This is a genomic window from Streptomyces sp. GESEQ-35 (assembly GCF_017948485.1).
In the GTDB taxonomy this organism is placed as follows: Bacteria; Actinomycetota; Actinomycetes; order Streptomycetales; family Streptomycetaceae; genus Streptomyces.
In genome coordinates this window covers 56531-168304 of the sequence record NZ_JAFFSX010000015.1, presented here as the reverse complement: position 1 = coordinate 168304, position 111774 = coordinate 56531, and the positions used below count along the sequence as shown (strand labels likewise).

General features: G+C 70.5%; 103 protein-coding genes (2 of these 103 only partly in view). 55 read left to right on the top strand and 48 right to left on the bottom strand.

The window, feature by feature from the left end; translation table 11 throughout:
* Nucleotides 1-1250 carry the 3' portion of an MFS transporter gene (locus KCH87_RS27600; RefSeq protein ID WP_210588967.1) on the top strand. Its footprint begins 106 nt before the window's first position, so 1250 of the gene's 1356 nt are visible here — the last part of the coding sequence; the start codon falls outside the window, past its left edge; it ends in the stop codon at nucleotides 1248-1250.
* A 19-nt stretch (nucleotides 1251-1269) separates the two neighbouring features.
* Here KCH87_RS27600 and KCH87_RS27595 read toward each other — a convergent pair whose 3' ends face one another.
* A complete protein-coding gene (locus KCH87_RS27595; protein ID WP_210588966.1) occupies nucleotides 1270-1788 on the bottom strand; it encodes a GNAT family N-acetyltransferase in 519 nt (172 codons plus the stop codon).
* A 26-nt stretch (nucleotides 1789-1814) separates the two neighbouring features.
* Here KCH87_RS27595 and thpR point away from each other — a divergent pair, with 26 nt between their 5' ends.
* Nucleotides 1815-2387, top strand: coding sequence for an RNA 2',3'-cyclic phosphodiesterase (gene thpR, locus KCH87_RS27590; protein ID WP_210588965.1), 573 nt, complete (start codon nucleotides 1815-1817; stop codon nucleotides 2385-2387).
* 215 nt (nucleotides 2388-2602) lie between these two features.
* Here thpR and KCH87_RS27585 read toward each other — a convergent pair whose 3' ends face one another.
* From KCH87_RS27585 to KCH87_RS27575, 3 genes are read right to left on the bottom strand one after another with little or no spacing between them, the layout of a single operon-like run.
* Nucleotides 2603-3598, bottom strand: a complete 996-nt coding sequence (locus tag KCH87_RS27585) for an aldo/keto reductase (protein ID WP_210588964.1) — start codon at nucleotides 3596-3598, stop codon at nucleotides 2603-2605.
* A gap of 30 nt (nucleotides 3599-3628) precedes the next feature.
* Entirely contained in the window at nucleotides 3629-3862 is a 234-nt protein-coding gene (locus tag KCH87_RS27580; RefSeq protein ID WP_210588963.1) for a DUF397 domain-containing protein, read from the bottom strand.
* Nucleotides 3859-4668 carry a helix-turn-helix transcriptional regulator gene (locus KCH87_RS27575; protein WP_210588962.1) on the bottom strand — a complete coding sequence of 270 codons (810 nt, stop codon included), beginning with the start codon at nucleotides 4666-4668 and terminating at the stop codon, nucleotides 3859-3861. Before KCH87_RS27575 ends, KCH87_RS27580 begins: the two co-directional genes overlap by 4 nt.
* Before the next feature lie 83 nt (nucleotides 4669-4751).
* On the opposite strand from KCH87_RS27575, the gene KCH87_RS27570 reads away from it, so the two are divergent.
* Nucleotides 4752-5159 carry a hypothetical protein gene (locus KCH87_RS27570; protein WP_210588961.1) on the top strand — a complete coding sequence of 136 codons (408 nt, stop codon included), beginning with the start codon at nucleotides 4752-4754 and terminating at the stop codon, nucleotides 5157-5159.
* 6 nt (nucleotides 5160-5165) lie between these two features.
* Here the strand turns inward: KCH87_RS27570 and KCH87_RS27565 are convergent, their stop codons facing one another.
* The 3 genes from KCH87_RS27565 to KCH87_RS27555 all read right to left on the bottom strand — a co-directional run bounded on the left by KCH87_RS27565 (nucleotide 5166) and on the right by KCH87_RS27555 (nucleotide 7075).
* Nucleotides 5166-5792 carry a 1,4-alpha-glucan branching protein gene (locus KCH87_RS27565; protein WP_210588960.1) on the bottom strand — a complete coding sequence of 209 codons (627 nt, stop codon included), beginning with the start codon at nucleotides 5790-5792 and terminating at the stop codon, nucleotides 5166-5168.
* 15 nt (nucleotides 5793-5807) lie between these two features.
* Nucleotides 5808-6329, bottom strand: coding sequence for a Uma2 family endonuclease (locus KCH87_RS27560; protein ID WP_210589032.1), 522 nt, complete (start codon nucleotides 6327-6329; stop codon nucleotides 5808-5810).
* 68 nt (nucleotides 6330-6397) lie between these two features.
* Nucleotides 6398-7075 (bottom strand): SGNH/GDSL hydrolase family protein, encoded by a 678-nt coding sequence (locus KCH87_RS27555; RefSeq protein WP_210588959.1) that lies wholly within the window; start codon nucleotides 7073-7075, stop codon nucleotides 6398-6400.
* Between the two features lie 89 nt (nucleotides 7076-7164).
* On the opposite strand from KCH87_RS27555, the gene KCH87_RS27550 reads away from it, so the two are divergent.
* Complete coding sequence (locus KCH87_RS27550; RefSeq protein ID WP_210588958.1) at nucleotides 7165-8133, top strand: WD40 repeat domain-containing protein; 969 nt, start codon at nucleotides 7165-7167, stop codon at nucleotides 8131-8133.
* An 11-nt stretch (nucleotides 8134-8144) separates the two neighbouring features.
* Here KCH87_RS27550 and KCH87_RS27545 read toward each other — a convergent pair whose 3' ends face one another.
* Both KCH87_RS27545 and KCH87_RS27540 read right to left on the bottom strand, forming a co-directional pair.
* Nucleotides 8145-8561, bottom strand: a complete 417-nt coding sequence (locus KCH87_RS27545) for a PPOX class F420-dependent oxidoreductase (protein WP_210588957.1) — start codon at nucleotides 8559-8561, stop codon at nucleotides 8145-8147.
* 32 nt (nucleotides 8562-8593) lie between these two features.
* Nucleotides 8594-9361: a TetR/AcrR family transcriptional regulator gene (locus tag KCH87_RS27540; protein WP_210588956.1), complete on the bottom strand. Its 768-nt coding sequence runs from the start codon at nucleotides 9359-9361 to the stop codon at nucleotides 8594-8596.
* A gap of 88 nt (nucleotides 9362-9449) precedes the next feature.
* On the opposite strand from KCH87_RS27540, the gene KCH87_RS27535 reads away from it, so the two are divergent.
* The 3 genes from KCH87_RS27535 (at nucleotide 9450) to KCH87_RS27525 (ending at nucleotide 11670) form a co-directional block, all read left to right on the top strand.
* The gene (locus KCH87_RS27535; protein ID WP_210588955.1) at nucleotides 9450-10412 is read left to right on the top strand and encodes an ATP-binding cassette domain-containing protein; all 963 of its coding nucleotides are present in this window, start codon (nucleotides 9450-9452) and stop codon (nucleotides 10410-10412) included.
* Nucleotides 10409-11230, top strand: coding sequence for an ABC transporter permease (locus KCH87_RS27530; RefSeq protein ID WP_210588954.1), 822 nt, complete (start codon nucleotides 10409-10411; stop codon nucleotides 11228-11230). Before KCH87_RS27535 ends, KCH87_RS27530 begins: the two co-directional genes overlap by 4 nt.
* A gap of 74 nt (nucleotides 11231-11304) precedes the next feature.
* Nucleotides 11305-11670, top strand: coding sequence for a hypothetical protein (locus tag KCH87_RS27525; RefSeq protein ID WP_210588953.1), 366 nt, complete (start codon nucleotides 11305-11307; stop codon nucleotides 11668-11670).
* Nucleotides 11671-11735: 65 nt separating this feature from the next.
* Here KCH87_RS27525 and serC read toward each other — a convergent pair whose 3' ends face one another.
* Nucleotides 11736-12854 (bottom strand): phosphoserine transaminase, encoded by a 1119-nt coding sequence (gene serC / locus KCH87_RS27520; RefSeq protein ID WP_210588952.1) that lies wholly within the window; start codon nucleotides 12852-12854, stop codon nucleotides 11736-11738.
* An 81-nt stretch (nucleotides 12855-12935) separates the two neighbouring features.
* Between serC and KCH87_RS27515 the strand changes: the two genes are divergently transcribed.
* On the top strand, nucleotides 12936-15800 hold the full coding sequence (locus tag KCH87_RS27515) for an FAD-binding and (Fe-S)-binding domain-containing protein (RefSeq protein ID WP_210588951.1): 2865 nt from the start codon (nucleotides 12936-12938) through the stop codon (nucleotides 15798-15800).
* Nucleotides 15801-15803: 3 nt separating this feature from the next.
* Here KCH87_RS27515 and KCH87_RS27510 read toward each other — a convergent pair whose 3' ends face one another.
* Nucleotides 15804-16532, bottom strand: a complete 729-nt coding sequence (locus KCH87_RS27510; RefSeq protein ID WP_210588950.1) for an SDR family oxidoreductase — start codon at nucleotides 16530-16532, stop codon at nucleotides 15804-15806.
* 152 nt (nucleotides 16533-16684) lie between these two features.
* On the opposite strand from KCH87_RS27510, the gene KCH87_RS27505 reads away from it, so the two are divergent.
* Nucleotides 16685-17161, top strand: a complete 477-nt coding sequence (locus tag KCH87_RS27505) for an Rrf2 family transcriptional regulator (protein WP_210589031.1) — start codon at nucleotides 16685-16687, stop codon at nucleotides 17159-17161.
* Nucleotides 17162-17169: 8 nt separating this feature from the next.
* On the opposite strand, the gene KCH87_RS27500 is transcribed toward KCH87_RS27505, so the two are convergent.
* On the bottom strand, nucleotides 17170-17838 hold the full coding sequence (locus KCH87_RS27500; RefSeq protein WP_210588949.1) for a nitroreductase: 669 nt from the start codon (nucleotides 17836-17838) through the stop codon (nucleotides 17170-17172).
* A gap of 153 nt (nucleotides 17839-17991) precedes the next feature.
* Between KCH87_RS27500 and KCH87_RS27495 the strand changes: the two genes are divergently transcribed.
* Nucleotides 17992-18642: an FMN-dependent NADH-azoreductase gene (locus KCH87_RS27495; protein ID WP_210588948.1), complete on the top strand. Its 651-nt coding sequence runs from the start codon at nucleotides 17992-17994 to the stop codon at nucleotides 18640-18642.
* A 66-nt stretch (nucleotides 18643-18708) separates the two neighbouring features.
* Here the strand turns inward: KCH87_RS27495 and KCH87_RS27490 are convergent, their stop codons facing one another.
* Together KCH87_RS27490 and KCH87_RS27485 are read right to left on the bottom strand one after the other, a co-directional pair.
* A complete protein-coding gene (locus KCH87_RS27490; RefSeq protein ID WP_210588947.1) occupies nucleotides 18709-19194 on the bottom strand; it encodes a MarR family winged helix-turn-helix transcriptional regulator in 486 nt (161 codons plus the stop codon).
* Nucleotides 19195-19400: 206 nt separating this feature from the next.
* Complete coding sequence (locus KCH87_RS27485; protein ID WP_308298929.1) at nucleotides 19401-20516, bottom strand: hypothetical protein; 1116 nt, start codon at nucleotides 20514-20516, stop codon at nucleotides 19401-19403.
* Between the two features lie 234 nt (nucleotides 20517-20750).
* Here KCH87_RS27485 and KCH87_RS27480 point away from each other — a divergent pair, with 234 nt between their 5' ends.
* The 9 genes from KCH87_RS27480 to KCH87_RS27440 all read left to right on the top strand — a co-directional run bounded on the left by KCH87_RS27480 (nucleotide 20751) and on the right by KCH87_RS27440 (nucleotide 31896).
* The gene (locus KCH87_RS27480; protein WP_210588946.1) at nucleotides 20751-21704 is read left to right on the top strand and encodes a DMT family transporter; all 954 of its coding nucleotides are present in this window, start codon (nucleotides 20751-20753) and stop codon (nucleotides 21702-21704) included.
* Between the two features lie 141 nt (nucleotides 21705-21845).
* Nucleotides 21846-22640 (top strand): TIGR03084 family metal-binding protein, encoded by a 795-nt coding sequence (locus KCH87_RS27475; RefSeq protein WP_210588945.1) that lies wholly within the window; start codon nucleotides 21846-21848, stop codon nucleotides 22638-22640.
* Nucleotides 22637-24316, top strand: a complete 1680-nt coding sequence (locus tag KCH87_RS27470; RefSeq protein WP_210588944.1) for an acyclic terpene utilization AtuA family protein — start codon at nucleotides 22637-22639, stop codon at nucleotides 24314-24316. Before KCH87_RS27475 ends, KCH87_RS27470 begins: the two co-directional genes overlap by 4 nt.
* A complete protein-coding gene (locus KCH87_RS27465; RefSeq protein WP_210588943.1) occupies nucleotides 24313-25911 on the top strand; it encodes an acyl-CoA carboxylase subunit beta in 1599 nt (532 codons plus the stop codon). The genes KCH87_RS27470 and KCH87_RS27465 overlap by 4 nt, the downstream gene beginning before the upstream one ends.
* A 10-nt stretch (nucleotides 25912-25921) precedes the next feature.
* Nucleotides 25922-27763 (top strand): biotin carboxylase N-terminal domain-containing protein, encoded by a 1842-nt coding sequence (locus tag KCH87_RS27460; protein WP_210588942.1) that lies wholly within the window; start codon nucleotides 25922-25924, stop codon nucleotides 27761-27763.
* 56 nt (nucleotides 27764-27819) lie between these two features.
* Complete coding sequence (locus KCH87_RS27455) at nucleotides 27820-28968, top strand: acyl-CoA dehydrogenase family protein (RefSeq protein ID WP_210588941.1); 1149 nt, start codon at nucleotides 27820-27822, stop codon at nucleotides 28966-28968.
* 38 nt (nucleotides 28969-29006) lie between these two features.
* Nucleotides 29007-30572 carry a 4-coumarate--CoA ligase family protein gene (locus KCH87_RS27450; protein ID WP_210588940.1) on the top strand — a complete coding sequence of 522 codons (1566 nt, stop codon included), beginning with the start codon at nucleotides 29007-29009 and terminating at the stop codon, nucleotides 30570-30572.
* Nucleotides 30569-31303, top strand: a complete 735-nt coding sequence (locus KCH87_RS27445; protein ID WP_210588939.1) for an enoyl-CoA hydratase family protein — start codon at nucleotides 30569-30571, stop codon at nucleotides 31301-31303. Before KCH87_RS27450 ends, KCH87_RS27445 begins: the two co-directional genes overlap by 4 nt.
* Nucleotides 31291-31896: a TetR/AcrR family transcriptional regulator gene (locus KCH87_RS27440; protein WP_210588938.1), complete on the top strand. Its 606-nt coding sequence runs from the start codon at nucleotides 31291-31293 to the stop codon at nucleotides 31894-31896. Before KCH87_RS27445 ends, KCH87_RS27440 begins: the two co-directional genes overlap by 13 nt.
* Here the strand turns inward: KCH87_RS27440 and pdxH are convergent.
* On the bottom strand, nucleotides 31886-32563 hold the full coding sequence (pdxH, locus tag KCH87_RS27435) for a pyridoxamine 5'-phosphate oxidase (RefSeq protein ID WP_210588937.1): 678 nt from the start codon (nucleotides 32561-32563) through the stop codon (nucleotides 31886-31888). The genes KCH87_RS27440 and pdxH overlap by 11 nt on opposite strands.
* Nucleotides 32564-32893: 330 nt before the next feature.
* Between pdxH and KCH87_RS27430 the strand changes: the two genes are divergently transcribed.
* From KCH87_RS27430 to KCH87_RS27420, 3 genes are all read left to right on the top strand, one after another.
* Complete coding sequence (locus KCH87_RS27430) at nucleotides 32894-33994, top strand: citrate synthase 2 (RefSeq protein WP_210588936.1); 1101 nt, start codon at nucleotides 32894-32896, stop codon at nucleotides 33992-33994.
* 350 nt (nucleotides 33995-34344) lie between these two features.
* Nucleotides 34345-34722: a VOC family protein gene (locus KCH87_RS27425; RefSeq protein WP_210588935.1), complete on the top strand. Its 378-nt coding sequence runs from the start codon at nucleotides 34345-34347 to the stop codon at nucleotides 34720-34722.
* Between the two features lie 146 nt (nucleotides 34723-34868).
* Nucleotides 34869-35624, top strand: coding sequence for an SIS domain-containing protein (locus KCH87_RS27420; protein WP_210588934.1), 756 nt, complete (start codon nucleotides 34869-34871; stop codon nucleotides 35622-35624).
* A 17-nt stretch (nucleotides 35625-35641) separates the two neighbouring features.
* On the opposite strand, the gene KCH87_RS27415 is transcribed toward KCH87_RS27420, so the two are convergent.
* Together KCH87_RS27415 and KCH87_RS27410 are read right to left on the bottom strand one after the other, a co-directional pair.
* The gene (locus tag KCH87_RS27415; protein WP_210588933.1) at nucleotides 35642-36574 is read right to left on the bottom strand and encodes an alpha/beta fold hydrolase; all 933 of its coding nucleotides are present in this window, start codon (nucleotides 36572-36574) and stop codon (nucleotides 35642-35644) included.
* Between the two features lie 665 nt (nucleotides 36575-37239).
* Entirely contained in the window at nucleotides 37240-37932 is a 693-nt protein-coding gene (locus KCH87_RS27410) for a metal-dependent transcriptional regulator (RefSeq protein WP_020130217.1), read from the bottom strand.
* A gap of 221 nt (nucleotides 37933-38153) precedes the next feature.
* Between KCH87_RS27410 and KCH87_RS27405 the strand changes: the two genes are divergently transcribed.
* Together KCH87_RS27405 and KCH87_RS27400 are read left to right on the top strand one after the other, a co-directional pair.
* Entirely contained in the window at nucleotides 38154-38642 is a 489-nt protein-coding gene (locus KCH87_RS27405; protein WP_210588932.1) for a GNAT family N-acetyltransferase, read from the top strand.
* Between the two features lie 147 nt (nucleotides 38643-38789).
* Nucleotides 38790-40217, top strand: coding sequence for a PAS domain-containing protein (locus KCH87_RS27400; protein WP_210588931.1), 1428 nt, complete (start codon nucleotides 38790-38792; stop codon nucleotides 40215-40217).
* A gap of 118 nt (nucleotides 40218-40335) precedes the next feature.
* Here KCH87_RS27400 and KCH87_RS27395 read toward each other — a convergent pair whose 3' ends face one another.
* The 3 genes from KCH87_RS27395 to KCH87_RS27385 all read right to left on the bottom strand — a co-directional run bounded on the left by KCH87_RS27395 (nucleotide 40336) and on the right by KCH87_RS27385 (nucleotide 43470).
* Complete coding sequence (locus tag KCH87_RS27395) at nucleotides 40336-41934, bottom strand: transporter (protein WP_210588930.1); 1599 nt, start codon at nucleotides 41932-41934, stop codon at nucleotides 40336-40338.
* Nucleotides 41931-42701 (bottom strand): ABC transporter ATP-binding protein, encoded by a 771-nt coding sequence (locus KCH87_RS27390; RefSeq protein ID WP_210588929.1) that lies wholly within the window; start codon nucleotides 42699-42701, stop codon nucleotides 41931-41933. Before KCH87_RS27390 ends, KCH87_RS27395 begins: the two co-directional genes overlap by 4 nt.
* A gap of 106 nt (nucleotides 42702-42807) precedes the next feature.
* The gene (locus KCH87_RS27385) at nucleotides 42808-43470 is read right to left on the bottom strand and encodes a bifunctional DNA primase/polymerase (RefSeq protein ID WP_210588928.1); all 663 of its coding nucleotides are present in this window, start codon (nucleotides 43468-43470) and stop codon (nucleotides 42808-42810) included.
* Nucleotides 43471-43775: 305 nt separating this feature from the next.
* Between KCH87_RS27385 and KCH87_RS27380 the strand changes: the two genes are divergently transcribed.
* A complete protein-coding gene (locus KCH87_RS27380) occupies nucleotides 43776-45161 on the top strand; it encodes a transcriptional regulator (protein ID WP_210588927.1) in 1386 nt (461 codons plus the stop codon).
* 589 nt (nucleotides 45162-45750) lie between these two features.
* Complete coding sequence (locus KCH87_RS27375) at nucleotides 45751-47469, top strand: hypothetical protein (RefSeq protein ID WP_308298933.1); 1719 nt, start codon at nucleotides 45751-45753, stop codon at nucleotides 47467-47469.
* Between the two features lie 66 nt (nucleotides 47470-47535).
* Here KCH87_RS27375 and KCH87_RS27370 read toward each other — a convergent pair whose 3' ends face one another.
* Nucleotides 47536-48843 carry an ABC transporter substrate-binding protein gene (locus KCH87_RS27370; protein ID WP_210588926.1) on the bottom strand — a complete coding sequence of 436 codons (1308 nt, stop codon included), beginning with the start codon at nucleotides 48841-48843 and terminating at the stop codon, nucleotides 47536-47538.
* Nucleotides 48844-48960: 117 nt separating this feature from the next.
* Here KCH87_RS27370 and KCH87_RS27365 point away from each other — a divergent pair, with 117 nt between their 5' ends.
* Together KCH87_RS27365 and purU are read left to right on the top strand one after the other, a co-directional pair.
* On the top strand, nucleotides 48961-49461 hold the full coding sequence (locus tag KCH87_RS27365; protein WP_210588925.1) for a sugar ABC transporter substrate-binding protein: 501 nt from the start codon (nucleotides 48961-48963) through the stop codon (nucleotides 49459-49461).
* 46 nt (nucleotides 49462-49507) lie between these two features.
* Nucleotides 49508-50389: a formyltetrahydrofolate deformylase gene (gene purU / locus KCH87_RS27360; protein WP_210588924.1), complete on the top strand. Its 882-nt coding sequence runs from the start codon at nucleotides 49508-49510 to the stop codon at nucleotides 50387-50389.
* Between the two features lie 166 nt (nucleotides 50390-50555).
* Here the strand turns inward: purU and KCH87_RS27355 are convergent, their stop codons facing one another.
* Together KCH87_RS27355 and KCH87_RS27350 are read right to left on the bottom strand one after the other, a co-directional pair.
* Nucleotides 50556-51962, bottom strand: a complete 1407-nt coding sequence (locus tag KCH87_RS27355; RefSeq protein ID WP_374199040.1) for a zf-HC2 domain-containing protein — start codon at nucleotides 51960-51962, stop codon at nucleotides 50556-50558.
* On the bottom strand, nucleotides 51959-52537 hold the full coding sequence (locus KCH87_RS27350; protein WP_210588923.1) for a sigma-70 family RNA polymerase sigma factor: 579 nt from the start codon (nucleotides 52535-52537) through the stop codon (nucleotides 51959-51961). Before KCH87_RS27350 ends, KCH87_RS27355 begins: the two co-directional genes overlap by 4 nt.
* Before the next feature lie 350 nt (nucleotides 52538-52887).
* Between KCH87_RS27350 and KCH87_RS27345 the strand changes: the two genes are divergently transcribed.
* Together KCH87_RS27345 and KCH87_RS27340 are read left to right on the top strand one after the other, a co-directional pair.
* Complete coding sequence (locus KCH87_RS27345; RefSeq protein ID WP_210588922.1) at nucleotides 52888-53268, top strand: STAS domain-containing protein; 381 nt, start codon at nucleotides 52888-52890, stop codon at nucleotides 53266-53268.
* Nucleotides 53269-53443: 175 nt separating this feature from the next.
* Nucleotides 53444-53956 (top strand): EF-hand domain-containing protein, encoded by a 513-nt coding sequence (locus KCH87_RS27340; RefSeq protein ID WP_210588921.1) that lies wholly within the window; start codon nucleotides 53444-53446, stop codon nucleotides 53954-53956.
* On the opposite strand, the gene KCH87_RS27335 is transcribed toward KCH87_RS27340, so the two are convergent.
* A complete protein-coding gene (locus KCH87_RS27335) occupies nucleotides 53957-55465 on the bottom strand; it encodes a class I adenylate-forming enzyme family protein (protein ID WP_210588920.1) in 1509 nt (502 codons plus the stop codon).
* 124 nt (nucleotides 55466-55589) lie between these two features.
* Here KCH87_RS27335 and KCH87_RS27330 point away from each other — a divergent pair, with 124 nt between their 5' ends.
* From KCH87_RS27330 to KCH87_RS27320, 3 genes are all read left to right on the top strand, one after another.
* The gene (locus KCH87_RS27330; RefSeq protein ID WP_210588919.1) at nucleotides 55590-56717 is read left to right on the top strand and encodes an acyl-CoA dehydrogenase family protein; all 1128 of its coding nucleotides are present in this window, start codon (nucleotides 55590-55592) and stop codon (nucleotides 56715-56717) included.
* Between the two features lie 8 nt (nucleotides 56718-56725).
* Nucleotides 56726-57595 carry an acyl-CoA dehydrogenase family protein gene (locus KCH87_RS27325; RefSeq protein WP_210588918.1) on the top strand — a complete coding sequence of 290 codons (870 nt, stop codon included), beginning with the start codon at nucleotides 56726-56728 and terminating at the stop codon, nucleotides 57593-57595.
* Nucleotides 57596-58076: 481 nt separating this feature from the next.
* The gene (locus KCH87_RS27320; protein ID WP_210589027.1) at nucleotides 58077-58550 is read left to right on the top strand and encodes an ATP-binding protein; all 474 of its coding nucleotides are present in this window, start codon (nucleotides 58077-58079) and stop codon (nucleotides 58548-58550) included.
* Between the two features lie 362 nt (nucleotides 58551-58912).
* Here KCH87_RS27320 and KCH87_RS27315 read toward each other — a convergent pair whose 3' ends face one another.
* Nucleotides 58913-59839 (bottom strand): cyclase family protein, encoded by a 927-nt coding sequence (locus tag KCH87_RS27315; RefSeq protein ID WP_210588917.1) that lies wholly within the window; start codon nucleotides 59837-59839, stop codon nucleotides 58913-58915.
* An 85-nt stretch (nucleotides 59840-59924) separates the two neighbouring features.
* Between KCH87_RS27315 and KCH87_RS27310 the strand changes: the two genes are divergently transcribed.
* The 4 genes from KCH87_RS27310 to KCH87_RS27295 all read left to right on the top strand — a co-directional run bounded on the left by KCH87_RS27310 (nucleotide 59925) and on the right by KCH87_RS27295 (nucleotide 64510).
* On the top strand, nucleotides 59925-60833 hold the full coding sequence (locus tag KCH87_RS27310; protein WP_210588916.1) for an SDR family oxidoreductase: 909 nt from the start codon (nucleotides 59925-59927) through the stop codon (nucleotides 60831-60833).
* A gap of 111 nt (nucleotides 60834-60944) precedes the next feature.
* A complete protein-coding gene (locus KCH87_RS27305) occupies nucleotides 60945-62096 on the top strand; it encodes an acyl-CoA dehydrogenase family protein (RefSeq protein WP_210588915.1) in 1152 nt (383 codons plus the stop codon).
* On the top strand, nucleotides 62096-63145 hold the full coding sequence (locus KCH87_RS27300; RefSeq protein ID WP_210588914.1) for a Zn-dependent alcohol dehydrogenase: 1050 nt from the start codon (nucleotides 62096-62098) through the stop codon (nucleotides 63143-63145). Before KCH87_RS27305 ends, KCH87_RS27300 begins: the two co-directional genes overlap by 1 nt.
* Nucleotides 63146-63256: 111 nt before the next feature.
* A complete protein-coding gene (locus KCH87_RS27295; RefSeq protein WP_210588913.1) occupies nucleotides 63257-64510 on the top strand; it encodes an MFS transporter in 1254 nt (417 codons plus the stop codon).
* Here the strand turns inward: KCH87_RS27295 and KCH87_RS27290 are convergent.
* On the bottom strand, nucleotides 64418-65437 hold the full coding sequence (locus KCH87_RS27290; RefSeq protein WP_210588912.1) for a GlxA family transcriptional regulator: 1020 nt from the start codon (nucleotides 65435-65437) through the stop codon (nucleotides 64418-64420). The genes KCH87_RS27295 and KCH87_RS27290 overlap by 93 nt on opposite strands.
* Nucleotides 65438-65568: 131 nt before the next feature.
* Here KCH87_RS27290 and KCH87_RS27285 point away from each other — a divergent pair, with 131 nt between their 5' ends.
* Nucleotides 65569-66900, top strand: a complete 1332-nt coding sequence (locus KCH87_RS27285; RefSeq protein WP_210588911.1) for an MFS transporter — start codon at nucleotides 65569-65571, stop codon at nucleotides 66898-66900.
* A 35-nt stretch (nucleotides 66901-66935) separates the two neighbouring features.
* On the opposite strand, the gene KCH87_RS27280 is transcribed toward KCH87_RS27285, so the two are convergent.
* Together KCH87_RS27280 and KCH87_RS27275 are read right to left on the bottom strand one after the other, a co-directional pair.
* The gene (locus KCH87_RS27280) at nucleotides 66936-68096 is read right to left on the bottom strand and encodes an ATP-binding protein (RefSeq protein WP_308298928.1); all 1161 of its coding nucleotides are present in this window, start codon (nucleotides 68094-68096) and stop codon (nucleotides 66936-66938) included.
* Nucleotides 68097-68187: 91 nt separating this feature from the next.
* Nucleotides 68188-68781 (bottom strand): flavin reductase family protein, encoded by a 594-nt coding sequence (locus KCH87_RS27275; RefSeq protein WP_247196899.1) that lies wholly within the window; start codon nucleotides 68779-68781, stop codon nucleotides 68188-68190.
* An 83-nt stretch (nucleotides 68782-68864) separates the two neighbouring features.
* Between KCH87_RS27275 and KCH87_RS27270 the strand changes: the two genes are divergently transcribed.
* Nucleotides 68865-69821: a hypothetical protein gene (locus KCH87_RS27270; protein WP_247196898.1), complete on the top strand. Its 957-nt coding sequence runs from the start codon at nucleotides 68865-68867 to the stop codon at nucleotides 69819-69821.
* 26 nt (nucleotides 69822-69847) lie between these two features.
* Here KCH87_RS27270 and KCH87_RS27265 read toward each other — a convergent pair whose 3' ends face one another.
* Together KCH87_RS27265 and KCH87_RS27260 are read right to left on the bottom strand one after the other, a co-directional pair.
* Nucleotides 69848-70675: an enoyl-CoA hydratase/isomerase family protein gene (locus KCH87_RS27265; RefSeq protein WP_210589024.1), complete on the bottom strand. Its 828-nt coding sequence runs from the start codon at nucleotides 70673-70675 to the stop codon at nucleotides 69848-69850.
* Between the two features lie 40 nt (nucleotides 70676-70715).
* On the bottom strand, nucleotides 70716-72941 hold the full coding sequence (locus KCH87_RS27260; protein ID WP_210588910.1) for an acetate--CoA ligase family protein: 2226 nt from the start codon (nucleotides 72939-72941) through the stop codon (nucleotides 70716-70718).
* A gap of 383 nt (nucleotides 72942-73324) precedes the next feature.
* On the opposite strand from KCH87_RS27260, the gene KCH87_RS27255 reads away from it, so the two are divergent.
* Both KCH87_RS27255 and KCH87_RS27250 read left to right on the top strand, forming a co-directional pair.
* Nucleotides 73325-73843, top strand: a complete 519-nt coding sequence (locus tag KCH87_RS27255; RefSeq protein WP_210588909.1) for a cupin domain-containing protein — start codon at nucleotides 73325-73327, stop codon at nucleotides 73841-73843.
* Between the two features lie 27 nt (nucleotides 73844-73870).
* Entirely contained in the window at nucleotides 73871-74449 is a 579-nt protein-coding gene (locus KCH87_RS27250) for an ester cyclase (protein ID WP_247196897.1), read from the top strand.
* Nucleotides 74450-74647: 198 nt separating this feature from the next.
* Here KCH87_RS27250 and KCH87_RS27245 read toward each other — a convergent pair whose 3' ends face one another.
* The gene (locus KCH87_RS27245) at nucleotides 74648-75208 is read right to left on the bottom strand and encodes an NADPH-dependent FMN reductase (RefSeq protein WP_210588908.1); all 561 of its coding nucleotides are present in this window, start codon (nucleotides 75206-75208) and stop codon (nucleotides 74648-74650) included.
* Between the two features lie 119 nt (nucleotides 75209-75327).
* On the opposite strand from KCH87_RS27245, the gene KCH87_RS27240 reads away from it, so the two are divergent.
* Complete coding sequence (locus KCH87_RS27240; RefSeq protein WP_210588907.1) at nucleotides 75328-75783, top strand: MarR family winged helix-turn-helix transcriptional regulator; 456 nt, start codon at nucleotides 75328-75330, stop codon at nucleotides 75781-75783.
* A gap of 57 nt (nucleotides 75784-75840) precedes the next feature.
* Here KCH87_RS27240 and KCH87_RS27235 read toward each other — a convergent pair whose 3' ends face one another.
* Together KCH87_RS27235 and KCH87_RS27230 are read right to left on the bottom strand one after the other, a co-directional pair.
* Nucleotides 75841-77052 (bottom strand): NAD(P)/FAD-dependent oxidoreductase, encoded by a 1212-nt coding sequence (locus KCH87_RS27235; protein ID WP_210588906.1) that lies wholly within the window; start codon nucleotides 77050-77052, stop codon nucleotides 75841-75843.
* A gap of 281 nt (nucleotides 77053-77333) precedes the next feature.
* Nucleotides 77334-78947, bottom strand: a complete 1614-nt coding sequence (locus KCH87_RS27230; protein ID WP_210588905.1) for a subtype B tannase — start codon at nucleotides 78945-78947, stop codon at nucleotides 77334-77336.
* Between the two features lie 280 nt (nucleotides 78948-79227).
* On the opposite strand from KCH87_RS27230, the gene KCH87_RS27225 reads away from it, so the two are divergent.
* On the top strand, nucleotides 79228-79614 hold the full coding sequence (locus KCH87_RS27225; RefSeq protein WP_210588904.1) for a Zn-ribbon domain-containing OB-fold protein: 387 nt from the start codon (nucleotides 79228-79230) through the stop codon (nucleotides 79612-79614).
* A gap of 4 nt (nucleotides 79615-79618) precedes the next feature.
* Here KCH87_RS27225 and KCH87_RS27220 read toward each other — a convergent pair whose 3' ends face one another.
* Entirely contained in the window at nucleotides 79619-80284 is a 666-nt protein-coding gene (locus tag KCH87_RS27220) for a pyridoxal 5'-phosphate synthase (RefSeq protein WP_210588903.1), read from the bottom strand.
* A gap of 24 nt (nucleotides 80285-80308) precedes the next feature.
* Entirely contained in the window at nucleotides 80309-80734 is a 426-nt protein-coding gene (locus KCH87_RS27215) for a pyridoxamine 5'-phosphate oxidase family protein (protein WP_210588902.1), read from the bottom strand.
* A gap of 139 nt (nucleotides 80735-80873) precedes the next feature.
* On the opposite strand from KCH87_RS27215, the gene KCH87_RS27210 reads away from it, so the two are divergent.
* A complete protein-coding gene (locus tag KCH87_RS27210) occupies nucleotides 80874-82070 on the top strand; it encodes an esterase-like activity of phytase family protein (protein WP_247196896.1) in 1197 nt (398 codons plus the stop codon).
* A gap of 3 nt (nucleotides 82071-82073) precedes the next feature.
* On the opposite strand, the gene KCH87_RS27205 is transcribed toward KCH87_RS27210, so the two are convergent.
* The gene (locus KCH87_RS27205) at nucleotides 82074-83249 is read right to left on the bottom strand and encodes an acetyl-CoA acetyltransferase (protein WP_210588901.1); all 1176 of its coding nucleotides are present in this window, start codon (nucleotides 83247-83249) and stop codon (nucleotides 82074-82076) included.
* A 76-nt stretch (nucleotides 83250-83325) separates the two neighbouring features.
* Here KCH87_RS27205 and KCH87_RS27200 point away from each other — a divergent pair, with 76 nt between their 5' ends.
* Both KCH87_RS27200 and KCH87_RS27195 read left to right on the top strand, forming a co-directional pair.
* On the top strand, nucleotides 83326-84510 hold the full coding sequence (locus KCH87_RS27200; protein ID WP_210588900.1) for an acyl-CoA dehydrogenase family protein: 1185 nt from the start codon (nucleotides 83326-83328) through the stop codon (nucleotides 84508-84510).
* Nucleotides 84510-85028, top strand: a complete 519-nt coding sequence (locus tag KCH87_RS27195) for a nitroreductase family deazaflavin-dependent oxidoreductase (RefSeq protein ID WP_210588899.1) — start codon at nucleotides 84510-84512, stop codon at nucleotides 85026-85028. Before KCH87_RS27200 ends, KCH87_RS27195 begins: the two co-directional genes overlap by 1 nt.
* Before the next feature lie 3 nt (nucleotides 85029-85031).
* Here the strand turns inward: KCH87_RS27195 and KCH87_RS27190 are convergent, their stop codons facing one another.
* Nucleotides 85032-85652 (bottom strand): LysE family translocator, encoded by a 621-nt coding sequence (locus KCH87_RS27190; protein ID WP_210588898.1) that lies wholly within the window; start codon nucleotides 85650-85652, stop codon nucleotides 85032-85034.
* Nucleotides 85653-85734: 82 nt separating this feature from the next.
* Between KCH87_RS27190 and KCH87_RS27185 the strand changes: the two genes are divergently transcribed.
* Complete coding sequence (locus KCH87_RS27185; RefSeq protein WP_210588897.1) at nucleotides 85735-86184, top strand: Lrp/AsnC family transcriptional regulator; 450 nt, start codon at nucleotides 85735-85737, stop codon at nucleotides 86182-86184.
* 178 nt (nucleotides 86185-86362) lie between these two features.
* Here the strand turns inward: KCH87_RS27185 and KCH87_RS27180 are convergent, their stop codons facing one another.
* Nucleotides 86363-86998, bottom strand: a complete 636-nt coding sequence (locus tag KCH87_RS27180) for a TetR family transcriptional regulator (RefSeq protein WP_210589021.1) — start codon at nucleotides 86996-86998, stop codon at nucleotides 86363-86365.
* Between the two features lie 134 nt (nucleotides 86999-87132).
* Here KCH87_RS27180 and KCH87_RS27175 point away from each other — a divergent pair, with 134 nt between their 5' ends.
* Together KCH87_RS27175 and KCH87_RS27170 are read left to right on the top strand one after the other, a co-directional pair.
* Nucleotides 87133-87867: a VOC family protein gene (locus KCH87_RS27175; protein WP_210588896.1), complete on the top strand. Its 735-nt coding sequence runs from the start codon at nucleotides 87133-87135 to the stop codon at nucleotides 87865-87867.
* Between the two features lie 244 nt (nucleotides 87868-88111).
* Nucleotides 88112-90469 carry a PQQ-binding-like beta-propeller repeat protein gene (locus KCH87_RS27170; protein WP_210588895.1) on the top strand — a complete coding sequence of 786 codons (2358 nt, stop codon included), beginning with the start codon at nucleotides 88112-88114 and terminating at the stop codon, nucleotides 90467-90469.
* A 231-nt stretch (nucleotides 90470-90700) separates the two neighbouring features.
* Here KCH87_RS27170 and KCH87_RS27165 read toward each other — a convergent pair whose 3' ends face one another.
* From KCH87_RS27165 to KCH87_RS27155, 3 genes are read right to left on the bottom strand one after another with little or no spacing between them, the layout of a single operon-like run.
* Nucleotides 90701-91471 (bottom strand): enoyl-CoA hydratase/isomerase family protein, encoded by a 771-nt coding sequence (locus tag KCH87_RS27165; protein WP_210588894.1) that lies wholly within the window; start codon nucleotides 91469-91471, stop codon nucleotides 90701-90703.
* Complete coding sequence (locus tag KCH87_RS27160) at nucleotides 91468-91884, bottom strand: Zn-ribbon domain-containing OB-fold protein (protein WP_210588893.1); 417 nt, start codon at nucleotides 91882-91884, stop codon at nucleotides 91468-91470. Before KCH87_RS27160 ends, KCH87_RS27165 begins: the two co-directional genes overlap by 4 nt.
* Nucleotides 91885-91888: 4 nt before the next feature.
* Nucleotides 91889-93037 carry a lipid-transfer protein gene (locus tag KCH87_RS27155; protein WP_210588892.1) on the bottom strand — a complete coding sequence of 383 codons (1149 nt, stop codon included), beginning with the start codon at nucleotides 93035-93037 and terminating at the stop codon, nucleotides 91889-91891.
* A 103-nt stretch (nucleotides 93038-93140) separates the two neighbouring features.
* On the opposite strand from KCH87_RS27155, the gene KCH87_RS27150 reads away from it, so the two are divergent.
* Nucleotides 93141-94691: a FadD3 family acyl-CoA ligase gene (locus KCH87_RS27150; RefSeq protein WP_210588891.1), complete on the top strand. Its 1551-nt coding sequence runs from the start codon at nucleotides 93141-93143 to the stop codon at nucleotides 94689-94691.
* Here KCH87_RS27150 and KCH87_RS27145 read toward each other — a convergent pair.
* From KCH87_RS27145 to KCH87_RS27135, 3 genes are all read right to left on the bottom strand, one after another.
* On the bottom strand, nucleotides 94683-96044 hold the full coding sequence (locus KCH87_RS27145; RefSeq protein WP_210588890.1) for an O-antigen ligase: 1362 nt from the start codon (nucleotides 96042-96044) through the stop codon (nucleotides 94683-94685). The genes KCH87_RS27150 and KCH87_RS27145 overlap by 9 nt on opposite strands.
* A 171-nt stretch (nucleotides 96045-96215) precedes the next feature.
* Nucleotides 96216-96395 (bottom strand): hypothetical protein, encoded by a 180-nt coding sequence (locus KCH87_RS27140; protein WP_210588889.1) that lies wholly within the window; start codon nucleotides 96393-96395, stop codon nucleotides 96216-96218.
* Between the two features lie 194 nt (nucleotides 96396-96589).
* Nucleotides 96590-99541 carry a BTAD domain-containing putative transcriptional regulator gene (locus KCH87_RS27135; RefSeq protein ID WP_210588888.1) on the bottom strand — a complete coding sequence of 984 codons (2952 nt, stop codon included), beginning with the start codon at nucleotides 99539-99541 and terminating at the stop codon, nucleotides 96590-96592.
* A 233-nt stretch (nucleotides 99542-99774) separates the two neighbouring features.
* Between KCH87_RS27135 and KCH87_RS27130 the strand changes: the two genes are divergently transcribed.
* The gene (locus tag KCH87_RS27130) at nucleotides 99775-101004 is read left to right on the top strand and encodes an amidohydrolase family protein (RefSeq protein ID WP_247196894.1); all 1230 of its coding nucleotides are present in this window, start codon (nucleotides 99775-99777) and stop codon (nucleotides 101002-101004) included.
* An 18-nt stretch (nucleotides 101005-101022) separates the two neighbouring features.
* Here KCH87_RS27130 and KCH87_RS27125 read toward each other — a convergent pair whose 3' ends face one another.
* Both KCH87_RS27125 and KCH87_RS27120 read right to left on the bottom strand, forming a co-directional pair.
* On the bottom strand, nucleotides 101023-106131 hold the full coding sequence (locus tag KCH87_RS27125; RefSeq protein WP_210588886.1) for a hypothetical protein: 5109 nt from the start codon (nucleotides 106129-106131) through the stop codon (nucleotides 101023-101025).
* A 146-nt stretch (nucleotides 106132-106277) separates the two neighbouring features.
* A complete protein-coding gene (locus KCH87_RS27120) occupies nucleotides 106278-107129 on the bottom strand; it encodes a hypothetical protein (RefSeq protein WP_210588885.1) in 852 nt (283 codons plus the stop codon).
* 295 nt (nucleotides 107130-107424) lie between these two features.
* Between KCH87_RS27120 and KCH87_RS27115 the strand changes: the two genes are divergently transcribed.
* Complete coding sequence (locus KCH87_RS27115; RefSeq protein WP_210589020.1) at nucleotides 107425-108336, top strand: LLM class F420-dependent oxidoreductase; 912 nt, start codon at nucleotides 107425-107427, stop codon at nucleotides 108334-108336.
* Between the two features lie 113 nt (nucleotides 108337-108449).
* On the top strand, nucleotides 108450-109100 hold the full coding sequence (locus KCH87_RS27110) for a response regulator transcription factor (protein ID WP_210588884.1): 651 nt from the start codon (nucleotides 108450-108452) through the stop codon (nucleotides 109098-109100).
* Between the two features lie 27 nt (nucleotides 109101-109127).
* On the opposite strand, the gene KCH87_RS27105 is transcribed toward KCH87_RS27110, so the two are convergent.
* Nucleotides 109128-109919: a hypothetical protein gene (locus KCH87_RS27105; protein ID WP_210588883.1), complete on the bottom strand. Its 792-nt coding sequence runs from the start codon at nucleotides 109917-109919 to the stop codon at nucleotides 109128-109130.
* 70 nt (nucleotides 109920-109989) lie between these two features.
* Nucleotides 109990-110715, bottom strand: coding sequence for a hypothetical protein (locus tag KCH87_RS27100; protein WP_210588882.1), 726 nt, complete (start codon nucleotides 110713-110715; stop codon nucleotides 109990-109992).
* 164 nt (nucleotides 110716-110879) lie between these two features.
* Here KCH87_RS27100 and KCH87_RS27095 point away from each other — a divergent pair, with 164 nt between their 5' ends.
* Both KCH87_RS27095 and KCH87_RS27090 read left to right on the top strand, forming a co-directional pair.
* Nucleotides 110880-111656 (top strand): SDR family NAD(P)-dependent oxidoreductase, encoded by a 777-nt coding sequence (locus tag KCH87_RS27095; RefSeq protein WP_210589019.1) that lies wholly within the window; start codon nucleotides 110880-110882, stop codon nucleotides 111654-111656.
* A 99-nt stretch (nucleotides 111657-111755) separates the two neighbouring features.
* Nucleotides 111756-111774, top strand: partial view of an LLM class flavin-dependent oxidoreductase gene (locus tag KCH87_RS27090; protein WP_210588881.1) — the start only. The gene runs 1100 nt beyond the window's last position; the window shows 19 of its 1119 coding nt (coding positions 1-19); the start codon lies at nucleotides 111756-111758; its stop codon lies beyond the right edge, outside the window.

The following is a 111774-nucleotide window of genomic DNA, read 5'->3' as shown; positions in this document are numbered from 1 at the left end:
ACTACCGCCTGTTCTTCATGGGCCAGGTCGTCTCGAACATCGGCACCTGGATGCAGCGCATCGCCCAGGACTGGCTGGTGCTCAGCCTCACCGGCTCCGCCACCGCCGTCGGCATCACGACGGCCCTTCAGTTCCTGCCGATGCTGCTCTTCGGCCTCTACGGCGGCGTCCTCGTCGACCGCCTGCCCAAGCGCCCCACGCTGCTGTTCACCCAGTCCTCGATGGCCCTCACCGGCATCGCGCTCGCCGTCCTCACGCTTTCCGGCCATGTCCAGGTCTGGCACGTCTACGTCGCGGCCTTCGCCGTAGGCCTCGCCACGGTCGTCGACAACCCGGCCCGCCAGACCTTCGTCTCCGAGATGGTCGGTCCGGACCAGCTCCAGAACGCGGTCAGCCTCAACTCCGCGAACTTCCAGTCGGCCCGCCTGGTCGGCCCCGCCGTCGCGGGTGTCCTGATCACCGGCGTCGGCACCGGCTGGGCCTTCCTCTTCAACGGCCTGTCCTTCGTCGCCCCCCTCGTCGGCCTGCTGATGATGCGCATGCGTGAGCTGTACGTCGTCGAGCGGGCCCCGCGCGGGAAGGGGCAGCTGCGGGAGGGCCTCCAGTACGTCGCCGGGCGCCCCGAGCTGATCTGGACCATCGTCCTGGTCGGGTTCGTCAGTACCTTCGGCTTCAACTTCCCCGTCTACCTCTCGGCCTTCGCCGACGACGTCTTCCACGCGGGCGCGGGCTCCTACAGCCTCTTCAACACGCTGATGGCGGCCGGCTCCCTGGCGGGCGCCCTGCTCGCGGCCCGGCGCGGCACGGCCCGGATGCGGGTGCTGGTCGCGGGTGCGGTGGCGTTCGGCGCGATGGAGATCGTGGCCTCGATCGCCCCCTCCCTGTGGCTGTTCGCCCTGCTCATGGCGCCGATCGGCATGTTCGGCATGACGGTCAACGTCACCGCCAACAGCAGCGTCCAGCTGAGCACCGACCCGGCCATGCGGGGCCGCGTGATGGCCCTCTACATGATGGTCTTCATGGGCGGCGCCCCGATCGGCGCCCCGATCGCCGGCTGGGTCACCGACGCGTACGGCGTCCGGGCGGGCCTCGCCGTGGGCGGCGCGATCGCCGCCGCGTCGGCCGTGGTGATCGGCCTGGTCCTGGCCCGCGTCGGCAACCTGCGTCTGTCGGTCGGCTGGAACGACGGCCACCCGCGCGTGCGGTTCGTGCCGCGGGAGCAGCGGGAGGAGCTGGCGACGGTGGCGTAGGGGCTTCGGCTCCGGCGGGCTACACCCGCCGGGCCAGCACCTGCCCCGGCCAGTCGCCCTTCGCCGCGTAGGTCTCGGTGCGGACGAAGCCGTTGCTCTCGTAGTAGCGGACGAGCTTGCCGTCGTCGCCCGCGTAGCAGTCCACCCGCAGCAGTGCGACGCCCGCCCGCCGGGTCTCCTCGGCCGCGTGCGCGAGCAGGGAGCTGCCCACGCCGTGGCCCTTGAAGCGGCGGTCGGAGGCGAGCCAGTGGATGTACCGCTCGGGCTCGCCGGGCGGCGGGAGGTGGGCCAGGTAGGCGCCGGGCGAGTCGGTGAGGGTGAGGGTGGCGGCCGGCACGCCGTCGACGTCGGCGATGAAGACGTCGCCCTCGTCCATGTACCGGACGACCGACTCCACCGTCTTCTCGCTCTCCGACAGCGGCTTCGTCCCCCACTGCCCCGTACGCCCCTGCGCGACCAGCCACTCCACGGAGCTGTCGAGCATGCCGAGTATCGCGGGGACGTCGTCGGGCCCGCCTTCTCTGATGGTGATCTCCATGCCTCCATGGTGACAGGCTGGGCCCCATGAGACTCTTCGCCGCCGTACTGCCGCCCGAGGATGTCGTCCGCGAACTCGCCGCCGAGATCGAGGAGTTGCACAGACTGCCCGGAGCGGACGGGCTGCGCTGGACCGGCCGTCCCGGCTGGCACTTCACGCTCGCGTTCTACGGCGAGGTCGACGACGAGCTCGTACCGGATCTGTCGGCGCGGCTGGAGCGCGCCGCTCACCGCACCGAGCCGTTTCCGCTGGCTGTGCGGGGCGGTGGGCAGTTCGGGCACGGGAAGGCGCTGTGGGCGGGCGCGGAGGGGGACCTCCCGTCGCTGCGGCTGCTGGCGGACCGTGCGGAGGCGGCCGCGCGGAAGGCGGGGGTGCCGATGGGGGAGCACCGGCGGTACAAGGCCCATCTGACGGTGGCGAGGAGCCGGGACGCGGTGGATGTACGGCCGTATGTCGAGGCCCTCGACCTGTTCACCGGCCGGACGTGGTCGGTGGGCGAACTGGCGCTGGTGCGCAGCAATCTGCCGAAATCGGGCGTGCCGGGGGAGCAGCCGCGGTATGAGGTGGTCGCCCGTTGGGCGCTGGGGGCGGCCGGTTAGTCTCGATGCGTGAAACCGAAGACTCGGAACCGGATCATGGCCGGTTCGCTTGTGCTGTTGTTCGTTGTGGTTGCCTTGGCGTCCGCGCTCGGTAGGTAGCGCGCGGTGCGCTCCGCGGGGCCCGGGGGACTGCGGGTCGTGGTGACCTGCGGGCCCGGTGGGGGCTCGTCGCGCAGTTCCCCGCGCCCCTGACGGGGGCGCTTTTGTCGCCGGAGTTACCAGGCGAAGGCCTCCGGGGACGGGCCCGGGCCCGGGAAGATCTCGTCGAGGCCGGTCAGCAGGTCCTCGCTCAGCTCCAGCTCGACCGCCCGCAGCGCGGAGTCCAGCTGCTCGGCGGTGCGCGGGCCCACGATGGGGCCGGTCACGCCGGGGCGGGTGAGCAGCCAGGCGAGAGCGGCCTCACCCGGCTCGACGCCGTGCTTCTCCAGCAGGTCCTCGTACGACTGTACCTGCGCCCGGGTGGCGGGGTTGGCGAGGGCGTCGGCGGCCCGGCCGGAGGCGCGGCGGCCACCCTGGACCTCCTTCTTGATGACCCCGCCCAGCAGCCCGCCCTGGAGAGGCGACCAGGGGATGACCCCGAGGCCGTACTCCTGCGCGGCCGGGATGACCTCCATCTCGGCGCGGCGCTCGGCCAGGTTGTAGAGGCACTGCTCGCTGACGAGACCGATGGTGCCGCTGCGCTTCGCTGCGATCTCATTGGCTTGGGCGATCTTGTAGCCGGGGAAGTTGGACGACCCGACGTAGAGGATCTTGCCCTGCTGGACGAGGACGTCGATCGCCTGCCAGATCTCCTCGAAGGGAGTGGCACGGTCGACGTGGTGGAACTGGTAGACGTCGATGTAGTCGGTCTGCAACCGCTTCAGGCTGGCGTCGACCGCCCGCCGGATGTTGAGGGCGGACAGCAGATCGTGGTTGGGCCAGGCGGGGACGCCCTCGGCGCCCATGTTGCCGTACATCTTGGTGGCGAGAACGGTCTTGTCGCGCCGGTCGCCGCCCTTCGCGAACCAGTTGCCGATGATCGATTCGGTCCGGCCCTTGTTCTCGCCCCAGCCGTAGACGTTGGCCGTGTCGAAGAAGTTGATACCGGCGTCCAGCGCCGCGTCCATGATGACGTGGCTGTCCGCCTCGTTGGTCTGCGGACCGAAGTTCATGGTGCCGAGGACGAGTCGGCTGACCTTGAGTCCCGTGCGTCCGAGCTGCGTGTACTTCATGACTACCTAGCCAACGTCGTGGAGTGCGCTCTAGGCAAGCGACGCGAGGAAGGCGGACCAGGTGGTCGGGGTGAGACGGAGGGTGGGGGCGGTGGGGGTGGTCTTGGAGTCGCGGATGTGGATGGTGTCCGGGGCGATGGCTATCTCCAGGCATTCGCCCTGGTCGCCGCTGTGGCTCGACTTGGTCCAGCTCAAGGCCACTTCGACGCACTCACCTTCGCCGCCGCTGTAGCTGCTCTTGAACCAGACGAGGTCCGCGCTCATAGCTCCTGTGCCACCTTTTCGATCAGCTTTGCGGACTCATCGGGGTCAAGAGCCTGCGCCCGCAGAATGCCATATTTGCCGAACAGGTCCCCTAGGTCCGGCTGTTCGCTGATGAAGTAGCCACCGCTCGGTCCTTCGACATAGGCGAGCTGGTGACGCTCGGCGGTCTCCAAGAGGATCATCGGGCCGTTCAACCCTGCGTGCGCCTGTCGTCGGTGTGGCATCACCTGGATCTCTACATGGCGGAGCTCGCCGATCGCGAGGATGTGGTGAAGCTGCTCCTTGAGCGCGGCTTCACCGCCCAACGGGCGTGTCAGCGTGGTCTCTTCGAGTACGTAGCTGACGCTCGGTGCGGGCTTGCGCTGGAAGAGCTGCTGTCGTTCCCATCGGGAGGCCACTCGCCGCTCGATCTCGTCGTCGTCCAGCGTGGGGCAACGGTTGCATGTGTAGACCGCCCGCGCGTACTGCTCAGTCTGCAGTGAACCCGGGATCAGATGCGTCTGGTACACGTGCAGCGCCGTTGCCTTCTTCTCCTCCGCAAGGTAATCCTCCGTCCACGGCCGCAGCCCGCCGCTCCCGAACTCCTTCTCCGCCAGCACCAGCAGTGCACCCTGTGCACCGAGCACCTGGTCCGCGATCTCGACCAACTGCCCCTTGGGCGACCGCTCACCCCGCTCCACCATCGCCACCTGCGACTTGGAGTAGCCGACGTGCTTGCCCAAGCCCTCCTGCGTCATCCCGGCCCGCTCGCGATAGAACCTCAGAAGCGCCCCGAACGACTCCGAGCCCCGTTCACCGGAGTGCACAACGACCTCCCCAACTGCACAGCCCCGCACCACCCTTGCAAACCCCTGGTCACAGTATGTGAGCACCCGGAACGCTTTGCGTCATGAACGAGAGAATCGCCGCCCCCTGGATCCCGACCTGGATCCCCGCGTCCGGCCTCGCCCTCCGGCACGCCGGCATCCACTTCGATGCCGTACGTATCAGAGGAGCTGAAGGGGAACGCGTCGCCAACGAGCTGATGTCCGCCACGGACTTCGACGCGGGCCCGGTCGTCCAGGAGTTCAGCGGCGAACGGAACATGTACTTTCTGTTGCCCCCGCAAACCGCGTCCGCGTACCGCTGGCCGCCCGGCGTGCGTGCTCTCACGCGCGGTGACGGCGTCTGGGCGTACGTGGGCGTACCGGCGCTGACGGGAACGACGTGGCCGTTGGGGTGGCGGTCGGTGCCGTCGGAGAGGGTGCCGTTCGTGGTGGGGGAGTTGCTGTGGGAGGCGGCCCGGGGCGGGGTGTGACCGGGGTCAGAGCACGGCGAACGGTGCGCGCGCCCGCGTGCCGTTCGGCAACTCCCAGGCGCCGGTGATGTGGCCGGCCGCGTCTTCGGGGGCCTTCGTGCCGGGCCGCAGGCCTCGGTGCAGACGGAGGGCCGTGCCGTCGGAGACGCGGAGTTCGGTGCCGTCCTGGGTGTCGGCGGCCGTGGCGGTGGAGGGGAGGCCGGGGCCGGCGTAGGCGCGGGTGACCTCGCGGTCGGGGGTGTCGGTGACGCTCTGCGCCTGGGCCTGGACCCGGCCTTCGAGCAGGGCCAGCAACTGGGCGACCAGCACCGGGTCGTGACAGCCGTCGTAGGCCCAGCGCTTCCCGAGCACACCGTGCTCCATCGTGCCGACGAGGGCGTGCTCCACGCCGTCGAGCGGGGCACCTCGGTAGGCGAGCGGCACCAGATAGGAAGCGGGGTCCGGGACAGAGGCGTCGGTGACCACCATGAACTCGATACCGACCTCCCCCTCCGGGTCGTCCAGCCGAAACCCACCGGCCTTCGTCAACACCGGTTCACCCGTGCCGCCGACGTACCACGGGCGGGTCGGCAGCCACGTGGTCAGGAGTTCCAGCTTGGTCGGCTTGAGGGTGGTGTGGTGGATGAGGGCCATGGCCACACCCTCCCATTAGTCCCGGGGGAAGTCGTCGGTCTTGAGGACGAGGTCGATCACTGTGCCGGTGAGGTCGATGTCGGTGCCGAAGGAGACGGTCAGCTCCGTGAGGTATTCGCCCTTCTTGGGCTGTGTGTAGAGGTGGCACTTGCCCTGGTAGGGGTCTGAGATGAGATAGACGGGGACTTCGGCGACGAACTCGACATCCTGGTAACGCCAGTGGTCTTCGTCGTCCGGCCTCGCCGAGTCCTTGAGCAGGGCGATGTCCGGGCAGAATCCGTTCTCGCGGCCCGGAAAGTCGATCCGGACATCCGAGAACACAATGACTTCCCTCCCGAACCTGTCCTCAAGAGCACACAGGAGTCGGCGGATGATCTCCCAATGCGTGTCCCGCTGCGGCGTCATGTGAACGTTGCCGCCGACGATCTCTACCCTGAATCCTTCCGGGACGGGCATGCGCTCAAGACGTTCGAACCACTCGTCCAACCGCTTCGTGTTGGCGTCGGCCATCTCGATCCTGTCTTCAAGCCTGTTCATCGAGGCGAACAACGACACGCACGGTGACCATGACACGGAGAGGAAGCTCACATGTCAGCCCCCGGCCGTCAGTCGGCCTCGTACGGCTCGCCCACATCCCAAGCCTGATACATCGCGTCCGCGAACGCCTCCGCGATCTTGTGCTCGCCGCTCTCGTTCGGATGCGTGCCGTCGTAGGTGTCGAAGTTGATGTCGTACGACGGGGGCGGCGACGCCAGCAACAGGGGTGAGCGGGGCTCGTCCAGGTCGGCGACCGCCTTTGCGAGCAGCTCGTTGAAGCGGGCGACCTCCGCGGCGAAGGCGGGGTCCGTCTCGGCGCGGACGTTCGGGATCACCGGCAGCACGACCATCCGCACCTTTGGGTTCGCCGCCCTCGCCGTCGCGACGAAGCCCCGTACGTTCTCCGCCGTCTGGTCCGCGTTCGTGTAGAAGCCCAGGTCGATCAGCCCCAGCGACACCAACAACACATTCGCCCTGCACGACCGCACCGCCTCGCCGATCAGCGGAGCCATCTGGAGCCAGCCCTCGCCCCAGCCGGCCAGGTGGGCGCGGGGGAAGTCGGGGTCGGCGTACTCGTACGACGTGGGGGCGCCCGTCGCCTTGTCGAACAGCGTCTCGCGCGGGCCGACGAGGGCGAACGGGCCGCCGTACGTCTCGCGCAGGTGCTGCCACATTCGGTAACGCCATGTGTGTTCGCCCGCGCTTCCGATCGTCTGGGAGTCGCCGACGGGCATGAACCTGAGCATCCGCTCATGATGGACGATCAGCGGGACGGACGGGGTGTGAAGCCGGACACTCTCCGTGAAGTGCAGAGCGGGATGGCAGTCTTGGGGGCATGCGCCGACTGCTCGCGTTCCTTGCCGGGGTCCTCCTCGTGGGTGCCTTCACCGTGCCCGCATCCGCCGCCGACGGCGACGAGACCTTCACGATCAGCGACCCCCGCATCACCGAGTCCAGCGGCCTCGCCGCCTCCCGTCAGCACCCGGGCATCTACTGGACGCACAACGACCAGGACACCGGCGCCTACCTCTACGCCGTGGACAGCAGCACCGGCAAGACCGTCGCCAGGATCACCATGACCGGCGTGGGTACACCGCGTGATGTCGAGGCCATCGCGATCGGGCCGGACAACCAGATCTGGGTCGGCGACATCGGCGACAACGACGGGGTCACCTGGCCCTATGTGTGGCTCTATCAGCTGCCCGAGCCCAAGGACCTCACCGACCAGAGCGTCCGGGCCACGCAGTATGTAGTGAAGTACTCGAACGGCTCCCGTGACGCCGAGTCGATGGTCGTCCACCCCAAGACGGGGCGCGTCTACATCATCGACAAGCAGGAGGACGGCGGGCATCTGTATGAGGGCCCGGCCAAGCTCTCCTCCTCCGGGACCAATGTGTTCAAGCCCGCCGTCGCCGTCGACCTGTGGGCCACGGACGCCGCCTTCTCGCCCGACGGCGAACAGCTCGCCGTACGCGGATACTTCGGCGGGATCTCCTACGAATGGAACGGCGGGAAGATCAAGCGGCAGGGGCGGATCAGCGTGCCGCTCGGGCAGGGGGAGTCCGTCACCTACAGCGTCGACGGGACGAAGCTGATGCTCGGGAGCGAGGGGGCGGGCAGTGAGGTGAAGGCGGAGGACGTGCCCTACGGCTCCTCCGGGTCCTCCGACTCGCCTTCCGGCAGCGGGAGTTCGGCGGCAGGCGGTGACGGGGACAGCGACAACCTCAAGGTCGGCGCCCTCGCCGTCGCCGTAGGACTCGCCGTCGTACTCGGGTTCAAGAGGCTGCTGCGGCGACGGTCGTAGGCCTGTCTGTCTCAGTCCTGTGGCTTCTCCTCCGCCGGCCGCACCTCGTAGTGCAGCGTCTGCGTCCGCATCACCTTGTGGCTCAGCGGCACGAACACCCCATGCGTGAGGGGGTACTTCTTCCGCAGCAGCAGGGCTGCGTGCTTGTCCTCGTCGCTGCCGTGGTCCAGCAGGCGCGCCCGGGCGTGGATCTCGGGGCCGGTCGGGGCGCCGCGGACGGTGGAGGGGGCGATCTCCACCTCGGGGTTGTTGCGCAGACGCTTGGCCTTCCAGGCCCTGCCCGGGGTGCGGAAGTACGCGTGGTCGCCCTCGACGGCGATGTTCACGGGGGTGCCGACGCCGGTGCCGTCCCTCTTGTGGCTGGTGAGGAGGACGGCCCATTGCTTGATGAAGGGGGTGAGCTCGGGGCTCGTACTCGGGGTATTCATGCCTTCCATACAGGCACTGATCGCTCGCTTTGTCACCCTTTGCCGCGCCGGGCGACGAACACTTCGAGCCCGTCCAGGATCCGCTGGAGCCCGAACTCGAAGTGGTCGAAGTCGGGGCCGAACGTGTCCTCGGAGAGGGAGGCCATCACCGGGTAGCGGCCCGACGCGAGGACCTTCTCCAGCGTCGGCACCTGGGCCTGCCAGAACTCCGCGTCCGTCAGGCCGGAACGGCGCTCCGCCTCCATCTGGTACAGCTGCGTGCGCGCGGCCCCGACGACGTACCCGTCGATCGTGATGATCGCCGACACCAGCTCGGGGTCGGTCAGTCCCATCGGCCGGATGAGCGAGAGCACCTTCTCCATGCCGTCGAGGGCACTCGGGCCGAGTATCGGACGGGACTGGTTGACCTGGAGCAGCCAGGGGTGGCGCCGGTAGAGGGCGAGGGTGGCGCGGCCCAGGGCCTCCAGTGCCGAGCGCCAGTCGCCCTCGCCCAGGTCGGCCGGGTTCTCGGACGGCTTCTGGACCCGGTCCAGCATCAGGTCGAGCAGCTCGCCCTTGCCGGGGACATAGCGGTAGAGGGACATGGTGCCGGTGCCGAGTTCGGTGGCGACGCGGCGCATCGAGACGGCGTCCAGGCCCTCCTCGTCCGCGATCCGGACGGCCGCCGCCACGATCTGGTCCAGGCTCAGACCCGGCTTCGGGCCGCGACTGGGGCGCCGGCCGGTGTCCCAGAGCAGTTCCAGCGTGCGCCCGATGTCGCCGCTGCCACTGGTCTCCGTACCGCCCTTGCCGCTTGTCATGCCGCTCAGCTTAAATCCTCGCCGAGAAACTGGGTACGGTGTACGCGCAATAGGGTACGGTGTACTCAGTTGAAGAGAAGGGGGAACCATGAGCGACGGTTACGCGGTCCGGGCGGAGGGCCTGGAGAAGCGGTACGGCGAGAAACACGCCCTCGACGGCTTCGACCTCGCCGTGCGCGAGGGCACCGTGCACGGGCTGCTCGGACCGAACGGCGCCGGCAAGACCACCGCGGTCCGCATCCTGTCCACGCTGCTGCGACTGGACGGCGGACGGGCGACGGTGGCCGGCCTGGACGTCGTACGACAGTCGCGCGAGGTGCGGGCGAGGATCGGGCTGACCGGGCAGTACGCCGCCGTGGACGAGGTGCTCACCGGGCGGCAGAACCTGGAGATGTTCGGCAGGCTGTTCCACCTCGGCGGGAAGCGGGCGCGGCTGCGGGCCACCGAGCTGCTGGAGCAGTTCGACCTGACCGACGCCGCCGACAAGGGCGTGGGCGCCTACAGCGGCGGCATGCGGCGCCGCCTCGACCTCGCCGCGTCGATGATCCTCACCCCGGCGGTCCTCTTCCTGGACGAGCCGACGACGGGCCTCGATCCCCGCGGCCGGGGTGAAGTCTGGGATTCCGTACGGGCGTTGGTGGCGAGCGGCACCACCGTGCTGCTGACCACGCAGTATCTGGAGGAGGCCGACAAGCTCGCCTCCCGCGTCACCGTCATCGACCAGGGCCGGTCGATCGCGGACGACTCCCCGGAGGGACTGAAGAACCGTGTCGGCGGCGACCGCATCGAGGTCGTCCTCAGCGAACGCGCCGACATCCCGCGGGCGGTGAAGGTCGTCGCCCGCGTCTCCGACGGCGAACCGGAGACCGACGAGACCGAACTGCGCGTGCACGCCCCGGTGACCGACCGGGTGTCGGCCCTCACCGAGGTGGCCCGCACACTCCAGGACGAGGGCGTGCCGGTCGAGGACATCGGGCTGCGCAGGCCGAGCCTGGACGACGTGTTCCTGCGGCTGACCGGACACCGCACCGAGAAGGAGGCCGCGGCATGACCACCGTCGATCCGACCGGGCTGCCCGCCCGCAGCCGCACCTACTGGGCGCTCGCCGACTGCTGGAACATCGTCCGCCGCGGCCTCACCCACTACCAGCGCCAACCGGTCAACATCGCCTGGCAGCTGGGCTTCCCGATCCTGTCCGTCCTCCTCTACGGCTATGTCTTCGGCAGCGCGATGAAGGTGCCGGGCGGCGGGGACTACAAGGACTTCCTGATGCCGGGCATGTTCGTGATGACCATGGCGTTCGGCTTCATCAACACGGCGACGGTCGTGGTGTACGACGCCACCAGGGGCGTCATCGACCGGTTCCGCTCCATGCCGATGGCGTCGTCCGCGGTGGTCGCCGGGCGCGGGGTGACCGATCTGGTGGTGGCCTGCGCGGAGCTCGGCATCATGATGCTGACGGCGGTCGCGATGGGCTGGCGGCCGGACGGCGGGTTCGGCTTCCTCGCGGCCTTCGGTCTGCTCCTGTGGCTGCGGTTCGCGCTGATCTGGATCGGCGTGTGGCTGGGCCTGCTCGTACCCAACCCCGAGGCGGCGGGCGGCCTGTTCGCGGTCGCCTTCCCGCTGACGATGATCTCCAGCATCTTCGTCGCCCCGCAGCTGATGCCGGACTGGCTCGGCTCGGTCGCGGCCTGGAACCCGATCTCCTCCACAGCGGCGGCCACCCGCGACCTGTTCGGCTCGCCGGGCGCGGTCGGCGACTCCTGGGTCGAGCAGCACGCGCTGCTGATGGCGGGGGTGTGGCCGGTGGTACTGACGCTGATCTTCCTGCCGCTGGCGGTGCGGCGGTTCCGGAAGCTGAGCCGCTGAGCCGTTGATCTGCGCGGATGTGCGGGGTGCCGCCCCGGGGCCGAGACTGGAAGGGGGATGAGTCAGGAGGCATCATGACGGCGGCAACGAAGGAAGGTACCGCGGTCGCCCTCGAGGGTGGCGGTGTGGAATTGCGCAAGACCGAGCTCGGTGGCGAGATGAGCGTCGCGTTCATCCGGCTTCCGAAGGGCACGGACATGGGGCCCGCCCTGAAGGGCATGCCCAATGACATGTGCCAGTGCCCCCACTGGGGGTACATGTTCTCGGGTCGTCTGCAGATGCGGACCCCGGAGGGCGAGGAGATCTACGAGCCGGGCCAGGCCTTCTACTGGGCGCCCGGCCACATTCCGGTGGCGCTTGAGGACGTCGAGTACGTGGACTTCTCACCGACGCCGGAGTTCGACCGCGTCATCGACCACGTGAAGTCCCAGATGGGCTGACGACCCCAAACGACTGAGGGGCGCCCGGAGAATGTTCCGGGCGCCCCTCGTCGTCGTAGAAACGACTACAGCTTCTCGATCACGTAGTCGACGCACTTCGTCAGCGCCTCGACGTCGGCCGGGTCGATCGCCGGGAACATGGCGACGCGGAGTTGGTTGCGGCCGAGCTTGCGGTAGGGCTCGGTGTCGACGATGCCGTTGGCGCGCAGGACCTTGGCGATGGCGGCGGCGTCGATGTCGTCGACGAAGTCGATCGTGCCGATGACCTGCGAGCGCTTGGCCGGGTCGGTCACGAAGGGGTTCGCGAACTTGATGTCCTCGGCCCAGCCGTACAGCGTCCGTGCGGAGGTGGCGGTGCGGCGGACCGCCCAGTCCAGGCCGCCCTGGCCGTTGATCCACTCCAGCTGGTCGTTGAGCAGGAAGAGGGTGGCGAGGCCGGGGGTGTTGTAGGTCTGGTTCTTGCGGGAGTTGTCGATCGCCGTGGGCAGGCTGAAGAACTCCGGGATGTGCCGTCCGCTCGCGTGAACGCGCTCGGCGCGCTCGATCGCGGCGGGGGAGAAGACGCCGATCCACAGACCGCCGTCGGAGGCGAAGGACTTCTGCGGGGCGAAGTAGTAGACGTCGGTCTCGGCGATGTCGACCGGGAGGCCGCCGGCGCCGGACGTGGCGTCGACCAGGACGAGGGCGCCCTCGTCGGCGCCGGCCACGCGCTTGATCGGCATGGCGACACCGGTCGAGGTCTCGTTGTGCGTGAAGGCGTATACGTCGACGCCCGCCTCGGCGACCGGCTCGGGGTGCGTGCCGGGGTCGGTGGAGATGACGTCCGGTTCGGCCAGCCAGGGGGCGAGCTTCGCGGCCTTGGCGAACTTGGAGGAGAACTCGCCGAAGGTGAGGTGCTGCGACCTGTTCTCGATCAGGCCGTGGGTCGCGATGTCCCAGAACGCGGTCGAGCCGCCGTTGCCGAGGACGACCTCGTAGCCGTCGGGCAGCTGGAACAGCTCACGGACACCCTCGCGCACCTTGCCGACCAGGTTTTTCACCGGGGCCTGGCGGTGGGAGGTGCCCATGAGGGACGTACCGGTGGCGGCCAGCGCGTCCAGCGCTTCCGTCCGCACCTTGGAGGGGCCCGCGCCGAAACGTCCGTCGGCGGGCTTGATGTCAGCGGGAATCTGGATCTCAGCCACGGAAGGGAGGGTAGCCGTTGGGGGAAACCTGGGCGAAACGTGGTCCGTCGGGTGAGACGGCGTTGGTGATTGGGTTGATATATGTCTGATCTCGAAGCGGAGCTGCGCAAGGCCGTCCGGGGTGAGGTCGGTTTCGATGTCACCTCCCGGGCGCTGGTCACCATGGACGCGTCCAACTACCGGCGTGTCCCGCTCGGCGTCGTGGCGCCGCGGGACGCCGACGACGTGGCGGCCGTGCTGGGGGTGTGCCGGGAGCGCGGGGTGCCGGTGGTGGCGCGGGGCGGAGGCACGTCCATCGCGGGCCAGGCCACCGGCACCGGCGTGGTGCTGGACTTCACCCGGCACATGAACCGGCTGGTGTCCCTGGATGCGCAGGCGCGTACGGCCGTCGTCCAGCCGGGCCTCGTCCTCGACAGTCTCCAGCAGGCGGCCGCCCCGCACGGGCTCCGGTTCGGGCCCGATCCGTCCACCCACAGCCGGTGCACGCTCGGCGGGATGATCGGGAACAACTCGTGCGGGTCGCACTCGGTGGCGTGGGGGACGACCGCGGACAGTGTGCGGGAGCTGGACGTGGTCACCGGACGGGGTGACCGGCACCGGCTGGGGCAGGGGTGGGCAGGGGCGCCGGAAGGGCTACGGGCGCTCGTGGACGGCGACTTGGCGCGGCTGCGCACCGGATTCCCCGACCTGCCCCGCCGTATCTCCGGATACGCACTGGACGCGCTGCTGCCCGAGAAGGGCGCCGACGTCGCCCGTTCCTTCTGCGGCTCCGAGGGCACGCTGGGCGTGCTGACCGAGGCGGTCGTACGGCTGGTCGAGGCGCCACGCGCGCGTGCGCTGGCCGTGCTGGCGTACGCCGACGAGGGCGCGGCGGCGGAGGCGGCGGCCGGTCTGCTGCCGTATGGGCCGCTGACGGTGGAGGGGATGGCGGCGGACCTGGTGGCGTCGACGGTTGCCCTTCCCCGGGGCGGGGCCTGGCTGTTCGTGGAGACGGGCGGGTCGGACGCGGCGGAGGCACGCGCGCGTGCGGAGGCGATCGTGCGGGCGGCCGATGTCATGGGCTCCCTGGTGGTGACGGACGGCGCCGGGCAGCGGGCGCTGTGGCGGATCCGGGAGGACGCGAGCGGTACGGCGACACGGATGCCCGACGGGAGCGAGGCGTGGCCGGGGTGGGAGGACTGCGCCGTTCCGCCGGAGCGGCTGGGGGCCTATCTGCGCGACTTTCGCGGGCTGTTGAGCGCGCACGGCCTGCGCGGCACGCCGTACGGGCACTTCGGCGACGGCTGCATCCACGTCCGTATCGACTTCGACCTGATGACGGACGCGGGCGTCGCCCGCTTCCGGCGCTTCTCGGAGGAGCTGGCGGAGGTCGTCGTGGCGCATGGTGGCTCGTTGTCGGGGGAGCACGGGGACGGACAGGCGCGGGCCGAGTTGCTGCCGAAGATGTACGGCGAGGAGATGGTGGGCCTCTTCGAGCGGGCGAAGGGCGTGTGGGATCCGGACGACCTGCTCAATCCGGGGATGCTGGTACGGCCGTCTCCGTTGGACGCGAACCTCCGCTTCTCCGTCCTGCCGCGCAAACCGGTCGACGTGGCCTTCGGCTACCCGTCCGACGGCGGCGACTTCTCGGCGGCGGTACGGCGGTGTGTGGGGGTCGCGAAGTGCCGCACGACGTCGGTTTCCGGGTCTGCGGTCATGTGCCCTTCCTTCCGCGCGACCGGCGAGGAACAGCACTCCACGCGCGGGCGTGCCCGGCTGCTGCACGAGATGCTCGCGGGGGAGCTGGTGACGGACGGCTGGCGTTCGGAGGAGGTGCGGGACGCGCTCGATCTGTGTCTGTCCTGCAAGGGGTGCCGCTCCGACTGTCCGGTCGAGGTCGACATGGCCACGTACAAGGCGGAGTTCCTGCACCACCACTACGAAGGGCGCCGCCGGCCGGCCGCGCACTACAGCATGGGGTGGCTGCCGGTGTGGCTGCGGGCGGTGGCCCGTACGCGCGCGGCTCGGCCGGTCAATGTGCTGGCGGGGGTCCGGCCGTTGGCCTGGGTGGCCAAGCGGCTGGGCGGGATCGCGCCCGAACGGGACATTCCGCGGGTGGCGGCGGAGACCTTCAGCCGGTGGTGGGGGCGGCGGGTCCAGGAGCGGGCGGGACGGGTGTTGAGGCCCGTCACCGAAGGCGACCACTCCTTCGGTGACGGCCTGCACACGGTCGCCCTTCTGTGGCCGGACACCTTCACCGAGCACCTGTCGCCGTCGGTGGGTCAGGCGGCCGTACGGGTCCTGGAGGCGGCGGGCATCTCGGCGGTGCTGCCGCCGACGGAGACCCTGGCGGGACACCGGGGCCGCGTCTGCTGCGGTCTGACGTACGTCTCGACGGGCCAACTCGACCGGGCGCGAGCAGTGTTGGGCCGTACGCTCGATCTACTGGAGCCCCTGCTGGACCGGCCCGTACCGGTCATCGTCCTGGAACCGAGCTGCGCGGCCGCCCTGCGCGCGGACCTCCCGGAACTCCTCCCCGACGACCCGCGCGCCCGCCGCCTCGCCGACCGCGTCCTGACCTTCGCGGAGGCGCTGGAGCGGCTGGCGCCCGACTGGACGCCGCCGCGCCTGGACCGGGCTGCGGTCGGGCAGACCCATTGCCATCAGCATGCGGTGCTGCGGGACGCGGCCGATCGGCGGCTGCGTCAATCGGCCGGGCTGACCGGGGAGTTGAGCGGTGGCTGCTGCGGGCTCGCCGGCAACTTCGGTTTCGAGGAGGGGCACTTCGAGGTGTCGGCGGCGTGCGCGGAGGAGCAGTTGCTGCCGGCGGTGCGGGAGGCGGGCGAGGGGGCGGTGGTGCTGGCGGACGGGTTCTCCTGCCGGACGCAGCTGGAGCAGCTGGCGGGGGTGCGGGGGCGGCATCTGGCGGAGGTGTTGGCGGAGGGGCTGGACGGGGGCGGGAGTTGAGGGTCAGGAGAGCCAGTCGGTGTAGCGGGTGGGGGCGAGGTGGGCGTCCTTGTCGGTGAGGACGTCACCCTTGACGGCGGCGAACATGCCGGCGGTGGGGTCGGTGACGACGGTCCGCTTGTCGCCCTTGCGGGACAGGGTGATCCGGCCCACCTCGTCGAGGAGGAAGATCTCGGGTCCGCCGATGTTGTGAATGCCGTTCAGCGGGGCGCCCTCGGCGACCTCCGTCACCGCCTGGGCCACGTCCTTGGCGGCGATCGGCTGGATCGGCGTGGCGGGCAGCCGGACGGTGTCGGCGTCGGCGGTCCAGGACAGGACGGCGTCCATGAACTCCATGAACTGCGTTGCCCGGACGATCGAGTACGGGACCGGCCCGGCGGCGAGGACGGTTTCCTGGAGCGCCTTGGCCCGGTAGTAGTCCAGCTCCGGCACCTGGTCCACGCCGACGATCGACAGGATGACGAAGTGTCCGACGCCGCCCTTGTGGGCCGCGGCCAGCAGGTTGTCCATCGAGGTCTGGAAGAAGGCCGGGGAGGCTTCGTCGAAGGTCGGGGAGTTCGTCAGGTTGACGACGACGTCGGCTCCCGCCACCGCCTCGTCCAGTCCCTGGCCGCTGATGACGTCGACCCCGGTGGACTGCGAGTGCGGCACCGCCTCGTGCCCGGCGGCGTTCAGATTCTTGACGACCTGCGACCCGATCAGCCCGGTACCGCCGATGACCGCGAACTTCATGGCATGCCCTTCGTCGGAGGTATGTCCGCAATATGGCATGTGAACGCCCAGGTGGGCAGTGCACGCGTCCAACTCGGACAAGTTCTGTCCGAGACTATACCCGGACAAGAATTGTCCGGGTAGGGATGGCTGATTACAGTGGCCGGGTGAAGATGTCCGGCGGAGTCGAGTGGGCCCTGCACTGCTGCGTCGTGCTCACGTCGGTCGAGGAACCCGTCCCCGCGACCAGGCTGGCGGAACTGCACGACGTATCGGCGAGCTATCTGGCCAAGCAGCTGCAGGCGCTCTCCCGGGCCGGGCTGGTGCGCTCGGTCCAGGGCAAGGCGGGTGGCTATGTCCTTACCCGGGAAGCCGCCTCGATCACGGTCCTCGATGTGGTCGAGGCGGTCGACGGTCCCGACCAGGCGTTCACCTGCACGGAGATCCGCCGGCGAGGCCCGTTCGCCACCCCGGCCGAGTCGTGCACCGCGCCGTGCCCGATTGCCCGCGCGATGACCGCGGCGGACGCGGCCTGGCGGGAAGCGCTGCGTGCCGTCTCGATCGCCGATCTGGTTCAGGACGTCGCGTCCGACTCCGGTCCCGACGCGATCGCCCGCATCGGGACGTGGCTTTCCGCGGCGCAGGCCTGAGTGCGGCGTCAGCGGCCATCGACGAACGTGACCGTCTCGTCGAGCGGCGCCCGGCCCGTACGGGCGTAGTCCACCGTCACGTCCTCGAACCCGATCGACATGCCGCAGAAGAGGATGAGCTCGTCCGGGGGTGACAGGACCTCCGCGACGGTCTTGCGGAACTTCGCCCAGGCCATCTGCGTGCAACTGTGCAGCCCTTCGGCGCGCAGCAGCAGCATGACGGTCTGCAGATACATGCCGACGTCGGACCACTGGGCCGGGCCCAGGTCGCGGTCTATGTAGCAGAACAGGGCGGCGGGCGCCCCGAAACAGTCCCAGTTCGCGGAAGCGGCCCTCTGACGCGCCTCCAGGTCCTCGCGCGGAATGCCCAGTGCGCCGTAGCGCTGCTCGCCGAAGGCGGATCGACGTTCGCGGTACGGGGACTTCAGCGCGGGCGGGTACTGCTCGTACTCCGGCTCGTCCCAGGGGTCGCCCGCGGCCAGGCGCTCGCCGGCCCGCTTCTTGAGCTCGGCCAGCGGTCCGTCGGTCAGCACGTAGGCGTGCCACGGCTGGAGGTTCGATGCCGACGGCGACCAGGCCGCGGCGGAGAGCACGCGTTCCAACGCGCCCGTCGGCAGCGGCCGTTCGGTGAATCCGCGTACCGCTCGTCGGCTTGTGACCGCCTCGTAGACGTCCAAGATCGTCTGCCTCCCTGTCTGCTCAACGCGTCCACTTGGGTTGCAGTCGCGACAGTATCATTCGATACCATCTCGTGTTTAACTATCGCCGAGTGGGAATCCTCAGCCCATGGCTCCCTGCCCTGGGCACCGCTCTGTTCCTTGGAGAAAGCCATGGCCACGCTGCTGCACATCGACTCGTCCGTGCTCCCGGGCGAGGTGTCCGCGTCCCGTTCGGTCGCGGACGCCTTCCGCAGGGCCTGGGAGGAGCAGCACCCGGAGGGCGTGGTGATCTACCGCGACCTCGCCGCCGCCCCCGTCCCGCACATCACCGCCGACGCCTGGACCGCCGGTTACGCCGCCCCGTCCGAGCGCACCCCGGAGCAGGCGGCCGCGTTCGCCGCGCGAGAGAAGCTCATGGAGGAGCTGGAGCGGGCGGACGCCGTCCTGATCGGCGCCCCCATGTACAACTTCTCGATCCCCTCGACCCTCAAGGCATGGCTGGACAACGTGCTCCTGCTCGGCCGCACCGCAGGCGGAACCCCCTCGGCCCAGGGCACCCCGGTCGTCGTTGTCGCCAGCCGCGGCGGCTCCTATGCGCCGGGCACCCCGCGAGAGGGCTTCGAGTTCGTGCAGAACTACCTGAAGGCCGTCCTTGAGCGCACCCTCGGCCTGGACCTCGACTTCATCGTCCCGGAACTCACCATGGCCCCCCGCAACCCGGCCATGTCCGAACTGGTGCCCCTCTACGAGGCGTCCCGCGAGCGCGCCTTCGAGGATGCGGCCACCAAGGCCAAGGAGCTTGCGGAGCGTCTCGCCGCGTGACCGCGGGCGTCGGACGCCGTGTGACGCCCTGCCTCCGCGCGTCACATGGCGTCCTCGTCGCCCGGCTTACGCCTCGTCGTCCGCGGGATGAGCGAACCGGGTCAGCAGATCCGTCAGCTGCTCGGGCTCGCCGGGACCCAGTCCGGCAACCAGGCGCTCGGCCAGCGGCTCGGCAGCACCATGGGCCGCGTCGAAAAGCTCCAGGCCCTCGGGCGTGATCTCCACTGCCCGCGCGCGCCGGTCTGTGGCAACGGCCCTGCGTACGGCCAGCCCCCTGCGCTCCAGGTCGTCCACGACCCGCATGATTCCCGCCTTGTCCGACCCTGTCGCCGCCGCCAAGTCCCGCTGCACCGTGGGCCCGCGGTCGACCAGCACGATCAGCACGGCGAAATGACGCAGCTCGATACCGAGCGGCCGAAGCGCCTCCGTCATCACCCCGGCCGCATGCCAGTGGGCGCGGCGCAGCAGCAGGCCGAGAGCGAAAGGCGAGGGGTCCCCGGGGCGGTCGGTCGCACGCGAGGCGGTGGTTCTGCGGGGGGTGTCGCCGGTCATGGGGGCACGTTATCAGCCATGAATTCAGTCGATACGGTATCGTTTGAAACCAAATGAGGCAGGGACCTGGCCGAGCCGGAGGTCGCCGCCGCTGATCGCGTCGTGCCGGCGCTGACACGCCGCCGGTGTTCCAGCGCGGAATCGCGTCCTGCCGAGCAGTCCGGGCCGGGACCATGGCCGGTGTGCTGGTCCGGCAGGGCAGCGGCTCAGCGTCGTGCTGCGAGGTGAGCTGCCGGACGGGCGTCGTGGGCGGCTGCCGTGGCGGCCCAGGCGTCGAGCAGCCGGGCCGCCGAGCCGCCGACGGGTCCGACGGCGTCCGCCAGGATGTCGGGGGAGGGCAGCCGGGCCCCGGCCACCGCGTTGACCGCCTCGGCCGGGTCGTCGATCGTCGACGAGCACACCGACAGCAGGTACTCCGGCACGCTCAGCGCGGGGTCGGTGCAGCCGACGAGCGGGACGCCGACCGCCGCGACCAGCGGGAAGACCGTGCCGGGGATGCCGATCGCCGCCTCCGCCCGGGCCGCGGCCCGCACCGAGGGCACCTTGCTGATCTCGTAGCGGTCCCACAGCGCCGGGTCCTCACGGGGATGCAGGCCGACCAGGATGTGTCGCCCGGCCGCCGCGAGCTGCTCCGCGGCGGCGAGCAGCAACTCCGTGCCGGGCGCGGCGCCGCCGGTGTCGTCGGAGTGGGTGACGCTCGTGAGCACCAGGACGAGGCCCGGCTCCGGCCAGTGTTCCGGCAGCGTGTCGGTCTGCGGCGAGCCGACCACACGGATCCGCCGTCGCGTACCCAGGTACCCGCCGAAGGCCCGCGCCTCGGCGGGCGACGAGGAGGTGATCGTACGCAGCCGGTGCCGCAACCACCGTGCGCCGGGCGCCTCCTGGGGTCCCAGATACGCCAGCGAGCTCGCCGTCGACGGCAACCGTGCGAACCGGTGGGCGCACTCGAGCGGCCAGTCGCCGGCACCGGTCACCACCAGCAGGTCCGCCGCCGGCGCCGTGTCCGGTGTGGCCACCGGCACCGGGTCTCCGGGCGTGATTTGCGACAGGTCCGGCACCAGCTGGGTCACCTGCCAACGCCGTCGAACGGCCTCGGCGAGCAGCGGCTGGACGTGGTACGTACCCCAGGGCTCATTGGTGGCGATCAGCACCCGCAGCCGTCGACGGTGACCGGGTGGCGCGGCGAGCGCGGGCCGGCCGACGCCGATGGCCAGGGCAAGGCCGGCCGCCGTGGTGACGCCGCCACGGAGCACGGCGCGGCGCGACAGGAGGGACTGCGCCCGGGGCGCGTCCGAACGCTCGAATACGAAGTGATCGGTCACCGGCCCACTGTCTCAGCGGGCTCCGAACGGGTCAGGGGCTTCAACGGAGCCTCGGCGGACGTCAATCCGGCGTTCCGGCTGCTGCCTTCCAGTGGACATGCTCGCCGGAGCCCCTTCCGTCCACACTCCGGGACAGCCGCATAACGGCTTCACACCCCTGACGAAGTCCACTACCCTGGACCGAGCAGTTCATCGTGATGAACAAACCCCCGAGTCAAGTCATTGGAAGGTCCCGTGAGCACCCCCAGCGCCGCCGCCCCGTCCGACCCGACCTCGGTCGGCCCCGTGACGGACCATGCGCCCGCTCCTGTTGCCCCGCGCCGTTGGGGTTCCCTCGGGCCGGTCGGCCTGGTGCTGGCCGGAGGCGTCTCCGTGCAGTTCGGCGGGGCCCTGGCCGTGACGCTGATGCCGCGGGCGGGCGCCCTGGGTGTCGTGACGCTGCGGCTGCTGGCGGCCGCGATCGTGCTGCTCCTGATCTGCCGCCCCCGGCTGCGCGGCCACTCCCGCACCGACTGGGGCACGGTCGTCGTCTTCGGCGTCACGATGGCCGCGATGAACGGCCTCTTCTACCAGGCCGTCGATCGCATCCCGCTGGGCCCCGCCGTCACCCTGGAGGTGCTCGGCCCGCTCACCCTCTCCGTCCTGGCCTCCCGTCGAGCCGTCAACCTCATCTGGGCCGGACTCGCCCTCGCCGGCGTCTTCCTCCTCGGCGGCGGAGGCTTCAGCAGCCTCGACCCCATAGGAGTGGCCTTCGCCCTGGGGGCCGGCGCCATGTGGGCTACCTACATAGTCTTCAGCGCGCGTACGGGCCGACGCTTCCCGCAGGCCGACGGCCTCGCCCTCGCGATGGCGGTCGCGGCGCTGCTGTTCCTGCCCCTGGGTGTCGCGGAGGCCGGGACGAAGCTCCTCGAACCGACGACCCTCGCACTGGGCTCCGCCGTAGCGATCCTGTCGTCCGTCCTCCCGTACACCCTCGAACTCCTCGCCCTGCGCCGCCTGCCCGCCTCCACCTTCGCGATCCTGATGAGCCTGGAGCCGGCCCTCGCCGCGACAGCGGGCTTCCTCATCCTCCACCAGTCCCTCTCCGCCATGGAGGCCGCCGCGATCGCCCTGGTCATCGCCGCCAGCATGGGCGCGGTGCGGACGCAGGTGGGGCGGGGGAAGGCGAAGGGGCTGGAGGTCCACTGACGTGGGGCTGCGCTGAGGCCGGTCCGAACCGGTTCTGAATCCAGCGGCCAACAATGCAAGCACGCTTGCTTGTTTTCTGCGTCGCTGCCATGCTCCGTAGCGCACCACCCCGCACACCGCCGTGCCCGAGGGGAGCGCTCCGTGTCCGATCCGACGCCTGTGATCGACGACCTGCGTGAGGAGAGCCAGGAGCTCGACCGACTCGTGGGGGAGCTGAGCGAGGAGCAGTGGGCGCTGGTCACCCCGGCCGTGGGCTGGACCGTCGCCCACCAGATCGCGCACCTCGCCTGGACCGACCGTCGCGCGCTGCACGCCATGACGGACCCGGACTCCTTCCGCCGTGAGATCGAGAAGGCCCTCACCGCGCCGGACTCCTTCGTCGACGAGGGCGCACAGGAAGGCGCGGCCAAGCCGCCGGCCGAACTGCTCGCCGACTGGCGGGCCGGACGCAAGGCCCTCGACGACACCCTGCGCTCGGCACACACGGGCACGCGCTTTCCCTGGTACGGCCCACCCATGTCGGCCGCCTCCATGGCAACCGGCCGACTTATGGAGACCTGGGCCCATGGCCAGGACGTCGCGGACACCCTCGGTGTGGTCCGCCCACCCACGGACCGGCTCCGGCATGTGGTCCGCATCGGGGTGCGGGCCCGGGACTATGCCTTCATGGTGCACGGGCTGACCGCACCCGCCGAGGAGATCCGGGTGGAGATCGCCGGCCCCTCAGGGGACCTGTGGACCTACGGCCCCGAAGGCGCCCCCCAGCGCGTCACCGGCCCCGCCCTCGACTTCTGCCTCCTGGTCACCCAGCGCGCCCACCGCGCCGACCTCGCCGTACGGGCCGAGGGGCGCGACGCCGACCGCTGGCTGGACATCGCCCAGGCCTTCGCGGGCCCGGCCGGCGCCGGACGCCCGCCGAAAGGAGCCGAGGCGTGACCCTTCGGATCGGCAACGCCTCCGGCTTCTACGGCGACCGCTTCGACGCCATGCGCGAGATGCTCACCGGCGGTGAACTGGACGTCCTCACCGGCGACTACCTCGCCGAACTCACCATGCTCATCCTGGGCCGGGACCGGCTGAAGGACCCCGGCGCCGGTTACGCCCGCACCTTCCTCCGCCAGTTGGAGGAGTGTCTCGGCCTCGCCCACGAGCGCGGCGTCAAGATCGTCACCAATGCCGGCGGGCTCAACCCGGCCGGACTCACGGACGCCGTAAGGAAGCTGGCGGACAAGCTCGGCATCCCGGTACGCGTCGCCCATGTCGAGGGCGACGACCTCACCGCACAGCACCCCGGCAGCCTCGCCGCCCACGCCTACCTCGGCGGCTTCGGTATCGCGGCCTGTCTGCGGGAGGGCGCCGACATCGTGGTGACCGGGCGGGTGACGGACGCGGCCCTGGTCACCGGGCCCGCCGCCGCCCACTTCGGCTGGCAGCCCGGGGAGTACGACCGGCTCGCGGGCGCCGTCGTCGCCGGGCACGTCCTGGAGTGCGGGGCACAGGCCACCGGCGGCAACTACGCCTTCTTCCGTGACGGCGACGTACGCCACCCCGGCTTCCCGCTCGCCGAGCTTCACGAGGACGGCAGCTGCGTCATCACCAAACACCCCGGCACCGGCGGCTTCGTCGACGTGGGCACGGTCACCGCGCAGCTCCTCTACGAGACCGGCGGCGCCCGGTACGCCGGGCCCGACGTCACCGCCCGGCTGGACACCGTACGGCTCACCCGGCAGGGCCCGGACCGCGTCCGCATCGAGGGCGTACGCGGCGAGGCCCCGCCCCCGACCCTCAAGGTCGGCCTCAACCGGCTCGGCGGCTTCCGCAACGAGGTCACTTTCGTCCTCACCGGACTAGACATCGAGGCCAAGGCCGATCTCGTACGGGAACAGATGACGGACGCGTCGGCCAAGTCCCTGCCCGCCGACGTCCGTTGGGATCTCGTCCGCACCGACCGGCCCGACGCCCCGACGGAGGAGACCGCGAGCGCCCTGCTCCGGCTCGTCGTACGCGACCCCGACCAGGAGACCGTCGGCCGGGCGCTCTCCAGCGCCGCCGTGGAGCTGGCGCTGGCCAGTTACCCCGGCTTCCATGTGCTCGCCCCACCCGGAAAGGGCGCGCCTTATGGGGTCTTCGAGGATGTGTACGTCCCCCATGGCGACGTCCCACATATGGCCGTCCTCCACGACGGGCGCCGAATCCCTGTGCCCCCGGCCCACGACACTGCCGTACTCGACGACGAGCCCATCGCGGAGCCGTCCCTGCCCGAGCCACTGCCGGACGGACCCAGGAAGCGCGCCCCCCTCGGCCTCGTCGCCGGGGCCCGCAGCGGGGACAAGGGCGGGAACGCGAACGTCGGGGCGTGGGTGCGAACGGACGACGCCTGGCGGTGGCTGGCCCACGAGCTGACAACTGACAGATTTCAACAGCTGATACCTGAAAGCCGTCAGCTGTCCGTCACCCGGCACCTGCTGCCCAACCTTCGCGCCGTCAACTTCGTCGTCGAAGGAATCCTCGGCGAAGGCGTCGCCGCCCAGCACCGCTTCGACCCGCAGGCCAAGGCCCTCGGCGAATGGCTGCGCTCCCGCCACCTGGACATCCCGGAGGCCCTCCTTTGACGGTTCTCAGTACCGCTCTCGACCTCAACGGCGCCGACTACCGGGCGAGCCGCGACGCCATGCTGGCCAAGCTCGCCGACCTCGACGCCGAGCATGCGAAGGCGCTCGCCGGGGGCGGCCCGAAGTACGTCGAGCGGCATCGCAAACGCGGCAAACTCCTCGCCCGCGAACGCATCGAGCTGCTCCTCGACCCCGACACGCCATTCCTGGAGCTGTCGCCGCTGGCCGCCTGGGGCAGCGACTACACGGTCGGCGCCTCCCTCGTCACCGGTATCGGGGTCGTCGAGGGCGTGGAGTGCCTGATCACCGCCAACGACCCGACCGTACGCGGCGGCGCAAGCAACCCCTGGAGCCTGAAGAAGGCTCTGCGCGCGAACGACATCGCGCTCGCCAACCGGCTGCCCTGCATCAGCCTGGTGGAGTCCGGCGGCGCCGATCTCCCTTCCCAGAAGGAGATCTTCATCCCGGGCGGGGCCATCTTCCGCGACCTCACCCGGCTCTCCGCCGCCGGGATCCCGACCCTCGCCGTCGTCTTCGGGAACTCGACCGCCGGCGGCGCGTACATCCCCGGCATGTCCGACCACGTGATCATGGTCAAGGAACGCGCGAAGGTGTTCCTCGGCGGACCGCCGCTGGTGAAGATGGCCACCGGCGAGGAGAGCGACGACGAGTCGCTCGGCGGCGCCGAGATGCACGCGCGCGTGTCGGGTCTCGCGGACTACTTCGCCGTCGACGAGCCGGACGCGCTCCGGCAGGCGCGGCGCGTCGTCGCCCGGCTCAACCACCGCAAGGCGTACGAGGATCCGGGCCCCGCCGCGCCGCCCAAGTACGACGAGGACGAGCTGCTGGGCATCGTGCCCGGGGACCTTCGCACCCCCTTCGACCCGCGCGAGGTGATCGCCCGGATCGTCGACGCCTCCGACTTCGACGAGTTCAAGCCGCTGTACGGGAGCAGCCTGGTCACCGGCTGGGCGACGCTGCACGGCTACCCGGTCGGCGTCCTCGCGAACGCCCAGGGCGTGCTGTTCAGCGAGGAGTCCCAGAAGGCCGCCCAGTTCATCCAGCTGGCCAACCAGCGCGACATCCCGCTGCTCTTCCTGCACAACACCACCGGCTACATGGTCGGCAAGGAGTACGAGCAGGGCGGCATCATCAAGCACGGCGCGATGATGATCAACGCCGTCTCCAATTCCCGCGTCCCCCACCTGTCCGTGCTCATCGGGGCCTCGTACGGCGCCGGGCACTATGGCATGTGCGGCCGCGCCTACGACCCCCGTTTCCTCTTCGCCTGGCCCAGCGCCAAGTCCGCCGTCATGGGCCCGCAGCAACTCGCCGGCGTGCTCTCGATCGTCGCCCGCCAGTCGGCCGCCGCGAAGGGCCAGCCGTACGACGAAGAGGGCGACGCGGCGCTGCGGGCGATGGTGGAGCAGCAGATCGAGTCCGAGTCCCTGCCGATGTTCCTGTCCGGGCGGCTGTACGACGACGGCGTCATCGACCCCCGCGACACCCGCACCGTCCTCGGCCTGTGCCTGTCGGCCGTCCACACCGCCCGCTACGAGGGCGCGCGCGGTGGCTTCGGCGTCTTCCGGATGTGAGGGATCACCAGTGATCACTTCTGTGCTCGTCGCCAACCGGGGCGAGATCGCCTGCCGGGTCTTCCGCACCTGCCGTGAGTGGGGAATCCGGACGGTCGCCGTGCACTCGGACGCCGACGAAAACGCCCTCCACGCGCGCGTGGCCGACACGGCGGTACGGCTGCCGGGGGCGGCGCCCTCCGAGACGTATCTGCGCGGCGACCTGATCGTGAAGGCGGCCCTGAACGCCGGCGCGGACGCTGTGCACCCCGGCTACGGCTTCCTCTCCGAGAACCCCGGCTTCGCACGCGCGGTCATCGACGCGGGCCTCACCTGGATCGGGCCGCCCCCCGAGGCGATCGAGGCGATGGCGTCCAAGACGCGCGCCAAGGAGCTGATGGGTATCGAGCCCCTGCGCGAGGTCACCGAGGCGGACCTGCCGGTGCTGGTGAAGGCGGCAGCGGGCGGCGGGGGCCGTGGCATGCGGATCGTGCGCCGGCTCGATGACCTGCCCGCCGAACTCGAGGGCGCACGCGCCGAGGCCCACAGCGCCTTCGGCGACGGCGAGGTCTTCGTCGAGCCCTACGTAGAGGACGGCCGGCACGTCGAAGTGCAGATCCTTGCCGATGAACACGGCACGGTGTGGGCGCTCGGCACCCGGGACTGCTCCCTCCAACGACGCCACCAGAAGGTGATCGAGGAGGCCCCGGCACCGGGTTTGAAACCCGAACTGACGGAGTCCTTGTACGAGATGGCCGTACGAGCCGCCCGCGCCGTCGGCTACGTGGGCGCGGGCACCGTCGAGTTCCTCGTCGCCGGCGACACGGCCCACTTCCTGGAGATGAACACCCGGCTCCAGGTCGAACACCCCGTGACGGAAGCCGTGTACGGCATCGACCTCGTCGCCCTCCAACTCCGCGTCGCCGAAGGCCACGCCCTCGACATCGACCCCCCACGCGCGCGTGGCCACGCCGTCGAGGCCCGCCTCTACGCCGAGGACCCGGCCCGCGACTGGGCCCCGCAGACCGGCACCCTGCACCGCCTCGCCGCCCCCGACGGCATCCGGCTGGACACCGGCTACACCGACGGCGACGAGATCGGCGTCCACTACGACCCGATGCTCGCCAAGGCCGTCACCCACGCCCCCACGCGCGCGGAAGCCATCCGCATACTCGCCGGCGCCCTCGAACGCGCCGCCGTCCACGGCCCGCCCACCAACCGCGACCTCCTCGTCCGCTCCCTGCGGCACAAGGAGTTCACCACCGCCCGCATGGACACCGGCTTCTACGACCGCCACCTCACCGCACTCACCGAACCCGCGCCCGACCCCCACGCCCCCCTCGCCGCGGCCCTCGCCGACACCCACGACCGCTCCCGCTTCGGCGGCTGGCGCAACCTCCCCTCACAGCCGCAGACCAAGCGATACGAGATGGCGGGCGAGGAACACGAGGTCCACTACCGGCACACGCGCGCGGGGCTCGCGGCAGAGGGCGTCCGCGTGGTCCACGCCGACGCGCGTCTCGTCGTACTCGAAGTGGACGGCGTACAGCGCAAGTTCGAGGTGGCGCGGTACGGCGACGACCTCTACGTGAACACCACCGCCCTGAAGTCCCTGCCCCGCTTCCCCGACCCGACGACCCAGCACGCCCCGGGCTCGCTCCTGGCCCCCATGCCGGGAACGGTGGTCAGGGTCGCGGAGGGCTTGGCCGTAGGAGCCGCCGTGGAGGCCGGACAGCCCCTCCTGTGGTTGGAGGCGATGAAGATGGAACACAAGGTCACGGCGCCGGCCACAGGAACGCTGAGCGCCTTGGAAGCAGTGCCCGGACAACAGGTGGCGGTCGGTTCTCTACTGGCGGTGGTGGAACCCACCTAAGGGGCGCGGGGAACTGCGCGACCAGCCACACACAACCCGCACCCGGGAGGAGTCCCATGCCCACCACTCTCGAATCCGAAGAACACAAGGCTCTACGAGCCGCAGTAGCCGCCCTCGGCAAGCGACACGGCCGCAGCTTCGTCCGAGAGGACCTTTGGAATGAGGCAGCCAAACTCGGTTACCTCGGCGTCAACCTCCCCGAGGAACACGGAGGAGGAGGCGGCGGCATAGCCGAACTCTCCATCGTCCTGGAAGAACTCGGCGCAGCAGGCTGCCCCCTCCTCATGATGGTCGTCTCTCCGGCAATCTGCGGCACAGTGATCGCCCGCTTCGGCACAGAAGAACAGAAGCGCCAGTGGCTCCCCGCCCTCGCCGAAGGCAAACGCACCATGGCCTTCGGCATCACCGAACCCGACGCCGGCTCCAACAGCCACCGCATCACGACCACGGCTCACCGCGACGGAGTCGACTGGCTGCTCACCGGCCGCAAGGTCTTCATCTCCGGCGTCGACATCGCCGACGCGACCCTCATCGTCGCCCGCACCGAAACTGTGCCCAACAAAGAGGGCCGCACCGGCAACCTCAAGCCCTGCCTGTTCATCGTCCCGAGGGACGCCGAAGGCTTCCAACGCCGCCAGATCGACATGGAACTCCAGGCCGCGGAGAAGCAGTTCGAGCTGACCCTCGACGACGTACGACTCCCCGCCGACGCACTCGTCGGCGACGAGGACGCCGGTCTGCTGCAACTCTTCGCCGGCCTCAACCCCGAGCGCATCATGACCGCCGCCTTCGCGATCGGCATGGGACGGTACGCCCTCGCGCAAGCCGTCACGTACGCGCGCGAACGCACCGTCTGGAAGGCCCCCATCGGCAGCCACCAGGCCATCGCGCACCCCCTCGCGCAGGCGCACATCGACCTGGAACTGGCCCGCCTGATGATGCAGAAGGCGGCCTGCCTCTACGACGCCGGCGACGACGCGGGCGCGGGAGAAGCCGCCAACATGGCCAAGTACGCGGCCGGGGAGGCCTGCGTGAAGGCGGTCGACCAAGCCGTGCACACCCTCGGCGGAAACGGCCTCACGCGCGAGTTCGGGCTCGCCTCATTGATAACAGCCGCCCGCGTGGCTCGTATTGCTCCGGTGAGCCGGGAGATGATTCTCAACTACGTCTCCCACCAGACCCTGGGCCTGCCCAAGTCGTACTGATCCGGCACAGCGTTGTGCCAGTCGCGCGAGGAGGAACCATGTTCCGCAGCGAGTACGCAGACGTCCCGCCCGTCGAACTCCCCATCCACGAGGCGGTCCTCGGCCGGGCCGCCGAGTTCGGCGACGCACCAGCCCTGATCGACGGCACCAACGGCATGACCCTCACGTATGCGCAGGTGGACCAGTTCCACCGGCGCATCGCGGCCGCGCTGGCCGAGGCGGGCCTGCGCAAGGGCGATGTGCTCGCCCTGCACAGTCCGAACACGGTGGCCTTCCCGACCGCCTTCTACGCCGCCACGCGCGCGGGGGCGACCGTCACGACCGTGCACCCGCTGTCCACCGCCGAGGAGTTCGGCAAGCAGCTGCGCGACTCGGCCGCCCGCTGGATCGTCACCGTCTCGCCGCTGCTGGAGACCGCCCGCAGGGCCGCCGAACTCGCGGGCGGCATCCAGGAGATCTTCGTCTGCGATCAAGCGCCCGGGCACCGCTCCCTCATCGACATGCTCGCCTCGACCGCCCCCGAACCACAGATCGACATCGACCCCGCGACGGACGTGGCGGCCCTCCCGTACTCCTCGGGAACCACCGGCATCCCCAAGGGCGTGATGCTCACCCACCGCCAGATCGCCACCAACCTCGCCCAGCTCGAACCCGCCATCCCGACGGGCCCCGGCGACAGCATCCTCGCCGTGCTGCCCTTCTTCCACATCTACGGGCTGACCGCCCTCATGAACCTGCCCCTGAAGCTGGGCGCCGCCGTCGTCGTGCTGCCGCGCTTCGACCTCGAAACATTTCTCGCGGCCATCCAGAACCACCGCATCACCGGCCTGTTCGTGGCCCCGCCGATCATCCTGGCCCTCGCCAAGCACCCCGCGGTCGCGGAGTACGACCTCTCGTCCCTCCGATACATCGTCAGCTCCGCCGCCCCCCTGGACGCCCAGCTCGCCGCGGCCTGCTCCCAGCGCCTGGGCCTGCCCCCGGTCGGCCAGGCGTACGGCATGACGGAACTGTCGCCCGGCACCCACGTCGTCCCCCTGGACGCCATGCACCAGGCGCCGCCCGGCACCGTCGGCAAGCTCATCGCCGGCACCGAGATGCGCATCGTCTCCCTCGACGACCCCGACAAGGACCTCGGCGTCGGCGAAGCCGGCGAGATCCTCATCCGCGGCCCCCAGGTGATGAAGGGCTACCTGGGCCGCCCCGACGCCACCGCCGCGATGATCGACACCGACGGCTGGCTGCACACCGGAGACGTCGGCCATGTCCACGCCGACGGCTGGCTGTTCGTCGTCGACCGCGTCAAGGAACTCATCAAGTACAAGGGCTTCCAGGTGGCGCCCGCCGAACTGGAGGCCCTCCTGCTCACCCACCCCGGCATAGCCGACGCCGCCGTCATCGGCGCCTACAACGACGAGGGCAACGAAGTCCCGCACGCCTACGTGGTCCGCCAGCCCGCAGCCGACCTCTCCGAAGGAGAGGTCATGATGTACGTCGCCGAACGCGTCGCCCCCTACAAGCGCGTACGCCAGGTCACCTTCATAGACGGAGTGCCGCGGGCCGCCTCCGGCAAGATCCTTCGGCGGGAACTCAGGGAGCACACGTGACGTTGATCGGCCGTACACGCGCGCGTGGCGTCGCATCGCTCAGCCTCGACTCGCCGCACAACCGCAACGCCCTCTCGGCGGCCCTCGTCGCCGAGCTCGCGGACGCGCTCACCGACTGCGGCAAGGACGGCGACATCCGCGCGGTCGTCCTCACCCACACCGGCAACACCTTCAGCGCGGGCGCCGACCTGCGTGACCCGCCGCCTCCGGAGGCGCTCGTCGGCCTGCTCCGGCAGATCGTCGAACTGCCCAAACCCGTCGTCGCCCGCGTCACCGGACACGTCCGCGCGGGCGGCCTCGGACTGCTCGGCGCCTGCGACGTCGCCGCCGCGTCGAGCGAGGCGACCTTCGCCTTCACCGAGGTACGGATCGGCGTCGCCCCCGCGGTGATCTCCCTGCCGCTGCTGCCCCGCACCGACCCCCGCGCCCTCGCCCGCCACTACCTCACCGGCGAACGCTTCGACGCCGCGGAGGCGACCCGTATCGGCCTGCTGACCGCGGCGGGCGACGACGTCGACGCCGTACTGGAACCGATCCTGGACGGCCTGCGCAAGGCTTCCCCGCAGGCCCTGGCAGAGACGAAACAGCTGCTCACAGCTAGGGTGCTGGAAGCCTTCGACCGGGACGCGGCCGACCTGACCGCGCTCTCGGCCCGGCTGTTCGCCTCCGCCGACGCCCGCGAGGGCATGACGGCCTTCCTCGAACGACGGGATCCGCCATGGGTGCTGTGAGCACGGTCGACCGTGTGCCCAAACAGGACCGCAGCCGAGCCACCCGGCAACGGCTCCTCGAAGCCGCCGTGGCCTGCCTCGCCGAACACGGCTGGGCAGGCTCCACGGTCTCCGTCGTCGCCGAACGCGCCGGCGTCTCCCGCGGCGCCGCCCAACACCACTTCCCGACCCGCGAGGACCTGTTCACGGCGGCCGTCGAGTACGTCGCCGAGGAGCGTTCCGGCGCACTGCGGGAGCTGTTCCCGCAGGACACGACGGTCGACCGGCATACGGCGGTGTCGGCCCTGGTCGACCTCTACACCGGCCCCCTGTTCCGCGCGGCCCTCCACCTGTGGGTCGCCGCCTCCAACGAGGAGCAGCTCCGCCCGCGGGTCACCGAACTGGAGGCCCGCGTCGGCCGCGAGACCCACCGCATCGCGGTCGAACTGCTCGGCGCGAACGAGTCCCGCGCCGGCGTACGGGAGACGGTTCAGGGTCTGCTGGACATGGCTCGCGGCCTGGGCCTGGCCAACCTGCTCACCGACGACCGCCCGCGCCGGGAACGGGTGGTGGCGCAGTGGGCCGCACTGCTGGACGAGATGCTCACGGACTGAGCCGCTCCACCCGCCAGCTCCCGTCCGCCTCCGCCACATACCGCAACCGGTCGTGCAGCCGGTTCTCGCGGCCCTGCCAGAACTCCACCGACTGCGGAGCCACCCGGAAACCACCCCAGTTCGGAGGCACCGGCACCTGCTCGCCCTCCGGATAGCGGGCCGCCAACTCGGTGTACGAGGCGTCGAGATCGGCGCGCGTGGCGATCACCGAGGACTGGGCACTGGCCCAGGCCCCGAGCTGCGAACCGTGCGGCCGGGTACGGAAGTAGGCGGCCGTCTCGTCACGGCCGGTGCGCCGCGCCACGCCGGAGACGATGACCTGCCGGGCCATCGGATGCCAGGGGAACAGCAGCGACACATACGGGTTCTCTGCCAGGTCACGGCCCTTGCGGGAGTCGTAGTTGGTGTAGAAGACGAAACCCTGCTCGTCGAACTGCTTCAACAGCACCGTACGAGTGCTGGGCCGCCCCTCGGCGTCCGCCGTCGAGACGACCATCGCGTTCGGCTCGAACAGATGAGCCTCCGTCGCGGCCTGCCTGAACCACCGCGCGAACTGCTCCACCGGCGTGGCGGCCAGCTGGGACTCGGCCAGGCCCTCGGCCCGGTACTGCTTGCGCATCGACGCGGGATCAAGGGGTACGGCGGACACGGCGTCTCGGTCGTTCACGCGGTCATCTTGCCGTATCCGCGGGCGCCGTTCGCCACGGTGTCCTTCATCACTGCGTGGCACTGAGTGCCGCGGACCCTCCCCAAAGGTGGCACCCGAAGATATCGTTCAGTTTCCGTTCCGGTTGGGTGACCGCCAGCCGCGCGGGGCATCAGAGGGATGACCGCCCAGGACCGCGAGTCTGCACGGACCGACGACCGCGGATCCATCGGGCGGGAGATTTCCGCAGCAAACGACACACGGTCGTCCCACCCCCCACCGAACAACTTGCGCAACACCGTCCCCACAAGCCACACCCCACCTGTCGCACACATCATGAGGAGCCGCCTGATGTCCGACTTCGTACCCGGACTCGAGGGAGTCGTCGCGTTCGAGACGGAGATCGCCGAACCGGATAAGGAGGGCGGCGCTCTCCGGTACCGAGGCGTCGACATCGAGGATCTGGTCGGCCACGTCTCGTTCGGCAACGTCTGGGGCCTGCTCGTCGACGGCGCCTTCAACCCCGGCCTGCCGCCCGCCGAACCCTTCCCGATCCCCGTGCACTCCGGCGACATCCGCGTGGACGTCCAGTCGGCACTGGCCATGCTGGCGCCCGTCTGGGGCCTCAAACCCCTGCTCGACATCGACGCCCAACAGGCCCGCGCCGACCTGGCCCGCGCAGCCGTCATGGCCCTTTCCTACGTCGCCCAGTCCGCCCGCGGCCAGGGCCGGCCCATGGTCCCGCAACGCGAGATCGACAAGGCGCAGTCCGTCGTCGAGCGCTTCATGATCCGCTGGCGCGGCGAGCCCGACCCCAAGCACGTGGCGGCGGTCGACGCGTACTGGACCAGCGCGGCCGAACACGGCATGAACGCCTCCACCTTCACCGCCCGCGTCATCGCCTCCACCGGCGCCGACGTCGCGGCCGCCCTCTCCGGCGCCGTAGGAGCCATGTCCGGCCCGCTGCACGGCGGCGCCCCCTCCCGCGTCCTCGGCATGATCGAGGAGATCGAGCGCACCGGCGACGCCGAGGCCTACGTCAAACAGGCCCTCGACAAGGGCGAACGCCTCATGGGCTTCGGCCACCGCGTCTACCGCGCCGAAGACCCCCGCGCGCGAGTCCTCCGCCGCACGGCCCGTGAACTGGGCGCCCCCCGTTTCGAGGTCGCCGAAGCCCTGGAAAAGGCGGCCCTGGCGGAACTCCACAGCCGCCGCCCGGACCGCGTCCTGGCCACCAACGTCGAATTCTGGGCGGCCATCGTCCTGGACTTCGCCGAGGTCCCGGCCCACATGTTCACGTCCATGTTCACCTGCGCCCGTACGGCGGGCTGGTCGGCTCACATCCTGGAGCAGAAGAGGACGGGCCGACTGGTCCGGCCCTCCGCCCGCTACGTCGGCCCGGGCACCCGCGATCCGCGGGAGATCGAGGGGTACGGGGACATCGCGCGCTGATCCCCTCCGGGAACGCAGACGACCCGCGAGCTCAGGTCCCTCCGCCTCTCGGCGGGGGAGCCGGCCGGACGTACCGGCGAGCTCGCGGGTCGGGTGACTGCATTGGATTGGGCCGGCTGCGTGTTTCGCGCACACGCTGGTCCGGCACCGCACAGGATGTGGTGGCGGGCCGCTAGCCCGCAGCCACCTCTTCCGTCCGGTATGCATACATCTGCCGAACCACCTCCCTTCTGAAGTAACAGCCACACTAGGAAGCCGTTGGTCACGGATCAACCGGTTTTTCGAGATGTTGACGGACCTGATTCGGACCGGAAGGCGTAACTGCCCCGGCAGCCGCCTAGGATCTGCGGATGATCGCTGACCTGCAGTGCGTGGTGCTGGACTGCTCTGATCCGGCGGAACTCGCAGCGTTCTACCAATCACTGCTGGGTGGGACCGTCAATCAGCAGGACAAGCGGTGGGCACTCGATGACGGGTGGGCGACGCTGCACACGCCGTCCGGACTCGTCCTTGCCTTCCAACGGGCGGCGGACTATCTGCCGCCGGTCTGGCCCGACCCTGCCCGGCCCCAGCAGTTCCATCTGGACTTCGGTGTCGCGGACCTGGACCGAGCCGAGGAGCAGGTGCTGGCTCGCGGGGCGACGGTTCTGGACGGTGGTGCGGATGGGCGGAGCTGGCGTGTCTATGCCGATCCGGCCGGGCATCCGTTCTGCTTGGTCCGGCACTGAGGGTCGCGTCGGCCGTGGTGCGTACCGGCACGGCAGGCGACGTCGGACGGCAACGGCCGTATTGACACCGCACTGGTCCAGACCGCACCGTGATCCGCAACACATCGCCGCGCACGCCATCACGCCCGCCCCCGAAGGGACCCCGCATGAGCGACAGCAAGCCGGCCGGTCAGTTCTTCGATGCCGCGATCGGGCTGTTGCAGCGGGTGCGGGACGAGGAGGGCGAGAGCATCACGGCGGCGGGGTCGCTTCTTGCGGATGCCGTCGTCGACGGTGGTCGTCTGTTTGCCTTCGGTGCCGGGCACTCGTCGCTCGCCGCGCAGGACGTCGTCTACCGGGCCGGCGGCCTCGCGCTGATGAACCTGCTGGCCGTTCCGGGCGTCGTCGGTGTCGATGTCATTCCGGCGACGCTCGGTTCCGCCCTGGAACGGGTCGACGGTCTCGCGAGTGCCGTCCTCGACACGTCCCCGCTCCGTGCGGGTGACGTCCTGGTGATTATCTCGCTGTCCGGGCGCAACGCGCTGCCCGTGGAGATGGCCGTGAACGCCCGCGCCCGGGGTGTGCGGGTGATCGGCGTGACCTCGGTCGCGTACGCGTCGGAGACCACGTCCAGGAATGCCTCGGGGACGTTCCTGAAGGACCACTGCGACATCGTCCTCGACTCGAAGATCGCGGTCGGCGACGCGGAACTCACCCTCGACACCGTCCCGGCGCCCTTCGCCCCGGCCTCCACGGTCGTCACGTCGGCCCTGCTCCAGGCGGTCATGGCCGAAACGGCCGCCACGCTGGCCGCCCGCGGTGTCGAACCTCCGCTGCTGCGCTCCGGCAACGTCGACGGCGGCCACGACTGGAACGGCCGCGTGATGGAGGAGTACGGCGACCGGATCTTCTACCGGCGCTGAAAGAGCCGCGTCCCAGCTCAGCTTCCGCCGAGGCCGTTCAGAAACGGCTCGATCGCCGCGCGCCACGCCTCCGGCTGGTCGTAATGGACGAGGTGCCCGGCATCAGCAACCTCCGCATACTCGCCGAGGGGTAACACGCGGACCATCTCCTGCGCCTCCGCGCGCCCGAGTTCGCCGTCGAGTCCGCGGACGACCAGCGTCGGGCACTGGACCTGGGCCAGTTCCTCCCAGTGCGCGTCGTACACCCACGTCTCCCGGGACTTGAGCATCTGGTCGGGTTCGAAGACGGGCCGCCAGCCGTCGGACGACTCGTGCATCACCTCGGCGTAGAACTCGCCGCGCGACGGAATCGGCCGCTCCACCCAGGGGTCGTCCTCACCGAACCACTTGCGGACGTCGGCGAGCGTGGCGAACGGAACCGGCCAGGACTTGAACCACTGGGCCCACTCCCGCTGTGAGGCCGCGCCGAGTGCGGAGGCCCGCATATCGCAGATGATCACTCCGCGGACCAGATCGGGGCGCTTGGCGGCGAGCTGCCAGGAGGTCAGTGCGCCCATGGCGTGGCCGATGAGGACGGCCGGGCCGAGGCCGAGCTGTTCGAGGGCGGCTTCGGCGTCCTCGACGTAGGCCCCGCGGGTGAAGGAGGCCTGCGGGGGCTTGTCGCTCTGGCCGTGGCCGCGCTGGTCGAGTGCGACAGCGCGATGACGCCCGGAGAGCCAGCGGGCGGTGGAGGCCCAGTGCGAGGCGCGGCCCATCAGGCCGTGCAGTAAGAGCACTCCGGAGAAACGGTCCTGTTCGGCGGGGCCGGGCGGCTGGTCCGGTGCGGAGTGCGCCGTGTGGTCGGTGTGCCCCGTCGCGTCCCTCGCCGGGTCCTGCTTGGGAGGGTCGCCGAACTCCCAGGCGGCAAGACGTACGCCGCCCGCTCCCGTCACGTCGATGCGCCGCGCCATGGATCCTGGCACCCCCCTAGCTCCGCTCGGACCGCTCGAGCCGCCGGTCCAGTGAACCGTGTCCTGCCCTGTCGTGGTACCGCTTTCTGCCGGGGCCGGTCGGGGCCCTCGCTCGGGCAGGTCGCGCGGGTTCCGCACGTCCCGCGTGCTCCTGCCGCTCACCTCCCTGACATGCCGCGCGCACTCCTGAAGCGCAGATTCCGCGTGCCGTGTCACCCTCAGGCTATCGAATGCGCATTCGAAGATGCGGTGTCTGCGGGCAACACCCCTCGTACGAGTGACCTCGGTCAGGGATTGACCGTCGTCGCCGAGGGGAGATCTTCTGCGGGAGGCGGACCGCTCGGGGAAAGGGGTCCGAGGGGAATGACCCTGAGAGCTCGGGGCTCCGGGTCAGCACAGGGGAGGACAGGCCCCGGCGCCACACGGCGCCGGGGCCCTCTCCACTTCTACGGCACATCCGTCCCGCCCCCTCCCCGGCCGGGCGACATCACTGCCACTGTCGCACCACGGCCAAGAGCCCTCAGGTCATATGCCTCACGCGACAGCCTCGCATGTGAACCGTCCGAGCGCTGCGATTCGACGCAGTGAATCCCGGAATCGGCGAAACCGCCGCTGTGCCGCAACTGCCTCTCTTCCCCCGGAAGTTGACAGCAACCGGCGCTCGGTCAGCGCTTGGCGACGAACACGTGGGAGGCGACGTCCGACTCCAGCTCGGCCGCCTCGCCGCCGCTGCCCACCAGCACCCCGCCGGCCGACTCCGTCACGCTCACCACCGAGCCGGGCTGCACGCCCGCGCGACGCAGCGTGTACATCAGCTGCGCATCCGTCTGGATCGGCTCGCCGATACGGCGCACGACGACCGTCTTGCCCTCCAGGCCCGGATCCAGGTCGGCCAGCGACACCATGCCCTCGTCCAGGAACGGGTCGGCGCCGTCCTTCTCGCCCAGCTCCTCCAGGCCCGGGATCGGGTTGCCGTACGGCGACTCGGTGGGGTGGCGCAGCAGCTCGAGGACCCGCCGCTCCACGGCCTCGCTCATCACGTGCTCCCAGCGACAGGCCTCGGCGTGCACCTGTTCCCACTCCAGGCCGATCACGTCGACGAGGAGGCACTCCGCGAGGCGGTGCTTGCGCATCACGCGTGTCGCCAGCCGGCGGCCCTCGTCCGTGAGCTCCAGATGCCGGTCGCTGGCGACGGACACCAGTCCGTCCCGCTCCATCCGCGCCACGGTCTGGCTGACCGTCGGCCCGCTCTGGTCGAGCCGCTCGGCGATCCGGGCGCGCATGGGGACCACACCTTCCTCCTCCAGCTCGAGGATGGTGCGGAGATACATCTCCGTGGTGTCGATCAGTCCGGACATACGTGCCCCTCGTTTAGCTTGCCGATTCTGCCGAAAGCACCCAGGCTTCACGGCGCGTGCGCTGGCCCTGACCTCAATTCTGACGCATACCACTGACAAGCGTGCCGCGCCGGTAAAACCGGGGGGTTACACGGGCGTGCACCGGGGAGGATGACGCGCGTAGCAAGGGCGATGATCTTGACACTCGACGTGGCGGCATCCGATCACCTAGCGTTCCACGCATGACAGAGCGGACGCGCGACGCAGGGGCGGCGACGGTGCCCGGCCTTCGGCTGGAGCCCGTGGCCGGCGACGCCATGCTCGAGCAGTGGCGGCACGTCCACAACGTGATCGTGCCCCCGGCCGCCATGGATCCGGATGAGGTACGGGAGCGCAGTGGCCGCTACCGGCTGGAGAACGCATACCTCGGCGACGAGCTCGTCGGGTGTTCCACCGTCCGGCCGCCGGAGGGCGAGGAAGCCGTGGCGACGGTGATCGCGCGCGTGCTCCCTGCGTACCGGCGGCGGGGCTTCGGGAAGGCGCTGTACGAGAAGGGGCTCGCGCACGCGCGCGTGCTCGGTGCCGGCGTGATCGAGACGTGTGTGCTGGCCGTCAACGAGGGCGGAGTGCGCTTTGCCGAGGCGCGCGGGTTCGTGGAGGTCGAGCGGTATGTGCTGCCAGGTGAGAACGACCTGTGGATCGACCTCCGGCTCGCGGCCTCCGGACAGTAAGCAGAGATTCACGTCGAGTTTCCGGCGTGCAACGATTCTCTCAATCTTGCGGGAACTCGATGTGTGCTGCGTCACGTTCGAGTTGAATGATTGTTAGTGAGCGAGCCGACGTGCCGTACGTGCGGACGCAGCCTGCAGGGGGTCCAGGTGAGTGCTTCCCGGCGTAGTGGGACCACCGACGAACTGGGGCCGGACGAGCCCGAGCGGGACGGTCCGGAGGGCTCGGGCGGTTCCGATCTGCTGGCCGCGCTGCTGGACGGCATGGACGCGGCCCTGTGTGCCTTCGATGGCGACGGGGTCGTCACCCATTGGAACCGCGAGGCCGAGCGGATTCTCGGCTGGACCGCGAGTGAGGCCGTGGGCCGGCACGGGTTCGCCGGATGGGCCGTACGGGCCGCGGACGCCGAAGAGGTCGAGTCCCGGCTGATGGCCGCCATGCAGGCCCCCGGACGCCAGGTCCACGAGTTCGCGCTGCTCACCAAGGACGGCGGCCGGGTCCTCGTACGCACCCAGTCCGCGGCCGTCCGCGGACCCGACGGAAAGCCCGCCGGCCTGTACTGCGCGTTCAGCGAAGTCCACACGCAGATCGACCTGGAACGGTCCATCGCGCTCAGCGAGGCCCTCTTCGACGACGCGAGCTGGGGCGTCGTCCTCGTCGACGCCGACCTCCGGCCCGCCGTCGTGAACGCACACGCGGCCCGCGCGCTGGGCATCGGCCGTACGGCGGTGCTCGGCCGACCACTCGGCGACCTGCTCGCCCAAGGCGTCGAGGAACTCGAGAGCGCCCTCACCCATGTGCTCGCCGAGGGTGCGCCGCCCGCGCCCGCCGAGATCTGGGTCGGCGTACGCACCCCGGAGGGCGAGAAGCGGCGCTGCTGGCGCTGCGGCTTCGTACGGCTCGCCTCCCCCCTCGCCGAGGAGCCGGTACCACTCGGCGTCGGCTGGCTCTTCAACGACGTCACCGAGGCCAAGCAGAGCGAGCAGGAGGCCGCGCTGCTCCGCTTCCGTACCAACCAGCTCCACCGCGCCGCACGGGCCGCCGCCGAGTGCGAGGACCCGGCCGAGGCCGCCACCGTCCACCTCGACTTCGCTCTCGCCGGCTTTGCCGACCACGCCCTGATCGACCGCGTGGCGGGCGGTGCGATCGTCGACGCGGACGCCGCGGAGCCCGTACGGCTGGTGCGGGTCGCCGCCACACCCGCGGGCGCACCCGGACCGAGCCTGAGCACCGGCCAGGCAGGACTGCCTGTGCGCTACAGCGAAGGGCACCCCGCGCTTCAGTGCGTGGAGCGCGCCGGGTCCGTGCGGGCCAGCGTCGGTGCCGTACCCGCCGAACAGGCACGTGTATGGGCACAGGCACGACAGTGGCCGCCGGACGCGGTGCACGCACTGTGCGCGGTGTTGCGCAGCCGGGGGCGGACGCTGGGCGTCGTCACGTTTCTGCGCGGGGGCGGGCGGAGCGCCTTCGAGCGGGCCGACGCGGCGTATGCGGAGGACGTGGCCGTACGGATTGCTGCGGCGCTGGATCTGGCGGGGGCGATGCGGGACGGCTGGCCGCCGGAGGGGGCTGGGTAGGCGCCTATTCGTCTGCCGGGTGGCTGTGGGGTGGCGGCTGCGGCTGTCGTCGTGGCTGGTCGCGCAGTTCCCCGCGCCCCTTAGGGGCGTTACAGGGCCGTAAGCCGCGGAGGCCCCGTCAGCCCTTGCTCACTGCCGCCAGGATCTCCGGTAGCCGTGCCGCCGTGCGCGGCGCCGCCAGCCGTAGGCCCAGCATGGTGATCGCGGTCCCGTAGGCAACGCCCACCGGCAGCAGCAGCCAGGTCCAGTCGTCGCCGTTCGCGCTCACGTTCAGCCAGATCGTCAGCGCGATGACCGGTGCGCACAGCAGGGCGGCCCCGACCATCCCGCCGAAGATCGCGATCCAGGCGAGCCCGGCCTGCCCGGGGGCGACGTTCTTGTAGCCCTCCTGCGGGATGGAGTACGGAAAGCGGGCCGACGCCCATGCCCCGGTCGCCAGCATCGCGCCGAGCAGCGCGAAGGACAGGCCCAGCACCTCGGGCAGCTTGGCCCAGTCGCCGAGCAGTGCCGTCGTCAGGACGGTGACGAGCGCGGCGTACGGCAGGGTGATCACCAGCAGCGCGAAGGCACGCGCGCGCAGTTCGACGTACGCGTCCTTCGTGGACGAGATCGTCATCGCGACCATCCAGAACGCGGAGGTGTCCTGCCCGAACTGGTTGTACATCTGGATGCCGAGCATCCCGGCGGCGAAGCAGGCGAAGTAGATCGAGCCGGTGCCCTGGAGCGCGTTGAACAGCGGCACGATCAGACCGATGGCCAGCGAAGTCACCCAGGCGGCCTTGGTCTTGGGGTCGCGCCACACATAGCGCAGGCTGCGCTCCATGACCGTGCCGGTACGGCCGACAGGCACGAAACGCGACAGTCCGGTGGACGTCCGCTCGCGGGCGACGGCCTCGGAGGTCTGGAGGGTGGACCCGTCCGGCGCGGTCATCAGCCGGTTCAGATGCCCCGACCACTGCCGCAGCAGCAGCCACAACGCCAGGGCGCTCAGGGCGAGTTGAAGTAGGGCGATGCCGTACGATCCCTCGCTCGCGGAGTCCGCCGCCCCGATCGCCGAGGCGGGCGGCACCCACTTCAGCGCGTCGGCCAAGGGGTCGAGCTGCCCGAGCCCGGCCGAACCCAGCCGCTGCGCACCGAAGTTGACGAGCTGTGCCCCGACAGCGATGACGAGACCGCTCAGCACCGCGAGATCACGGCCCCGGCGACTGGTCAGCAACCGGATGTTGGCGGCGGCGACGGCCCGCGCGAGGGTCACGCACACGAGCAGTGCGAGCACGACGCCGATGACGCCGACGACGTACGCCACACCCCCGTGCGCCACCGCGACCACGGAACCGGCGAGCATGCACACCGTGAACAGCGGCCCGATCCCCACCAGCGAGGACACCAGCAGCGCCCGCACTAGCGGACGGGGCCGCAGCGGCAGCATCACCAGGCGGGTGGGGTCGAGGGTCTCGTCGCCACTGGGGAAGAACAGCGGCATCACCGCCCAGCCCAGCGCCAGCACCGCCACCAGGAGCACCACCACCGAAGCCGCATGCTCGTTGCCGCGCAGCACGATCAGCCCGAGCAGTTGCAGCGCGGCGAAGAGCAGGGTGACGACGGCCGACGCGATGTAGGCGGCCTTGCGCCCACCGGACTGCCGTAGACCGTTGCGCAACAGCGACAGCTTCAGCTGCACGACGACAGAGGTGATCGGGGTGCTGTCGGCGGTCATCGCGCCCCGCCGCCCAGCCAGTCGAGATCGGACCCGGTGTGCCGCCCGTTCGCCCCCACGAGCTCCAGAAACGCCTGCTGGAGCGAGGCGGCGTCGCCGCGTACCTCGGCCAGCGGGCCGTGCGCCCGGATGCGTCCCGCGGCCATCACGGCCACCCAGTCGCACAGCGACTCGACGAGCTCCATCACATGGGAGGAGAAGACCACGGTCGCCCCGGAGCCGGTGTACCGCTCCAGCACGCCCCTGATCGTCTGCGCGGACACCGGGTCGACACCCTCGAACGGCTCGTCCAGGAACAGCACTTCGGGATTGTGCAGCAGGGCCGTCGCGAGCCCGATCTTCTTGCGCATGCCGGTCGAGTAGTCGACCACGAGCTTGTGCTGGGCCCCGGCAAGATCGAGTACGTCGAGCAGCTGCGTCGTCCGCTTGTCCACCTCGGCACCGGGCAGCCCCCGCAACCGCCCGGAGTAGGTGAGCAGTTCCCGTCCGGAGAGCCGCTCGAAGAGCCGCAGCCCTTCCGGCAGCACGCCGATCCGCGCCTTCACCTCGACGGGGTCCCGCCATACGTCGTGCCCGACGACCTCGACGGACCCCTGATCGGGCCGCAGCAACCCGGTCACCATGGAGAGAGTGGTGGTCTTCCCGGCACCATTGGGCCCGACCAGCCCGATGAACTTCCCCGCGGGCAACTCCAGATCAACCCCGGCAACGGCAACTTGCTGTCCGAACCGCTTCCAGAGCCCCCGCACCACAACAGCTGACGTCATGGTTGAACCCTACGGTGGGGCAACGCCGGAAAGGGGCGCGGGACGTTGACATATGCGGCTCCGCCGCGCGGGCGCGACCAGCCACAGACGACCCGCAGCCGCCGACCTACCGATCCCGCCCACACGCATACGCGAGCGGCGAGATCAACTCCTCCGCATCCGGCAACCACCGATTCGCCGGCGTGGGCCGACAGGCCCACTGCACGGCCCCCCGAGACCCGAACCGCGTAGGAGGCGCAGCCACCCACCCCCCTTCTCCGAGGGCCACAAGATCAAGCGAGGCGATCGCCCACCCCAGCTTGCGCACCAGCTCAGGAACCTTCACCGAAGCCCCCGGCAGCACGAAGAACTCCATCCGTCGGTCCGGAGTCAGCGTCACGGGCCCGAGCGTCAACTCCATCCGCTCCATCCGGGCCAGCGCCAGAAACCCCGCCGTCTCCGGAACGGAGATCGCGTCGAACGTACGCCCGGTCGGCAGCAGAATCGACGACGTCGGCTGCTTCTGCCACATCCGGCGCGCAACGGTCGCACTGCCCGTCGCCTGGGTCGCCCAGTCCGGCCGCGTCGGATGCGCGCCGGGTGCGGCGCACGCGGCGTCGCCGCACGAGCAGCGCTGCACCCCGTCGACGGCTTCCAGCCAGCTGCCCGGGAACACGTCCCAGTGGCGCTCCTCGGCGTAGCGAACGGCGGTATCCAGCAGCGATTCCCCACGCTGCTTCGGAATCTGGGCGGCTTCGGTGCTCGCGATCGTCTCTTCCACGCTCATCACAACTCCCGCACCCACCCTGAGTTACGGGCGTAGCGCGCGCGGGGGAGGAGCATTGATTCCGCAACTGGGGCGCATGGATGCACGTGTGGGGGCGCGCAGGAGGATCCATGGCCGCAGTTGGGTAGCCACGAGTGGGGTCGGCTTCCGCCTTTACCCCGGCAATCCTCACAAGCCTCGCATTTTCGCCGTCTCGGCGGGGCATTGATCTTCACGGCCGGATCCTTTCGCTCACCGGAACGGGCTCGGTCGCGGAAGGCACATCAACTCGGTGCGTGGGCAGGCACCGCAGCCACAGGGGGTACGCCATGGCCGCAAGGCCTCTCGTCGCGCGGCAGCCGAACGAACGGCTGCAGGCGCTCATTCAAGAAGCGGGCTGCTCGAACGCCGGGCTGGCCCGCCGAGTGAACATGTGCGGCGCCGAACACGGCCTCGATCTACGCTACGACAAGACGTCCGTCGCCCGCTGGCTGCGCGGACAGCAGCCACGAGGACGCGCTCCGGCGATCATCGCCGAGGCGCTGGGGCGCAAACTGGGCCGTACGGTCACGATCGACGAGATCGGCATGGCCAACGGCAAGAACCTCGCCTCGGGCGTCGGCCTCCAGTTCTCGCCGACGGTACTGGGAGCCATCGAGCAGGTCTGCGAACTGTGGCGCAGCGACGTCGGCCGACGGGACTTCCTGTCCGGATCCTCCGTCGCCGCGTCCGCGCTCGTCGAGCCGAGCCGTGACTGGCTGATCTCCTCGCCCGACTCGCAGGTGGCGCGCTCGGCGGGCCCGCGGGTGGGGGAGTCCGACGTGGCGGCCGTGAAGGCCATGACCCAGGCGCTGGTCGACCTGGACCACCAGTACGGCAGCGGGCATGTGCGCCCGGTCGTCGTGCACTACCTGAACAGCGTCGTCTCCGGTCTGCTGGCGGGGTCGTACCGGGAGGCCGTGGGGCGTGAACTCTTCGCCGCGGTGGCCCGTTTGACCGAGCTCGCGGGCTATATGGCCATCGACACCGGTCAACCCGGCCTCGCCCAGCGCTACTACATCCAGGCGCTGCGCCTCGCACAGGCGGCGGGCGACCGGGCGTACGGCGGGTATGTGCTCGCCGCGTCCATGAGCCATCTCGCCGCGCAGCTCGGAAACCCGCGGGAGATCGCGCAGTTGGCGCGGGCGGCGCAGGAGGGGGCGCGTGGTCGGGTGACCCCGCGCGCGGAGGCCATGTTCTACGCGGCCGAGGCCCGTGGTCACGCGTTGATGGGGGACGCTCGGGCCGCCCAGGTCGCGTCCGGGCGTGCGGTGGGCGCGCTGGAGTCGGCCGATCCGTCCTCCGGGGACGATCCGGCGTGGATCGCGCACTTCGACGAGGCCTATCTGGCCGACGAGTTGGCGCACTGCCACCGCGACCTTGGGCAGGCCGAGGCGGCGGCGCGGCGGGCCGAGGAGTGCCTGTCCGTCCTGCCTCAGTCGCGGGCCCGGCGCCGGGCGATCGGCTATGTGCTGCTCGCCACCGCACAGGTCCAGCAGCGCGAGGTCGAACAGGCCGTGCATACAGGCCTGAAGGCCGTGGAACTGCTGGAGACCCTGCGCTCCAACCGGGGCGCCGAGTATCTGGAGGATTTCCAGCAGCGGTTGGAGCCCTTCAGGGACGAGCCGGTGGTAAGGGAGTTCGGGGCGCGGCTGGAGTTGCAGGCGGCTGCGTGAATGACGGGGGCGCGCCGGCGTGAACGGGTGGGAAACGAACGCGCCGGTGGTGAAGAAGGGGCGTATACAGCGGATGAGGGCCCGGTTTTGTTACGGCGGTCACAGGGAAGGAGGTCAGGTCCTGTGCTGCATGGCACCGGGCTCAGGGGACCCGGTAGCGTGAGCCGACGATTCCGAAGGTCCCCCATTCGTAGGAGTCCCGGTGACGCAGAGTGGACAGGGCGAGGAGCCCCCGCCGCGGCAGGCACGTGAAGGCATCGTGCTGCCATCGGACGGTGGCGAGCCCCTGCTGCCGGGCATGACGGGCGGACCGGGCGGCCCGCAGTACGGCCGCCCCGTCCCGCCGACGCCCACCTCGGCGCCGCCCGAGGGCCAGGCGTGGGGCACCCCCTGGGGCCCCGACCAGCACCAGCCCCCGCCCCCACCGCCGGGCCAGGGCTGGGCCTCCGGCCCCGCCGAGCCATGGGGCTCCCAGGGCTCCCAGGACCCTTACCAGCAGCCGGCACCGCCCGACTGGGGCACGCAGGACCCGGCGGGCGCGATCCCGCCCCAGCCGCAGCCGACGCAGGGAGCGGCATACGGCGGTGAGATGCATCCGGGATCGGGTGCGCAGTCGTCGTATGCGCCGCAGGAGCCCGGGGGTCAATCGTCGTACGCGTCGCCGGAGCCCGGCGCCCAGTCGTCGTACCCGTCACAGGCGCCGGGTGTGCAGCAGCCGTACGCGCAGCAGCCGTATGCGCCGCAGGAGTCCGGACCCCAGTCGTCGTACCCGTCACAGGCGCCAGGTGTGCAGCAGCCGTACCCGTCGCAAGTGCCGGGCGCTGAGGCGTCGTTCAGCTCCCCGGCGCCGACCGTCGAGTCGTCGTACGCCCCGAACGGCCAGTCGTCCACCGGCGGTCATGGCGCGCTGCCGCCCGCCGGGCACGGCGGCCCGAGTGCGGCTCTGCCGCCCGCGGGGGCCGACGGGTACGGGGCCTCTCCGTCCGGGACGGCCCAGCCGCCCACCGCCGGCTACGGCTCTCCGGCCGCAGGCGCGCCCCTGCCGCCCGCCGACCACCAGACGTACGGGTCGTCGGCGGCTGCCCAGCCGACGGCCGCGGCCGATGCCTACGGCACCCCTGCCTCCGGTGCGTACGGCTCCGGTGCTCCGCTGCCGGCCGCCGGGCCCGGGGCCTTCGGGGCTCCGTTGCCGCCCGCCGATGAGGGCGCCACCCAGTACATACCGCCGGTTGGAGGTGGGGGTGCGCACGCCTCGCCGGACGGGGCGACGCAGTACATACCGCCCGTTTCGGCAGCGGCGTCCGGGCCCGGCTCCGCCGATGAGGGCGCGACCCAGTACATACCGCCCGTGGGGCCCGGCGCGCTGCCGCCCGAGGTGCCTGCTGAGGCGTCCGGTGACGCGACCCGCTATCTGGGACGGGCGCAGCAGAGCCCCGGCCCCTTGCCGCCCGCCAATCCCGATGCCGAGGCGACGCAGTACATCCCGCCGGTGATGACCGGGCAGGACCGGCAGCCGCCCGCGGAGTTCGACAGCCTCTTCCGCACTGAGCGGGGGGCGGAGGGTCCGGCCGGGGCCACTCAGCAGCTGCCCCGCTTCGAGCCGCCGCAGGCACATCCACACGCCCAGCCCGCCTACGCTCCGCCCGCCGCAGACGACCGCCGTGGCCGCGGTGGCCGTACCGGCTCGCGGGTGCCGCTCATCGCCGCCGTCGGGGTCGGTATCGCGGTCCTCGGCGTCGGCGCGGGCGCGCTGCTCGCGAGCGGGGGTGACGACGAGAGCGACGGCAACAACCAGACCGTGTCCGCCACCGCCCCGGCCACCGAGGGTTCCGCCTCGCCGTCCGTCGATGCGGCCGAACAGCAGGCCATCGCGCTGGACAAGCTGCTGGCCGACAGCGGCGACAGCCGGACCACGGTGATCAACGCGGTCGCCAACGTGAAGTCGTGCGACAAGCTCGGCCAGGCGGCCACGGATCTGCGCGACGCGGCCGGGCAGCGCACCGGTCTGGTCGCGAGCCTGGCGAAGCTGTCCGTCGACAAGCTCCCCGACCATGCCGCGCTGACCACGGCCCTCAACAACGCGTGGAAGGCCTCGGCGTCGGCCGACAACCACTACGCGGCGTGGGCCGATCAGGTCGCGAAGAACAAGAAGGCCTGCCCCAAGGGCCAGGCCCGCACCACCGGCCAGACCGCGGCCGGCAACACCGCGAGCGGCACCGCGACCACGCAGAAGGCCAAGGCGGCCCAGCTGTGGAACGCGATCGCCAAGACGTACGGCCTGACCCAGCGTCAGCCGACCCAGCTGTAACAGGTCCTGACAGACGCCGAGAGGTCCTGACAGCAGCTGTGTCAGGACCTCTTGGAGCGGCTCGGCTCAGCTCACATTCGCCGTCTTCAGCGTTTCCGTCATGTCGGTGAAGCCCTTCTTCGCCGCGACGAGCCGGCCGTTCCGTACGACCTGGAGGGTCACATCGGCGTTCACCATGCGCGGGAAGCCGACGGCGGCGAGCTCGTCCTGGAACTGCCAGCGCAGGGTGGGCGTGAGCCCGCCGGTGGAGACCTTGAGCCCCTTGTCGAGAGCGTGCCGCACGGAGTCGGCACTCACCTCGCCGTCACCGAGCGACTCGACGACCTCCTTGAACACGGTGTAGGCGATCCACGTGGTCTGTACGCCGGCGTCTCCGACGTCGATGCGGTTGTCGCCGAAGGCGTGCTTGTTGATGACCTGCTTCATCTGGTCCCAGCGCTTGTCGGTCGAGACCGGGTACCAGCCCGAGATGTACGACCCCTCGTACGGCGACGAAGCTCCGCCGTTCGCGTTGATCACGGTCTGGTCGACGCTGCCCAGCACGGTGCCGGTGCGCACGTCGGGGTAGTCCGCGCGGGCACGGCGGAAGGAGTCCATGAAGGTGCTGGTGCGGTCGCCGAGGGAGGGCACCACGCACCCGGTCTCCGTCGAGTCGGCGGAGGCGTAGTCGAGGGCCGTCTTGGCCGGCGTCGAGTACTCGGTGGCGTCGTCCTTGGCGAGCTGGTCGCCGGCCTCCGCGTGCCCGCCCGACTTCAGGCCGGAGTTGAGCATCGCGGGCAGCTCGTCGCCGGCGATGGTGTCGGGCCGGATCAGGGAGACGGGCCCGCAGTTCTTGGAGAGCGCCTGGCCGAGGCCGGCCAGCAGGGCGGGCTGGCCGCCGTTGACGGGGTAGGACAGCGGGCTGGTGAACTCGGACTCGGTGAGTCCGTATCCGCCTATGTACGGTATGCCCGCGCCCTCGAGGGGCGGAAAGAAGGAGTCGGAGTACTGGCTGTAGGACCCGACGACCGCGACCACGTTTTCCTTGACCGCGCGCCGGCCGCAGTCGGCGGCGTCCACGGTGTCGTTGTGGTCGTTGCAGATCAGGATCTTCAGTTTGTGCCCGTTGATGCCGCCGTTGGCGTTGACCCAGCGGGCGTACGCGAGGGCGAGCGCGGGCATGCCGGGCTTGTTCGTGGCGCTGGTCTCGCTCGGTGCCCAGGTCATGACGGTGATGGGGTTGTCCCCGGCGCCCCCCGAGACACCGGGGACGACCCCGCAACCGACGGCGAGCGACGCACACGCGACCAGGGCCGCCGCTCTGTGAACGGTGGCTCTGACGGGCCGGGTGAACGTGGGGAGGTAGGTCTTGCGGTGGTGACGCCTGCCGGTCATGGAAACGCACGATTCCGCCACATCGCTAACCCAGGAGTGACCTTCGGTCAACGACAGGTGACGTAAAGGTGAATTGCGGGGGTGCCTGATCGTCGTCTGAGCGAGAACGTACGATCGGTGACCGTGCAAGGTTCGGAGAACTCTTCCCGTCGCGGCCGTCGCTCCCCCACCATGGGCGACATGCCACTGAACGACATGCCGTGGTGGCGCTGGCGCAGCAATGTGCGCTCCGCGCTGCACATGCTTTCCGATCCGGTGTTCCAGCGAGAGGTCTGGCTGGCCGGTGTCGACGGGTACGGGGACGTCACCGACGCCGTGTACCGCCTGGTCGAGGACACCTGGCTGGACAACTGGTCCGCCGAGAAATACGTGGGCACGATCTTCCGGGACTCGCAGGAGGCGGCGCTGGTCGACACCGCCGTGCTGCGCGTGCTGCGGATCATGCACCAGGTCGGGCCGGACGCCCAGGTCGCCGCCTACGTCGACCACGAGGCGTGGCCGGAGGCGGTGCGGGCGGCCCGGGACGCGCACGTACGGATGGCGATGGCCGACACGGACGATCCGGACTCGCCACCGCGCACGCTCGAAGTGCTGCGGATCATGACGCGGTCCGCGTAGCGGACGTCCGTCCGTCCGGCTTGCTCGATATGGGACCCTGTCCTGCATGAACGAGCAGTCCGACCGAGCCGCGGTCCCCTCCGACCAGTACGTCCTCACCCTGTTCTGCCCCGACAAGCAGGGCATCGTGCACGCCGTGTCGAGCTACCTCTTCATGACCGGATGCAACATCGAGGACAGCCAGCAGTTCGGCGACCACGACACGGGACTGTTCTTCATGCGGGTCCACTTCTCGGCGGAGGCGCCGGTGACCGTGGACAAGCTGCGGGCGAGCTTCGCCGCGATCGGTGACTCCTTCCAGATGGACTGGCAGATCAACCGGGCCGACGAGAAGATGCGCGTCATCCTGATGGTCAGCAAGTTCGGCCACTGTCTGAACGACCTGCTGTTCCGGGCCCGGATCGGGGCGCTGCCGGTGGAGATCGCCGCGGTGGTGTCCAACCACACCGACTTCGCCGAGCTGGTGGGCTCGTACGACATTCCCTTCCACCACATCGCGGTGACGAAGGACAACAAGCCGCAGGCCGAGGCGCGGGTGCTGGACCTGGTGCGCGAGGAGAACGTCGAGCTGGTGGTGCTGGCCCGCTATATGCAGGTGCTGTCCGACGACTTCTGCAAGGCGCTCAGCGGCCGCATCATCAACATCCACCACTCCTTCCTGCCGAGCTTCAAGGGCGCGAAGCCGTATCACCAGGCGCATGCGCGGGGTGTGAAGCTGATCGGCGCGACGGCGCACTATGTCACCGCCGACCTTGATGAGGGGCCGATCATCGAGCAGGAGGTCGAGCGGGTGGGGCATGACGTCACGCCGGATCAGCTGGTGGCGGTCGGGCGGGACGTGGAGTGCCAGGCGCTGGCGCGGGCCGTGAAGTGGCACGCTGAGCGCCGGATTCTGCTCAATGGGCGGCGGACGGTTGTGTTCGCCTAGTAGCGAGGGGGGTTCTGTTTCGGGGGCGGCTGCGGGTAGTCGTGGGCTGGTCGCGCAGTTCCCCGCGCCCCTTGACTACGTGCACCGGACGCCCCTTTAGGGGCGCGGGGAACTGCGCGAGCAACCCCCACGCACCCGCAGCCGCCCTCGAAACCGCAACCCACCCCTACATGCGGCTCATGCTCGCCGTCGCGAACAGTACGTCTCTGATGGCCTCACGGTCACCGACCTGACCCGCCGCCGCCTCCGCCGGAGGCACATGGCCCGCCGCCAACCGGCAGAACTCCACGCCGTCCAGCGCGACATGGGCGACCTCGTGCTCGGCCGAGCCCACCGCCACGGGGGAGTCCAGGGGGATCAGCCACTCGCCGCCGCCCAGGCCCTCGATCTCCAGGCGCAGGCTGCGGCCGGGCTCGCCCACCGGGACCAGGTGCCTGGGGCGGCCGGCACGGCGGCGTGCGGCCAGAACCTGCGGGAGCATGCGCGCCGCGAGGTCGATCATGTGGTGCAGATGGCGCGGGGCCGGCGGTTCGTACGGGTAGTCGACCGCCTCGGCGATGTCCTCCGCGTGGACCCAGCACTCGAAGGCCCGGTCCAGCATCGCGTCCCGCAGCGGCAGCTCGAAGGCGCCGTAGGGCACCGGCAGCGAGCCGGAGCTGCTCCCGGTGAAGGACACCGTCCGTACGAGATCATGGCTCTGCTCCCGCCAGGGTCCCCGCACAGAGCGGTTGGGCGGGAAGTGCGACGCCGCCCAGTACGCCTCCGTGCGCCCCGCAGGGGTCGGCGAGGCGGCCGGGGTGTCGCCCAGCGGGTCGTCCAGGCCGAGGGCCAGCGCCACGATCCCGTCGACCGTCAGCAGATGCGCGATGACCCCGGCGACGGTCGTACGCCGGCTCGTCACCTCGTCGGCCTCGAACCACCGCAGCCGCACGGGCGCGTGCCACTCGGCGTCCCCTATGTCCTGGAGCAGGGCGTCCAGGCGCGCGGTCTCGGCGTCGTACGGACCGGCCCACTCGGGCACCGGGATGCGCGGTGGCCGCCGGTCGAAGGAGACCCCCAGGACGCGGGTGCGCAGGCCCGGATCGAGGTCGAGGCTCTCGGCGGGATGCAGCAGCCCGACGGCGCCCCGCAGCCGCAGTGCCTCGTCGGCGCAGGAGCCGCAGTCGCCGAGGTGCTCCTCGACGGCGGCCGTCTCCTCCGGTGAGCAGGCGGCCAGCGCCCATGCCCCGAGCAGAGCTTTGAGGACATGGTGCTCAAGTGCCGGCGGGGCGGGCCGAGGTGCCAGGTCGCCCAGTTCCGCCAGGGAGGGCAGCGGCTGCCCGCCGTCCTCGACGGAGGAGCGTGGCAGGGGTATGCGGGGCGGGTGGCCGGGGTTCTGCCCGCCGCCGTTGTCGGGGCCGTGGGGTCCGTCCGAGCCGCCCGGGCCTCCGGGCTCGCTCACGCCCGGCCGGCCCTCGGCGCCCGGGATGCCGTGCCCCGCGCCGTCGTCGGCCCGGTCCGCCTCGCCGGGGCCGTCCTGGCCGCCGTATCCCTCGTGTTCGTCGAACGACTCGAACCGCTCCGACCCGCTCACACCGCACCTCCGTATCCCGGCGGTGCCCCGGGGGCGCCGGCGTCATGGGCGGTGGAGAGCAGTTGCAGGCCGAGGCGGAGGCGGCGGCGGGCCTCGTCCTCGGTGACGCCGAGGTCGGCGGCGGTCTGGCGGTAGTCGCGGCGCTGGAAATAGGCCAGCTCCAGGGCGGCGCGCAGCGGGACGGGCATGGCCTGGACGATGTAGTCGGCGCGGGCGGCGACCGAGGCGTGGCGGACCTTGCGCTCCAGGTCCTCGGTGGAGCCGCCGCGGTGGGCGAGGGCGGCGGTCTCGGTGGCACGCAGCCGCTGCACGGCCAGGCGGTGGGTCAGAGTGGCGACCCAGGAGCGCAGGGGGCCCTGCCTGGGGTCGTACGCCTCCGGATGCTGCCAGACATGGGCGAAGACCTCCCTGGTGATGCCGTCGGCCGCGCGCTCGTCTCCGACCACGCGGTGGGCAAGACCGTGCACGAGCGAAGCGAACCGGTCGTACAGCTCACCGAGGGCGGCCGCCTCGCCGCGTGCGAGCCGCTGCTGCATCTTGCGGTCCCAGCGGGGCGGTGCGTCCTTCTTCGCCATACGGCCCCCTCACCCTGCTCGTCTCCGGTCCGGCCCGCGTCCGCCGTCATCTCGAATGTAGTCGGCACCTCCGACAGCGCACGCCCCTTTGTGGCAATGGGCGCCCCCTGGAGAGCGGCAGGTGGTAGTGGACCTTCCAGGCACGGATCCGCCCCCGTCGTCACCCTGTCCCACCACGCGCCTACCCACTGTGTGCGCGATCAGACTCGATCGAACAGGATCGAATACGACGGAAACAAGCCTCTTCTGATTGTTTTCCGTTTCCTGTACCTGGTTTCGGGGAACGGCCGCTGGGCAGCCGCGCTGCAAGGAAGCGAAGGTAAGGCTTCCGTTTCCGGCGAGCGAGGGGTTTGGTGGTGGCGTTCTACGTGACCGGCGACGAGCACGGCGAATGGGCCGTGCTCCAAGTGTCGGGCGAGCTGGATCTGGTGACGTCGCCGGTGCTGCGTCAGCGGGTGCACGACGTGGTGGCCGAGGGGCGCCACAGTCTCGTCCTCGACCTCTCCGAGGTCCTGTTCTGCGATTCCAGCGGCGTCGGCGTCCTCATCGCGTCCCGCCGTCTCATCCGCTCCTGCCAGGGCAGTCTGCGCTTGATACTGCCCGCTCAGGGGGCGGTGGACGGCTCCCACGTCAACAGGGTGCTCGGCGCCCTCGGCGTACGGCGCCTGTTCGAGGTGTACCCGGATCTGGACGCGGCGGTCGACGACGGGACCGAACCGCTCTCGGCGTGACCCGCCGCTGCTGAAGCCCTGCGCTCGGTGCACGGCGCGCGTCGCTCTGCCACACCGTTGTCGCAAAATTAGCCCGGTCTTGGCACAAGCGACGTTTTCGGCTCCAGGACCGTCCCGGGCGTCGTACGCTCCGTGCCAGAAGCACCCCACGTGACGTAAGGCGGCACGAAGAGACATGGTCAGCAGCGAGTACGAGCGCAGGATCGCCGCCCGGTTCGCCACCTTCGATCAGGACGGCAACGGCTACATCGACCGCGAGGACTTCAGCGCGGCGGCCAAGAGGCTGCTCGCGGAGTTCGACATGGCGGCCCGCTCCGACAAGGGGCAGGCCCTGTACATCGGCGCCGAGGCGTTCTGGCAGGGCATGGCCGGCATCGCGGACCGGGACGGCGACCAGCGCATCACCCGGGACGAGTTCGTGGGCGGCGCGGTCAAGCGCCTGCGCGACAACCCGGACCGGTTCGCCGAGATCGCCCGCCCCTTCCTGCACGCCGTCCTGGCGATCGCCGACCCGGACGGCGACGGATCGGCCACCGTCGCCGACACCGCGCGCGTGCTCACCGCCCTCGGTGTGAGTCACGAGATCGCCACGACGGCCGCCGCCACGCTCGACACGGACGGCGACGGCAAGATCGGCGAGGCGGAGATCGTCTCCTCCTTCGCCCGCTACTTCACCGTGCCCGAGTAGCTATTTCCCGGAGCCCGAATAGCGCTCGCGAAGCTTGTACTTGAGCACCTTCCGCAGGCTCTCGTTGCGCGGAAGGGCGTCCACCACCTCCAGCCGCTCCGGCAGCTTGTGGACCGACAGCCCTTCCGCGCGCAGGTACGACGTCACCGCCTCCAGGGTCAACCTCTGAGCCCCTGAGGGCTGCTCGATCACCGCGCACACCCGCTCCCCGCGCTCGGCGTCCGGCAGCCCGATCACGGCCACGTCCCCGACGGCCGGGTGCTGGTGCAGCAGGTCCTCGATCTCCTTCGCCGAGATGTTCTCGCCCTTGCGGATGATCACGTCCTTCAGCCGTCCGGTCAGCACCAGATGCCCGCTGTCGGTCAGCCGCCCGAGGTCACCGGTCCGCAGAAACCCCTCCGCATCGAACGCCTCCGCCGTCTGCGCCGGATCCAGGTACCCCCGGCACACCGCCTCCCCGCGCAGCCGCACCTCCCCGTCCACGATCCGTATCTCCATCCCCTCCGGCGGCCGCCCCTCGGTCGTCGCCAGGTTCTCGACCGTGTCGTCCGGCGCCCCCATCGTGATCATCGGCACCTCGGTCATGCCGTACCCGTGGGTGAGCTGCACGTCCATCTCACGGACGACGGCGTGATAGACCTCCGGCGACTTCGGCGCCCCGCCGCCCGCGAGGAGCCGCAGGCTGGGGATGAGCTTCTCCTGGGGCCGCTTGCGCTGCTCGGTGAGGAACATCGAGTAGAAGGCCGTGGACCCGCCCGCCATCGTCACCCCGTGCTTGCGGTACCCCTCCAGCGCGTCCGGCAGCGCGAACTGCTCGAACAGCACCGCCGGGAAGCCGTACAGCAGCAGCATCACCATGTAGTCGGGGCCGCCGATATGGGCGTACGGGAAGGCGATCGAGCCCACGTCGGCGGACGTGGGGCGCAGCGCGTGGGCGAGGCAGGAGCCGCCCGCGAGCAGTGAACGGTCCGTGTGCAGCACGCCCTTGGGGTCGGAGGTGGTGCCGGAGGTCCAGTAGATCCAGCGGACGTCCGTGCCGTCGGCGGGCGGCGCGGGCAGTACGGAGGGATCGCCGTCGGGCAGGATCTCGTACGCCTCGAAGATCCCCTTCGCGCCGAGCCGCCGCGCCATCGCCGCGTGGTCGAAGCCGCGCCACTCGCCGGGCACGGCGAAGTACTCGGCCTTGGACTCCCGCACCGCGAAGCCCACTTCGCGGTCCCGGTAGAACGGGATGACCGGCGACTGTACGGCGCCCAGGCGGGCCAGCGCGAAGGACAGCAGGGCGGATTCGATGCGCGTGGGCAGCTGCCAGGCGACGATCGTGCCGGGACGCACGCCCATGCCGTACAGGCCTGCCGCCACGCGTTCTGCGCGGTCGTGGAGTTCGCCGAAGGTGAGGGTGCGGTCGTCCTGGAGGAGGACGGGGTGGTCGGGGGTCAGTCCGGCGCGGCGTGCGACCAGTTCCCAGAGTGTGCGCGAGGAACCCAGGGCGTGTGCGGTGTCGTTCACGACGGCCCCCTTTGGCTGACGGTGTGTCAGATCGTGCGGAGAGCGTAGGGCTCGGCGCCTTGTCGGTCCAGGGGTGCGGGGCTAGCCTGCTGATGAATCTGACGGACCGTCAGGCAGGTGATGGATGGACCTCACGTACACGCCCGAAGAGGAGGAGTTCCGGGCGCGGTTGAGGCAGTGGCTGGGCAAGGCCCTCCCCACTCTGCCGCCGAAGCCGTCCCCGGACGACTGGCCCGCACGCAGGGCGTACGACCTCGGCTGGCAGCGCACGCTGTACGACGCCGGGTACGCCCACGTGCACTGGGACGCCTCCCCGACACTGCGGCTGATCTTCCTGGAGGAGACCGAGAAGGCGGGCGCGCCCTACGTGGGGGCGAACTTCGTCGGACTGCTGCACGCCGGGCCGACGATCGCCGCCGAGGGTACTGGGGAGCAGCGGGCGCGCTGGCTGCCGCCGATCCTTCGGGGCGAGGAGGTCTGGTGCCAGGGCTTCAGTGAACCGGACGCCGGATCGGACCTGGCGGCGCTGCGCACGCACGCGCGTAGGGACGGCGACGACTACGTGGTGAGCGGGTCCAAAATCTGGACCTCCCATGCCGAAGTGGCCGACTGGTGCGAACTGTTGGTCCGCACCGACTCCTCGGCGCCCAAGCACCGCGGCATCACCTGGCTCGCCATGCCCATGGACGCCCCGGGCATCACCGTACGTCCGCTGCGCACGCTCGCCGGGTCCGCCGAGTTCGCCGAGGTGTTCCTGGACGAGGTCCGGATCCCGGCCGCCAACCGGGTCGGCGACGAGAACGACGGCTGGCGGGTGACGATGGTGACGCTGTCCTTCGAGCGCGGCACGGCCTTCGTCGGCGAGGTCGTCGCCTGCCGCCGCGTCCTCGGCGAACTCGCCGCCGAGGCGCGGAAGAACGGCCGCTGGGACGATCCTGTGCTGCGGCGCGGACTGGGCCGGCTGAACGCGGAGTTCCGGGCGCTGTGGCGGCTGACGCAGTGGAATGTCAGCGAGGCGGAGAGCGGGGTCCCCGGAGTCGGGGGTTCGGTTTTCAAACTGAGGTATTCGCAGGCGAGGCAGGAGCTGTACGACGCCGCTGCCGACGTCCTGGGCGCGGATGCCCTCGACCTGGACCGGCCGTGGACGGTGGACCGGCTGTCGTCCCTCTCCTACACGATCGCCGCCGGCACCTCGCAGATCCAGCAGAACATCGTGGCCGAGCGGATCCTCGGGCTGCCGAAGGGGCGGTGACTACGGGTATGAAATTCCAACTCACCGAGGATCAGCGGGCATTGCGAGTCGGCGTACGACAGCTGCTGACACGGCGCTTCGAAGGTGAGGCGCTGCGGGCGGCCGTGGCGGCGCCGGGCCTTGACCGAGGGCTGTGGCGGGAGCTCGGCGTGGCCGGCTTCTTCGGGCTGCGGCTGCCGGAGGCGGACGGCGGCGTCGGACTCGGGCTGCCCGAAGCGGTGTTGGCCTTCGAGGAGACGGGCCGGGCGCTGCTGCCGGGGCCCCTGGTGGCCACGCATCTGGCCGCGGGGAAGGTGGCGGGCGCCGCGGCCGGGGAGGCGGTGGTCGCGGCCGTGGACGGGGGCGGGCTCGTGGAGTGGCTGGCCGAGGCGGATGTCGTACGAGGGGACGCCGCCGGGGCCGTACCGCTGCGGTCGGTGGATCCGCTGACCCCGCTGCACCGGGTGCGCGACAGCGGGGCCGCCGTGGACCCCGTCGCCGTTCTCCTGACCGCCGCCGAACAGCTCGGGACCGCCGGGCGGGTGTGCGAGCTGGCCGTGCAACACGCCCGGACCCGTGAGCAGTTCGGGCAGCCGATCGGGGCCTTCCAGGCGATCAAGCATCTGTGCGCCGGGATGCTGGTGCGGGCGGAGGTGGCCCGGGCGGCGGTATATGCCGCCGCAGTCACCGCCGACCGGGCGGACATCGCGGCGGCCCGGCTGCTCGCCGACGAGGCCGCGGTGCGCGGCGCCCGCGACTGCCTCCAGGTGCACGGCGGTATGGGCTTCACCTGGGAGTCCGAGGTGCATCTGCATCTGAAGCGGGCGTGGGTGCGGGCTCAACGTGGCGGCGGAGTCACGGAGAGTGAGGAGTTGCTTGCGGCCGATCTGGTGGCCTGAGAGGCGACGAGGGCGTTGGGCTGCGGTATCGCGAACGCGGGCGGCGCGGATGTCGCGGATTGTGGCATACCGGAATTACGGAGCGTTGATATCGGGTTGTGTCCTAAGGGTGACTCGTCACGGCCTGGAGTCGGTGCCCTGCTCCGGTACCTTGTGTCAGATGCGAGTGGTTCCGAGCATGAGCCATGCCGGTGTTGCCCTTGAGGCGGCCCCGGATCCGGCGGTGCGCGCCTGTTCGACTCGCCGCAGTGAGCGTCGCACAGTATGCCGCACGAGTACTCCTTCGCGCTGGAATATGCCCGAAGCGCTTGTTGGGGTGACTGTACGTCAACCATGCTGTCTCGTAAGGGATTCACGTTCTGTGAGCCCGGCTCTGGCCATTGTTCTGGTCATGCAAGAAATGGCTACGATTGTGGCGCTCGTGTGGCGCGAGGTCATGTGTCCGCCGGTTCGGATGGTGTGAGCGGTGCAGGTGCTTCAAGTGCAGTTGGAGATCCGGCCCGACCCCGCAGAGGTGGGGCGCGCCCGGCGGTGGGCCCGTTCGCGGCTCGCCGGGTCCGGGATAGGGGCCGATGAGCCGCTCGCCGAGACGCTGATCCTGCTCGTCTCCGAACTGGTCACCAACGCCGTGGTGCACACCGGCTGTCCGGCCGTGCTCCGGCTGTCGCTGCCCGCGGCGTCGGCGGAGTCGGAGGCTCCGGTCCGCCTGGAGGTGGCCGACACCAGCGACCGCGCTCCCGTCCCCCGGTGTGTGGACGGCGACCAGACGGGCGGCCGCGGCCTCGCCCTCGTCGACGGTCTCGCCGACCGCTGGGGCTGGAGTCCCGAGGGTGCGGGCAAACGCATCTGGTGCGAACTGGACCGCTGCGCACAGCCGCCGGAGGCGGCGACGGCGTTCGGCGGCGGGGCGTCGGCGTACGAAGGGTATGAGGGGCTGGCGTACGAGGCTGTGTAGCCGTGCCTACGAGGCTGTGTAGCCGTGAGCTGTCCGGCCGGGGTATGCGCCCGGAAATGCTTCTGTGCGCGGCCGCCTAAAACAGGACGTAAGTGATTAATCTCCGTTCGGGTGTTGACTCGGCGTGACCGTTTGATCACTCTGGTGGTCAGCGATTCGCCGTGAGGGGACGACGAGGGTTTCGGTGACGGGAGCCCTCGGCGAGTGTGGGTCGTGATTCGGCGTCGGTTCCTTCAGGGCCACAGGGGATGGGCCAGGGCGGGTGCGCCGAAGCCGGATGGTGGCGCGCGACACCGTGCTCGGGGCGGGCGCGGCGCGCCGCCAGCCGGCCTCGCCCGGGGCGGCGGGAGCGTGGCCGACGACTAGAGAACGGCCACCGGGGCCACCGGAGTTCCCGTGGCGCCGACGAACGGCTCGGGCATCGCCGACAGCAGGAAGTCACACCGCCCGACTTCTCCACAGGCTGTGGACAACTTTTCGAGATTCCAGTTCTGGCCCTGCAACATCCCCATCTCCACGAGATCGAGCGCGTGTACGGGCAGCCACAAATCCTCGATCTCAGGCGGAAATATCTCAAACGTCAGGGTGTCGTTCGCGACGGCGGCGACATCGCGCGCGTGGAACCACTCAGGGGTGCGGATCGACAGCCCGGGTGACGGATAGCTGTACGCGTGCTTGTCCCCGGCGAGATACACCTGCACCTGCCCGGTCCGTACGAGCACGATGTCACCGGCACGCACGCGCGTGCCCGCGAGTTCCTCGGCGGCATCCAGATCTTCCGGCGTGACGGCGTACCCCCCGTCGAGACGGTCCACGCCGTGTGCCCTCGCCACATCGAGCAGCACCCCCCGCGAGACGATGTGCCGCGCCTTGTCGATGCCGCTGAACTCGGCGCCGCCGTGCGGGGTGATGGAGCCGGCGGGGCGGCCGTTGTAGAGCCGGCCCGAGTGCGAGACGTGGGTGAGCGCGTCCCAATGGGTGCCGGCCTGCAACCCCATGGTCACCGCGTCGTCGCTGCACGCGACCGTTCCCGGGCCGAAGATCTCCTGGTTGATCTGCACCATGGCGTGCAGCGGATTGACCCGCCCCGGCATCATCCCGGTCTGGACGCCGTCCTGCCTCAGGGGGAGGGCGAGCGGAACCCGCCGCCCGCTCCGGACGCCCGCGGCGGCCTCGCGTACGACCTCGTCGGTGATGAGGTTGAGCGTCCCGATCTCGTCGTCGGCCCCCCAACGGCCCCAGTTGTTGACGCGCTTGGCGATGTCATGAAACTCGGCCGGTAGTGACATACGAGCCTCCCCGGGGCTTGTCTCCAGGCATCCGACAGGCCATAAAATCTAACGGTCCGTCAGAAACCGCGGGAAGGGGCCGGGCGTGGGGAACTTCTTGGCAGGCAAGGTCGTCGCCGTGACCGGCGCCGGACGGGGCATCGGCCGGGCGGTCGCGCTCGCGGCCGCTGCCGAGGGCGCACGGGTCGTCGTCAACGACTACGGCGTCGCGATCGACGGTGCCTCCCCGACCAGTGAGGTCGCCGAGGCCGTGGTCAAGGAGATCGAGACGGCGGGCGGCGAGGCGGTCGCCGTGGCCGACGACGTCGCCACGATGGCGGGCGGGCAGCGCGTGGTCGACGTGGCGCTGGAGTCGTACGGCCGCCTCGACGGTGTGGTGTGCGTGGCCGGGATCCTGCGCGAGCGGATGCTGTTCAACATGACCGAGGAGGAGTGGGACCCGGTCGTGGCCACGCATCTGAAGGGCACGTTCACGGTGTTCCGGGCGGCGTCGGCGGTGATGCGGAAGCAGCGGGCCGGGACGCTGATCGGCTTCACCAGCGGCAATCATCAGGGGTCTGTCTCCCAGGCGAACTACAGCGCCGCGAAGGGCGGGATCATCTCGCTGGTGCGGAGCGCTGCGCTGGGCCTGCACAAGTACGGGGTGAGCGCCAATGCGGTGGCGCCGGTTGCTCGTACGCGGATGTCGGCGAACGTTCCCATGGAGCTGGCGGAGATCGGGGAGCCGGAGGATGTGGCGGCGCTCGTGGTCTACCTGTTGTCGGAGAGCGCTCAGGAGGTCACCGGGCAGGTGTACACGATCGCCGGGCCGAAGATCGCGGTGTGGGCGCAGCCGCGGGAGCTGCGTGCCGCTTATGCCGAGGGGTCTTGGACGCCGGAGCGGATTGCGGAGTTTCTGCCGGGGTCGGTGGGGGTGGATCCGATGCCGATGCTTTCGCAGGTGGCGGGGATGGAGCGGGCCGCGGTGTCGGGGTCGCGGCCCAACGCCCAATAGCTCGGGGGGTTCTGCTGTCGGGCGGCCGCGGGTGCGTCGTGGTTGCTCGCGCAGTTCCCCGCGCCCCTGAAGGGGCGTTGACCTTGGCCGGTGACTATGAGGGAGGCCCCTATGGACTTCGGATTCGCGTCGGAGGATGAGGCGTTTCGTGCGGAAGCGCGGGCGTGGCTCGAGGAACACGCGGGGGGCGGGCAGGATCGGCGTAGTTGGGAACGGGCCCTCGGTGGGGGCGGGTGGATCGGGCTCTCCTGGGGCGAGCAGGGCTACGGCAACCGCTCCGCCACTCTCACCCAACAGGTCGCCTGGGCAGAGGAGTACGCGCGCTCCGCCGCGCCCCCGCGCTCGGGGCACATCGGTGAGAATCTCCTCGCCCCCACACTGATAGCCCACGGGTCGGCCGAGCAGAAGGCTCGGTTCCTGCCGCCGATCGCCGCGGGTGACGAACTCTGGTGCCAGGGCTACAGCGAACCCGGCGCCGGTTCCGACCTGGCCGGTATCCGTACGACGGCGACACGCGAGCCGCAGGGGCCGTACCGCATCACCGGGCAGAAGATCTGGACGTCACTCGCGCATGAGGCGGACTGGTGCTTCGTGCTGGCGCGTACGGATCCGGACTCCCGCCGCCACCGAGGGCTGAGCTTCCTCCTTGTCCCGATGGATCAGCCGGACCACATAGACGTCCGCCCCATACGCCAGATGACCGGCACGAGCGACTTCAACGAGGTGTTCTTCGACGGTGCGCACGCGCGCGTGGAGCACGTTGTCGGTGGTGAGGGGAACGGCTGGCGGGTGGCGATGGGCCTTCTCGGCTTCGAGCGCGGTGTCTCCACGCTTGCCCAGCAGATCGGCTTCGCACGGGAGTTGGAGCGGATCGTGCGGACGGCCGTGGGGACGGGGGCAGTGGCCGATCCGGTCGTACGGGACCGGATCGTGCGGCAGTGGGCCGAGTTGCGCACGATGCGCTGGAACGCTCTGCGCACGCTGGGCAGTTCCGGCGACGCGGGCGCGCCCAGCGTGGCCAAGCTGCTGTGGGCCGGCTGGCACCAGCGGCTCGGCGAGCTGGCGATGCAGGTGCGGGGCGCGTCGGCGAGCGTGGGTCCGGAGGACTGGACGCCCTCGTCGCCGTATGAACTGGACCCGCTCCAGCACCTGTTCCTGTTCTCCCGGGCCGACACCGTCTACGGCGGCTCGGACCAGGTGCAGCGCACGATCATCGCCGAGCGGGTGCTCGGTCTGCCCAGGGAACCCAAGGGGGTTGTGTGATGCGCGGCGTGGTGTTCGACGGGAAGCGGGTCGAGGTCGTCGACGACCTGGAGGTACGGGATCCGGGAGCCGGTGAGGTGCAGGTGGCCATCTCGGCGGCCGGGCTGTGCCACAGCGATCTGTCGGTGGTGGACGGGACCATACCTTTCCCGGTTCCCGTGGTGCTGGGCCATGAGGGTGCGGGCGTCGTGGAGGCGGTGGGTGTGGGCGTCACCCATGTCGCACCCGGTGATCATGTGGCGCTGTCCACGCTGGCGAACTGCGGGACATGCGCGGAGTGCGACCGGGGGCGGCCCACGATGTGCCGACGGGCGATCGGGCGGCCGGGGCAGCCCTTCACCCGGGACGGCCGGCCGCTGTACCAGTTCGCCGCCAACTCGGCCTTCGCGGAACGGACCGTGGTGAAGGCGGTCCAGGCGGTCCGCATCCCCAAGGACATCCCGCTGCCGTCGGCCGCGCTGATCGGCTGCGGCGTACTGACCGGAGTCGGTGCCGTGCTCAACCGGGCGAAGGTGGACCGTGGGGACAGCGTCCTCGTGATCGGCACCGGTGGCATCGGCCTCAACGTCATCCAGGGGGCCCGAATCGCGGGTGCGCTGCGGATCGTCGCCGTCGACGCCAACCCGGCGAAGGAGAAGGTGGCCCGCAGCTTCGGCGCGACCGACTTCCTGACCTCGACGGAAAGGGTACGGGACATCCTCCCCACGGGCGCCGACCACGCCTTCGAATGCGTCGGCCGGGTGGAGCTGATCCGCCAGGCCGTCGATCTGCTCGACCGGCACGGCCAGGCCGTCCTGCTCGGCGTCCCCCCGGCCACCGCCGAGGCGTCCTTCCTCGTCTCCTCCATGTACCTGGACAAGTCCATCCTCGGCTGCCGCTACGGCTCCTCCCGCCCGCAGCGCGACATCGCCCTGTACGCCGGTCTGTACCGCGAAGGACGGCTGCTGCTCGACGAGTTGGTGACGCAGACGTATCCGGTCGAGGAGTTCGAGAGGGCGGCGGCGGATGCGGAGGCGGGGAAGGTGGCCCGTGGGGTGATCACCTTCTGAGGTGCTCGGTCCTTCGAGGTGCCAAGTCCCGTCCGAAGTCCTCCGGCGGAGTTTTCCACAGGCCCGGAAAACGGCTGCCGCGTTGTCAGTGCCGCCGCCTACCTTCGTCACATGAGCTACCGCGATGTCGCCTCCAGGAGCGTGCTGATCTGGGCCTGTACAGCCGTCGGCTCCCGTATGCCGGTCGCCATGGCGCCGTTGGCGCTGGTCTTCCTGGTGCGGGAGCGGCCCGGTGGTTACACGCTGGGTGCGGCGCTCGCGGCGGCCTATGTGATCGGCGAGATCCTCGGCGCCCCGGTCCTCGGGATGCGGCTGGAACCGGCCCGTGGCCGGCGTCATCTGGCCGTCGGGCTCGCGGGCGGGGCGGTGGGATTTGCGGGGCTCGGGGTGCTGGCCGATGCGCACCCTGTCGTACTGGGCGCGTTCGCGTTTCTCGCCGGTGCCGCCCCGGCCGCCGTTGCCGGCGGTCAGCGGGCGCTGCTGACCTCACTGGTCCCGGAGCGCGCCGTGACGCAGGCGCTGTCGGCCGAGTCGATGCTGATGTCCGGCGTGTGGGCCGTCTCCCCGGTCGCGGTGGCCGGCCTCGCCCTCGGGGTGGCGCCTCGGGTGCCGCTGCTCCTCGGTGCCGCCCTGATGGCGTCGTCGATCGCGGGCCACTGGCTGTTGCCCGCCGGCTGGGCCGATGGGGAACCGGACAAGGAGACGGGACGGGCCAGGCTCCGCGTGCTGACACGCGCGTGGCCGGTGTACGTCACGGGCGCGGCCAGTCTCACCCTGCTCGGCCTGGCCGAACTCACCCTGCCCGCCCTCCTGGAGCAGCGCGGCATCGGCGTGGGCTGGTCCGGCCCGATGCTGGCGGGCCTGGCCGTGGGTGCGGGGCTCGGGGCGTTCCTGTACGGCCTGCGGCCGTGGCCGGGGCGGCTCCGCGCGCGGAGTGTGGTGCTGATGGGCGGCATGTCGGCCTTCGTGACCCTCACCGCGCTGATACCGGGCGCGGCCGGGATCGCGCTCACCCTGGCCCTGGCGGGCACGCTCCAGTCGGGCGCGCTGATCACCCGCAACCTGTCCCTGCGGGAGGCCCTGCCGCCGGGCGCCCTGGCCGCGGGCTACTCCGTGATGTACGCGGCCGCGGGCGCGGGCTACGCGGCGTCGGGTTCCCTCGCCGGCGGCCTGCTCCAGCTGGTGGCGCCCTCCACGGCCATGCTGGCCGGCGTGGCGCTGACCCTGCTTCTGACGGCGCTCGGCTGGTGGGGAGAGGCCCGCCGTGACAGCTCAAGTGCCGCTGGGGACCCGGACGTCGGCGCTGCCCCCGGCGCGGAAGGTGCGCCGATAGCTGGTGGGTGTGACGCCGAGCGCAGCCTGTAGGTGCTGCCGCATCGACTGGGCCGTGCCGAAGCCGGAGTCCCCGGCGACCTGGTCGACGGACAGGTCGGTGGACTCCAGCAGGTGCCGGGCGCGTTCCACCCGCTGCTGGGTGAGCCACTGGCCGGGGCTGACGCCGACCTCCTCGCGGAAGCGACGCGTGAAGGTGCGTACGGACATGGCCTCCTGCTCCGCCATGTCGCGCAGTTGGATGGGTTCATGGAGGCGTCCGAGGGCCCAGGCGCGGGCCGTGGTGGTGGACGCCTGCTGCGGCTCGGGCACCGGGCGGTGGATGTACTGCGCCTGGCCGCCGTCCCGGTGGGGTGGTACGACCGTGCGGCGGGCCACCTCGTTGGCGACCGCGGTGCCGTGGTCGCGGCGCACCATGTGCAGGCACAGGTCGATTCCGGCGGCGACGCCCGCCGAGGTCAGTACGTCGCCGTCGTCGATGAACAGGACGTCCGCGTCGACCTTGATCTGCGGGAACAGCCGCTGGAAACGCTCGGAGTCGGCCCAGTGCGTGGTCGCCGGGCGGCCGTCCAGGCGGCCCGCGGCGGCGAGGACGTAGACGCCGGTGCAGATGGACGCGAGCCGGGTGCCGGGGCGGATGTGGGCGAGGGCGGCGGCCAGTTCGTCGGTCAGCACGCCCTTCTCGAAGACCGGGCCGAGTTCGTACGACGCGGGGATGATCACGGTGTCGGCGGTGGCCAGGGTCTGCGGGCCGTGCGGGACGTGGATGGAGAAGTCGGCGTCGGTCGCGACCGCGCCCGGTGGCCGCACCGAGCAGGTGACGACCTCGTACAGATGCCGTCCCTCGGCGTCCTTGGGGCGCCCGAAGATGCGGTGCGGGATGCCCAGCTCGAAGGGGAGCAGTCCGTCGAGGGCGAGGACGACGACGCGGTGCGGGCGAAACGCCGGCTCACTGCTCATGTCCTGATCCTTCATGGCTCGATCCTTCACGTCCCGATCCCTCATGGCTCGATCCCTCATGGCCCGATCCTAACGAATGCTGTCCTTCGGGCCAATGGATCTGTGGATGCGCAGGCACGAAGCTCGTTGTCGTGACGCAGACAACCGAAGCCACCGCCGTCGACCAGACCCCGCCGAGGCCACGTCGCACTCGCATCCATCGCGCCTGGTTCGTCGCCGCCGTCGCCTTCGTGACGATCCTCGGCGCCGCCGCCTTCCGTTCGTTGCCAGGGCTGCTCATTGACCCGCTGCACCAGGAGTTCGGCTGGTCGCGCGGCACGATCGCGGCCGCCGTCTCCATCAACCTCGCCCTGTACGGCCTGACCGCCCCCTTCGCCGCCGCCCTGATGGACCGCTTCGGCATCCGGCGCGTGGTCGCGGTCGCGCTCACCGTGATCGCGCTCGGCTCGGGCCTGACGGTGTGGATGACGGCTCCGTGGCAGCTGCTGCTGTGCTGGGGCCTGTTGGTCGGCCTGGGATCCGGCTCGATGGCGCTGGCCTTCGCGGCGACGGTCACCAACCGCTGGTTCACCGAGCGGCGTGGCCTGGTCACCGGCATCCTCACCGCCGCCTCGGCCTCCGGCCAGCTGATCTTCCTGCCCGTGCTGTCCTTGATGGTCGAGGCGGGTCACTGGCGCCCGGCCGCCGTCACGGTCGCTCTCGCGGCCCTCGCCGTCGTCCCCTTCGTCTGGCTGCTGCTGCGCGACCATCCGGCGGACGTGGGTCTGAAGCCGTACGGCGCAAAGGAGTTCGTACCGAAGCCCGCACCGGTGCAGGGCGCCGCGCGCCGTGCCGTGACCGTCCTCTTCAAGGCGGCCCGCACCGGCCCGTTCTGGCTGCTCGCAGGCACCTTCGCGATCTGCGGCGCCTCCACCAACGGCCTGATCCAGACCCACTTCGTGCCCGCCGCGCACGACCACGGCATGCCCATTACGGCGGCGGCCTCGCTGCTCGCGGTCATCGGCGTGTTCGACGTGGTCGGCACCATCGCCTCCGGCTGGTTCACCGACCGCTACGAACCGCGCCGCCTGCTCGCCGTCTACTACGCGCTGCGCGGCATCTCGCTCCTGTTCCTGCCCATGCTGCTGGCGCCCAGCGTCCACCCGCCGATGCTCTTCTTCATCGTCTTCTACGGCCTCGACTGGGTCGCCACCGTCCCGCCCACCGTGGCCCTGTGCCGGGAGCACTACGGCGACGACAGCGCGATCGTCTTCGGCTGGGTCCTCGCCTCCCACCAGGTCGGCGCCGCGCTGGTCGCCTTCCTCGGCGGCGTCGCACGCGACGTCTTCGGCTCGTACGACATGGTCTGGTACGCGTCGGGCGCGCTGTGCGCGGCGGCGGCGCTGATGGCACTGGTGATCCGGCGCCGGCCGGTCACACCGGCGGCAGAACTCGGGGCCGTGGGCCAATCCTTGCCGACCTAGGGTGGTGTCTCCCTACGGCTGAACCGAGCCAGGTTCTAGGGCAGGAACCCACTCGGCATGGTCCGGCCGTACAACTCGTCCAAGCCGATCAACAGCACTCCACCCCGTGCCGCCTCAGCCCGCAGAGCCTCGCTGAAACCCGCCGCGCTGAAGCAGGCCAACCCGCAGTGAGACGTGTCCATGCCGCGCCCGGCGAGCAATTCCCTTGCCCGTGCCAGACGCTCGAGGTGGGGGACTCCCATGACCGTGCCCCACTTCGCCTCGCCGAGCAGGGCGACCGACGGGCGGTTTCCGCCGGACTCCTGTTCGACCACGGCCACATCGACCTGGATCTGTCGGCGCTCTTTCGGATCGGTCACGATGCCGCCACCCACCTCGCCCAGAGAGGTGCTGAGCAGGGTCCGCCCGGGCCCCAACACATACTCACGGCACATCGCCTCGAAGTGCGGACCGGCCACTTGTGCCGCGAAACGTTGCCCCGCCTGGGCCCAGACCTCCGTGGCCTGGCCCCCTTCCAGCCGGGCCCAGGCCGGGCGCATGACGGCCTCGTAGAAGTTGATCAGAGGCTCGGTGATGCGGTACCGGGACTTCCCGGCTCGGAAGATGTCGGCCTCCCGGGCCAGGAGATGGCTGTCCCCCAGGACATTGAGTGGATGCGAGATGTCGACGGACTTGCGGCCGATGTATCCCGCGATGCCTCCGCGCGTGGTGTTGCCCTGCGCCACGGCGGCCAGCACTGAGTGGTACAACGCCGTGTCCCGGATGTCGGCTTCCTCGGCGAGCAGGTAACGGGCCTCCCGGAAGAGGGGACTGAACGGCGAGAGGACCGTGCGGCAAATCCATTCGTCGAAGCCGTCCAGATCGGCGGGGACATCGTCCGCCAGGAACTGACGGCGGTATGCGGGCGTACCGCCGAGAACCGCATGCAGCCGGGCGGCGAGTGCCGGGTCGGCAGCAACGCCCCAGAAGTCCGCCGCTGCCCGGTATCCGAAGGGACGTACGACGAGTTCGAGTTGGGCCCGGCCACGTAGGGGAGCACTGCTGGCCAGCAGCCCGCCCATGACGGACATGGCCGAACCGCACAGCAGCAGCCGCATGCGGCTCTCCTCGACCTGGCCCCGGTCGATCGCGCGCTGGATCAGCGAGGGCAGCTCCGGAGCCGCCCGCACCAGATACGGGAACTCGTCGATGACCACGAGAACCGCCTCGGCCTGTCGCCTGATGATGTGATGTCGTGGCGTCCTGCCGCTCCGAAGAGAGGCAGACCGCGCAAGGGCGCTTGACCGATTACAGGAAGCGCCCTTTGTGGAACAGCAGGGGCGCCTCATCGGTGTCGGTGGTGGCGAGGTCGTCCACCCGGCCCACCACAATGAGGTGGTCGCCGCCCGTGTGGACGGCGTGGACCGTGCAGTCGATCCAGGCCAGGGCGCCCGCGAGACGGGGGGAGCCGGAGACGGGCGCCGCGTCGTACGCGACCCCCGCGAACTTGTCCCCGCCGCGCACCGCGAAGCCGCGGCACAACTCGCCCTGGTGGGCGGCGAGTACGTTCACGCAGAAGGCGCCCGCGCGGGCGATGCGGGGCCATGTCGTCGACGTACGGCCGACCATGAAGGAGACCAGGGGTGGGTCGAGGGAGAGGGAGGAGAAGGACTGGCAGGCGAACCCGGCGGGACCCGGTTCGCCATCGGTGGCTGGTGAGGTGACAACGGTCACGCCCGTCGCGAAGTTCCCCAGCACGCGCCGGAACTCCGCCTGATCGACCGGCGCCCGCTCGTCCTCACCGACACACCGCAACTCCGGGCGCGGCAGCGCTTCTACGGGCCGGGCGTGCCCGGCCCTGAGGTAACGGACGGCGGCGGCGGCCATCCCTGCATGTCCCATCACATGAACCATTGAAGCTGACGGTGCGTCAGATAGGAAGGGGTGCGGCGGACTCCGGAAGGCCCCGGCGTACGCTCCGCTCCATGGGGTGGGGAAACATCCGCCGGGGGATCCGCCGTGCCCGGTTGAGCTGGACGTACGACGACCGGATGGCCGCCGTGGCGGTGTGCGCGGCGCAGTTGCCGGCGGCCTGGCTGCTGTGGCGGATCAGCGACTCCGGAAGTGACGACTACGGGGTCGGCTTCTGGGGCCTGGGTCTGGCATGCATGCTCCTCTTCACGCCGCTCGTGCTCCCGATCCTCGGCCTGTTGCAGACGCTCGCGCAGATCACCCCGGCCGCCCTGCTGGCCCGTCCGTCGGCCGAACGGTTCCGGGGACCCAGGTGGGCCTGGCACCTCCTGTACGTCGTCCTGCTCGGCGCCTGCTGGGCGGGGCTGCTCGCGCTCCTGCGGGGCTGGCCGTTCATGGCGACGGCCCTGGTGTGGGCGGCCTTGGGCGTACTCCCCGTACTCGGTGTCGCCTACGCCCGCCGACGTGCCCGCGTCACCGGACGGAGGCCGGGAGCGCTGGGCGTCTGGTGGAGTGGCGGAGTCGGCTGCTTCGGGCTGTTCGTGCCGGCCCTCGTGGGCGGGCTGCTGGCCATGGATGCCGGACTGGTCGAGGAGTACGAGCCACCGAAGCTGTCCGCCGGGCAGCTCGCCGGGGTGTGGCGCGGCGAGGACGGAGCGGTGCTGCGGCTCGTGCCGGGCGGCCGGGCCGAACTCACCGACCTGCCTGCCGAGCCCGAGTTCGAAGCGGACACCGCCAAGGACTTCGAGGTGTGCGACGGCTCAGGGACCTGGTCGCTCGACACGGAGGGCCGCGACGACCGGTGGGGCGGTCAGGGCCCGGAGGAACGGGACGGGGTCGTCGTACGACTCGAAGGCGGCTGCGGGGAGCAGACGTACTGGACGATCGGCGGCACGGAACACCAGCCCGAGCTGTTCGTCCTCTTCGGCGACCCGGACGCGGGTGACCTGCGGATCCTGAAGCGGGACTGACGGCCTTCGCCCTCCCCCTCAGCTCCTTACCGCCCCCGATACTCGGCACTCCTGCGCTCCACGAAGCTCGCCACCCCCTCCCTCGCGTCCTCCGTCGTCATGTTGATCTCCTGCGCGGCGGCCTCGGCGGCGAAGGAGGTGGTGCGGTCGGTGTCGAGGGAGGCGTTGACGAGCTGTTTCGTCAAGGCGATCGCCCGGGTCGGGCCGGTGGCCAGGCGGTCCGCCCACTCACGGGCCGTCTTGTCCAACTCGGCGTCCGGGACGACGCGGTTGACGAGCCCGAGGCGTTCGGCGTCCGCGGCGGTGAGCGCGTCGCCGAAGAACATCAGCTCCTTCGCGCGCTGCGGGCCGATGAGGCGGGGGAGGAGATAGGCGCCGCCGCCGTCGGGGACGAGCCCGCGCCGGACGAACACCTCGATGAACTTGGCGGATTCGGCGGCGAGTACGAGATCGCAGGCGAGGGCGAGATGTGCGCCGAGCCCCGCTGCCGTGCCGTTGACGGCGGCGATCACCGGCTTCTCGCAGTCGAGGACGGCGCTGACCAGCCGCTGAGCGCCCAGCCGGAGCGTGCGGGCGACGTCACCGGCGATCCGCTCTCCGGACGGCGGTCCGCCCCGCAGGTCCGCGCCCGCGCAGAAGCCGCGGCCGGTGCCGGTGAGGACGACGGCTCGTACGGCGGGGTCGGCGGAGGCGTCGGAGAGGAGTTGGATGAGGCGTTCTCGCAGGTCAGGTGTTATGGCGTTGAGGGCTTCGGGGCGGTTGAGGGTGATGCGGCAGACGTGATTGTCAGTGGCGTGCCGTATCAATGACTCAACGGAATTTTCGGACGCACGGGGGGAATCGGGCGTGTTCATTTCATTGGCTGGTTTCGTCTCATCATTGGGCGGGTTCATCTCAGCGACACACCGCCAACGCGTCCAGCGCCACCGCTCCCTGCCCCCTCGGCAGCACCATCAGCGGATTGATGTCGAGCTCGGCAAGGTCGTCGCCCAGCTCCAGCGCCATCCGCTCCACGCGCAGGACGACTTCGACGAGGGCGTCGAGGTCGGCCGGGGGACGCCCCCGGACCCCGTCCAGCAGGGCCCGCCCGCGCAGTTCGGTGAGCATGTCCCGGGCCTGTTCCTCGCCGAAGGGCGGGACGCGTACGGCCGCGTCCCGCAGGACCTCGACGAGGACACCGCCGAGCCCGACCGTCACCGTCGGCCCGAAGAGCTGGTCGTGGGTGACGCCGACGACCATCTCCACGCCGCGCTCGACCATCTGGCACACCAGGACGCCGTCCAGCGAGACGTCTTCGTAGCGGGCGATGTCGGTCAACTCCCGGTAGGCGTCGCGGACCTGGCTGGCGGAGGTCAGGCCGATCTTCACCAGGCCCAGCTCGGTCTTGTGGGCGATCTGCGCGCCGGACGCCTTCATGACCACGGGGTAGCCGACCAGGCCCGCCGCGCGTACGGCTGCCGCCGCGCTGGTGACCAACTGCTCGCGCGGCACCCGGATTCCGTAGGCGCGAAGGAGCTGTTTCGCCGCGTGTTCGCTCAGCTGCTGGCCTGGGCGCATCAGGGCCTGGGCCTTGCGGAAGGAGGGCGAAGGGGTGCGCGGTGCCTCGTCGAAGGGGGAGCGGTAGCCGGTGACGAACCGGTGGTGGTCGAGGTGGGCGCGGACGGCGGTCAGGCAGTTCGCGACCGTGCGGAAGGTGGCCACGCGGGAGGAGCCGAGCAGTACGTCGCGGTACGCCGGCTCGGTGCCGACCGGCGACCCCCACACCACGCAGACCAGCTTGTCGGTCCGCTCGGCCGCGTCCACCAGGTCCTGCACGAGCCGGTCGCTGAGCGGTGGGAAGGGGCCGGTGACCGGGCAGATCAGTACTCCGACCTCCGGGTCGTCGAGGATGGCGTCGATGATCTTCCGGCCGCGCCAGTCCCCGACCGGATGCCCGCCGTTGTCGACCGGGTTGGCGACGCTGAGGTACTCCGGTATCCACTGGTGCAGCTCGGCCTGCTTGGCCTCGGACAGCTCGGGCAGCCGCAGGCCCGCCTCGCTCGCCAGGTCGGCGACGTGCGCGCCCGTGCCGCCCGAGATCGAATAGACGACGACTCCGTCGGCAAGGGGCGGGCGTGCCCGGGCCAACAGGGCGGCGGTGTCCTGGAGTTCGTCCAGGCCGTCCACCCGGATCACCCCGAACTGCCGCATCGCGGCGTCGACGACCTCGTCCGCGCCGGTCAGCTTGCCGGTGTGTGAGGCTGCCGTGCGGGCGCCCGTCTCGGTGCGGCCCACCTTGACCGCGACGACCGGCACCCGGCGCCGGGCGGCCCGGTCGGCGGCGAGGAGGAACGAGCGGCCGTCCTTCAGGCCCTCGATGTAGCAGGCGATGGCACCCACCTCGGGTCGCTCGGCGAAGTAGGAGATGAAGTCGGCGGTCTCCAGGTCGGCCTCGTTGCCGGTGGGGGCCCAGTGGGAGAGGCGGACGCCGAGTTCCTGGAGGGCGAAGACGGGGCGGCCCTGGTGCCCGGACTGGGTGATGAGGGCGATGGCGGGTCCGTCGAGGTCGTCCCGGAAACGCTCGAAGGCGTTCAGGTTGGTGTTCGGCCCGAGCAGCCGCACACCGGCCTGCTCCACGGCGGCCGCGAGCCGGCCCTGCGCCACGGCACCTTCGTCCCCCGTCTCCGCGAACCCGGAGGCGAAGACGACGGCGAACTTCACCTTGGCCTCGCCCAGTTCCTCGATCACGGGAAGGGGATCGGCGACCAGCAGCACGGCGAGATCGACCTGCTCGGGCAGGTCGCGGACGGAGGGAATGCACGAGATGCCGAAGACGGAGTCCCGCGAGGGATGCACCGGATACAAGCGCGCCCCGACCCGCTCGGCCCAGGACAACAGCTGCCGGGTGACCCCGGTGTTGGGCCGCCCCTCCCCGTCCGAGGCGCCGATCACGGCGACGGACTCGGGGCGGAAGAAGCGGTCCAGATCGGGGACGCCGGCATACAGCGGACGCCCGCTGACGTCGTAGTCGTCCACGTCGGCCGGGCGGCCGTGGACGGCGGGTGCGGGCTGCTCGCCGCAGGCGATGACCCGTGCCCGGCGGGAGTCGGTGGTAAGGGTGCCGTGGGTTGATCCAAGCATCGGTCCGCCCCGCTCCTGTGTGACAGCAACTAACTGACGCAGTGTCAGATTACTGAACTGACGGGATGTCAGGAACGGGCGTGCACGCATTGAACGAGGGGAGGGGTGCACTCCGCGGCGAACCCTCTGAGGGCACCCGAGAGATATTTGTTCCGTCAAGCATAGCGCTTGACGCGTCAAGTAAGTATGGTGTGATCCGTGTCCACCGCATGTCGAGTATCCGCCTCGATTCTGCAGCGACGATGACCAACTCCGACGCTTCTGTCTGTGTCTTCCAGCGTTACGTCACTCTCGACGCCGTTCCCGGCGACCGGTGCGGTTTTCCTGACGGTACGAGTCGGGGTTTCCGATCTCATGGGCTCCACGATTGAAAGGCTATTGGGATGAGCTTGCCGTTTCACGACGACCAGGATTCGAATTATCTGGAGAGTGGAGCTTTGTACGTCCCCGCGGGAGAGGGGGCGAGTAAATGGTTCTCCGGGGATACATACACGATCAAGGCGTCAAGTGAGACCACGAATGGCTCACTCGGACTTGTGGAAGGCACGGTTCCCCCGGGCAACGGGCCGGTCGCTCACGTCCATACCAAGACTGACGAGGCGTTCTACGTCCTCAACGGCGAAGTGGAGATCCTGGACGGTGAACGAACTTTTATAGCCGGTGCTGGCGACTTCGTTTTCATCCCGCGAGGGACGCGCCATCGGTTCAAGAATACCGGGGTGCACGCTGCCAGGATTTTGTTCATGTTCACTCCGCCCGGCGAGGAACGCGTATTCATGTACGGCGACGATGCGCAGCCTGGTCAGTCGCCGTCGCACTGGACGCTGGAGCGTTTCGCCACTCCGGAGATTCTGAAGTTCAACGAGGAAGCCGGCGTTGTCATTCTTCCTGAGGCCGACTGAACACCTGATTATCCAGTCGCGAGAGGCATGAACGTAATGGGAATAGATACCGAGGGTCTGGCCGAGGGGCTTTTTCAGGTCCTCGTGACGGGCGATCCGGCGCTGGCCGCAGACGTGGTGGGCGACGACTTCCACAACCGCGAAGCGGCCGTGTCGCCCCCGGCCTGCTCGCTTCCCGGGCCTGCGGGGGTTCTCGCCTCGGGTGCCTGGATGCGGTCGGCCTTCAGCGACCTGCGCTTCCCCGTCCTCGGGATCGCCGGCAACGACGACCAGGTCTGGGTGCGGCTGCGTATGCAGGGCCGCCACACCGGCCCGTTCGTCCGCTTCCGCGACGGCGCCCTCGATCAGGCCATACCCCCCACACGGCGCGAAATCGACTACGAGCAGATTCATGTGCTCGACATCCGCGACGGCAGGGTGGTCGGACACGAAGCCGTGCGCGACGACATCACCATGCTGGGCCAGCTCGGCGTCTTTCCTCCGGCGCCGGCCACCGCGCTGAGCATGCTCGCCTGGCGGATCTCCGGACGAGCCGCTCGCGCGGCCGCTCACGTCACGGCACAGGCAGCCGAAGCGGCCGCCCTGCTGCGGGAGCATCGGAACTGACGCGCTGATCTCAATGAACTGGCGACACCCGGCACTTACCGGCGATCCCCGGCGCTGAGCAGAAGGGCTTTTGGCGCTACTGCAAGGCCGCGTGCTGTGGGTAACACAGCACGCGGCCTTGCAGGCGTGGAGCCAGGTCCGCCTCGTCGTGCCAGGGGCCACGGGCCAGCAGTCAGGGGCCCAGTAGTCAGGGACTTCTCAGCCGGCGCGCAGCGGGCTCAACGCCCGGCTCCATGCCACGACCTGGTCCAGGGTGGTGGTGAGTGCGTCGCGCTGGAAGTCGGTGGGCTTGAACACGCTGAAGTTCTCGAAGTCGGTGAACAGGGACAGCGCGACCTGGGCGCGCACGTCGGCCATCTGGAGTTCGCCGGCTATCAGACGCAGGTGCTCCACGGCGCGGGTGCCGCCGGCCGCGCCGTAGCTGACGAACCCGACGGCCTTGTTGTTCCACTCGGCGAAAAGGAAGTCGATGGCATTCTTCAGCGCGCCGGAGGTGGAGTGGTTGTACTCCGGCGTCACCATGACGTAGCCGTCGAACGAGGCGATCTTCTTGGCCCAGTTCAGGGTGTGCGGCTGCGTGTACTGGCCCATCGACGGCGGGTACGCCTCGTCGAGGTGGGGGAGCTTGTAGTCGAGCAGGTCGACAAGCTCGAACTCCGCGTCGGTGCGCTGTGCGGCGACCTCGTGCACCCACTTGGCGACGGCCTCCCCGTTGCGTCCGGGGCGGGTGCTGCCGAGGATGATCCCGATCTTGGTCATAGGGCTACGCCTTTCTATTGATCCATCCGCTGATTCATCCGCTGATCCATCCGCGAATATCCTTGCTCCGTCAAGTAATCACATAGCGATTGATTCGTCAAACAAGTACTATCCAAGCCATGTCGACCTCCGAGCAGCCACTGCAACCCATGAGTACGGACGAGGAAGCCCTCGTGCGCGAGCTCGGCCGGGTGATGATCGCCCTGCCTCGCGTGGTCGACGCCGACATGATGCGAGAGCAGCACATGCCACTCTCCGAGTACACGACGCTGATGCATCTGTCCGAGGCCCCGCACGGGCTGATGCGCATGAGCGAGCTCGCCGCCATCAGCAGCCTCTCGTTGAGCGGGATGACCCGCATCGTGACCCGCCTGGAGAAGCGGGGACTGGTCGAACGGGTCAGGTGCGCCGAGGACGCCCGAGGGTTGAACGCCGTCCTCACGGATGCGGGCCTCGCCCGGCTGAAACAGGCGTGGCCCGCTCACCTGGCCAGCGTCCGGCGCCACATCCTCAACCACGTCGAGGGCACCGACCTGACCCAGCTCATCGGTGCACTGCGCCGCATCGCGACCTGACACACGTGGTGGCGCAAGTAACGGGCGCTATGCGTAAGAGAGTTGAGAATCCCTAGGTCACGCCGGGAGGCGCGACACCACACCCGCCCCGCGCTTCGCGATCGCCTTGGCGATCTTCTCCGCGTCGATCGCCAGCTCGCGGAACATCCCGCTGATCGGGTTGGTGTAGCCCTGGAAGTAGAGGCCCGGGGCGTTCGCCGGGGTGTGGGCTCCGTGGACGAGCGGTCTGCCGCGGGTGTCGAGGACGTCGAGGTGACCGACGAGGCCGTCCAGTGCCCGGCTGTAGCCGGTGGCGGCGATCACCGCGTCCGGGCCGACGCGGTCGCCGTCGGCGAGGACGACCTTGCCGTCCTCGAAGGCGTCCACGGCGGCCACGACCTCGACCTCGCCCTTGCGGACGGCGTCGATGAGGCCGACGTCCTGCACCGGGATCGCCCCCTCGTTGACCCGGCTGTAGAGACCGGTGCCGGGGCGGGGCAGGCCGTGTTCCGCGAGGTCCGGCACGCTGAGCTTGGCCAGGGGACGGGCGAGCCGGTCGACGAGGCCGACCGGGAGCCGGCGTACCAGCACGCCGGTGTACTGGGCGGCCCAGCCCGCGGTCGACCGGCGCACGATGTGCGGGGCGGTGCGGACGGACAGCCGTACGCGGGAGGCCCCGCCCGCCACCAGGTCGACGGCGATCTCGGCGCCGGTATTGCCGACGCCGACGACGAGGATGTCGCGGCCGGCGTAGGGCTCGGCGTTGCGGTAGTCGGAGGCGTGCAGGAGCTCGCCGGTGTACGAGTCGCGGCCGGGCCAGTCGGGGAGGCGGGGGGTGTGGTTGTACCCGGTGGCGACGATGATCGCGGCGCCGGTGAGTTCGCGGCCGCCGGTGGCGTGCAGCAGCCAGCCGGTGCCGTCGGGTGCGCGGTCGATGCGGGAGACCTCGACGCCGGTGACGATCTCCAGCTCGTGGTGCTCGGCGTACTTCTCCAGATACCGGATGACGTTGTCCCGGGACACCCAGCGACCGAACCGGCGCGGCATCGGCAGCCCGGGCAGGCCCGAAAGGCGGCGGGTGGTGTGCAGATGCAGCCGGTCGTAGTGGCGTCGCCAGGACGCGCCCACCCGGTCGGACTTCTCCAGGACGACAGCGCGTATGCCCTGGGCCCGCAGCGCGTGGGCGGCGGCGAGCCCGCCGGGTCCGCCGCCGATGATGTACACCGGGCGGTCTGCGGGGCTGTGCGCCGCTGGGTTCGCGGGAGATGCGGACGCTGTGGAGTCGGCCATGAGCGCGAGCGTAACCACGCGTCTCGTTGATGGGTCTCGGTCAAGACCGGAATTGGTTGCGGATTGATCACGCGTGTAGGAGGAGTGGGTGGGACCGGTGGCGTAGGGCGCCTCATTGTGTGGGTCCTCGTGGGCCCGTGGGGCTGTGGAAAATGCCGCGACGCCGAGCCCGGGTGGTGCGGAGGGGCTCGGCGTCGCGGTTCGGCGGCGCGCTCTTATGACGGGAAACGACGCCGCGTTCGTGGGGAGGAGGCCTTTCGAGGCTGTCGGCCTCCCGGTTGTCACTTCTTGGCCCGGGGCCCGCCCTTGAAGCCGGTGACCTCGGCGATCCAGGTGATGAAGTCGCCCGGGTCGGTGTTCGCGCCGTGTCCCTCGTCCCAGTAGTACAGATGGTTGACGTCGTCGCCGAGGTTGTCCGCGGCGGCGGCGATGTTGGCGGAGACCGTCAGCGAGGTGTCGGAGTCCTCGGTGCCGAGGCGGATCCACCAGTGCTTCGAGCGGGCCGGGTTCTTGTTCCCGAGGTGGTACATCGGGTTCATCAGGTCGAGCGTCTCGGGGATGTCGGCGGGGACGCGCTTGCTGCTGAGCCCGGTGGTGTCGTTCTTGGCGCCGTACGCCGTGAAGTGGCGGGACTCGGTGGTGTCCTTGCCGAACAGGTTGTTCTCGCCGGCGGACAGGTCGAAGGCGTCGAAGGCCGGGACGGTCTTCTTGCGGGCGCCGACGTGGGTGAGGAAGCCGGCCCAGGTGAAGGTGGCCTTCTTGCCGTCCCAGGTGATGAAGGTGTTCTCGGCCAGGTACGTCGTGCGGTCCGACTCCGACAGGGCGGCCAGGTAGGTGGCGGCCGACGGCTGGAGGTAGGTCGTCAGCAGGTAGTCGTCGTAGTTGCGGGCGGTGAGGGCGCCGTAGCGGTTCAGGCCCCGGAGCTTGAGGGACGCCTGGTACTCGGCGAACTGCGACTGGAGTTCCTTGGAGACGGTCTGGTCGACCTGCTTGCCGGTGCTGAGGTTGTTGGCGCCCCAGTTCCACTCGTAGGCACCGTCGGCGTGCTCCAGGTCGGTGATCGGGCACCAGGCGCCGGTCGCGAAGATCGCGTCGGAGGCGTCGGCGGCGCCGATCTCCTTGAGGTACTTGTCGTAGATCTTGCTGTCGCCGGAGGCGCCCAGCAGGGAGGACAGAGCGCCGCCCGCGCTGGTGCCGGCGGAGACGATGCGGTCGGTGTTGCCCGGGATGCGGCCCTTGTTGAAGCGGACGTAGCGGACGGCGGCCTTCAGGTCGACGATCGCGGCCGGGGCGGTGCCGTAATACTCGCCGTCGGCGTTCTTGAGGGTGCGGCCGCGGGCGCCGGGCTCCACGACGACGTAGCCGGCCGCCAGGGCCAGGAGCTGGTTGGAGGCCAGGGCACCGCCCGTGGCGTTGGTGTTGCCGTTGGCTCCGGGGGCCGACGCGCTCGCCGACGCGCTGCCGGAGGGTGCGCCACTGGGGGCGCCGCCGCCCCCGCCGGACATGCCTCCGCCACCCACCCCGGTGGCCTCCGCCACCGAGGACGGCAGGTAGCCGCCGACCGAGTTGGCGAACAGGATCGGGGCGTCGGTGGCGTCCACCGCCGTGCCGTCGATCTTCACCGGGACGCTGACGATCAGGCTCTGGTAGGTCTCGTCGACCGGCTTGGTGACGTAGGTGATGGCCTTCCAGAAGTGGTAGACCACCTCGTGGTCCGTTCCGTCGGTGTCCGTGACGGTCGTCGACAGCTCGGTGTAGGCGTCCTTGTCGAAGACCAGGGCGTCCGAGGACGAGGACGAGGACGAGGAGCCCGAGCCGCTTGTGTCGCTCGACGCCTGTGCGCTGAGCGCGATGCCGCCGACCGCGGCCACACCCGCGGTCGCGCCGATCCCCATGACGACGCTCCTGCGCTTGACTGCCCTGTGCTTCACCTGTTGCTCTCCCGAGTTCGCTGCGGGTGGCGGCTCGCGGCCGTCTGTCCTTGCCGTTTGCGAACGTAGTTTGGAGCCAACAAAATCGTCAACAATCCGCGGATGTTCTACGGGGTTCCTCATCGAATTCAGGGCGGGCGCACAGATTCGCGGCGATTCGACAGGTCGCCGACAGCCCCTTGTGTGCGCGTACCGCAGCTGCTGAACTGACGTACCATCAGATTTGCCGTCACGGGGAGTGCTCATGAACGTCCCGGAGATCGACCCGTTCACGAGGGCGTACTGGGACGCGGCCGCGGCGGGAAGGCTGCTGATCCGCCGATGCGGGGCCTGCGGCCGGGCCCATCACTACCCCCGCGAGTTCTGCCCGCACTGCTGGAGCGAGGACGTCACCTGGGAGCCCGCGACCGGCCGCGCCACCCTCTACACCTGGTCCGTCGTCCACCGCAACGACCTGCCGCCCTTCGGCGAGCGCACACCGTACGTCGCCGCGGTCGTCGACCTCGCGGAGGGACCGCGGATGATGACGGAGGTCGTGGGGGGCGGGGAGCTGCGGGTGGGGATGGAGCTGGAGGTGGCGTTCCGGGAGGGGGCGCCGGTGTTCCGGGCGCCCGGCGGGGCGGCGCTGTAGCAGTTCACGGCCACAGCAGCTCCTTTGCCCAACCTCCTTCCGTACGGCGGTAGTTCAGCCGCACATGGCGTCGCTGAGCGTCTCCCTGGAAGAACTCCACCGTCTCCGGCTGGAGGTGGTACAGGGTCCAGGTGGGGACCGGGGTGTCCGGTTCGTGCTGGGCCCGCTCCCAGGCCGACTCGGACTCTCTCGCCAGCTCCTCCAGTGAGCCCAGGACTTCGCTCTGGCGGCCGGTGAGGGCCGCGGCCAGGGCGCCGGTGGAGCGGGCGTGCAGGTCGGCCTGGGCGTCCTGGGACGGGGCGGGGGTGACCGGGCCGCGTACGCGGATCTGGCGGCCCTGGACCGGCCAGTAGAAGCCCAGGGCCGCGTACGGGCGGGCCGTCAGCTGGCGGCCTTTGCCGCTGTTCACGTGGGTGGCGAAGGACCAGCCGGCCGGGTCGGCGCCGTGCAGCATGACCGTCCGTACGTCCGGCAGGCCCTCCTCGTCCGCCGTCGCCAGCGACATGGTGTGCGGCTCCGGCTGGCCCGCCGCCACCGCCTCCGCGAACCAGGTCGTGAAGAGGGGGAGGGGCGTGGCGGGTGCGGTCGTCGGGTCGAAGGGGCGGAGTTCGGTGACCCCGGCCTCCCAGACGCGCAACGACTTCAGCAGACGTACAAACTCGGAGTCCATGCCCCGATTGTCACCGCCCGGTGGCTACACCGAGCCGAGGTCGGACGACAGCCAGCGCTCGGGGCGCATCCGGACGATCACCTGCTCCCCGTGGTTCTTCCAGGCGAAGTCGACATAGCCGTCCACCTTCTCGGCGGGGAGGTAACGCGCCGAGATCTCGCGGAGCTTCTCGATGGTGCCGGGCGTGGTGTCGGTGACCGGGCCTTCCACCGACACGTACCGGATCGTGGGTTCCAGTCGCTCCACCATCAGGGAGAACCTGCCCGCCTTGCTGATCAGCCGGTGCTTGCGGGAGTCCAGCGCTGTCATGATCCATGCCGTGCCGCCGGGCTCGTACTGGTACCAGATCGGCACGGTGAGCGGCGCGCGTCCTTCTTCGGCGTCCACCGCCAGCGCGGCGATGTGCGGCTCGGCCAGGAACTGCTCGCGTTCCTCGCGGGTCAGGGCCATGTCGGATTCCTCCAGCGGCTCGAGTTCACCTGTGCTCCGTCTGTGTTCACAACGTGCCGCGCGGGGTACCTGTTCCCCACTGGCTGACCGTCGCCTGTCGTTGGGCCGCTCGTCATCAGGTTTCCCTACTGTGCCCGCCATGAGAAGACTCTCGATCATGTGCAGCGCCGTCGCGCTGACCGTCGGCCTCGCGGCGCCCGCCGCCCTGGCCGGCGAGAACACCGACGACTTCGGTCAGGCCACGCTCACCGGGTGGGCGTCGCTGCCGGCCCAGACCTTCGTGCCGGGCAGCGAGCCGTCCGGGGCCGCCATAGGCGCGGGACCGTTCAACGGCATCGCGGCGCCCTTCGCGGGCCAGCCGGTGCAGGGCTTCAGCGGCATCGTGAACCGGCACGACGGCACGTACGACGTGCTGTCGGACAACGGCTACGGCAACAAGGCCAACAGCGCCGACTTCCTCCTCCGCGTGCACCGCATCGAGCCGGACCCGCGCACCGGGAACGTCAAGGTGCTCGGCGGCTTCAACCTGACCGACCCGAACCACAAGGTGCCGTTCGCCCTCACCCGCGCCGACCGCACCCTCACCGGCGCCGACTTCGACGTCGAGTCGATCGTGCGGGCGTACGACGGCACGTACTGGATGGGCGATGAGTTCGGCCCGTTCCTGCTGCACTTCTCGCGCACAGGGAAGCTGCTGGAGGCGCCGATCTCCCTCGACGGAGTGAAGGCGCCCGAGAACCCCTACCTGAACGGCCAGACGCCCAACATCGGCAGCAGCAAGGGCTTCGAGGGCATGGCCCGGGGCGTCGACGGACGGCACCTCTACCCGCTGCTGGAGGGCACCGTCGCCGGTGACATCCCCGGTGACCTGCGCATCAACGAGTTCGACCGCAAGACCGGCGAGTACAGCGGCAAGCGCTGGACCTACCGTCTGGAGTCCAAGGACAACGCGATCGGCGACGCCATCGCCGTCGACAAGAACCGCTTCCTGGTCATCGAGCGGGACGGCGGCCAGGGCGACACCGCCAAGTTCAAGCGGCTCTACCTCGCCGACAAGCGCGACCGCAACGGCGACGGCGTGATGGACAAGACCCTCGTCGCCGACCTGATGAACATCGCCAACCCGAAGAAGCTCGGCGGCTTCGGCGAGACGTTCACCTTCCCGTTCCAGACGATCGAGGACGTCGTCCTGCTCGACGACCGCACCCTCGCCGTCCTGAACGACAACAACTTCCCGTTCTCCACCGGCCGTACGGCGGGCAAGGCGGACAACAACGAGTTCATCACCATCCGGCTCGGCGACCGTCTGCACGCGGACTGGCGCGCGTTCCTCTAGGACTCACTGGCGCCCCAGCACCACCGTCCCGGACGAGCAGAACCACCCGCCCGTCCCGGACGCCACCGCGAGGCGCGGCAACTGCCCGTCGGGCCTACGCACCTGCCGCGCCTCGCCCACCTCCCCGCGCAACTGCCGCACCGCCTCCACCAGCAGGAACAGACCCCGCATTCCCGGGTGCTGAGCCGACAGCCCGCCCCCGTCCGTGTTCACCGGCAGTTCCCCGCCCACGGCGTTCAGCCGGCCCTTCTCGACGAACGCCCCGCCCTCACCCTTACCGCAGAACCCCAGATCCTCCAGCGTCACCAACGTCATGTAGGTGAACGCGTCGTAGATCTCCGCGAAGTCGATCTCCTCCGGGCGTACGCCCGCCCGCTCGAAGGCGAGCCGTCCGCTCACCGCCGCCGGGGACACGGTGAAGTCCGGCCACTCGGACATCGTCGTGTGCGAGACGTGCTCCCCGGCGCCGAGCACCCACACCGGCGCCGTACGGCAGTCCCGTACGTACTCCTCCGCCACCAGCAGCACCGCCGCCCCGCCGTCGGACCGTATGCAGCAGTGCAGTTTGGTGAAGGGGTCGGCGATCATCGGGCCGTCGAGGACGTCGTCGACCGTGATCGGGGTCCGGAACATCGCCTCCGGGTTCAGCGCGGCGTTCGCCCGCGCCTGGACCGCCACCTGTGCCAACTGCTCGATGGTCGTGCCGTATTCGTGCATATGGCGGCGGGCGGCCATGGCGTACTTGGCGATGAGGGTGTGCCCGTACGGGACCTCGAACTGGAGCGGGCCCCGCGCGCCGAAGGACAGGTTGCCGGTCCGGCGGCCCGCCTTGATGTCGGCGCGGGCGGTCGAGCCGTAGACGAGGAGTACGGCATCGGCGTGTCCGGCCGCTATCGCGTCCGTGGCGTGGGCCGCCATCACCTCCCAGGTGGAGCCGCCCACCGAGGTCGAGTCGACCCAGGTGGGGCGCAGGCCCAGGTACTCGGCCACCTCCGCCGGGGCCAGCGTGCCGAGGCCCGCCGACGCGAAGCCGTCGATCACGGCCTTGTCCAGGCCCGCGTCGGCCAGGGCGCGGCGGGCGGCCTGGGCGTGCAGTGCGTACGGGGTGGTGTCGTCCACGCGGCCGCAGTCGGAGAGAGCGACACCGACCACGGCGACTTTCCGGCTGCCGGGAATCATGGGAGGCCTCCTGCCCCTGTGCATATCGTTGTGAGGCTCCTAATATGACGGCCCGTCAGATCGGGAGGGAAGAGCCATGGACGCCAGCTTCACCACCGAGCAGGACGAGATCCGCCGCACCCTGCGCGAACTGCTCCACAAGCGGTGCGGACCGGAGGAGCTGCGCACGGCCCTCGACACCCCCGCCGGCCATGATCCGGCGCTGTGGACAGCCCTGGCCGAGCAACTCGGGCTGCCCGGGCTCGCCGTCCCGGAGGCGTACGGCGGTGTCGGCTGCTCGGCGACCGAACTCGCCCTCGCCGGAGAGGAGACGGGCCGGGTTCTCGCCCCCTCGCCCCTGCTCGCGACCGCCGTCCTGAGTGCGCCCCTGTTGCTCGCTCTCGGTACCGACGTCCAGCGGGCCGAGCTGCTGCCCCGTATCGCCGCGGGGTCGCTCACCGCGGCCCTCGGGGTGCCCGGCGCCGCGCTCGCCACCGTGCTCGGGCTGACCGGCGACAACGGCGGCGACTGGGCCGGAGGAGGACGCGCGGGGGGCGTCCAGGCCCGGCGGACGGACGAGGGCTGGCGGCTGTACGGGCAGGTCGACCAGGTGCTCGACGGGCACAGCGCGGGGCTGCTGATCGTCGCCGCCCACGCCGGAGGCTTCGCCCGCTCGCGCACGCTGCTGTTCCTGGTCCCCGGGGACACGGCGCGGCTCGTCCGCACCCGGCGGACCGCGCTCGACGCGACCCGCCCGCAGGCCCGCCTTCAACTGCGGGACGTGGACGCCGAGTTGCTGGGGGACGAAGAGGCCGATGTGCTGGGCGCCCTCTCCCGCATGGGCGACACCGCCGCCGCCGTGCTCGCCTGCGAGGCCGTCGGGGCCGCCGACCGGGCGCTGGAGCGGACCGTGGAGTACGTGGGCCAGCGGGAGCAGTTCGGGCGGGCGATCGGGTCCTTCCAGGCGGTCAAGCACCGGCTGGCCGATGTGTACGTCCAGGTGCAGGCCGCCCGCTCGGCCGCCTACTACGCCGCGTGGGCCACGGCCGGCGGTGCGAGAGCGGGCGGGCTTGCCCTCGCGCAGGCGCTGGAGGCACTGCGGGGTGCGGCGGCCGAGGGGATTCAGCTGCACGGCGGCATCGGTTTCACCTGGGAGCACGAGGCTCACCTGTACTTCAAGCGGGCCGCCGGTGACGAGTTGCTCTTCGGGCCCGTGCATCGGCTGCGGGCGCATGCCGCCGACGCGGCGCGGCTTTTCGAGGGCGGGGAGGTGACCGTCTGATGGGCGTCGAGGGTGTCAGGGGCGTCAGGGGTGTCAGAGGCGTCGGGGTGCGTCTCGTCCAGAAGGTGTCCTCCACGCCGGGCTTCGCCAAGGTCGCCCCGCATGTCGTCCCCGCGCTGGACCGTGCCGTCCACCGGCTCACCCGCGGCAAGGTGCTGCTCAGTGCGCAGCTGCTGCCGGGGGTGATCCTGACCTCGACGGGGGCGAAGAGCGGGCAGACCCGGCGTACGCCGCTCGCCTGTATGCCGGAGGACGGCGGGGACGGCGGGCGCGGCTGGATCCTCGTCGGCTCCAACTTCGGACGTGCCGGCCACCCCGCCTGGACCCACAACCTCCTCGCCCATCCCGACGCCGAGGTCAGCTGGAAGGGGCGGGACATCCCGGTCCGGGCCCGGCTGCTGGAGGGGGAGGAGCGGGCGGCGGCCTGGAAGGCGGTGCTGGCGTTCTGGCCGCCGTATGCGGCGTATCAGGCGCGGGTGGAGCGGGAGATCCGGGTGTTCAGGATCGTACGGAAGTGAGGGTCAGAGGGTGGCCAGCCTCTGCACCAGCAGAAACGCGCCGATTCCCAGCATCGCCGCGCCCGAGGTGCGGGTGACCGCTCGGGCGGCTGCCGGGCGGGCGCCGAGCACCGCGCGGGCGAGGAGGCCCACCGTCAGGTAGACCGCCGCACAGCACGCCATGTGCAGGACGCCGAGCGTGGCCGTCTGCACCGGCACGGGCAGGTGCCCGGCCCCCGTCACCAGGAACTGCGGCAGTACCGACAGATACAGCAGCAGCCCCTTCGGGTTCAGCCCGCTGATGGTGCCGCCGCGCAGAAAGACGCGGCCGCGACTCGTCTCCACCGCCTGATCCGCCCCCGGCATCCCCGGATTCCGCAGCACCCCCCACCCCAGCCACACCAGATACCCGGCGCCGGCGGCCGTCAGCGCCGTCAGCAGCCCCGGCGACCCCGCGACCAGTACGGCGAGCCCCGCCGCGGCCAGCGTCGTATGCAGCGCATAGCCCGTGACCAGGCCGCCGACCGCCCATCCCACCGAGCCGCCGCGCAGCCCGGCGGAGATCGCGTACGCCCAGTCGGCGCCCGGCACGCACACCAGCAGCAGGTCGACGGCGAGGAAAGAGATCAGCGTTCCGGAGTCCATGGTGGGGACATTAGGCGGGAATGGCCCGAAAGTGTTCCCGAAGTTTGCTCATGATCGCCGGATGTGAGGGAAGATCTGCCTCATGGATGACGTGGACCGGAAGATTCTTGCCGAGCTCCAGCAGGACGGGCGGCTGACCGTGACCGAGCTGGCCGCGCGGGTGCGGCTGAGTGTCTCGCCGTGTCACCGGCGGCTGCGGGAGCTGGAGCGGGCCGGGGCGATCCAGGGGTACCGGGCCGTCGTCGAACCGGCAGCGGTGGGGCTGACCTTCGAGGCGCTGGTCTTCGTGTCGATGCGGCAGGAGGACCGGGACACGGTCGCCGAGTTCGAGCGGGCCATCGGCGAGATCGAGCACGTACTGGACGCGCAGCGGCTGTTCGGCGAGCCCGACTATCTGCTGCGGGTCGCCACGGCCGACCTGGCGGCCTTCCAGCGGCTGTACGACGAGCGGCTGGCGACGCTGCCGGGGGTGCAGCGGCTGACGTCCACGCTGGTGATGAAGCACGTCGTCAAGGACCGGGCCCTGCCGTGACGCTCCGCTGGTGGTGCTGCGATATGCCGTCGGTCGTCTGCGGCGCCGTCGTGGCTGGTCGCGCAGTTCCCCGCGCCCCTTTGGGGCGCTGGCGCGCACAGCGCAGCAGGCGGTGGTCCACCTGAGTGAACCACCGCCTGCGAGACAGGACTTGGGGCCGAGGAAGTAAAAAGGGGCGCTACTTCGTCGGCTTCTTTCCGGTCACGCCCAGGTGCACCAACAGCGCGAGGTTCGGCTTGAGTTCAGCCTGTTTGACGCCCCACGACTGAAAGCCCTTCTGGTGCGAGGCGACGGCCGCGAGCATCGCGACCAGGGAACCCGCGACCGCGGCCGGGTTCACGTCCTTGTCGACCCGGCCCTTGGACTGGAGTTCGGCGACCGCGTCGGAGAGGGAGTTGTTCACCGAGTTCAGGATCTTCATACGGATCTTGTAGAACCGTTTGTCGCCCTCGGCGGCACCGAGGTCGACGACCCTGAGGATCGCGTCGTTCCTGCGCCAGAACTCCAGGAATCCGTCCACGAGTTCCTGTGCGGTCTGCCAGCCGGCCTTGCCGACCCAGGAGCGGCCCGCGAGCAGCTCGGTCAACCCGGCGCCCTCGGTGGCCATTTGCTCGGCGATCTCCAGGACGGCGCCTTCGACGTCCGGGAAGTACTGGTAGAAGGTGGCGGGCGAAGTGCCCGCCTTCCGGGCGACATCGATGACTTTGACGTCCCGGTACGGGGAGGAGCTGAGCATCTCGCTGAGGCAGTCGAGCAGCTTCTGCCGGGTCGCCTGCCCACGCCGGCCGGCCACGCGGCCGTCGACGGTACGCACTTGTCCTGTCATGACGTCAGCTTACCGAGGGGTGATCGGAGCGCGATTCGGCCGACTGCAAATGGGGTGCACGGGGGCGGAGAGGGTGGTGTGCCTGGTCTGCGGGGTGCGTGAGAGGCCGTTACTTTGGCGACATGGCCGAAAACAGGGCATCCGCGGGCGAAGAGGCATACGCCGAGGGCGTCGCGTGCTGGGTCGAGGCCCGGCTGCCCGACGTGGAGGCGGGCAAGCGGTTCTACGGCGAGCTCTTCGGGTGGACTTTCGAGGAGGCGTACGGGGGCTCCGTGTGGGCCCTTCGCGACAAAGCACCCGTCGCCGCGCTCGCGTACAAGGCGGACGGCCGTATGCCCACCGTGTGGACGGTGTATTTCGCGACGCCGGACGCGGAGTCGCTGGCCGTGCGGGTGCAGATGGCCGGCGGTCAGGTCGTCACCGCGCCCCTCCCGGTCGGTGACCTGGGCACGGCCGCGCTGGTCGCGGACCCGGAGGGCGCCGTCTTCGGCCTCTGGCAGGCGGGTGACCACCAGGGCTTCGGCAGGCGGCACGAGCCCGGCACCTTCATCTGGACCGAGCTGTACACACGGGACACCGAGGGCGCCAACAACTTCTACGGCGGCCTGTTCACCGACGCTCTGTTCGGGCCGGACGCCGAGCCCGACTTCGGCCGCGCGCCCGTCTCCGACGTCTTCCCGGCCGAGATGCCGCCCCACCTCCTCGTCCATTTCGGTGTCGACGACTGCGACGCCGTACTCGGGACGGTGCAGTCGCTCGGCGGACGGGTACAGGCACCCCCTTTCGATGCGTCATACGGCAGGGTGGCCGTTGTCACGGACAATCAGGGGGCGTCCTTCGCGCTGCTGCAACGCTGATCTCCTGCCGAGATGCCGCGTCCAGCATGCGAAAGGGGCCTTTGCGCGGGGCGGAACCTGTGTTTTTGTCCCAAGGCACTGTGTTTTTGTCCAAGACACCCCGATCCGCGCCCGGGTTCGCAACCAGTGCCCGAGACAGGAAGAATCAGGGTGCGTGCCGCCAAGGCGGTGCGGTGGTGAGACGCTGCACGGGGTCGCGTACATATGTGGAGTGACGCGGCTCGTACGGGGAGGTGGCAGGCAAGTGGTGGATCAGCTGACGCAGCACGATCCGCGGCGGATCGGGCCGTTCGAGGTGCTGGGACGGCTGGGTGCCGGCGGCATGGGGCTGGTCTATCTCGCGCGCTCGGCTTCGGGCCGGCGCGTGGCGATCAAGACGGTCCGGACGGAGCTGGCCGAGGACCAGCTCTTCCGCGTCCGCTTCACGCGCGAGGTCGAGGCGGCACGGGCGGTCTCCGGGTTCTATACGGCGGCCGTGGTCGACGCCGATCCGCGCGCGGCCGTGCCCTGGCTGGCCACCGCGTATGTGCCCGCGCCCTCGCTCGAGGAAATAGTGAACGAGTGCGGGCCGATGCCGGCGCAGGCGGTGCGCTGGCTCGCGGCGGGGGTCGCGGAGGCCCTCCAGTCCATTCACGGGGCCGGTCTCGTCCACCGTGACCTCAAGCCCTCGAACGTCCTCGTGGTCGAGGACGGTCCCCGGGTCATCGACTTCGGTATCGCATCCGGCGTCTCGAACACACGTCTGACGATGACCAACGTCGCCGTGGGTACGCCCGCCTATATGTCCCCGGAGCAGGCCAAGGACTCGCGGAGCGTGACCGGCGCGAGCGATGTGTTCTCGCTGGGCTCGATGCTCGTCTTCGCCGCCACCGGCCATGCGCCCTTCCACGGGGCCAACCCCGTGGAGACCGTCTTCATGCTGCTCAGGGAGGGCCCGGACCTCGACGGTCTCCCGGCGGAGCTGCGCCCCCTCATCGAGTCCTGTATGCAGATGGAGGCGACCGGCCGCCCCAACCCGGCCGACCTCCAGTCCCAGCTGGCCCCCCATCTCTTCGGCTCCGGCTCCGACGACAGCGGTACGGCGTCGGCGTGGCTGCCCGAGCGGGCGGTGGGCCTGATCGAGGCGCGCCGCAACGGACGCCCGCCGGCCAAGTCCACGCCGGGTTCCGGCCGCAGCGGCGGTCGGGCCGCGGTTCCGCACCCGCCCCCGCCCTCGCACGACCCGGTCATCCCGGCGCCCGTGCCCGCCCCGGTCGGCGCCCCCGACACCGGCCCGGTACGGCTGGCCGGCGCGGCGGTGCCGATCGGGCCCGGGCCGCGCGTCGCCGACGCCCGTGCCGCCGCCGTGAAGGCACCTCCTCCAGAGGCCGGCCTGGTGGCCTCCTGGTCCCGTCCCCGTCCCGGCGTCAACGGCACCGACCCTGCCGTGGGCCCTGCCGTGACCGCGTCGCCGCCCGCACCCCCGGAGACGGCGGCCGGCTGGCGCCCCTGGCGCTTCCGCATGTCGAACGACGTCTGGGGCACCCCTTCCGTCTCCGACGACCTCGTCTACGTCACCTCTTTCGAGGTGCACGTCCTGGACGTGGCGACGGGCCGCCGCCGGTTCAAGACGCGGGACGTGGCCTGGTCGATGGCGGTCGCGGACGGCCGTATCCACGCCTCCGACGGGCCCACGCTGTACGCCCTCGACGCCCGGGAGGGCGCGGACCTCTGGCGGCTGGCCACCGATGCCTGGGTGTACTCGCTCAAGGCCGACCGGGGAACCGTGATCACCGGCACGCGCGGCGGCGGCGTCCAGGCGTGGGAGGCCTCGGGCGGGCAGAAGCTGTGGGAGCTCGCCGGCGCCCAGACCGACTTCGAGTCGCCGGAGGCCGGGCCCGCGCTGTACGACGGCACGGTGTTCGTCTGGCAGGACTCCCGGCTGCGCGCCCTGGACGCCCGCACGGGTGACGAGCGCTGGTCGTACCCGATCGGCGACGCGGCCTCCTGCGGCGGCGTTCCGGTGCGGGTGGCGCAGGCCCACGACGGATACGTCTATGTGTCGGCCGGGACGCGTGTCCTCGCCATCGACGCGGCCGCCGGTCATGTCCGCTGGCACTTCGAGGCTCCGGCGGTCTTCCTGTGCCCGCCGACGTTCGTACCGGGCCCGGCCGTCACCGGCGGTGGGGTCTATCTGGCCGACTACCTCGGCACGGTGTACGCCCTGGACGCCGCCGACGGCCGCGACCGCTGGCGCATCGCGACCGAGTCCCGCGCCTCGATCGAGCCGGTGCTGGTTGCCGCCGGGCACGTCCACGTCGGTAGCGGCAAGGGGCTCTACACCCTGGACGCGGTCACCGGCACGCCCAAGTGGCGGTTCCAGGCGGGTGGCGACATCGTCGGGGCGCCGTCCGTGGCCGAGGGCCGTATTCACTTCGGCTCTACCGACCATCTGCTGTACACGCTCAAGGCCGACGACGGGCGGCTTCGGTGGAAGCTGGCGACGGGCGGTGAGATCACCGGGTCGCCGGTGGTGCGGGACGGTGTGGTGTACGCGTGCAGCAAGGACCGGTGCGTGTATGCGCTGGACGCGGAGAAGGGTACGGGGACGGCTCGGCCGTAGGCGCTCCACCGCGGGCCGGGTTTTGTCCGCGGGTCCGTCGTGGCTGGTCGCGCAGTTCCCCGCGCCCCTAAAGGGGCGCTGGTGCGGGCGTCTATTTTCCCGGGACGGCCGTCGTGCCGGGCGCACGGAAGGGGCGTTCCGGACGGCGGCCGTCGCTTCGGGGAGGGCCTGTTCAGCGCTCTCACGGCGAACGCTACGCCCGGTCGGCGGGACCCGCCATGTGGCGCAGGGTCAGCGGAGGCGGAACGTCTGGCCTCGGGCCTTGAACAACTCCGCCTGCCGTTCGTCGGGCAGGTTGCCGAGGGACACCAGGTGCTGGGCCTGTGCGTAGCCGCGTCCGACCTCCCCTTCCCGGCCGGCCCACAGGGCCCGTACGGTCCCCTGTACCGCCTCCGTCGGGTACCCGGCGATCACCGTCGCGCAGGCGGTCGCGGCCACCAAGGCTCCGCCGGGCTCGGTGAGTTCGGAGACGAGCCCGACGTCGTAGGCGCGCTGGGCCGAGATCCGTTCCGCGGTTCCCATCAGCGCCATCCGCGCGGCCTCGCCGTACGGTATCCGCTGCGTCATCAGCACCGACTCGTACGCGCTGACCATCCCGTACGTGGTGTGCGGGTCGAAGAAGGTGGCGGTCGGGTCGGCGACGAGGAAGTCGGACTCGCCGAGGAGGTAGAAGGCGCCGCCGCAGGCGATGCCCTGTACGGCGGAGATCACCGGTTTCCACAGGTCGTTCGACTTCGGCCCGATGCGGGACAGCGGATCATCCGCCATGTACGGGGAGTTCGGCTGCGGCACGACCGTGTCCCGGTCGATCCCCGTGCAGAACGCCCGCTCACCGGCCCCGGTGAGGACGACGGCCCGTACGGAGTCGTCGAACCGCAACTCCCGCCAGGTGTCGTGCAGTTCACCGGCGGTCGTCAGGTCGATCGCGTTGAGACGGTCCGGCCGGTCGAGGGTGACGACCGCGACGCCGGTGTCCTTGTCGGTGGTGAGGCCGAGGCTCATGGACGCTCCAGGATCCATTGGGGCAGGCCGGTGTCGGTGAACACGACCTGGACCCGGGCGCCGATGCGAAGGCGGTCGGGGGAGAGGGAGTTGAGCGGCGCCCCGGCCTCCGTGACCAGGTTCCCGACGAGCCGTATCCGGGGGGCGTCGGTGAGTTCGACGACGATGACGTTGTACGGCGCCTGCTCCGCGTAGTCGGGGAGCAGGGGCGGGTGGGGGATGACGTACGACCAGATGCGGCCGCGTCCGGTGACCTGCCGCCACTCGGTGGCGAAGGACTGGCAGTGGGGGCAGCAGGGGCGGGGCGGGAAGCGGGGTTCGCCGCAGTCGGCGCAGGCCTGGACACGGAGTTCGCGATGGGCGGCGTACTGCCAGAAGGGGGCGCCGTCGGCGTCGGTGACGGGGGTGAGCATCGGCTCAGCTCCTCAGGAGAAGGGCGGAGGTGGGGACGCCCTCGCCCGCCGTGACGAGACAGGTGGCGGCCCCCGGCACTTGGGCGGTACTCGTCCCGCGCAGCTGCTTCACGCCCTCGTTGATGAGGTTGAAGCCATGGACGTACGCCTCGGAGAGCCCGCCGCCCCCGGTGTTGAGCGGCAGCCGCCCGCCGATCTCCAGGGCGCCGCCCTCCGTGAAGGCCCCGCCCTCGCCGCGCCCGCAGAAGCCGTAGCCCTCCAGGGAGAGCGGGATGAGAGGGGCGAACGCGTCGTAGATCTGGGCGACTTCGACGTCCTGGGGTGTGAAGTCGGCGTGTTTCCACAGGTGCCGGGCGGCGGTCCAGGCGGGGCCGGTGAGCGGGTCGTCGTTCCAGTAGTTGACCATGCCGTGGTGCTGGGCGGGCAGGCCCTGGGCGGCGGAGTGGACGTAGGCGGGGGTGTGACGACAGTCGCGGGCCCGCTCCTTGCTGACCACCACGCACGCCAACGCCCCGTCCGTCTCCAGACAGTTGTCGAAGAGGCAGAGGGGCTCGCTGATCCAGCGGGAGGTCATGTACATCTCGCGGGTGAGGGGGCGGTCGTACATGATCGCGGCGGGGTTCTGGTTGGCCCGGTTGCGGCAGGCGAGGGCGACGTTGAAGAGGTGGTCGCGGGTCGCGCCGTACTCGTGCATGTAGCGGCGGGTGAGCATGGCTATCTCGTCGGCGGGCCTGAGCAGGCCGAAGGGGCGGGTCCACTGGGCGGGGGTCGGCAGCTGTACGTCGGTGTTGGTCCAGGGGCGGGGGCCGGACCCGCGCTTGCGTGACCGCCAGGCCACCCCCACCGTCGCCTGGCCGGTGGCGATGGCGGCGGCGAGATGGGCGACCGTGGCGCAGGAACCGCCGCCGCCGTACCCGGCCTTGCTGAAGAAGGTGAGGTCGCCGAACCCGACGGCCTTCGCCAGCTCCACCTCGTCGGTCTGCTCCATCGTGTACGAGGCGAGCGCGTCGACCTCGCCGGGCGCGATGCCGGCGTCGTCGAGGGCGGCCAGGACGGCGCGGCAGGCGAGGGTGCGTTCGTCGTCGGGGAGGTGTTTGGCGAAGGGGGTCTGTCCGATGCCGACGATGGCGGTGGCGTCCTTGAGCCCGGCCATGTACACACCTCCACGCGGTGACTTGGCGGCTGACAGGGCGTCAGGCTACAGCTAATCTGACGGGCAGTCAGCTACTGGTTTGGGGGCTGTTGTGCGCGGTGACTTGGAGTGGGGAAGCATCCCGGGACTCGTCCGGTCCGCGGCCGAGCGGTACGCGGACGCCGAGGCGGTGGTGGAGGGCCGCACCCGGATCTCGTACGCCGAACTGGGCGGCCGCGTCGAGCGGTCGGCGGCGGCCTGTATGGCGAACGGGATCGAGCCCGGCGACCGGGTCGCGATCTGGGCCCCGAACACCCTGGACTGGATCGTGGCGGCGCTGGGCGCGGTGTCGGCCGGGGCGGTGCTGGTCCCCGTCAACACGCGGTTCAAGGGCGTGGAGGCGGCGGATGTGCTGCGCAGAAGCGGGGCGCGGCTGCTGTTCGTGACGGGGACGTTCCTGGGGACGTCGTATGTGGCGTCGCTGCGGCGGGCGGTCGCGGAGGGGCCGGGGCTGCCGGAGCTGGAGCACGTGGTGGTGCTGTCGGACGACGCGCCTGCCGAGTTCCGTACGTGGAAGGACTTCCTGGCGAGCGGCGAGGGCGTGGGCTCGTCCGAAGTGCGGGTGCGCTCGGCGGCGGTGGACGGATCAGCCCCGTCGGACATCGTCTTCACGTCCGGTACGACGGGGCGCCCGAAGGGTGCGGTGATCACCCATGCGCAGACCCTGCGGGCGTACGAAGCCTGGTGCGATCTCGCGGGGTTGCGGCAGGGCGACCGCTATCTGATCGTGAACCCCTTCTTCCACACCTTCGGTTACAAGGCGGGAGTGCTCGCGTGTCTGATGCGCGGCGCGACGATGGTCCCCCAGCCGGTGTTCAACGTCGGCACGGCACTGGCGAACATCGCGGCGGAACGGGTGTCGGTGCTGCCGGGCCCGCCCACCCTGCACCAGTCCTTGCTGGACCACGCCTCGCGGGACACATACGACCTCTCGGCGCTGCGGCTGGTCGTGACGGGGGCGGCGGTGGTGCCGTTGCGCCTGGTGGAGCGGTTGCGGGGCGAGTTGGGCGTGGAGACGGTCCTGACGGCGTACGGCCTCTCGGAGGCCAGCGGCATCGTCACCATGTGCCGGCGCGAGGACTCTCTGCCGGTGATCGCATCGACGTCGGGCCGGGCGATACCCGGCACGGAAGTGCGGGTCGAGGCACCGGTCGGCGAGCCCGGCGAGGTCCTGGTCCGCGGCTTCAACGTCATGCGCGGCTACTACGAGGACGAGGCGGCGACGGCGGAGGTGCTGGGGGAGGACGGGTGGCTGCGGACGGGCGACGTCGGCGTGCTGGACGAGGCGGGGAACCTGCGCATCACGGACCGCATCAAGGACATGTTCATCGTCGGCGGCTTCAACGCCTACCCGGCGGAGATAGAGCAACTGCTCGGCCTGCATCCCGATGTGGCGGACGTGGCGGTGATCGGAGTCGCCGACGCACGGCTCGGGGAGGTCGGGAAGGCGTACGTGGTGCGGCGGCCGGGGGCCGTGGTCACCGGGGACGACCTGATCGCGTGGGCGCGGCGGGAGATGGCGAACTACAAGGTGCCGCGGCTGGTGGAGTTCGTGGCGGAACTGCCGAGGAACGCGAGCGGGAAGGTGGTGAAGGGGGAGTTGCGGTCAGGGTGAGGGGAGCGGCTGCTGCTGCCGTGGCAGCGCCGACTGCGGCTGCGCACCGTGGCGACGCCGGTTGACGGAGCCGGTGGCCGTGCTGCTGGGCCGTTCCGGGGACTCGCCCATGACGACGGCCAGGACGACCCAGAACAGGATGTCTATCCGGTCCAGGTTGGCCGGGTGGTCCATCATCGTCATCAGGAAGAACCCGGTCAGCGAGGCCAGCCCGACGGTGCCGAGGACCGACTTGGCGCGGGCGATGCGGGCGGCGTGCAGCCAGGCGACGACGGTCACGGCGAGGATCGCCAGGAGACCGAGGGCGCCCGTCTCGACGAGCCAGTTCAGCCACATGTTGTGGGCGTGCACGAAGACGCGGTCGCCGGGGGCGGTGGCGGAGATGGCGGCGCCGGAGCGGCCGAGGCCCACGCCGAGGGGGTTGTCCTTGGCCAGCGAGAGCGCGGCGTCCCAGGCCTGGCCGCGCACGCCGAGCGAGTTGCCGGCCTGCGACACGGCCCAGATGACGGCCGCGGCGGCGGCCAGCCCCAGCGCCCCGAGCGCACCGACGAGCCGGCGCTGCGCACGGTCCGCGAGGCGGGGGGCCAGCCAGTAGGCACCGGCGAGGACGAGGAGGCCGGCGGCGCCGGCGACGTACCCGGCGCGGGAGAAGGTGGTGAGCATCGCCCCGTATCCGAGGACGCCGACCAGCACGATCACGGTACGGGCCGTGCGCTCGTCGACGGAGACGGCGGCGAGCAGCACGAAGGGGAGCAGCAGGACGAGGAAGGCGGCCAGCAGGTTGGGGTTGGCGAAGGTGCCGATGGCGCGGATCAGGACGTCGCCGCCGGTGTCGTCGCAGGAGATGTCCGTGAGCAGCCCGGTACGGCAGAAGCCGGTGGGCGTGTCGTTCGTGAACTGCGAGAACGCCGAGGTCGCGGCGGCACCCACGCCGACCAGCGCGAGCAGGCCGATCGCCCGCCAGGACTCCGGCTGGGTGCGGCGCACTCCGACGACGAGGTAGTAGCAGGCGAGGACCGTGACCAGGCCTCGGAGCGGGGCGGTGGGATGGCCGCCGTGGACGGTGGCCGCGGCCGCCGCCAGCAGCAGGACGCCGATGGGGATGTCCAGCCGTGAGCGGAAGTCCCGTATTCGAGCCCGCGACGGCGAGGGCAGCAGCAGGGCGACGAACCCGACGACGATGAGCAGCCGCAGCGGGGTCACGATCCCGACGAGCGGATCGTCGGGGAAGAAGTCGGTCGCCGCGTCGACCACGATCACAGCCACCACGGCGAGCGGCACGAACTGCACGAACTTCTGAAAAGCCCCCGGCGACGCCTGGCCCGGCGTTGCCGTCGTCCGGTCGTATGCCATGACACCCGAGCGTGGCGGTGGGGGGAGTACAGGGGGTGTCGGTGGGACGAACGGGGTGAAGCGGGTGCGGGGACGGTGGTCGGCCGGGCCTGTCCGGCCCGTGGCATGCATCGGCCGCGGCGGCTCCCCTCCGTGCCGCCGCGGCCGATCCCCGTGTGGAGTGAGGTCTGCTCAGGCCTTCTCGTCCGTCGCGTGGTTGTCGAGCGGCTTCACCGTGCCGCCCGTCGCGTGGTTGTCGAGCGTGGTGATCTCTTCGTCGGTGGCGTGGTTGTCCTGCGTGGTGGCGTCATCGACGTCCGTGGCGTGGTTGTCGAGCGGCTTCACCACGGTGTCCTTCTTGGCATCGCTCATGGACTGGCAACTCCCGTTCATTGATGGGCGATGCCCGTCCGGCGACTCCCCCGCGGGACGCCGGACGGGCATATCAGGGTCGTACACCCTAGCGGTGGTGATCACCGCTGACCCGTCTGCCCCCCGACGCGACGGATCGACAAGAGACACAGTGCCGTGGCGCGATAAACGAACGATGAACGCTTCGCCGCGGCTCAGGCGGCCGCAGCCGGGCTGAGCAGCAGCCGTACCTCGGCGGCCTCCGGGGACTCCAGTGAGTCGAAGATGGAGAGGGCCTCCTGCCAGCAGGCCCGTGCCCGGCCGGTCTGGTTCAGGTCACTCAGTGCCCGGCCGAGAACGGTCAGGATGTTGCCCCGCCGCCATTCACCACCGATGCCCCGCAGCACGGCTTGTGCCTGTTCCGCCAGGGCCGCGGCCTCGGCGGGCCTGCGTGCCGCGAGATGCGCTTCCGCGATCCGGAAGAGCGTCATCCCCTCCCACAGCCGCTGTCTGCTGTCGCGGAACACCTCCAGGGCCTCGTTGAGCCGGTCGACAGCCGCACTCAGCCCGCCCTGGCCGGTGAGAGCCATCCCCAAGGCGTAGCGGCCGTTGGCACCGCGGAGCGTGTGGCCCAGGCGGTCGTAGATGGCGATGCCCTGCTGCGCGAGTTCCACCGCGCTGCCGACCCTGCCCAGGGCGAGGTGGATACGCGAGAGATTGCACAGGGCGCTGGCCTCTCCGGCGAGGTTCTCGTCCTGCCGGAAGCTGTCGATGGCCTGCCGGAGATACGCCTCACCATCCGCGTAACGGTTCTGGTAGAGCGCGATGATGCCGCGGTCGTTGGCAGCCCAGCACCTGGGTGCCAGGTCGTCCACGAGGTGGGCCAGCTCCATGGCACGTCGTGCTTCCTCGTCCGCCTCACTGAAGCGTCCGGCCACGAGATGGACGTTGGTCAGCGTCGTGAGCGCCCGGCTCAGGGCCTGAGGGTCACCGGCCCGGTCGGCAGCACCTCGCAGCGTGCAGGCGACAGCCTCGTACTGCTTGGCGTTGGCGCCCGACTCGGCGAGATCCTTCGCCGCCCACAGCAGATCCACCGCCCGCCGCAGCACGGCGTTCCCGGTGCACTGCTGGGTGAACGCGAGCAACGCATGGGCCTCGGAGTACAACCAGTCCTGCGCCTCGTGCCGGTCCTCGAAGCTCAGCCCCGGGTAGTCGGTGGTCTCAAGGTGATCCACCAGCCGATCCCCCGGCCGCTCGATCGCATAGACCCCGGCCGCCGTAGCCAGGTAGAAGTCCAGCAACCGGGACAGAGCCGCCCCCCGATCACTCGTCGGCCGCTCATCCCGCTCCGCGCACGCACGCGCGTAGAGCCGTACCAAGTCGTGGTACCGGTACCGCCCAGGAGCCGCCGACTCGAGCAACGACGTGTCGACGAGGGACTCCAGCAGGTCCTCCGTCTCCTCGACGGGCAGATCCAGTACCGCCGCGGCCGCCGCCAGCGAGATGTCCGGCCCGTCCGCCAGGCCCAGCAGCCGGAACGCCCGGGCCTGGGCCGGCTCCAGTGCTCCGTATCCCAGCTCGAAGGTCGCCTTCACCGCCAGGTCGCCGGCCTGGAGCTCGTCCAGGCGGCGGCGTTCGTCCGCGAGCTTTGCCGCCAGCACCGAGACGGTCCAGGTGCGGCGGGCCGCCAGGCGGGACGCCGCGATCCTGATCGCCAGCGGCAGGAAGCCGCACGCCGCGACCACGTCCAGCGCGGCCTCCCGTTCGGACGCCACACGCTCCTCGCCCACGATCTTGGTGAAGAGCAACAGTGCCTCGTCCGGGGACATCACGTCCAGGTCGACCAGATGGGCGCCCGCCAGGTCCACCATCCGTACCCGGGACGTCACCAGTGCCGCGCAGCCTTCCATGCCCGGCAGCAGCGGACGTACCTGTGCGGCGTCCCGTGCGTTGTCCAGCAGGACCAGTACCCGTCGCCCGTCCAGCACGGACCGGTACAGCGCCGAGCGTTCCTCCAGGGAGTCCGGGATGGACGAGTCCGCCGTACCCAACGCCCGCAGGAACGAGCCCAGTACGGTCTCCGGCTCCGCCGCCCGGGCGCCCGCGCCCTGTAGGTCCACGTACAACTGGCCGTCCGGGAATGCCGCCCGCGCCTGGTGGGCCACGTGCACGGCGAGGGTCGTCTTGCCGACGCCTCCGATCCCGGCCAGCGCCGAGACCGCCATCACCCGGCCCTCCGCCGAGGCCAGGACGTCGCTCAGCTCGGAAACGAAGGAAACCCGCCCGGTGAAGTCCGGGACCGTCGCCGGGAGTTGCGCGGGGCGGACCGGGACGGCGGCCGGTTCCGCCGCCGGTGCCGACAGTTCCGTCAGGCCGGGGTCCGCCTGGAGAATCCGCTGCTGGAGTTCCCTGAGGCCCGGACGCGGGTCCACGCCCAGTTCGTCCGCCAGCAGTCGCCGTGTGTCCGCGTACACCGCCAGCGCCTCCGCCTGGCGGCCGGAACGGTACAGCGCCAGCATCAGCAGCTCACGCAGCCGTTCCCGCAGCGGATGCTCCGCCGTCAGTGCCGTCAGCTCGGACACGGCCTCCGCGTGGCAGCCCTGTTCCAGGTCCATGTCCAGGCGCGTTTCGAGCAGTTGGAGTCGCCACTCCTCCAGCCGTACGCGCTGCGCCTCCGCGTACGGGCCGGGTACGCCCGCCAGTACCTCCCCGTCCCACAGCGAGAGCGCCCGGCCCAGCACGTCCCGCGCATGGCACAGGTCCCCGGCGTTCCGGGCCTTCTCCGCCTCGGTCGCCAGGTCCTGGGCCATCGTGAGGTCCAGGGAGCCGTCCGGCAGACCCCGGATCGCATAGCCGCCGGACTCGCTCACCAGGACTTCGGGGTTCAGCACCTTGCGCAGCCGGGAGGCGTACGTCCGCAGCGCCGCCAGCGCCTGCGACGGGGACTCCTCGCCCCAGAGGGCGTCGATCAGTTCCGCCGCGGTCGCCGTGCGGCCGTCGCGGAGCAGCAGGGCCGCCAGCAGGGCGCGTTGCTGCGGTGAGCCGGTGGTCAGCGGCTCCCCGCCCCGCCAGGCGCGCACCGGTCCGAGCACGCTGAAGCGCAGCGCGGCCGACTCCCCGGAGGAACCCGGACCCCGCTGCTCAGGCACCCGCGGTACTCCGTCCATGCAGTCCCCCTAGCCATCCCAGAACAACTAAGCGGCCCCGGGGAGGTGCCGCCCGGCCTAGTTTGCCTTGTACACGGCGGGCGCGTCAGCCGTCGGAGACCGCAGTCACAGGTGGGCGCGCGGGATACCACAAAGTCCACACACGCTCTCCGCACACTTCCGCACAGACCCGACCACCGCCAACCCGTGACGCACAGCTGACGGACCGTCAGATCGGCGCTACCGTGAGCTTCATGGAGACCACACCGGCATTTCCGAAGATCATCTCCGTCGACGACCACACCGTGGAGCCCGCGGACGTGTGGCAGAACCGGCTGCCCAAGAAGTACCTGGACACCGGACCTCGCATAGTCCGCGCCCCCCTGAAGGAGATGTCCTTCCTCGGCGGGCGATTCAAGCCCGTCATGGGGCAGCCCGGTGACGAAGGCCCCATCGGTGACTGGTGGATCTACGAAGATCTGCACCGGCCCCTCACCCGCCTCGACACCGCCGTCGGCTACAGCAGGGACGAGATCAAGCTAGAGGTCATCACGTACGAGCAGATGCGCAAGGGCTCGTACGACGTCCCCGCCCGCCTCGCCGACATGGACGTCAACCACGTCCAGTCCGCCCTCTGCTTCCCCACGTTCCCCCGCTTCTGCGGCCAGACGTTCACGGAGGCGAGCGACCACGAACTCGGTCTCCTCTGTATCCAGGCCTACAACGACTGGATGGTGGAGGAGTGGTGCGGCCCCGAGGCACAGGGCCGGCTCATACCCCTCCCCCTCATCCCCCTCTGGGACGCCGAGCTGGCGGCGGCAGAGGTCCGCCGCAACGCCGCCCGCGGCGTCCGTGCCGTCGCCTTCTCCGAGATACCCCCGCACCTGGGCCTCCCCTCCGTGCACACCGACGCATGGGACCCCTTCCTCGCGGCCTGCGCGGAGACCGGCACCGTCGTCGCCATGCACATCGGCTCCAGCAGCCGTATGCCCTCCACCTCCGCCGACGCCCCGCCCGCCGTCGGCTCCACCATCACCTTCGCCAACTGCTGTTTCTCGATGGTGGACTGGCTGATGAGCGGCAAGTTCGAGCGCTTCCCCGGGCTCAAGGTCATGTACGCCGAGGGGCAGATCGGGTGGATCCCCTACATCCTCGAACGCGCCGACATCGTCTGGGAGGAGAACCGGGGGTGGGGCGGGGTCGCCGACAAGGTCCACCGGCCGCCGTCCGAGCTCTTCGCCGAGCACGTCTACGGCTGCTTCTTCGACGACGCCTTCGGGCTGCGCAACCTCGACGCCATCGGGGTCGGCAACGTCCTGTACGAGACCGACTACCCCCACTCCGACTCCACCTGGCCCGAGTCCCGCAAGGTCGGCGAGACGCAGATGGGGCACCTGGAGGCGGACGTCGTGGAGCGGATCGTACGGCGTAACGCGATCGAGCTGCTGGGGCTCACCGACGACGGGCTGTGGGCGGGGCCCTGACCGCTCCCGGGTCTCTGCCTACTCGTTGGGCGGCAGCGGCGGGAGTGGCCGGGTCGGCGCGAACCTGGGCGTACGCAGGATCGAGATGTGGTTGCCCTGGGTGGCCAGCATCTTGCGGACCACGGGCTCCGGCATACGGATCACCACCGGGCGGGCCAGGGTCGTCTCCCGTACCGCCGTGCCCGCCCGGCCGCCGCGGACCCGGTTGGTCACCTGAGCCACCACCCTGACGTCCAGCGTGAACTGGACCAGGACCGACTTCATCTTCGGCTTGTGCACCGGCATCGAGCCGGAGGAGTTCGCCGTGGCGTCGGTCGCGCCGCCGGAGCCGCCCGCGTTGCCCATCAGCTGGTTGAGGCGGAACTGGTCGGCGTTGAGCACCCCCGCGCCGAACAGCCCGCGGGCCGACCTGCTGTGGTCGGTGGAGCTCTGGCCGTCCGACTGGGTGGGGCGGGCGGCATCGAGATCGCTCTGGCCGATCGTCTCGAAGGTCATCTTGTCGCCGATGCCCAGCGCGATGCCGTTGCGCAGCCGCGCATGCAGAGAGGCGTGCAGGTTCTGGCCTTCCGCGCCGGAGGCGTGCACCGGCGGGAGGTCGACGCCTGCGGAGGTGAGCAGCGGCAGCGCGGAGATCATCCACTCCGTGGAGACCGCCTCGTTGAGGGCGTACGCGGCGGCCTGCCCCTTGTCGCGGAACCGGTCACCGCCGCCCGCCTGCCGGACCGCGTCGGTCAGCAACTGCCGGACCTGAGTGATCCCTTGGAAGCCGTTGATCTGCGCCTCCATCGGCAGCCGCGCACCACCCGCACGCCAGGAGTCGAGGCCGACTGCGCCGGCGTCGCGCTGCGAACCCCGGGCGACGAGCGGCACGTCCTCCCGCGGCAGCTTCACCTTGGAGAGCGCGGCCAGGTCCGCGTTCAGGACGCGATGGGTCAACGCCAGACTGTCCAGCAGGGCAAGCGCCACCCGGGAGTTGCCCCGGTACAGCTCAAGGCTCGCCCGGACCGGCACCCGCATCTTCGACGACGGCACCGCGCTCGCGTCCGCGACCGTCTTCATGCCGAGCTGGCCCCGGCTCACGGCGCCGCTGCGCCGCGAGTGGCCGGACGTGAGACCGAGGCCCCCCGCACCGCCCACGCTCTTCAACTGCCCCGCCCCGCCCTCCGGTTTGCCCGAGCCCGCGAGGATGCCCTCGGCGCCGGTCATCACGCCCTCGTCATGGGAGGTGGCCTCCTGGGTGACGGCCGAGGTGATGTACTCCATGTCCCGTTTGTCGTTCGCGTCGGCCATGAACGTGCCGTCACCGACCCGGTCGACCTTGAACACCGCCCAGTACGGGGTCCTGCGTCCGTCGAACAGCTCGACGGTGACTCCGCCGTCCATGGCACTGGACAGCAGTCCGGCGGAGCCGTCGCGGTCCAGGACGCGCAGCAGCCGCTGCACGTTGTCGTTGCGGTCGTCGAGCTGCCGGCGGGGCAGCAGGTCGTCGGCGAGGTCCTGCCGCCGGCTCGCGACGAGGCGGGAACGCAGCTGTCCCAGCAGCGGGGCGAAGTCCGGGAGGTCCTCGATCATGCCGAACCCGAGCGGCAGTTCGCGGCGGAACGTCGGGCCGGCGCCGGTCGCCGGCGCGGACGAGGACGAACCGGCCGCGTCCGTGGCGGTCCGTTCCCGGGCGGCGGACCGCTCGGCGGTCATCCGGGAACTCTCCGCCGGGCTCTCGTCCTGCACGGCGGAGGAGGCCGTGGCCGGCTCTTTCGGAGCGTCCAGCCCCAACTCCTGCCGTATCCCGGCCGGCAGCTGCGCCTCCGTCAGCCACACCCCCGCCGCGGCCGGCAGTGTCTGGGCGCCCTTGGACACGTAGGGGCCGCCGCCGGTGACCTTGACCTCCGCGATCATGTCCACCAGCACGTCGCACTGGACCAGATACAGCGGGGCCTTCTTCGGGGTGTGCGCGTTGCGCTCGACCGTGCCGGACAGGGCGTACGACCGGGCGTCACCCTCGCTCGACGTGCGGGATGCCGTCAGGCCCTGGCCGGCCCGCCACATGGTGCCCTGCTCCGTGCCGGTGGCGCCGAACTGCCAGGTGCTGGTGGTGCCCTCGCCCGTCTGCCCCGCGGACTGGTGGCCGCCGAGCACGAAGGTCTCGGTGCCCGGGCCCGCGCCCTTGTGCATGAACCTCGGGTTGGCCAGGGAGAGCCGGGTGCCGACCGCGCCCTTGAGGGCCGCCAGGCGGCGCGGGTAGCGGAGGTTCTTCACGACCCAGCCGGAGGACGCGGCCTGCCGCAGCGCCGCCTGCACCGACCGTTCGCCGAACCGCTCCTCGATCGCCTGCCGCGGTGCGAGCCCCTCCGTCGCCAGCGCCGGATCCTCGCGCAGACCTCGGTTACGGGCGGCGGCCCTGGACAGCAGCGAGAAGGCGAGCTCACGGACGGGCCCCGCCTCGACGGTCTCCACCAGCTGCCAGTCCCGCAGCACGGACCCGGTGGCCGGCTGCGGGACGAGCGAGGCCAGGTCGCCGATGCCCTCGGCGGCGAAGTCGGTGGCGGGCGCAGGTTCCCCGCGGCCCCCGACCGCCGCGTCCAGCCGGTCCTTCCCCTCCTGGTCCACCGTGAACTCCGTCGGCGTGGTCAGCCGTACGTCCTGGCTGCCCGCGTTCATGAACCTCACCGTCTCGGCCTCCGGCACGTCCCGGCCCGGACGGCCCGGGGTGAGGCCGCGGGCGAGCTTGCGGGGCCGGGACGTCATGGTGGCCTCCACATCGAGCCGCAGAGCCGCCCGGAACGCGCCGGCCGTGTCGGAGCCGTTGGCCACGACGTCCGTACGGCCGGTCGTGCCGGCCTGGTTGCGATGGGCGCCGGTGCTGTGCCGCTCGTAGCGGGCCGAGCCGGTCAGGACGCCGGGGACGATCCGGGCCTGGCCGAGCACCAGACCGCCGATCGACCGCGAACTGCTGCGCCCGCTCTGCGCGTTGCCGGTGATGCCGGAGTGGCCGCGCACCGACCAGTCCTTGATGTCGCCCTCGTAGGCGGTGTCGCTCAGCCTGCCCGTGACGAGGATCTGCACGTCGTGGGAGTGCATGGTCGTCTTGCGGCGCAGCCGTACCCGGATGCCGGTGGACAGCAACTGGTCCTTGTTCACCAGGAGGTTGGTCTCCGACAGGGCGGTCATCAGATCGCGGTAATTGTGCCGCTGGGCCTCGTCCTCTTCGTTGCTGGTGTGGCCGGCGGCCGGGGCGGTGGCGCCGAACGCGGGGAGATAGCCGGCCAGCCGGGGATCGGTGGCGAACATCTGGCGCACCGCCTCCATCATGGGGCCGGTGTCGAGCCGGCTCAGTGCGACGCCGGCGCCCTTGCCGTCGTAAGGGAGGCGGCGCTCGACGTCCCGCTCCTCGCCGTTCTCGTCGGTCTCCTTCGGCTTCTGGACGAAGTCCTCGGCCGTCATTCCGGGCGGCAACGGCAGCCCGAAGGACTGCGCCTCGTCGGCGCGCAGGCTGATCCACACGTTCATCGTGTGCTGGGCGACCCGGGTCTCGGGGTGCAGGACCGCCTGGGCCGACCGGGGGCCCGTACCCTCCGCGGTGAACGTCACCGTCCCGACGTAGAGGGCCTTCTCGCCCCGGATCTCCGCACCCTGCCGGCTGGAGACGCTCTGTTCGGTCGCGGTGAAGCGTGCCTTGCGGGCGGCCGCGACCGGCATGGCCGTGGCCCGTACGACGGCCGCGTTGGCGACGGCGCCGACGCCGATCGCCGGGCCCACACCGCCCGCGACGGACCGCCCCTTGCCCGCGCTCGCGGTGACCGACGTCTGGCTCTGCTGGTGGGTGCGCAGCTGGGTCCTGCCGGTGCCCCAGGCCGGGGAGAGGCCGGTGATCGCGGCCCGCAGGTGGTAACTGCCCGCCGTCCTGTCGTCCCTGGAGTGCAGATCCTCGCCGATCACGCCGTCGCGCAGCAGCCGGGGCATGTCCTCCAGGACGGTCGCCGTGGAGGTCGCCTCGTACAGCCGGCTCCGGCCCGGTGCGCCGGGTGCGGTGAGCGAGGGGTGCAGTACGGAGGCGACGGTGTCGAAGAGACCGCCGCCGCCCTGGTGCGGGGCGGCGTCGTCGGCCACGCCGACCGGCGCCAGGGAGTCGGCGAGCGAGACGAGCCGGGCGGTGTCCGCACGGACGGGCCGTGGCCGGGCGGGTGCCGCCGTGCCGGCCGGGACCAGATGCTCGGTCGGCACCCGCTGGGTGAGCGCGCCGGAGTCCGCGTAGCTCTGCGCGTCATCGGTGCCGTGCCGCTGGACCCGTACCTCGAAACGCACCTTGCGCCGCACCTCGACCGTGCCCTTGTCGCTGCGCAGCACGCGCGGTTCGGCCACGTTCCTCTGGTGGCGGGACTCCCGGGAGGACTGCCAGGGCTGCGCGCCTGCCATGCCGGCCCCGCCGAGCCACAGGCCCGGGACGACCGGCGCGAGCCCGAAGGCGAGGCCTCCCGCGCCGTGGCTGGAGTTCCCGCCGGCCGTGGAGCCGACGGTGGCGGCCGTGTTGTGGTGGACGTCGAGCTTGGTGTCCTTGCCCACCGGGTCCTCGAGCCGGGCCTTCGCCGCACCGTCGGTCTCCGAAGAGGCGTCGGCCAGGTCGTTCTGCTGGAAGACGGGCGGCTTGTCGTCGGAGGCCCGGGAGATGGTGACCGTGACGTCGTACCACTCCTTGCCCGTCCGGCCCTCGACGGCGAAGGCGCGACCCCGCCCGAAGAAGCTCTCCGGCCGTCCGGCCAGCTCGGCCGCGATGTCGGCGACCGTGCCGTCCGCGTGCCCGACGGCCGCGGACACCGCATGCCGCACGAACTCGTGCCCGGTCAGCCCGTACGTCGAGGAGAGACCGCCCGCCTGGAGGTTCATCAGGTACGACGGCAGCTCGAACTCGATCTCGGGGCGCTCGTCCACGTCCGGCAGGGCGGGGCGGACACTCGCGGTCCGCGCACGTTGAACCGCCCGCGAGGTGGCCGCGTTGCCCGCGGACCGCTGGAGTGCGAGCAGGGCGGGGGGAGCGGTGCCGGGGCCGTGTGGTCGGGCGTCGGGGCGCACCTGGGACTCCTGCTGGGAGTCGCCGGTCCTGCCGTTCCCTGTCTGCTGCTGATGCCGCACGGCACTCAACGTAGCCAGCGGAGCGAGGGTTTGAGATCACTCCGCCGGCTACTGGCACATTTGCCGCTCCTGCTGCACCGGGGCGCCAACTCCGGTACATCGGACGGCCATGTGACTTGGCCGTCTCTTTGCAGGCAGCCCCCGCGTCAGCCGAAGAACACCGACGAGATGGTGTTGTCGAAACCGATGGCCGCCAGGTCGGCAATGTTGCCTTCGACGACCTTGGACTCGCCCTTGCAGTCCTTCTCCGACCAGATCTTCAGCGTGCCGGAAGCCTGGAGGGAGGAGGCGGAGTCGTCGCGGGCGGCGTTCTGGCAGCCGGAGCCGGCCAGGCCCTCGGAGGGGTCGCCGAAGTTCGGCTCGTCGGAGAGGGTGACGCTGGTGGCCGTACCGGCGGTCTCCTCGTCGGCGACCCCGGCCTTCTGCCCGTCCGGCGTCACGCCGAACCACGTCCCGCCCACACCCTGTCCGTTGGTGTCGCCGGGCTTGAGGTCCTTGCTGAAGCGGTAGACCGGCCAGCCGCCGACGGTCACCTGGAGGTTGCCGTCGTCGCGCTTGACCACGCCGACATCGGACTTGTCCACGCCATCGATGAAGATCTTGCCGCCCGGGGCGACGACGACGGGCGGCCAGGTGGTGGCGCAGTCGCCGTTGCAGTTCGACTTGGACGGGTCGGCGGTGTCGTTGTCGAAGCGGTAGAGGGTGAAGCCCGCGCCGTTGACGACGACCGGGTTCAGGTCGCCCGCCTGGGCCGCGCTCAGCTGCACCCACTTCTTGGCGGCCGGTGCCGCCGCGGGCTTACCGGGGCTGTTGGCCCAGTCGCCGGTCTTTGGGGCGGCCTCGTTCTGCTTCGCCGTGCCGCTGTTGAAGTTCAGGCTTTGCAGAGCGGAGCCCGCGGAGGCGGCGGCGTCGCTCGCCCCGGTGCCGTTGCAGGCGGTCAGCAGCAGGGACGCGGCGGCTGCGGTGGCGGCGATCGCGGCGATGCGGTTGCGGATCATTTCGGTCTCCCCGTTGTCTGGCGCGACCCGGACTCCCCGAGCCGCCGCCAGCAAGTACGAGCCCTGGTCAGAGCGTCCTCACCCGGTGACGTGCCTGAGACACGAACGCGACGACCTCAGGTCAATCGGTCAGAGAAGTGGACATTCGTCACCGGACGATCACCGCTCCCCACCCTTGCCTGACGGGGCGTCAGGCAAGACGATGGCTCCGACGGTTCCGATATGACGGTGTGTCAGATAAAGGAGGGTGCGTGTGTTCACCCAAGTCCCGCCGGAACGACGGCCGGCCATCGGGATGCAGCTCCCGGTCCAGTCCCAGAGCGCGATCTACGCCGAGGAGTGGGAGGCGGATGCCGGGGCCGGCGACCTCGTCGAGATCGCCCGCGCCGCCGACCGCGCCGGATTCGATTACGTCGCGAGCTGCGACCACGTCGCCATCCCGCGCCGTCTCGCGCCCGCGATGAGCACGGTCTGGTACGACCCCGTCGCCACCCTCGCCTTCCTCGCGGGCGTCACCGAACGCGTCCGGCTGCTCAGTCATGTGGCCGTCGTCGGACTCCGGCACCCGCTCCTCACCGCCAAGCAGTACGCGACCCTCGACCACCTCTCCGGCGGGCGGCTGATCCTCGGGGTCGGTGCGGGGCATGTGGAGGAGGAGTTCGAGGCGGTGGGGACGGACTTCCGGCACCGGGGCGCCGTACTCGACGAGTCGATCGATGCCCTTCGCGCCGCCCTCGGGCCGGATGAATTCCCCGTACACCACGGCAAGTTGTACGACTTCGAGGGGCTCGGGCAGCGTCCCCGTCCGGCGCAGGACAGCGTCCCCGTCTGGGTCGGCGGCTCCTCGCCCGCCGCGGTGCGCCGGGCCGCGCTGAAGGGGGACGGGTGGCTGCCGCAGGGCGACTCGCGGGAGCGGCTGCCCGCGCAGATCGCCCGGATCAGGGAGATGCGCGAGAAGGCCGCCCTCCAGGGGCCGTTCGTCTTCGGCGCCATCACCGAGCCGCTGTACGTCGGTGAGCCCACGTGGGACGTCGGGCGCCGGACGATCAGCGGTCCGCCCGAGGTTCTCGCCGAGTCGCTGCGGGCGTACGGCGCGATGGGCGTGGACCAGATCCAGGTGCGGTTCCGGAACCGGAGCCGCAGTGAACTCACCGACCAGATCGCGGCGTTCGGCGCCGAGGTGGGGCCGCTGCTGCGAGAGGCGTAGAGCGGCCTGTCTGACAGCTCGTCCGATTTTCCTTGAACCTTTGAACTTGTCCACGCCGAGTCGCGTATGTACGGACGTACGGACGTCATGGCTCCGGCGGAAGGACCCCTGAAGTGCGCTCCCTCCAACGACTCTTAGTCGCCCTGGCCTCTGCCGAGGAGGCCTGGCCGCACCAGGACTGGCCGGCCCCGGACGATCCGTTCGTCAGCGGTGTGCTGCGGATCTCCCCGCCCTACCGCGGGCTGCGGGAGACCACGGCGGACGTCGTCGTGCTGCACTGCGAGGATCCGTCGGAGTCCTTTCCGGAGCTGCTGGAGGCTCTCGGCACTCGGAGGGTTCCGATGCTCGTCGTCACCCCGCGCCAGGACATCGAAACGGTGGTCGACGTGTTCCGGAGCGGGGCCGGCTACCTCGTCGAGGCCGACTTCTGTCACCTCATGCTGTCCTCGGCGGTCATAGCGGCTGCCGTCGGGCACACCTACCTCTCCCCGTCCGCGTCCGCCGCCCTGCGGGAGGGCGCCCAGCGGATGGCCGCGACCGACGACGCGATGGAACGGCTGCGGGTACTGCTCTCGCCGCGCGAGCAGCAGATCATGGAGCTGCTGTCGACGGGCCTGGGCGCGGCGCAGATCGGGCAGCGGCTGAGGCTGAGCGAGAAGACCGTCCGCAACAACCTCAGCAACATCTACGCCAAGCTGGACGCCAGAAGCGGCACGGACGCGGTCCTGCGCTGGCTGGGGGCCACGCCCGTGCTTCACACCTGAGAACGTCCGGCGCTCCTTCTTGAAGGACTAGGGTGCCGGAATCTCCGACAGCGATATTTCCACGTCGCTGACGTTGGCACCACCCTCATCGAATCCGGGTTCCGCCCGGAGGCTGTTTCCCGAGTTCTGGATTCCGGAGGCCTCGGGAGTTCCGCATTTCACATTCCGCAGCCACAACCGCCCGTCGGGCGTTCCGTTCTTAAGGATCTGCGGATAGAAGACGTGCACGGTCGCGGCGCCCTCGCTCGGGGAGAAGAACACCGTCTGACCGTCCTGCGCCTCTTTGTACGTGGCCTTCAGGAATCCGCTCACGTCGGTGCGCTTGTGGGACCACATGAAGAAGCCGAGGCTGTCCGCCTGTACGGTGTCCGTCCGGGTGAATTCCAGGCCGGTCGCCGTGGTGTCACGCGAGATGTTGTATTCCGTGGTGCTGAACTTCGCGCCGATCTCGAAGAACGAGTTCCCCAGTTTCGAGTCCGCCGCGGCGCTGAATCCGTCCTCCAGCTCGATGATCCTGGTGACGCTCGTGCTCACGCTGAAGGACTTCGACGCGGTGCCGGTCGAACCGCAGTTGTCGGTCACCGCGGAAACGCGCTCGTTGGGTCCGAGGCTGTCCGCCTTGGCCTGGACGTCGACGAACTCGCAGTTCTCCAGTCTGTCGGAGTCCGCGGCGCAGTCGGCGGTCACCTCCGAGGGGGTGGCGGCGCCCGCCGAGTTCATCAGCGGAACGATCACCGCGAGCGCGGCCACGGGGGCCAGGGCCAGGGTGATGCGCTTTTTCTTGCTCCGGTGGCCTCTCGTACTGCCGGTCCGGCTCATGGGTGTCTCCTGTGGGGTGTACGGATGTTGAGCTGCGGCTTCGGTACGTTCGTGCGGGTCGGTCGGAGGCTCAGCAGTCCTCCAGGACCGCCTTGGAGGTGCCGTCCGCGATACCGGGAGCGCCCGCGGCGCCCGGCAGGATGACGGGTCCCTCGACGACCTCAGGGGCCACGAAGTTCTCCTCGGGGCTGGCAGGCAGGACGGTGGTCTGTTCGACGGCGTCGATGCGTACCCGCCATTCGCCGGTCATGCGCTGCAACTTCGGCGTGAACTCCATGTGGAGCACCTTGCCGACCGGCACCTCCCGCTGTTCCGTGTCGCCGGCTGTCGCCGAGTCCACGGTCATTTCCAGGGTTCCCTTGTGCTTGACCCAGGACCCGCTCAGGAATCCGAAGAGGCCGCCACCGCCGCCCTGTTGGGTGGAGGAGTACTTGCCCTCTCCCTGGCCGACCGTCGCCGACCAGGTGATGGAGACCTGGGCCGGATCGGTGGCGTTCGGCTCGCAGTTCGGGAAATCGATGGATGCCTTCTCGGTGGGGCCGTCGAAGGTCTCGAAATTCGTCTCGACGAAGTCACAGTTGTCGGCGAGGAAACTGTCGCCGAAGCTGCTGTCCAGTGACTGCTGTTCACCGTTTATCTTCTTGGACTGGTCGCACATCTGCATGATCTGGTCGGGCGTCTTCGCGTCAGCCGCGTTCGCCGACGGCAGCAGGGCGACGACCGCCCCGCCGGTGGCGAGTGCCGCTCCGATGGCGACGAACCGGATCTTCTTGTTCCTCATTCTCCTCTTGGCCATGACCAGGATTATGGAAGTCCCGCGGTCGGTAATGACAGAGTCAAATATCCCTACCCGTCGGTCACTTCATGTGTGTTTGCGCGATGCTCCGATGTATGGTCTGACGCTTCGTCAGATCCAGCGCTACGATGCTGACCTCCACCGATGCGAAGGGGTTGTTCCGCATGGGCAAGCTGGACGGACGCGTCGTCATCGTCACCGGCGCGGCACGGGGGCAGGGCGAGCAGGAAGCCCGCCTCTTCAGAGCGGAGGGGGCCGCGGTCGTCGTGGCCGACGTGCTCGACGACCAGGGCGAGGCCCTCGCCAAGGAGATCGGGGCGGCGTACGTCCACCTCGACGTGGGTGAGGAAGCCGACTGGCACTCCGCGGTCGGCGCCGCGAAGAGTGCGTACGGCCATGTCGACGGCCTGGTCAACAACGCCGGCATCCTGCGCTTCAACTCCCTTGTGGACACGCCCCTCGACGAGTTCATGCAGGTCGTCCGGGTGAACCAGGCCGGCTGCTTCCTCGGCATCAAGACCGTCGGGCCCGCCATCGCGTCGGCCGGCGGGGGCACGATCGTCAATACGGCCTCGTACACCGGGGTGACCGGGATGGCCGGAGTGGGGACGTACGCGGCGACCAAGCACGCCATCCTCGGCCTCACCCGCGTCGCCGCCCTGGAGCTGGCCCCGCAGGGCATACGCGTCAACGCCATGTGCCCCGGCGCCATCGACACCGCCATGTCCAACCCCGCCCAGCTCGACCCGGCGGCCGATGCCGAGCGGATGAGCCAGGCCCTCGACGAGCTCTACCGCAAGCTCGTGCCGCTGGGCCGGATCGGGCGGCCGGAGGAGGTCGCGCGGCTCGCGCTGTTCCTGACGTGCGAGGACTCGTCGTACATCACCGGGCAGCCGTTCGTCATCGACGGGGGCTGGCTGGCGGGCGTGAGCGTCATCTGACGTGTAGTCAGCTATTGACGGTGCCCGTGAGCGGTGCCACAGTCGGCGGCAAGTGAATCTGACGGGACGTCAGAAACGAACTGGGGACGGTGAACCTCCTTGGAATTCGGGCTCTTTG

Excerpts from the sequence above, each read along its gene's own strand:
- KCH87_RS27515 (WP_210588951.1), top strand. The coding sequence starts at position 12,936 with ATGTCTGATCTCGAAGCGGAGCTGCGCAAGGCCGTCCGGGGTGAGGTC.
- KCH87_RS27585 (WP_210588964.1), bottom strand. The coding sequence starts at position 3,598 with ATGAAGTACACGCAGCTCGGACGCACGGGACTCAAGGTCAGCCGACTC.
- KCH87_RS27315 (WP_210588917.1), bottom strand. The coding sequence starts at position 59,839 with ATGTCACTACCGGCCGAGTTTCATGACATCGCCAAGCGCGTCAACAAC.
- KCH87_RS27350 (WP_210588923.1), bottom strand. The coding sequence starts at position 52,537 with ATGGCGAAGAAGGACGCACCGCCCCGCTGGGACCGCAAGATGCAGCAG.
- KCH87_RS27415 (WP_210588933.1), bottom strand. The coding sequence starts at position 36,574 with ATGGCGCGGCGCATCGACGTGACGGGAGCGGGCGGCGTACGTCTTGCC.
- purU (WP_210588924.1), top strand. The coding sequence starts at position 49,508 with ATGAACGAGCAGTCCGACCGAGCCGCGGTCCCCTCCGACCAGTACGTC.
- KCH87_RS27510 (WP_210588950.1), bottom strand. The coding sequence starts at position 16,532 with ATGAAGTTCGCGGTCATCGGCGGTACCGGGCTGATCGGGTCGCAGGTC.
- KCH87_RS27490 (WP_210588947.1), bottom strand. The coding sequence starts at position 19,194 with ATGACCGGCGACACCCCCCGCAGAACCACCGCCTCGCGTGCGACCGAC.
- KCH87_RS27115 (WP_210589020.1), top strand. The coding sequence starts at position 107,425 with ATGCAGCTCCCGGTCCAGTCCCAGAGCGCGATCTACGCCGAGGAGTGG.
- KCH87_RS27580 (WP_210588963.1), bottom strand. The coding sequence starts at position 3,862 with ATGAGCGCGGACCTCGTCTGGTTCAAGAGCAGCTACAGCGGCGGCGAA.
- KCH87_RS27550 (WP_210588958.1), top strand. The coding sequence starts at position 7,165 with ATGCGCCGACTGCTCGCGTTCCTTGCCGGGGTCCTCCTCGTGGGTGCC.
- KCH87_RS27495 (WP_210588948.1), top strand. The coding sequence starts at position 17,992 with ATGGCCACGCTGCTGCACATCGACTCGTCCGTGCTCCCGGGCGAGGTG.
- KCH87_RS27140 (WP_210588889.1), bottom strand. The coding sequence starts at position 96,395 with ATGAGCGATGCCAAGAAGGACACCGTGGTGAAGCCGCTCGACAACCAC.
- KCH87_RS27105 (WP_210588883.1), bottom strand. The coding sequence starts at position 109,919 with ATGAGCCGGACCGGCAGTACGAGAGGCCACCGGAGCAAGAAAAAGCGC.
- KCH87_RS27530 (WP_210588954.1), top strand. The coding sequence starts at position 10,409 with ATGACCACCGTCGATCCGACCGGGCTGCCCGCCCGCAGCCGCACCTAC.
- KCH87_RS27420 (WP_210588934.1), top strand. The coding sequence starts at position 34,869 with ATGAGCGACAGCAAGCCGGCCGGTCAGTTCTTCGATGCCGCGATCGGG.
- KCH87_RS27175 (WP_210588896.1), top strand. The coding sequence starts at position 87,133 with ATGGCCGAAAACAGGGCATCCGCGGGCGAAGAGGCATACGCCGAGGGC.
- KCH87_RS27340 (WP_210588921.1), top strand. The coding sequence starts at position 53,444 with ATGGTCAGCAGCGAGTACGAGCGCAGGATCGCCGCCCGGTTCGCCACC.
- KCH87_RS27440 (WP_210588938.1), top strand. The coding sequence starts at position 31,291 with ATGGGTGCTGTGAGCACGGTCGACCGTGTGCCCAAACAGGACCGCAGC.
- KCH87_RS27395 (WP_210588930.1), bottom strand. The coding sequence starts at position 41,934 with ATGACCGCCGACAGCACCCCGATCACCTCTGTCGTCGTGCAGCTGAAG.
- KCH87_RS27275 (WP_247196899.1), bottom strand. The coding sequence starts at position 68,781 with ATGGGACATGCAGGGATGGCCGCCGCCGCCGTCCGTTACCTCAGGGCC.
- KCH87_RS27565 (WP_210588960.1), bottom strand. The coding sequence starts at position 5,792 with ATGGCCCTCATCCACCACACCACCCTCAAGCCGACCAAGCTGGAACTC.
- KCH87_RS27095 (WP_210589019.1), top strand. The coding sequence starts at position 110,880 with ATGGGCAAGCTGGACGGACGCGTCGTCATCGTCACCGGCGCGGCACGG.
- KCH87_RS27190 (WP_210588898.1), bottom strand. The coding sequence starts at position 85,652 with ATGGACTCCGGAACGCTGATCTCTTTCCTCGCCGTCGACCTGCTGCTG.
- KCH87_RS27325 (WP_210588918.1), top strand. The coding sequence starts at position 56,726 with ATGAAATTCCAACTCACCGAGGATCAGCGGGCATTGCGAGTCGGCGTA.
- KCH87_RS27570 (WP_210588961.1), top strand. The coding sequence starts at position 4,752 with ATGAACGAGAGAATCGCCGCCCCCTGGATCCCGACCTGGATCCCCGCG.
- KCH87_RS27200 (WP_210588900.1), top strand. The coding sequence starts at position 83,326 with ATGGACGCCAGCTTCACCACCGAGCAGGACGAGATCCGCCGCACCCTG.
- KCH87_RS27195 (WP_210588899.1), top strand. The coding sequence starts at position 84,510 with ATGGGCGTCGAGGGTGTCAGGGGCGTCAGGGGTGTCAGAGGCGTCGGG.
- KCH87_RS27305 (WP_210588915.1), top strand. The coding sequence starts at position 60,945 with ATGGACTTCGGATTCGCGTCGGAGGATGAGGCGTTTCGTGCGGAAGCG.
- KCH87_RS27265 (WP_210589024.1), bottom strand. The coding sequence starts at position 70,675 with ATGAACACGCCCGATTCCCCCCGTGCGTCCGAAAATTCCGTTGAGTCA.
- KCH87_RS27380 (WP_210588927.1), top strand. The coding sequence starts at position 43,776 with ATGGCCGCAAGGCCTCTCGTCGCGCGGCAGCCGAACGAACGGCTGCAG.
- KCH87_RS27155 (WP_210588892.1), bottom strand. The coding sequence starts at position 93,037 with ATGGCCGGGCTCAAGGACGCCACCGCCATCGTCGGCATCGGACAGACC.
- KCH87_RS27145 (WP_210588890.1), bottom strand. The coding sequence starts at position 96,044 with ATGGCATACGACCGGACGACGGCAACGCCGGGCCAGGCGTCGCCGGGG.
- thpR (WP_210588965.1), top strand. The coding sequence starts at position 1,815 with ATGAGACTCTTCGCCGCCGTACTGCCGCCCGAGGATGTCGTCCGCGAA.
- KCH87_RS27290 (WP_210588912.1), bottom strand. The coding sequence starts at position 65,437 with ATGAGCAGTGAGCCGGCGTTTCGCCCGCACCGCGTCGTCGTCCTCGCC.
- KCH87_RS27535 (WP_210588955.1), top strand. The coding sequence starts at position 9,450 with ATGAGCGACGGTTACGCGGTCCGGGCGGAGGGCCTGGAGAAGCGGTAC.
- KCH87_RS27375 (WP_308298933.1), top strand. The coding sequence starts at position 45,751 with ATGCATCCGGGATCGGGTGCGCAGTCGTCGTATGCGCCGCAGGAGCCC.
- KCH87_RS27450 (WP_210588940.1), top strand. The coding sequence starts at position 29,007 with ATGTTCCGCAGCGAGTACGCAGACGTCCCGCCCGTCGAACTCCCCATC.
- KCH87_RS27430 (WP_210588936.1), top strand. The coding sequence starts at position 32,894 with ATGTCCGACTTCGTACCCGGACTCGAGGGAGTCGTCGCGTTCGAGACG.
- KCH87_RS27555 (WP_210588959.1), bottom strand. The coding sequence starts at position 7,075 with ATGCTCAGGTTCATGCCCGTCGGCGACTCCCAGACGATCGGAAGCGCG.
- KCH87_RS27120 (WP_210588885.1), bottom strand. The coding sequence starts at position 107,129 with ATGATCCGCAACCGCATCGCCGCGATCGCCGCCACCGCAGCCGCCGCG.
- KCH87_RS27300 (WP_210588914.1), top strand. The coding sequence starts at position 62,096 with ATGCGCGGCGTGGTGTTCGACGGGAAGCGGGTCGAGGTCGTCGACGAC.
- KCH87_RS27240 (WP_210588907.1), top strand. The coding sequence starts at position 75,328 with ATGTCGACCTCCGAGCAGCCACTGCAACCCATGAGTACGGACGAGGAA.
- KCH87_RS27405 (WP_210588932.1), top strand. The coding sequence starts at position 38,154 with ATGACAGAGCGGACGCGCGACGCAGGGGCGGCGACGGTGCCCGGCCTT.
- KCH87_RS27455 (WP_210588941.1), top strand. The coding sequence starts at position 27,820 with ATGCCCACCACTCTCGAATCCGAAGAACACAAGGCTCTACGAGCCGCA.
- KCH87_RS27295 (WP_210588913.1), top strand. The coding sequence starts at position 63,257 with ATGAGCTACCGCGATGTCGCCTCCAGGAGCGTGCTGATCTGGGCCTGT.
- KCH87_RS27370 (WP_210588926.1), bottom strand. The coding sequence starts at position 48,843 with ATGACCGGCAGGCGTCACCACCGCAAGACCTACCTCCCCACGTTCACC.
- KCH87_RS27205 (WP_210588901.1), bottom strand. The coding sequence starts at position 83,249 with ATGATTCCCGGCAGCCGGAAAGTCGCCGTGGTCGGTGTCGCTCTCTCC.
- KCH87_RS27245 (WP_210588908.1), bottom strand. The coding sequence starts at position 75,208 with ATGACCAAGATCGGGATCATCCTCGGCAGCACCCGCCCCGGACGCAAC.
- KCH87_RS27330 (WP_210588919.1), top strand. The coding sequence starts at position 55,590 with ATGGACCTCACGTACACGCCCGAAGAGGAGGAGTTCCGGGCGCGGTTG.
- KCH87_RS27185 (WP_210588897.1), top strand. The coding sequence starts at position 85,735 with ATGGATGACGTGGACCGGAAGATTCTTGCCGAGCTCCAGCAGGACGGG.
- KCH87_RS27390 (WP_210588929.1), bottom strand. The coding sequence starts at position 42,701 with ATGACGTCAGCTGTTGTGGTGCGGGGGCTCTGGAAGCGGTTCGGACAG.
- KCH87_RS27425 (WP_210588935.1), top strand. The coding sequence starts at position 34,345 with ATGATCGCTGACCTGCAGTGCGTGGTGCTGGACTGCTCTGATCCGGCG.
- KCH87_RS27160 (WP_210588893.1), bottom strand. The coding sequence starts at position 91,884 with ATGCTCACCCCCGTCACCGACGCCGACGGCGCCCCCTTCTGGCAGTAC.
- KCH87_RS27595 (WP_210588966.1), bottom strand. The coding sequence starts at position 1,788 with ATGGAGATCACCATCAGAGAAGGCGGGCCCGACGACGTCCCCGCGATA.
- KCH87_RS27215 (WP_210588902.1), bottom strand. The coding sequence starts at position 80,734 with ATGGCCCTGACCCGCGAGGAACGCGAGCAGTTCCTGGCCGAGCCGCAC.
- KCH87_RS27100 (WP_210588882.1), bottom strand. The coding sequence starts at position 110,715 with ATGGCCAAGAGGAGAATGAGGAACAAGAAGATCCGGTTCGTCGCCATC.
- KCH87_RS27250 (WP_247196897.1), top strand. The coding sequence starts at position 73,871 with ATGAACGTAATGGGAATAGATACCGAGGGTCTGGCCGAGGGGCTTTTT.
- KCH87_RS27165 (WP_210588894.1), bottom strand. The coding sequence starts at position 91,471 with ATGAGCCTCGGCCTCACCACCGACAAGGACACCGGCGTCGCGGTCGTC.
- KCH87_RS27410 (WP_020130217.1), bottom strand. The coding sequence starts at position 37,932 with ATGTCCGGACTGATCGACACCACGGAGATGTATCTCCGCACCATCCTC.
- KCH87_RS27270 (WP_247196898.1), top strand. The coding sequence starts at position 68,865 with ATGGGGTGGGGAAACATCCGCCGGGGGATCCGCCGTGCCCGGTTGAGC.
- KCH87_RS27135 (WP_210588888.1), bottom strand. The coding sequence starts at position 99,541 with ATGGACGGAGTACCGCGGGTGCCTGAGCAGCGGGGTCCGGGTTCCTCC.
- KCH87_RS27130 (WP_247196894.1), top strand. The coding sequence starts at position 99,775 with ATGGAGACCACACCGGCATTTCCGAAGATCATCTCCGTCGACGACCAC.
- KCH87_RS27230 (WP_210588905.1), bottom strand. The coding sequence starts at position 78,947 with ATGGGGATCGGCGCGACCGCGGGTGTGGCCGCGGTCGGCGGCATCGCG.
- KCH87_RS27525 (WP_210588953.1), top strand. The coding sequence starts at position 11,305 with ATGACGGCGGCAACGAAGGAAGGTACCGCGGTCGCCCTCGAGGGTGGC.
- KCH87_RS27225 (WP_210588904.1), top strand. The coding sequence starts at position 79,228 with ATGAACGTCCCGGAGATCGACCCGTTCACGAGGGCGTACTGGGACGCG.
- KCH87_RS27505 (WP_210589031.1), top strand. The coding sequence starts at position 16,685 with ATGTCCGGCGGAGTCGAGTGGGCCCTGCACTGCTGCGTCGTGCTCACG.
- KCH87_RS27220 (WP_210588903.1), bottom strand. The coding sequence starts at position 80,284 with ATGGACTCCGAGTTTGTACGTCTGCTGAAGTCGTTGCGCGTCTGGGAG.
- KCH87_RS27260 (WP_210588910.1), bottom strand. The coding sequence starts at position 72,941 with ATGCTTGGATCAACCCACGGCACCCTTACCACCGACTCCCGCCGGGCA.
- KCH87_RS27540 (WP_210588956.1), bottom strand. The coding sequence starts at position 9,361 with ATGACAAGCGGCAAGGGCGGTACGGAGACCAGTGGCAGCGGCGACATC.
- KCH87_RS27560 (WP_210589032.1), bottom strand. The coding sequence starts at position 6,329 with ATGAACAGGCTTGAAGACAGGATCGAGATGGCCGACGCCAACACGAAG.
- KCH87_RS27235 (WP_210588906.1), bottom strand. The coding sequence starts at position 77,052 with ATGGCCGACTCCACAGCGTCCGCATCTCCCGCGAACCCAGCGGCGCAC.
- KCH87_RS27210 (WP_247196896.1), top strand. The coding sequence starts at position 80,874 with ATGAGAAGACTCTCGATCATGTGCAGCGCCGTCGCGCTGACCGTCGGC.
- KCH87_RS27255 (WP_210588909.1), top strand. The coding sequence starts at position 73,325 with ATGAGCTTGCCGTTTCACGACGACCAGGATTCGAATTATCTGGAGAGT.
- KCH87_RS27545 (WP_210588957.1), bottom strand. The coding sequence starts at position 8,561 with ATGAATACCCCGAGTACGAGCCCCGAGCTCACCCCCTTCATCAAGCAA.